95 protein-coding genes (2 of these 95 only partly in view) are annotated in these 115343 nt (G+C 44.4%); 42 read left to right on the forward strand and 53 right to left on the reverse strand.

Annotated features, from left to right (window positions below; genetic code table 11):
* From R7044_RS04530 to R7044_RS04545, 4 genes are all read left to right on the forward strand, one after another.
* Positions 1-996, forward strand: partial view of an efflux RND transporter periplasmic adaptor subunit gene (locus R7044_RS04530; RefSeq protein WP_005378114.1) — the 3' portion only. The gene continues 36 nt to the left of window position 1, outside the view; only the last 996 of its 1032 coding nucleotides appear in the window; the start codon falls outside the window, past its left edge; the stop codon is at positions 994-996.
* A gap of 1 nt (position 997) precedes the next feature.
* Positions 998-2095: an efflux RND transporter periplasmic adaptor subunit gene (locus R7044_RS04535; RefSeq protein ID WP_005378112.1), complete on the forward strand. Its 1098-nt coding sequence runs from the start codon at positions 998-1000 to the stop codon at positions 2093-2095.
* Entirely contained in the window at positions 2092-5202 is a 3111-nt protein-coding gene (gene vmeI, locus R7044_RS04540; RefSeq protein WP_054576415.1) for an efflux RND transporter permease subunit VmeI, read from the forward strand. Before R7044_RS04535 ends, vmeI begins: the two co-directional genes overlap by 4 nt.
* A 72-nt stretch (positions 5203-5274) precedes the next feature.
* A complete protein-coding gene (locus tag R7044_RS04545) occupies positions 5275-5841 on the forward strand; it encodes a DNA-3-methyladenine glycosylase I (protein WP_158156170.1) in 567 nt (188 codons plus the stop codon).
* 24 nt (positions 5842-5865) lie between these two features.
* Here the strand turns inward: R7044_RS04545 and R7044_RS04550 are convergent, their stop codons facing one another.
* The 4 genes from R7044_RS04550 to cls form a co-directional block, all read right to left on the reverse strand.
* Positions 5866-6726, reverse strand: a complete 861-nt coding sequence (locus R7044_RS04550) for a lipase secretion chaperone (protein ID WP_158156172.1) — start codon at positions 6724-6726, stop codon at positions 5866-5868.
* A 12-nt stretch (positions 6727-6738) separates the two neighbouring features.
* Complete coding sequence (locus R7044_RS04555; RefSeq protein WP_197687493.1) at positions 6739-7644, reverse strand: esterase/lipase family protein; 906 nt, start codon at positions 7642-7644, stop codon at positions 6739-6741.
* 249 nt (positions 7645-7893) lie between these two features.
* Positions 7894-9099, reverse strand: a complete 1206-nt coding sequence (locus R7044_RS04560) for a cystathionine beta-lyase (RefSeq protein ID WP_225455374.1) — start codon at positions 9097-9099, stop codon at positions 7894-7896.
* Between the two features lie 211 nt (positions 9100-9310).
* Positions 9311-10765, reverse strand: coding sequence for a cardiolipin synthase (gene cls / locus R7044_RS04565; protein WP_005378105.1), 1455 nt, complete (start codon positions 10763-10765; stop codon positions 9311-9313).
* 430 nt (positions 10766-11195) lie between these two features.
* On the opposite strand from cls, the gene R7044_RS04570 reads away from it, so the two are divergent.
* The 3 genes from R7044_RS04570 (at position 11196) to R7044_RS04580 (ending at position 14313) form a co-directional block, all read left to right on the forward strand.
* Positions 11196-12566 (forward strand): sodium-dependent transporter, encoded by a 1371-nt coding sequence (locus R7044_RS04570; RefSeq protein WP_042522154.1) that lies wholly within the window; start codon positions 11196-11198, stop codon positions 12564-12566.
* Between the two features lie 81 nt (positions 12567-12647).
* Complete coding sequence (locus R7044_RS04575) at positions 12648-13340, forward strand: TIGR01621 family pseudouridine synthase (protein ID WP_104975233.1); 693 nt, start codon at positions 12648-12650, stop codon at positions 13338-13340.
* 31 nt (positions 13341-13371) lie between these two features.
* A complete protein-coding gene (locus tag R7044_RS04580; protein WP_225455375.1) occupies positions 13372-14313 on the forward strand; it encodes a class I SAM-dependent methyltransferase in 942 nt (313 codons plus the stop codon).
* A 213-nt stretch (positions 14314-14526) separates the two neighbouring features.
* Here the strand turns inward: R7044_RS04580 and R7044_RS04585 are convergent, their stop codons facing one another.
* The 9 genes from R7044_RS04585 to R7044_RS04625 all read right to left on the reverse strand — a co-directional run bounded on the left by R7044_RS04585 (position 14527) and on the right by R7044_RS04625 (position 24813).
* On the reverse strand, positions 14527-15582 hold the full coding sequence (locus tag R7044_RS04585; protein ID WP_225455376.1) for a hybrid-cluster NAD(P)-dependent oxidoreductase: 1056 nt from the start codon (positions 15580-15582) through the stop codon (positions 14527-14529).
* An 81-nt stretch (positions 15583-15663) separates the two neighbouring features.
* A complete protein-coding gene (gene hcp, locus R7044_RS04590) occupies positions 15664-17325 on the reverse strand; it encodes a hydroxylamine reductase (RefSeq protein ID WP_042522020.1) in 1662 nt (553 codons plus the stop codon).
* Positions 17326-17499: 174 nt separating this feature from the next.
* Positions 17500-19029, reverse strand: coding sequence for a nitric oxide reductase transcriptional regulator NorR (gene norR / locus R7044_RS04595; protein ID WP_225455377.1), 1530 nt, complete (start codon positions 19027-19029; stop codon positions 17500-17502).
* A gap of 202 nt (positions 19030-19231) precedes the next feature.
* Positions 19232-19711, reverse strand: a complete 480-nt coding sequence (locus R7044_RS04600; RefSeq protein WP_005386695.1) for a glycine zipper 2TM domain-containing protein — start codon at positions 19709-19711, stop codon at positions 19232-19234.
* Between the two features lie 123 nt (positions 19712-19834).
* Positions 19835-20446 carry a CDP-alcohol phosphatidyltransferase family protein gene (locus R7044_RS04605; RefSeq protein WP_054577935.1) on the reverse strand — a complete coding sequence of 204 codons (612 nt, stop codon included), beginning with the start codon at positions 20444-20446 and terminating at the stop codon, positions 19835-19837.
* On the reverse strand, positions 20439-21086 hold the full coding sequence (locus R7044_RS04610) for an ATP-binding cassette domain-containing protein (protein WP_042522013.1): 648 nt from the start codon (positions 21084-21086) through the stop codon (positions 20439-20441). Before R7044_RS04610 ends, R7044_RS04605 begins: the two co-directional genes overlap by 8 nt.
* The gene (locus R7044_RS04615) at positions 21052-22761 is read right to left on the reverse strand and encodes an ABC transporter permease (RefSeq protein WP_225455378.1); all 1710 of its coding nucleotides are present in this window, start codon (positions 22759-22761) and stop codon (positions 21052-21054) included. Before R7044_RS04615 ends, R7044_RS04610 begins: the two co-directional genes overlap by 35 nt.
* Before the next feature lie 9 nt (positions 22762-22770).
* Positions 22771-23931 (reverse strand): ABC transporter substrate-binding protein, encoded by a 1161-nt coding sequence (locus R7044_RS04620; protein WP_042522009.1) that lies wholly within the window; start codon positions 23929-23931, stop codon positions 22771-22773.
* Between the two features lie 435 nt (positions 23932-24366).
* Positions 24367-24813 (reverse strand): META domain-containing protein, encoded by a 447-nt coding sequence (locus R7044_RS04625; protein ID WP_005378077.1) that lies wholly within the window; start codon positions 24811-24813, stop codon positions 24367-24369.
* Between the two features lie 184 nt (positions 24814-24997).
* Between R7044_RS04625 and R7044_RS04630 the strand changes: the two genes are divergently transcribed.
* Positions 24998-25246, forward strand: a complete 249-nt coding sequence (locus R7044_RS04630; protein ID WP_005378062.1) for a DUF1289 domain-containing protein — start codon at positions 24998-25000, stop codon at positions 25244-25246.
* Positions 25247-25381: 135 nt separating this feature from the next.
* Here R7044_RS04630 and R7044_RS04635 read toward each other — a convergent pair whose 3' ends face one another.
* A complete protein-coding gene (locus R7044_RS04635) occupies positions 25382-25603 on the reverse strand; it encodes a hypothetical protein (RefSeq protein ID WP_005386686.1) in 222 nt (73 codons plus the stop codon).
* A 415-nt stretch (positions 25604-26018) separates the two neighbouring features.
* Complete coding sequence (gene ushA, locus R7044_RS04640) at positions 26019-27707, reverse strand: bifunctional UDP-sugar hydrolase/5'-nucleotidase UshA (protein WP_005378064.1); 1689 nt, start codon at positions 27705-27707, stop codon at positions 26019-26021.
* A gap of 751 nt (positions 27708-28458) precedes the next feature.
* On the opposite strand from ushA, the gene R7044_RS04645 reads away from it, so the two are divergent.
* Entirely contained in the window at positions 28459-28974 is a 516-nt protein-coding gene (locus R7044_RS04645; RefSeq protein ID WP_017634886.1) for a GNAT family N-acetyltransferase, read from the forward strand.
* A gap of 147 nt (positions 28975-29121) precedes the next feature.
* On the opposite strand, the gene rplY is transcribed toward R7044_RS04645, so the two are convergent.
* From rplY to R7044_RS04670, 5 genes are all read right to left on the reverse strand, one after another.
* Complete coding sequence (gene rplY / locus R7044_RS04650; protein WP_005378066.1) at positions 29122-29400, reverse strand: 50S ribosomal protein L25; 279 nt, start codon at positions 29398-29400, stop codon at positions 29122-29124.
* 284 nt (positions 29401-29684) lie between these two features.
* Positions 29685-31034 (reverse strand): ATP-binding protein, encoded by a 1350-nt coding sequence (locus tag R7044_RS04655; RefSeq protein WP_005378071.1) that lies wholly within the window; start codon positions 31032-31034, stop codon positions 29685-29687.
* Positions 31024-31683: a response regulator transcription factor gene (locus R7044_RS04660; RefSeq protein ID WP_005378073.1), complete on the reverse strand. Its 660-nt coding sequence runs from the start codon at positions 31681-31683 to the stop codon at positions 31024-31026. The genes R7044_RS04655 and R7044_RS04660 overlap by 11 nt, the downstream gene beginning before the upstream one ends.
* Positions 31684-31759: 76 nt before the next feature.
* Positions 31760-32125: a PepSY domain-containing protein gene (locus R7044_RS04665; RefSeq protein ID WP_372036143.1), complete on the reverse strand. Its 366-nt coding sequence runs from the start codon at positions 32123-32125 to the stop codon at positions 31760-31762.
* 155 nt (positions 32126-32280) lie between these two features.
* Complete coding sequence (locus tag R7044_RS04670; RefSeq protein ID WP_021707635.1) at positions 32281-34032, reverse strand: DEAD/DEAH box helicase; 1752 nt, start codon at positions 34030-34032, stop codon at positions 32281-32283.
* A 121-nt stretch (positions 34033-34153) separates the two neighbouring features.
* On the opposite strand from R7044_RS04670, the gene rsuA reads away from it, so the two are divergent.
* The 3 genes from rsuA (at position 34154) to R7044_RS04685 (ending at position 37157) form a co-directional block, all read left to right on the forward strand.
* Positions 34154-34855 carry a 16S rRNA pseudouridine(516) synthase RsuA gene (rsuA, locus tag R7044_RS04675; protein WP_005388670.1) on the forward strand — a complete coding sequence of 234 codons (702 nt, stop codon included), beginning with the start codon at positions 34154-34156 and terminating at the stop codon, positions 34853-34855.
* 437 nt (positions 34856-35292) lie between these two features.
* Positions 35293-36495, forward strand: a complete 1203-nt coding sequence (locus R7044_RS04680) for a Bcr/CflA family multidrug efflux MFS transporter (RefSeq protein WP_017820848.1) — start codon at positions 35293-35295, stop codon at positions 36493-36495.
* On the forward strand, positions 36495-37157 hold the full coding sequence (locus R7044_RS04685) for a DUF2913 family protein (RefSeq protein WP_005378053.1): 663 nt from the start codon (positions 36495-36497) through the stop codon (positions 37155-37157). The genes R7044_RS04680 and R7044_RS04685 overlap by 1 nt, the downstream gene beginning before the upstream one ends.
* Positions 37158-37187: 30 nt before the next feature.
* Here R7044_RS04685 and R7044_RS04690 read toward each other — a convergent pair whose 3' ends face one another.
* Entirely contained in the window at positions 37188-38639 is a 1452-nt protein-coding gene (locus R7044_RS04690; RefSeq protein WP_017634881.1) for a DUF2867 domain-containing protein, read from the reverse strand.
* A gap of 94 nt (positions 38640-38733) precedes the next feature.
* On the opposite strand from R7044_RS04690, the gene R7044_RS04695 reads away from it, so the two are divergent.
* The 8 genes from R7044_RS04695 to fabV all read left to right on the forward strand — a co-directional run bounded on the left by R7044_RS04695 (position 38734) and on the right by fabV (position 51093).
* The gene (locus tag R7044_RS04695) at positions 38734-40110 is read left to right on the forward strand and encodes an MATE family efflux transporter (RefSeq protein WP_225455379.1); all 1377 of its coding nucleotides are present in this window, start codon (positions 38734-38736) and stop codon (positions 40108-40110) included.
* A 187-nt stretch (positions 40111-40297) separates the two neighbouring features.
* Positions 40298-40969: an ABC transporter ATP-binding protein gene (locus tag R7044_RS04700; protein WP_005378040.1), complete on the forward strand. Its 672-nt coding sequence runs from the start codon at positions 40298-40300 to the stop codon at positions 40967-40969.
* Positions 40950-43403 carry an ABC transporter permease gene (locus R7044_RS04705; RefSeq protein ID WP_205390814.1) on the forward strand — a complete coding sequence of 818 codons (2454 nt, stop codon included), beginning with the start codon at positions 40950-40952 and terminating at the stop codon, positions 43401-43403. The genes R7044_RS04700 and R7044_RS04705 overlap by 20 nt, the downstream gene beginning before the upstream one ends.
* Positions 43403-44527 (forward strand): lipocalin-like domain-containing protein, encoded by a 1125-nt coding sequence (locus tag R7044_RS04710; RefSeq protein ID WP_205390815.1) that lies wholly within the window; start codon positions 43403-43405, stop codon positions 44525-44527. Before R7044_RS04705 ends, R7044_RS04710 begins: the two co-directional genes overlap by 1 nt.
* A 330-nt stretch (positions 44528-44857) precedes the next feature.
* The gene (gene nhaA / locus R7044_RS04715; protein WP_005378034.1) at positions 44858-46009 is read left to right on the forward strand and encodes a Na+/H+ antiporter NhaA; all 1152 of its coding nucleotides are present in this window, start codon (positions 44858-44860) and stop codon (positions 46007-46009) included.
* A gap of 717 nt (positions 46010-46726) precedes the next feature.
* Positions 46727-47362, forward strand: a complete 636-nt coding sequence (locus R7044_RS04720) for a TetR/AcrR family transcriptional regulator (protein ID WP_005378033.1) — start codon at positions 46727-46729, stop codon at positions 47360-47362.
* 71 nt (positions 47363-47433) lie between these two features.
* On the forward strand, positions 47434-49716 hold the full coding sequence (locus R7044_RS04725; protein ID WP_225455380.1) for an acyl-CoA dehydrogenase: 2283 nt from the start codon (positions 47434-47436) through the stop codon (positions 49714-49716).
* 174 nt (positions 49717-49890) lie between these two features.
* On the forward strand, positions 49891-51093 hold the full coding sequence (fabV, locus tag R7044_RS04730) for an enoyl-ACP reductase FabV (RefSeq protein WP_005388648.1): 1203 nt from the start codon (positions 49891-49893) through the stop codon (positions 51091-51093).
* Positions 51094-51166: 73 nt separating this feature from the next.
* On the opposite strand, the gene R7044_RS04735 is transcribed toward fabV, so the two are convergent.
* A complete protein-coding gene (locus R7044_RS04735) occupies positions 51167-52849 on the reverse strand; it encodes an aspartate:alanine antiporter (protein WP_005378028.1) in 1683 nt (560 codons plus the stop codon).
* Positions 52850-53024: 175 nt separating this feature from the next.
* Complete coding sequence (locus R7044_RS04740) at positions 53025-53291, reverse strand: GrxA family glutaredoxin (RefSeq protein WP_005378026.1); 267 nt, start codon at positions 53289-53291, stop codon at positions 53025-53027.
* A 377-nt stretch (positions 53292-53668) separates the two neighbouring features.
* Between R7044_RS04740 and R7044_RS04745 the strand changes: the two genes are divergently transcribed.
* On the forward strand, positions 53669-54913 hold the full coding sequence (locus R7044_RS04745; RefSeq protein WP_017820842.1) for an iron-containing alcohol dehydrogenase: 1245 nt from the start codon (positions 53669-53671) through the stop codon (positions 54911-54913).
* A gap of 76 nt (positions 54914-54989) precedes the next feature.
* On the opposite strand, the gene R7044_RS04750 is transcribed toward R7044_RS04745, so the two are convergent.
* From R7044_RS04750 to R7044_RS04770, 5 genes are all read right to left on the reverse strand, one after another.
* Positions 54990-55844, reverse strand: coding sequence for a MurR/RpiR family transcriptional regulator (locus tag R7044_RS04750; RefSeq protein WP_005378021.1), 855 nt, complete (start codon positions 55842-55844; stop codon positions 54990-54992).
* A 311-nt stretch (positions 55845-56155) separates the two neighbouring features.
* The gene (gene panP, locus R7044_RS04755) at positions 56156-57802 is read right to left on the reverse strand and encodes a pyridoxal-dependent aspartate 1-decarboxylase PanP (RefSeq protein WP_047100728.1); all 1647 of its coding nucleotides are present in this window, start codon (positions 57800-57802) and stop codon (positions 56156-56158) included.
* Positions 57803-58013: 211 nt separating this feature from the next.
* Positions 58014-58526 (reverse strand): hypothetical protein, encoded by a 513-nt coding sequence (locus R7044_RS04760; RefSeq protein WP_017634875.1) that lies wholly within the window; start codon positions 58524-58526, stop codon positions 58014-58016.
* Between the two features lie 208 nt (positions 58527-58734).
* Positions 58735-59640 carry a lysine exporter LysO family protein gene (locus R7044_RS04765; protein ID WP_005378011.1) on the reverse strand — a complete coding sequence of 302 codons (906 nt, stop codon included), beginning with the start codon at positions 59638-59640 and terminating at the stop codon, positions 58735-58737.
* Between the two features lie 146 nt (positions 59641-59786).
* Entirely contained in the window at positions 59787-60707 is a 921-nt protein-coding gene (locus R7044_RS04770; RefSeq protein ID WP_005378009.1) for an HDOD domain-containing protein, read from the reverse strand.
* Between the two features lie 369 nt (positions 60708-61076).
* Between R7044_RS04770 and R7044_RS04775 the strand changes: the two genes are divergently transcribed.
* The gene (locus tag R7044_RS04775; protein ID WP_005378007.1) at positions 61077-61664 is read left to right on the forward strand and encodes a TfoX/Sxy family DNA transformation protein; all 588 of its coding nucleotides are present in this window, start codon (positions 61077-61079) and stop codon (positions 61662-61664) included.
* Between the two features lie 193 nt (positions 61665-61857).
* On the opposite strand, the gene R7044_RS04780 is transcribed toward R7044_RS04775, so the two are convergent.
* From R7044_RS04780 to R7044_RS04790, 3 genes are all read right to left on the reverse strand, one after another.
* Positions 61858-62406: a hypothetical protein gene (locus tag R7044_RS04780; protein ID WP_005378006.1), complete on the reverse strand. Its 549-nt coding sequence runs from the start codon at positions 62404-62406 to the stop codon at positions 61858-61860.
* Between the two features lie 291 nt (positions 62407-62697).
* The gene (locus R7044_RS04785) at positions 62698-63195 is read right to left on the reverse strand and encodes a response regulator (protein WP_005378005.1); all 498 of its coding nucleotides are present in this window, start codon (positions 63193-63195) and stop codon (positions 62698-62700) included.
* A complete protein-coding gene (locus tag R7044_RS04790; protein ID WP_053349539.1) occupies positions 63192-65132 on the reverse strand; it encodes an ATP-binding protein in 1941 nt (646 codons plus the stop codon). Before R7044_RS04790 ends, R7044_RS04785 begins: the two co-directional genes overlap by 4 nt.
* A 186-nt stretch (positions 65133-65318) precedes the next feature.
* Between R7044_RS04790 and R7044_RS04795 the strand changes: the two genes are divergently transcribed.
* From R7044_RS04795 to R7044_RS04805, 3 genes are all read left to right on the forward strand, one after another.
* Positions 65319-66587 (forward strand): DUF945 family protein, encoded by a 1269-nt coding sequence (locus R7044_RS04795; protein ID WP_064368075.1) that lies wholly within the window; start codon positions 65319-65321, stop codon positions 66585-66587.
* A 137-nt stretch (positions 66588-66724) separates the two neighbouring features.
* The gene (gene serC, locus R7044_RS04800; RefSeq protein WP_064353824.1) at positions 66725-67819 is read left to right on the forward strand and encodes a 3-phosphoserine/phosphohydroxythreonine transaminase; all 1095 of its coding nucleotides are present in this window, start codon (positions 66725-66727) and stop codon (positions 67817-67819) included.
* An 83-nt stretch (positions 67820-67902) separates the two neighbouring features.
* Positions 67903-69234: a D-serine ammonia-lyase gene (locus R7044_RS04805; RefSeq protein WP_225455381.1), complete on the forward strand. Its 1332-nt coding sequence runs from the start codon at positions 67903-67905 to the stop codon at positions 69232-69234.
* Positions 69235-69331: 97 nt separating this feature from the next.
* Here R7044_RS04805 and cydC read toward each other — a convergent pair whose 3' ends face one another.
* The 3 genes from cydC to trxB form a co-directional block, all read right to left on the reverse strand.
* Positions 69332-71053, reverse strand: coding sequence for a heme ABC transporter ATP-binding protein/permease CydC (gene cydC / locus R7044_RS04810; RefSeq protein ID WP_158156195.1), 1722 nt, complete (start codon positions 71051-71053; stop codon positions 69332-69334).
* Complete coding sequence (gene cydD, locus R7044_RS04815) at positions 71046-72833, reverse strand: heme ABC transporter permease/ATP-binding protein CydD (protein WP_225455382.1); 1788 nt, start codon at positions 72831-72833, stop codon at positions 71046-71048. Before cydD ends, cydC begins: the two co-directional genes overlap by 8 nt.
* A 103-nt stretch (positions 72834-72936) precedes the next feature.
* Positions 72937-73896 (reverse strand): thioredoxin-disulfide reductase, encoded by a 960-nt coding sequence (gene trxB, locus R7044_RS04820; protein ID WP_005377991.1) that lies wholly within the window; start codon positions 73894-73896, stop codon positions 72937-72939.
* A gap of 359 nt (positions 73897-74255) precedes the next feature.
* Between trxB and R7044_RS04825 the strand changes: the two genes are divergently transcribed.
* Together R7044_RS04825 and R7044_RS04830 are read left to right on the forward strand one after the other, a co-directional pair.
* Positions 74256-74912 (forward strand): 2OG-Fe dioxygenase family protein, encoded by a 657-nt coding sequence (locus tag R7044_RS04825; RefSeq protein ID WP_005377989.1) that lies wholly within the window; start codon positions 74256-74258, stop codon positions 74910-74912.
* On the forward strand, positions 74896-76131 hold the full coding sequence (locus R7044_RS04830; RefSeq protein WP_005377986.1) for a cysteine desulfurase-like protein: 1236 nt from the start codon (positions 74896-74898) through the stop codon (positions 76129-76131). The genes R7044_RS04825 and R7044_RS04830 overlap by 17 nt, the downstream gene beginning before the upstream one ends.
* A gap of 90 nt (positions 76132-76221) precedes the next feature.
* Here the strand turns inward: R7044_RS04830 and R7044_RS04835 are convergent, their stop codons facing one another.
* Complete coding sequence (locus R7044_RS04835; protein ID WP_005377984.1) at positions 76222-77046, reverse strand: DUF2797 domain-containing protein; 825 nt, start codon at positions 77044-77046, stop codon at positions 76222-76224.
* A gap of 336 nt (positions 77047-77382) precedes the next feature.
* Here R7044_RS04835 and R7044_RS04840 point away from each other — a divergent pair, with 336 nt between their 5' ends.
* Positions 77383-78720: a GGDEF domain-containing protein gene (locus R7044_RS04840; protein WP_225455383.1), complete on the forward strand. Its 1338-nt coding sequence runs from the start codon at positions 77383-77385 to the stop codon at positions 78718-78720.
* A gap of 143 nt (positions 78721-78863) precedes the next feature.
* Here the strand turns inward: R7044_RS04840 and R7044_RS04845 are convergent, their stop codons facing one another.
* The 3 genes from R7044_RS04845 to R7044_RS04855 form a co-directional block, all read right to left on the reverse strand.
* On the reverse strand, positions 78864-80234 hold the full coding sequence (locus R7044_RS04845; RefSeq protein WP_213909877.1) for an SLC13 family permease: 1371 nt from the start codon (positions 80232-80234) through the stop codon (positions 78864-78866).
* Between the two features lie 219 nt (positions 80235-80453).
* Complete coding sequence (locus tag R7044_RS04850) at positions 80454-81188, reverse strand: vancomycin high temperature exclusion protein (protein ID WP_005388862.1); 735 nt, start codon at positions 81186-81188, stop codon at positions 80454-80456.
* Between the two features lie 154 nt (positions 81189-81342).
* A complete protein-coding gene (locus tag R7044_RS04855; protein ID WP_005377977.1) occupies positions 81343-83031 on the reverse strand; it encodes an NAD-dependent malic enzyme in 1689 nt (562 codons plus the stop codon).
* Between the two features lie 213 nt (positions 83032-83244).
* Here R7044_RS04855 and R7044_RS04860 point away from each other — a divergent pair, with 213 nt between their 5' ends.
* The 3 genes from R7044_RS04860 (at position 83245) to R7044_RS04870 (ending at position 88268) form a co-directional block, all read left to right on the forward strand.
* The gene (locus tag R7044_RS04860) at positions 83245-85599 is read left to right on the forward strand and encodes a helicase-related protein (RefSeq protein ID WP_225455384.1); all 2355 of its coding nucleotides are present in this window, start codon (positions 83245-83247) and stop codon (positions 85597-85599) included.
* 288 nt (positions 85600-85887) lie between these two features.
* A complete protein-coding gene (locus tag R7044_RS04865; protein WP_005388859.1) occupies positions 85888-86265 on the forward strand; it encodes a hypothetical protein in 378 nt (125 codons plus the stop codon).
* Between the two features lie 329 nt (positions 86266-86594).
* Entirely contained in the window at positions 86595-88268 is a 1674-nt protein-coding gene (locus R7044_RS04870) for an alkaline phosphatase D family protein (protein ID WP_225455385.1), read from the forward strand.
* A 78-nt stretch (positions 88269-88346) separates the two neighbouring features.
* On the opposite strand, the gene R7044_RS04875 is transcribed toward R7044_RS04870, so the two are convergent.
* From R7044_RS04875 to R7044_RS04905, 7 genes are all read right to left on the reverse strand, one after another.
* Complete coding sequence (locus tag R7044_RS04875) at positions 88347-89450, reverse strand: phosphoribosylaminoimidazolesuccinocarboxamide synthase (protein ID WP_085569567.1); 1104 nt, start codon at positions 89448-89450, stop codon at positions 88347-88349.
* Between the two features lie 204 nt (positions 89451-89654).
* Positions 89655-90047 carry a SulA-like leucine-rich domain-containing protein gene (locus tag R7044_RS04880; protein WP_005377962.1) on the reverse strand — a complete coding sequence of 131 codons (393 nt, stop codon included), beginning with the start codon at positions 90045-90047 and terminating at the stop codon, positions 89655-89657.
* A gap of 411 nt (positions 90048-90458) precedes the next feature.
* Positions 90459-90641, reverse strand: coding sequence for a hypothetical protein (locus tag R7044_RS04885; protein ID WP_005377960.1), 183 nt, complete (start codon positions 90639-90641; stop codon positions 90459-90461).
* Between the two features lie 177 nt (positions 90642-90818).
* Entirely contained in the window at positions 90819-91793 is a 975-nt protein-coding gene (locus tag R7044_RS04890) for a molecular chaperone DnaJ (RefSeq protein WP_017634859.1), read from the reverse strand.
* A gap of 76 nt (positions 91794-91869) precedes the next feature.
* A complete protein-coding gene (locus tag R7044_RS04895) occupies positions 91870-92529 on the reverse strand; it encodes an OmpA family protein (RefSeq protein WP_005377956.1) in 660 nt (219 codons plus the stop codon).
* A 217-nt stretch (positions 92530-92746) separates the two neighbouring features.
* Positions 92747-93442, reverse strand: a complete 696-nt coding sequence (locus tag R7044_RS04900) for a DUF2786 domain-containing protein (RefSeq protein ID WP_005377954.1) — start codon at positions 93440-93442, stop codon at positions 92747-92749.
* Between the two features lie 208 nt (positions 93443-93650).
* On the reverse strand, positions 93651-94331 hold the full coding sequence (locus R7044_RS04905) for a DUF3334 family protein (RefSeq protein ID WP_005388843.1): 681 nt from the start codon (positions 94329-94331) through the stop codon (positions 93651-93653).
* Between the two features lie 262 nt (positions 94332-94593).
* Here R7044_RS04905 and R7044_RS04910 point away from each other — a divergent pair, with 262 nt between their 5' ends.
* Complete coding sequence (locus R7044_RS04910) at positions 94594-97629, forward strand: FAD-binding and (Fe-S)-binding domain-containing protein (protein WP_225455386.1); 3036 nt, start codon at positions 94594-94596, stop codon at positions 97627-97629.
* A 73-nt stretch (positions 97630-97702) separates the two neighbouring features.
* The gene (locus tag R7044_RS04915) at positions 97703-98164 is read left to right on the forward strand and encodes a methyltransferase family protein (RefSeq protein ID WP_005377951.1); all 462 of its coding nucleotides are present in this window, start codon (positions 97703-97705) and stop codon (positions 98162-98164) included.
* A gap of 110 nt (positions 98165-98274) precedes the next feature.
* Here R7044_RS04915 and R7044_RS04920 read toward each other — a convergent pair whose 3' ends face one another.
* The 6 genes from R7044_RS04920 to hutC form a co-directional block, all read right to left on the reverse strand.
* The gene (locus R7044_RS04920) at positions 98275-99000 is read right to left on the reverse strand and encodes a DUF3581 domain-containing protein (RefSeq protein ID WP_137281889.1); all 726 of its coding nucleotides are present in this window, start codon (positions 98998-99000) and stop codon (positions 98275-98277) included.
* Between the two features lie 335 nt (positions 99001-99335).
* On the reverse strand, positions 99336-100871 hold the full coding sequence (gene hutH, locus R7044_RS04925) for a histidine ammonia-lyase (RefSeq protein ID WP_017634855.1): 1536 nt from the start codon (positions 100869-100871) through the stop codon (positions 99336-99338).
* 11 nt (positions 100872-100882) lie between these two features.
* Positions 100883-102580 (reverse strand): urocanate hydratase, encoded by a 1698-nt coding sequence (hutU, locus tag R7044_RS04930; RefSeq protein WP_225455387.1) that lies wholly within the window; start codon positions 102578-102580, stop codon positions 100883-100885.
* A gap of 73 nt (positions 102581-102653) precedes the next feature.
* The gene (gene hutG / locus R7044_RS04935; protein ID WP_017821816.1) at positions 102654-103664 is read right to left on the reverse strand and encodes a formimidoylglutamase; all 1011 of its coding nucleotides are present in this window, start codon (positions 103662-103664) and stop codon (positions 102654-102656) included.
* A gap of 1 nt (position 103665) precedes the next feature.
* On the reverse strand, positions 103666-104916 hold the full coding sequence (gene hutI, locus R7044_RS04940; protein WP_017821817.1) for an imidazolonepropionase: 1251 nt from the start codon (positions 104914-104916) through the stop codon (positions 103666-103668).
* A 129-nt stretch (positions 104917-105045) separates the two neighbouring features.
* On the reverse strand, positions 105046-105753 hold the full coding sequence (gene hutC, locus R7044_RS04945) for a histidine utilization repressor (protein ID WP_115385887.1): 708 nt from the start codon (positions 105751-105753) through the stop codon (positions 105046-105048).
* A 248-nt stretch (positions 105754-106001) separates the two neighbouring features.
* Here hutC and R7044_RS04950 point away from each other — a divergent pair, with 248 nt between their 5' ends.
* The gene (locus tag R7044_RS04950) at positions 106002-106745 is read left to right on the forward strand and encodes a sporulation protein (RefSeq protein WP_017821818.1); all 744 of its coding nucleotides are present in this window, start codon (positions 106002-106004) and stop codon (positions 106743-106745) included.
* A gap of 6 nt (positions 106746-106751) precedes the next feature.
* On the opposite strand, the gene R7044_RS04955 is transcribed toward R7044_RS04950, so the two are convergent.
* The gene (locus R7044_RS04955; RefSeq protein ID WP_225455388.1) at positions 106752-107729 is read right to left on the reverse strand and encodes a DUF3187 family protein; all 978 of its coding nucleotides are present in this window, start codon (positions 107727-107729) and stop codon (positions 106752-106754) included.
* Positions 107730-108132: 403 nt separating this feature from the next.
* Between R7044_RS04955 and thrS the strand changes: the two genes are divergently transcribed.
* From thrS to R7044_RS04985, 6 genes are all read left to right on the forward strand, one after another.
* Positions 108133-110061 carry a threonine--tRNA ligase gene (thrS, locus tag R7044_RS04960; RefSeq protein WP_005395892.1) on the forward strand — a complete coding sequence of 643 codons (1929 nt, stop codon included), beginning with the start codon at positions 108133-108135 and terminating at the stop codon, positions 110059-110061.
* 3 nt (positions 110062-110064) lie between these two features.
* Complete coding sequence (gene infC, locus R7044_RS04965) at positions 110065-110616, forward strand: translation initiation factor IF-3 (RefSeq protein WP_080276913.1); 552 nt, start codon at positions 110065-110067, stop codon at positions 110614-110616.
* A gap of 120 nt (positions 110617-110736) precedes the next feature.
* Positions 110737-110931 (forward strand): 50S ribosomal protein L35, encoded by a 195-nt coding sequence (gene rpmI, locus R7044_RS04970; RefSeq protein WP_005377932.1) that lies wholly within the window; start codon positions 110737-110739, stop codon positions 110929-110931.
* Between the two features lie 40 nt (positions 110932-110971).
* Positions 110972-111325: a 50S ribosomal protein L20 gene (gene rplT / locus R7044_RS04975; protein ID WP_004727974.1), complete on the forward strand. Its 354-nt coding sequence runs from the start codon at positions 110972-110974 to the stop codon at positions 111323-111325.
* Positions 111326-111514: 189 nt separating this feature from the next.
* Positions 111515-111832, forward strand: coding sequence for a heavy metal-binding domain-containing protein (locus R7044_RS04980; RefSeq protein WP_005377919.1), 318 nt, complete (start codon positions 111515-111517; stop codon positions 111830-111832).
* Between the two features lie 366 nt (positions 111833-112198).
* On the forward strand, positions 112199-113008 hold the full coding sequence (locus tag R7044_RS04985; protein ID WP_005385480.1) for a helix-turn-helix domain-containing protein: 810 nt from the start codon (positions 112199-112201) through the stop codon (positions 113006-113008).
* On the opposite strand, the gene R7044_RS04990 is transcribed toward R7044_RS04985, so the two are convergent.
* A complete protein-coding gene (locus tag R7044_RS04990; protein WP_031780965.1) occupies positions 113001-113186 on the reverse strand; it encodes a hypothetical protein in 186 nt (61 codons plus the stop codon). The genes R7044_RS04985 and R7044_RS04990 overlap by 8 nt on opposite strands.
* A 270-nt stretch (positions 113187-113456) precedes the next feature.
* Between R7044_RS04990 and R7044_RS04995 the strand changes: the two genes are divergently transcribed.
* Together R7044_RS04995 and R7044_RS05000 are read left to right on the forward strand one after the other, a co-directional pair.
* Positions 113457-114245, forward strand: a complete 789-nt coding sequence (locus R7044_RS04995) for a TetR/AcrR family transcriptional regulator (RefSeq protein ID WP_005377913.1) — start codon at positions 113457-113459, stop codon at positions 114243-114245.
* Positions 114246-114494: 249 nt separating this feature from the next.
* On the forward strand, positions 114495-115343 hold the 5' end (the start) of the coding sequence (locus R7044_RS05000; protein WP_225455389.1) for an efflux RND transporter permease subunit. The gene runs 1530 nt beyond the window's last position; only the first 849 of its 2379 coding nucleotides appear in the window; it begins with the start codon at positions 114495-114497; its stop codon lies off the right edge, out of view.

Raw genomic sequence — 115343 nt, forward strand, 5'->3', positions numbered from 1 at the left:
GTCTTGTCGGGGTGCGGTAAAGAACTTCCTCCTGTTCCTGAACCTGAATCGCGCCCTGCGAAGCTATTTACAGTATCTGTTGGCAATGCCCAGTTTGAGCGACATTTTCCTGCCACGACGGAAGCTGGCGATAGAGCAGTACTGACATTTCGAGTTCCTGGGCTTCTTCAAACGATAGAAGTGAATGAAGGTCAAGTCGTCAGTAAAGGTGATGTTTTGGCGTCGTTAAACCCAGATGAATATTCTCTGCTCGAACAGCAAGCTCGGGCAAATTTTTTGCTCGCAGATGTGCAATACAAGCGATACCAAAAGCTACGTAAAGACCAAGTAGTATCTGAGCAAGATTTTGATGAGGCAAAAGCGAATCACAACTCGGCAAAAGCTCAATGGAATCAAGCAAAGGCAAACTTAAGGTATACCAAACTTGTCGCGCCATATGATGGCACCATTTCGTACATTCCAGCAGAAAACCATGAATATGTTGCCGCGAAAGAAGGGGTGATGAATATTCAGTCCAACCAACTCCTCAAAGTGATATTCCAAATCCCAGACTATCTTCTAAATCGTTACACGCAGGGGAGCGATGTCTCTGCCAGAATGATATTTGATGCGTTCCCCGAGCGAGCCTTTGACTTAACCTTTCAGGAAATCGATACAGAAGCCGACCCTAAAACGGGCAGTTACAAAGTCACGATGGTCATGGAGCGGCCAGCAGAAATAGGCCTTTTGCCGGGAATGTCTGGCAATGCTTACCTCCTGTCCAAAAGTGCAGGAGCGACAAAGATTCCTAACTCCGCGTTGCTAGAAGAGAACGGCAAAACATACGTTTGGCGTGTCGATGAGCAAGGCATTGTGTCCAAAGCCGCAATTGAGATGAATGACAAAAATCAAGTGTTAGCTGGGCTTAACGATGGCGACCAAATCATTATCTCGGGTGTCAGTGTAATTGAACCCGGAATTAAGGTAAGAGCGTGGATTAAGGAAAGAGGGTTGTAATATGAAAGGAATCATCTCTCTAGCGACTTTACTTTCAACGCTTTTTCTCGTTGGCTGTGGGGATAAGGCGCCAGAAAAAGAGCTCGAAACGCCACGAGTTAGGGTTACGTCATTAGCGGGAAACAAGGTGGACGACAACTTGTACTTCCCTGCGGTTGCGAATGCAGCGGATCGCTCTCATTTGAGCTTCAGAGTGGCAGGAGAAGTCAGCCGCATCATGGTAAAAGAGGGCGACAAAGTCACGAAGGGTGATGTTATTGCAACGCTAGATCCCACTGACTATGAGTTGGATGTAGATAATGCGAGTGCGCGTTTTTCTGTTGTCGACAGTCAGTATCGCCGCTCACGCCCTTTGGTTGATAAAGGCCTATTAGCTAAGTCTCAGTTTGATGAAATTGCAGCACAACGACAAATCGCCTTAGCTGAGCTTCAGTTAGCCAAACTTCGTCTATCATTTACTGCCTTAAAAGCGCCCGTGGATGGGATTATTTCGCGAGTTAATATCGACCAATTCGAAAATGTTCAAGTCGGACAGCATATCGTTAATATTCACAGCTTGGAGCGAGTCGAAGTGTTGATTCAGCTTCCAGACCGCCTCTATGTGAACCAACCGCCAACGGAAGAAAGACTCACCGCGATCAAAGCATTGGTGCGCGTGCCCAGCGGTAACGAATATAACGCGACGGTAAAAGAATTTACAACCGAACCCGACCCAACAACAGGTACGTTTACTGTCACACTGTCGCTTCCTATGCCGGAAGAAGAGTACATCCTAGATGGGATGGCTGTTGAAGTAACGTCTAAAGACGAGAATGTTGGGCTTGATCTAAACCTAGGAATTAATGTCCCTATCGAAGCCATTTTCAATGCGGACGGTGACGAGCTGGGGCGCGAAAACAAATTTGTTTGGGTACTGAATGATGACAATACGGTATCGCGCAAACAGGTGCGAGCAGGTAAGGCATCTAAAACGTCCATTCAAATCCTTGATGGTCTCATGCTCAAAGACAAAGTTGTGATTGCCGGTGTTTCTCGATTAAGGGATGGCATGAAAGTGGAAGTGATACAGGAAATGGCTACGCAGGAGGCCGGTCTATGAGCGATCTTAATAAATCAGCGCCTCAAAGTGATGATGATGTGACCGGTATTGCTGCGTACTTCATCCGAAATCGCGTCATCAGTTGGATGGTTGCACTGATATTTTTGATTGGTGGTATCGCCGCATTCTTTGGTTTAGGGCGTCTTGAGGACCCTGCTTTTACTATTAAAGATGCGATGGTAGTGACCTCTTACCCTGGTGCGACACCGCAACAAGTCGAAGAAGAAGTGACGTACCCAATCGAAAAAGCGATTCAGCAGCTTACTTATGTTGATGAAGTAAATTCGATTTCTAGCCGAGGCTTATCTCAAATCACGGTCACGATGAAGAACAATTATGGCCCTGATGATCTACCACAAATTTGGGATGAGTTGCGCCGTAAAGTGAACGACCTTAAAGGGACGTTGCCTCCAGGTGTGAATGAACCTCAAGTGATCGATGATTTTGGTGATGTTTACGGGATTTTGTTAGCGGTGACTGGCGACGGTTATAGCTATAAAGAGCTACTGGATTACGTCGATTACTTACGCCGAGAGCTCGAACTGGTTGATGGCGTGAGTAAAGTTTCGGTATCTGGGCAACAGCAAGAGCAAGTGTTCATCGAAGTATCGATGAAAAAATTGAGCAGTATAGGTCTTGCTCCGGATACCGTGTTTAATCTTCTTTCGACGCAAAACGTAGTTTCTGACGCAGGAGCGATCAGAATTGGTGATGAGTACATCAGAATTCAGCCGACTGGCGAGTTCCAGAGTGTGGATGAGCTAGGCGATTTGTTGATTACTGAGTCGGGTGCTCAGGGGCTCATCTTCTTGAAAGATGTGGCGGAAATAAAACGTGGTTACGTAGAAGTCCCGAATAATATTATTAATTTTAACGGCAGCCTCGCACTAAACGTGGGTGTTTCTTTTGCTGAAGGCGTCAACGTCGTTGAAGTCGGAAAAGCGTTTGATCATCGCCTTGCAGAGCTAAAGTACCAACAACCTGTTGGTATCGAAATCTCGGAAATTTACAGTCAGCCTAAAGAGGTGGATAAATCGGTTAGCGGTTTTGTTGTGAGCTTGGCTCAAGCTGTCGGTATCGTCATTATCGTACTTCTGTTCTTTATGGGGCTACGTTCTGGGCTACTTATCGGTTTAATCTTGCTGCTGACGGTGCTGGGTACGTTCATTTTCATGAAGTATCTCGCGATAGATTTACAGCGGATTTCATTAGGTGCCTTGGTTATCGCATTGGGTATGCTGGTGGACAATGCCATCGTTGTGGTTGAGGGGATTTTGATTGGTACTCAAAAAGGGCGAACTCGACTCCAAGCAGCGACCGACATTGTTACCCAAACAAAGTGGCCATTACTTGGGGCAACTGTGATTGCGGTAACTGCATTTGCGCCAATTGGACTGTCTGAAGACTCGACGGGCGAATACTGTGGCACTTTATTTACGGTTCTGCTGATCTCTTTAATGTTGAGCTGGTTTACCGCTATCTCGTTGACACCATTCTTTGCTGACATCTTCTTTAAAGGCCAGAAGGTTAAACAAGGTGAAGGGGAAGAAAATGATCCATATAACGGGGTTATTTTCGTTATTTATAAAAAGTTTCTTCAGTTTTGTATGCGTCGTGCTTGGTTTACCGTTGTGGTGCTGATTGCGGGATTAGCGGCAAGTGTTTACGGGTTCACCTTTGTGAAGCAAGCGTTTTTCCCATCTTCGACAACGCCGATTTTTCAGTTAGATGTATGGATGCCAGAAGGAACTGATATTCGAGCAACCAACACAACGCTTAAAGAGTTAGAAAGTTGGTTAGCTAAGCAAGAGCATGTTGACCATATCACGACGACCGCGGGTAAAGGCTTACAGCGCTTCATGTTAACGTACGCGCCAGAGAAAAGTTATGCGGCTTATGGTGAGATAACCACTCGTATGGAAAACTACGAAGCGTTAAAACCATTAATGGCGAAGTTTCGAGAGTATTTAAAAGCCAACTACCCAGAAATCAATTACAAGCTCAAACAGATTGAGTTAGGCCCTGGTGGTGGTGCAAAAATTGAAGCGCGCATTATTGGTTCAGATCCAACCGTCCTTCGTACGATAGCCGCTCAGGTCAAGGACATCATGTACGCCGACCCTCAGGCAACAAATATCAGGCATGATTGGCGTGAACGAACCCAAGTTCTTGAACCTCAGTTTAACGAGAGTCAGGCACGTCGCTATGGCATTACCAAATCGGACGTCGATGATTTCTTGTCCATGTCATTCTCTGGAATGACGATAGGCTTATACCGAGACGGCACGACGCTCATGCCTATCGTGGCTCGTTTACCAGAAGATGAGCGCATTGATATTCGTAACATCGAAGGCATGAAAATATGGAGTCCAGCACAGAGTGAGTTTATCCCACTTCAACAAGTCACAATGGGTTATGACATGCGTTGGGAGGACCCTATTATTGTGCGTAAGAACCGTAAGCGTATGCTCACTGTGATGGCAGACCCTGATATTCTAGGTGAAGAAACCGCATCGACGTTGCAAAAACGTTTACAGCCCCAAATCGAAGCGATTCAATTACCACCAGGTTATTCCTTAGAGTGGGGTGGTGAATACGAATCTTCAGGTGATGCTCAAGAGTCACTGTTTACTACTATGCCAATGGGGTACTTGTTCATGTTCTTGATCACTGTATTCCTATTTAACTCTATCAAAGAGCCACTCATTGTTTGGCTTACCGTGCCGCTGGCGTTAATTGGTGTCACTACCGGTTTGTTGGCACTCAACACGCCGTTTGGTTTTATGGCATTGCTCGGTTTCTTAAGCTTATCGGGAATGGTGCTCAAAAATGGCATCGTATTACTGGACCAAATTGAAATTGAAATGAAGTCCGGTAAAGAGGCTTATGACGCGGTCGTTGATGCTGCGGTAAGTCGCGTCCGTCCCGTTTGTATGGCTGCTATCACGACGATCCTTGGTATGATCCCACTGTTGCCAGATATTTTCTTCAAACCAATGGCGGTTACGATTATGTTTGGTTTGGGTTTTGCGACAGTCCTGACACTGATTGTCGTGCCAGTGTTGTATCGTTTGTTCCATAAAGTGGCAGTACCGAAACAGGCTTAGTGCTACTGATATAACGATGAAAAATATCGCGCCTCTAGCTCATCAGTTAGAGGCGCTTTTTAAGGAAGAATAATGACAGAACAAAAAACGTGTGCGTGGGCGATGAATCACCCATTAGAGCGCGAATATCATGATTCCGAATGGGGCGTGCCAGTATATGACGACCAAGTCCTGTTTGAATTTATTACGTTGGAAGGTGCGCAAGCTGGCCTTAGTTGGATCACCATTCTTAAAAAGCGCGAAGGGTATAGAGAAGCGTTCGAGAACTACGACCTAGATGCGTTGGAACAAAGAAATGAAGAACGCGCTGAATACATCGTGGAAAACTTCGATGTTGTGAGGCATCGCGGAAAGATTAACTCGGTTTTCAGTAATGCCAAAGCGGCCAAAGCGTTAATTGCTGAATACGGAAGTTTATCAGACGCGTTGTGGCAGTTCGTGGACGGCGAACCAATCATTAATCAATGGCAACATATGAGTGACGTGCCAGTTTCGACAGAGCAATCCAAAGCCATGAGTAAATTCTTAAAAAAGAAAGGCTTCAAGTTTGTCGGTGAAACCATCTGTTATGCTTTCATGCAAGCCGTCGGCATGGTGGATGACCATATCGTTGGATGTCCTAAAAAGCAGCATAAGTAACGTTTGGCTATTAAGCTAATGTTGTTAGTTCTGGCTATCATGAATACGTTCCAAAGCTTCGATTCGACGCCATTGAGTGGCATCGAAGCTTTGTTTTCTTAAAGCAATGATTTCTGCCTGTTTTTCGTCTTGCCCTAGAAAATTTCTATTCAGAATATCTTGACGCTGCTTTAAGTAAGTGGCGAGTTGAGTCTCAAATGATGCTCTTTGCTCATCAAGCTTTTGCAGCCTCAGCGCTCCGGCATCTCCTACCAGAGCAACACGGGCGATGTACATGTCTTGTGAATCAAGCTGAGAAGCTTGCTCGAGCTGCTCTGCTAATGCGTTATTGCGTTCACTTTCTCGTATGTAATCCGGTTGTTCTGATAACGCTTGATTGAGAAGGTGTGTTTGACTCTCGATATCCGATGCCTGTTTTTTGATCGTCAGCTTTTCTAATGCAAGCTGGCGAAGTCGGTTTTCTTCGTCAAACAACTGGGTTATCTGCACCTCGTTAAAGTATTGAAGCTGTAAGTTCAGTATTGCTTCATTCAGCATGGTTAACTGTTCAAGCGTTAGGTGGTTGTGCTCAAAAGGCTCTAATGCAGTGAGTGCTTGCTTGTAGGAAAGGTAGGCTTGAAAAAGTGTGGCATCAATATTCAGAGTTTGCTTTGCTAAAGTGTCATCATTGACTTCCGCTTTGATCGTATCGAGATCTTCTTCGCCCAGCCGGCTAAGAGAATATTCGAAGAAATCTTTTGGAGAAGAGACATCGGCGGCTATATCTTGCTGAGATGGCGAATGGTTAGAGGTTATCTCTTGTTGTTTGTCGCTTTGCAACAGAGAAAGCGCTCTCACGCCAAATATCGAGAGCAGGATAAAAGTGGTGAGAGCGACTTTCTTCATTGTGATGACCTCTTATAAACCTTGAAGTTTGAGACGATTTGCATGTTGGCGATAAAGCGTGACTGGATCGGTTTCAAAAAGATGATGAATACCGAGTAGGCCGTTAATTTCATCCAAATGGTTCATTTGATAATCATCACGTATGACTTTGCCCAAATGTGTGCTGCACGCACCAACTAAGCCATCATTTGGCCCATCAAAGGCTAAGCCAAGTACCATCATGGCAGCGTCGGTCGGATCGAAAACGTTTGTAAAAGTGGATGATCCGGTCCATGAGTAGTAATAAACGCCATTTGAAGCCAGCAAGTCACCATTACCACATTCACTGGTAGGGACTCCCTCCGGGTAGTGTTGGTTAAACGCTAATGATCCTTCCGTGGTTAATGCTGCTAGTGAGGCTAAAGGGTCTTGGTCGAGATCAGAACCACCTGATAGAAGATTAATAAGAGTAGTTAAGCCTTGCGCCAGTTTTACCGCGAGCTGCTCACTACCCGAACCCTCAGATACAGTGCCACGAACTAAATCTGCCACTTTAGACCCTTTATTAACGCCTCCTATACTCGTAACTGATGCGACTAGGTCAGGACGGACAGAGGCAACATAGCGCGTTGTTGGACCACCATGACTGTGACCAATGAGATTGACTTTCTCTGCGCCTGTTGCTGCAAGTAAGGTTTCGACTTGAGCAAGCAGTTGCTCCCCTCGAACTTCGCTGCTATTGGTCGCGGATACCTGTGCAACATAAACCGTAGCGCCATCTTTTGTTAAGGAATGTGGTATTCCGAAAAAGTAATCAACGCCTGCCAGGGTATCAAAACCAAACAAACCGTGAACCAGAACAATCGGATACTTGGTTTGGGTATAACCTGTTGCAGCGGATACGGAGGTTATTGGGACGGTAATTAAGGTAAAAAGCATTAGCGCTAAAAATTTGAGTTTCAAAACTATCTCCTTGTGGTATGACCTCTTATTAATGATAAAAAGTAGGAGAGAAACTCTAAATTTGGAAAGCCTATTTGTGGCACATTATTTCATTCTGTGACTGCTCAATTGAAAAACAACACAAATGATTAACATTAATTAATGGTTCGGGTGAATGTTTAGTTAATTCTAATTAAGTCAGGGAGTTATAAAAACGCCCCGCAATGCAGGGCGATCCAATCATTGTTATAGGGAGACTTCTTTTTCAAGCATTAAGGCATTATAACGCGCAAAACCAGCCTCTAAATCAGCGATCAAGTCATTTACGTCTTCTAAGCCAATATGAATACGAACCAAAGTACCTTCAAAGTGTGGGTGAGCTATGGTTCTCAGGCTGTTAAAGCTCTTAGGTTCGTTAGCTAGAATGAGGCTTTCATAACCGCCCCAAGAGTAACCCATACTGAAGTGTTTCATACCATCAAGCAGAGCCGTCGTCGCTTTTGGATAAGACGTTTTGAGAACAAATGAAAACAAGCCGTTTCCACCTGTGAAATCTCGTTTGAAAAACTCATGGCCAGGATTTGTTTCTAAAGCTGGATGGCGGACATGATCAACTTCTGGGCGAGAAGCGAGCCACTGAGCGACTTTTAAACTGCTTTCTGCGTGCTGTCTTAGGCGAACATCCAACGTGCGAATACCTCGAAGACCTAGGTATGCGTCGTCAGGAGAAACGCACTGACCCATCAGGTAGCTTTGTTCACGAAGCTGATCCCAATACTTTTCAGAAGCCACAGCAGTACCTAGCATGACATCTGAATGTCCAACGATATACTTAGTTGCCGCTTGAATGGAAATGTCTACGCCATGCTCGAAAGGAGAGAAGTTCACGCCAGCTCCCCATGTATTGTCTAGCATCACGATGATATCTTGCTCATGGGCAATGCGTGCTAATGTAGGTACATCTTGGACTTCCATGGTTATTGAACCAGGAGACTCCAAGAAAAGGACTTTGGTATTCGGCTGAATCAAGTCTCGGATACCTTCACCGATCATTGGGTCATAATAGGTGGTTTTGATGCCCATTTTCTTCATGATGGTGTTACAAAAGTCACGAGTTGGTTCGTAACAAGTGTCCACCATTAGAATGTGATCGCCAGTTTCAACGAAAGAGAGGATGGCATTTGAAATTGCTGCCGTTCCACAAGGGTAAAGCGCGCAACCAGCTCCACCTTCAATCTCAACCATTGCGTCTTGGAAAGCAAAGTGCGTGTTGGTGCCTCGGCGACCATAAAACAATGTTTTGTTTGCACGATTAATGGTGGCTTGGTTCTTTTCTGCAACGGTATTGAATACCACGGTTGAAGCGCGTTGAACGGGTGGGTTTACAACACCATTTGTCCACTTTTTATCGCGGCCAGCGGTAATGAGTTTGGTTTTTTTTCCCTCTGACATAAAAGTTCCCTGTCTTAAATATTGCGGTTTTGAATATTTAAAACATGGACGACGTAGGTTATGCAAGGGAAAAGTCAACTATCAGCCAATAACAGCCAAGATGAACAGGTAATGATGTCGAGAGGTATCGTGTAGATAGGGAGCTAAAAGAACAAACCTCCAGCAGGATGCATGTAGCGCTGGAGGTTTTTTAGTCGGTGTATTTGAGGTATTAGAGGAGTGGGTTGAAGAGATAGAACACTCGCTCTAAGAACCGAGAAAATAGGCTCCTTTTCTCCCATTCTTCCAATACAACAGTGTGAGATTGCTTAATATAGCTATCTTGTAACCAAGACATTTGCTTGGTGAACTCTTCGTCATCAACGGCGAGGGTCACTTCGAAGTTCAGCCACAAGCTGCGCATATCCATGTTTACGGTGCCAACTAAACAGAATTGGTCGTCAATTACGACAGATTTTGTATGCAGCAAACCACCATAAAACTCATAAATCTTGACCCCTGCACTCAAGAGCTCACTATAAAAAGCGCGTGACGCCCATTGCACCATCATAGAGTCATTTTTATGTGGAATAATGAGTTCAACGTCAATGCCTCGTTGTGCTGTCATCTTTAACGTTTCGAGTAAATCAGCATTGGGCACGAAATATGGTGTTGTGATTCGTACCGAGCGATTGGCTTGGTTTATTGCCAATGTTAATACTTGATAGATCAGATATTCCGGCATACCTGGGCCAGAAGGCACAACCTGAATAGGGTGTTGGAATTCACTCTCATCGATCTTGCATTCAGGTAGTCTTGGTAAATGACGTTCGCCAGTTTCGACTTCCCAATCCCAACAGTGGATGGCACTCAATACGTTTACCGTTGGTCCCGTAATGCGAACCATGATGTCCACCCAATGCCCGACGCCACTGTTTTGCTTGAAGTAAGCCGGGTCAACCAGGTTCATTGAACCGGTATAAGCAATTTCATCATCAATTACGATGATCTTGCGATGTTGGCGAAGATCAAGACGACGTAAGAAAATACGCCACATCTTCACTTCTAGCGCTTGAATAACTTCAATTCCAGCATCCTGCATCATTCGATACCAAGGACTTCTGAAAAAACGTGGACTACCTGCTGAATCGAGCAATAGTTTGACATCTACGCCGCGTTTAGCCGCTTGGATAAGTGCAGAAGCGACAGAATCAGCCAAACCACCCGGATGCCAAATGTAGAATACCATTCGAATACTGCTCTGCGCGTTTTCGATGTCTTCAATAATGGAATGCAAAATCTCATTAGGTGACTGTTGCAGCGACAATGTATTACCGCTCAATGCGGGAAGACCAAGGCGGTTGTTACAAAGTTCATCAATTCGGTAGATGTGCCTCCCCATCGTTTCTGGGTTGTGCGCGTTACAGTCGTTAAGCTGACTGAACCACTTCTCGAATGGTGTAAACATCTCTTTCGCACGTTCGGCTCGCTTTCTGCCTAAGTTCAGTTCACCGAAGAGGAAATAACATGCGACACCCAGAACGGGAAGGATATAAATGATCATTAGCCAAGCTAAAGACACGCTCACTGCACGGCGCTTTAAAACGACACGAATGGTCACACCTGCGACCAGTAACCAATATAGCCCGATGCCAGCTAAAGTAAGAAAGTGATAAAACTTGTCCATATACGCTCAGAGTAATATGCCCTTCTAGGATATTAAGCATAAAAGTGGGTTGGGGGAATAGATTTCCCATTTAGACATGGGATTGACCTTATATGAGGAACGAATTTCATAACAGCTGATTCTGTTATTTTAATGTGAAAAATAAGGTCATTCTTTAACTTTTGAACAAAAAAGCAGCATTTAACCTGCGTAACTCGACACTTGTGCGATAAATGTACTTTTTTGGGGTTCCAATTTTAAAGGGGAGCTGCTTTACTTTCTAGACATAGTGCGTCGAACGCTTATTTTATAAGTGTACAATAATTTTTACATAAACTTTTTAGACGCCTATCTCTATGCATACACAACAAACTAATTTTGGAGAAAAAGCGTGGCTACAACTAATACAGCAGCACCACGTGATACGTGGGGGTCTAAACTAGGCTTCGTAATGGCAGCAGCGGGTTCCGCTGTCGGTTTAGGCAATATATGGAAATTCCCTTACACAGCAGGTGAGAGTGGCGGCGGTGCATTCGTTGCTATCTATCTTATCTTTGTAATTTTTATCGGCTTTAGCGTGATGCTGACAGAGTTCGCTATTGGTCGTAAGACAGGTCTTTCTGCCGTAGGTGCATTCAAAACAACTGACCGACGCTGGACGTTCACTGGTGTTATGGGAGTCTTCAGTGGTCTTTTGATCATGGGCTTCTACCCAGTGGTTGGTGGTTGGGCATTGGCCTACATCTTTAAAGTGGGCGGTGGTCTACTCAGCGCGCCAGAAGCAATTGGCGACAGCTTTGGCGGTTTCATCTCAGATCCGATTCAACCTTTAATGTGGATGGGTGTTTACCTGTTCCTTAACGTCATGATCGTGATGAAAGGGATTTCGGGTGGTATTGAGAAAGCCGGTAAGGTTCTGATGCCGCTTCTGTTCTTAATCCTAATCGTTGTTTCTGTTAAGGGCTTAATGCTGCCAGGTGCAATGGCTGGCCTTGAGTTCTTATTCATGCCGGACTTTTCTAAAGTCGACAGCAACGTGGTTCTTGCTGCACTAGGACAGGCGTTCTTCTCACTTAGCTTAGGTATGGGTTGTATGATGACGTACGGTTCTTACCTGAAGAAGAAAGAGAACCTAGTTCAAACAACCGGTATGGTTACAGCGATGGATACTGGTGTTGCGATTCTTGCTGGTGTTGCTATGTTCCCAGCTATGTTTGCCTTTGGCATGGAGCCTGCGGCAGGCCCTGGTCTTGTATTTGTTGTCGTTCCTCAGCTATTTGCTGAAATGGGCGGAGTGATTGGGTTGCTATTCGCGTTGCTATTTTTCATCGGTTTGACGGTGGCGGCATTAACTTCTTCAGTATCACTATTGGAAGTTGTCGTGTCTTACCTAATTGACGAGAAAGGCATGAAGCGCTCGAACGCAGTTCTGTCTGCAAGTGCAGTTATGGCGGCATTATGTATTTTTGCGTCACTATCGTTAGGTGGAATGGGACCAACGCTGTTTGGTACCGGTGCCTTTGATATCTTCGACTTGCTAACGGACAAAATCTTCTTAGCGGTTGGTGGTATGTTGGTTTGTATCTTTGCTGGATGGCGCCTAAGCCGTGCTGAGCTAGAAAAAGAGATCACTAATGACGGCGAAGTATCCTTCCCGCTATTTGGATTGTGGTACAACCTAGTTAAATACCTGATTCCTGTTGCGATTGCTATTGTTGCCTTCATGGGGATTAAGTCTGGCTTTGACAGTGGCAAAGGTGAAATCATGCTGCTGGGTATCGCAATCATTGGTCTTGCTGGCATTTTCTCTAAGAAGCTTTAGCAAAGACCTTAGGGCAAGCCTCGATAGCTTTGTCCGGTAACTTATGTATACTGCTGGCTCCAAACGTGGAGCCAGTTTTTTATGTTCGATATTCTACATACCCATCCCGATTTTCTGATCATCAATAAGCATCCCAACGTCTCTGTTCATAAAGACGATGGCGACACAATGCTGCTGCAAGAAGTGGCTAAGCAGAGTGGTGATCAGCAGCTCTATCTTATCCATCGCTTGGATAAAATGACATCGGGTATTCTGCTCCTCGGACGTAACGCCAAAGCGGCCAGTGCGTTATCGCAAGCCTTCGCTGACCGCCAAGTAGAAAAGTTCTACCTAGCGATTGGCTCTAAAAAGCCGAAAAAGAAACAAGGTTTGGTCGTTGGTGATATGGAGCGTTCGCGCCGTTCATCATGGAAGCTGGTCAACAGCAAAAATAACCCAGCCGTTACCCAGTTTTTCTCTCTTGCGGCAGAGCCCGGAGAGCGCCTATTTTTATGTAAGCCGCACACTGGTAAAACGCATCAAATCCGCGTGGCATTAAAATCGGTTGGCTCAGGTATTGTTGGCGACCCGATTTACAATGCAGGCAATGAGGCTGATCGCGGTTATCTGCATGCATTTTCACTTTGCTTCCAATACCGAGATGAGCAATATCGCTTTGTTTGCGATCCACGAGAATACAAAGTGCTTGGTAACAAATGGCACAGTGAAATCGTCTCTCAGGGTTTGGATACTTGGCTTTCCCCCTGGGAACTGAACTGGCCTACGATCAAATAACCGTCACAAAGAAAACTAATAAGAGAACTCGATGCAAGCATCACAACTTTCGCTGTTTTTTCAGCATCTAGAAACCGAGCTCGCGCAAGCTCCGAATGAAATTCGTCGACTGTTTCACGGTCGTGGCCGTCGTTTTGAAGGTCTAGAGCAAATCACCTGTGACTGGTTACAAGGTCAGTTGATCATCAACTTGTTTAAAGAAGTCGACGACGCGTTTCTCGCTGAGCTGAAAAGCGGCCTCAATGCGTTGGCACAATCACAACTGTGGGCAAATAAGCAAGGCCGCACTATGGTTCTTCAGCACCGTTATGCCGATGGTGCGCCTTCAGAAGTGCTTGTCGGTGAATTAGACGCTCGCCCTGTCGTTGAAGAAAGCGGTTTGAAATACCAATTGGATATTGGCCGCAACCAAAACTTCGGTCTGTTTTTGGACATGCGCTACGGTCGTGATTGGGTACGGGAAAATGCGAAGCATAAAAACGTGCTCAACTTGTTTGCTTACACGTGTGGCTTTTCTGTCGCTGCCATTGCGGGTGGTGCAGATAAAGTGATTAACGTCGACATGGCGAAAGCGTCGTTGTCTAAAGGCCGTGAGAACCACAAGCTAAATGGTCATAACATCAACCAGGTAAGCTTTATGGGGCATGATATCTTTAAATCATGGGGTAAGATTAAGAAATCTGGTCAGTATGACTTGATTATCATCGATCCGCCTTCATTCCAGAAAGGCAGCTTTGCGCTGACTAAAGATTACAAAAAGATTTTACGTCGGTTGCCGGATTTGTTGGCAGACGGTGGTCAAGTGATGGCATGTGTGAACTCGCCATCTGTGACAAGCGACTTCTTGATTGAAAGCATGAAAGAAGAGGCGCCAGAGTTGACATTCCGTGAGCGTCTGGATAACCCGCCAGAGTTTATGGACGTAGACAGCGAAGCAGCATTGAAAGTGTTGTTGTTTAGCGAGAAGCAATGACGACGAAACGAAAGTTGTACCTATCTATAATACCAGCCGTTTGAGTACGGCTGGCATTTCCGCGATACCCCGTCAATCTGAATAGCGAGACGCGAGTGTGATTCAGAGTCTATTATCAGAATGAGTTATTCTTAACACGCTGATATTAGGTTCCTGATCTCGCCTAGGCTCGCCGGAATGACGGGAAACAATAAAAGATCGATACCAGCAGCATTAACCGATCTGCACTTCAAGATCCGCTTCGATGGTTGATGAGCAGGCGAGCACATAGCCTTGTTCAATTTCTTCTGGCGTCAATGTTTCTAGGCTGGTGGAAGAGACGTTGCCTTTACGAACCTTGCATTTACACGAGCCACAAATCCCGCTTCGACAAGCGACGATTAATGGTAAACCTGCGCCTTCGAGCACATCGGCCAGTACCTGACCTTTTTGCGCATCGATGCTTTGAGCAAAATCAGGAACAGAAACGTTAACCGTCTCATCGGAGACCGATGATTCTGCGCCAGTCGCTGGCGTAAAACTCTCTTGGTAGAAGTTCGTCATGTCAAAACCAAGATCATTCAAATAGCCGTGAACATCTTGCATAAACTGGCTTGGACCACACAGGTAAACGGTGCGTTGCTTGAAATCAGGAACAAGCTCTTTAATCCAGTCGGCATTCAAACGACCTTGTGGGTGTGACGTTCCTTCGCGGTTTTTCAGCAACAGCTTTAAATGGAAGTTGGGATATACGGCGTCTAACGTTTCTAGCTGATCGTAGTAAATCGTCTCTTCTGGGCTGCGTGCGATATGAAGAAATGCGATGTCCACATCGTTGTCGTTTTCATCTTGATTACTCAGCCAGTGTTTTGCCATCGAAAATACGGGCGTGACGCCGCAACCTGCACTGATAAGCAAGGCTTTTGTTTCGCCATCACGTAAAACGGGTGGATGGTCAATGCAGTTAAATTCGCCCGCTGGTGGTAATGCTTGAACGGTATCACCAAGCAGCAGCGAGTCAACGATGTAGTTCGATACTTTACCGCCAGATACTCGTTTGATGGTGAGTTGAAGGTGATCGTCTTCATTGATCGAGCTGATTGAATAGGCACGAAACTCCATTTTTCCATCAATTTCCACGCCTAAGTTAATAAACTGGCCAGGCTTAAACTGAAACAGAAGTGACTCGGTTAGTTCAGCCAATTTGATGCTGACGGTGTCGTGTGTTTCGAAGTATTTGTCGATGCAACAGAGTGTGACGGGTTGGTTACCTTGCCATTCAAAAAACATAACAATCTCTTTGGTTGTGGCTATTTTTGGTTCGAAATAGATAGCGCCTCCGCGTAAGGAGGCGCGTAACAAGCAAGTTTATTAAGCTGCTAGGATGGCTTTTAGATCATCCTGAACATTGCCAATACTGCGCATATCGAACTTCTCTTGGATGATGGCGATTAGGTTTGGCGTTAGGAATGCCGGTGCAGTAGGGCCTGTGTAAATGCCTTTCACGCCCAATGCAAATAGCGTTAGCAAGATAACGATCGCTTTTTGCTCGAACCAAGAAAGCACAAGCGTGAGTGGTAGTTCATTGATATCACAGTCAAACTCTTTCGCCAGTGCAAGTGCAAGCTGGATTGCAGAGTAAGCATCGTTACATTGGCCCACATCCAATAGGCGAGGGATGCCGTTGATATCTCCGAACGTATTCTTGTTGAAGCGGAACTTACCACACGCCAAGGTCAGGATTAGCGTGTCTTCTGGCGCTTCAGCCGTAAAATCGGTGTAGTAGCTGCGTTCCGCTTTATCACCATCACAACCGCCGACTAGGAAGAAGTGTTTGATGTTGCCTTGCTTCACTTGGTCGATAACCGCAGGGGCGGCGTTCATCAGTGCATTGCGACCAAAACCAACCGTGATGTGGTGTTCGATTTCATCGTGTTGGAAACCGTCTTGCGCTAGAGCACATTCAATCACTTGGCTAAAATCATCGCCTTCGATGTGAGCCACACCAGGCCAGCCAACAATACTACGAGTGAATAAACGGTCTGCGTATTGACCCACATTTGGATTCAACAAGCAGTTTGACGTCATTACGATTGCGCCAGGGAAGTTTGCGAATTCTTTCTGTTGGTTTTGCCATGCGCTGCCGTAGTTGCCGACAAGATGAGGATATTTCTTCAGCTCAGGGTAGCCGTGTGCAGGCAGCATTTCACCGTTGGTATAAACGTTAATGCCTTTGCCTTCAGTCTGTTGCAGGATTTTTTCTAGGTCATGCAAATCATGGCCAGAAACAAGAATACATTTGCCTTTTACTGGCTTGACGTTCACCGAGGTTGGTTCTGGATGGCCGAAGGTCATTGTTTCACCTTGGTCGAGCATTTCCATCACTTTGTAGTTCATCAGGCCGATGCGCATTGAGCAATCAAGTAGTTCGCCGAGATCTTCAGGGTCTGTACCCAACCACGCCATGATTTCATGGTATTCGGCATAGATATCGTTGTTGGTTTGCTCAAGAACACGTGCGTGCTCCATGTATGCTGCGGCACCCTTAAGGCCGTATAGGCAAAGTAAGCGTAGGCCAATAACATCTTCATGTACTTGGTCCTTACCACGGTTAACCGCGACTTGAGGAGCAAAAGCTAAGATTGCTTCTGCGCTATTTGGTAGCTCAAAGTGAGCAACAACAGGGATGTCAGCAACTTCGGTATCGGCGAGTGTTGCAGCAGACATTACTTGCTCTTTTAGCAATGCTTTGTACGTTGCCGCTTGAGAAGTTAGCTCTAGGACACGTTCAGGGTCAAAGTTTACGTTCGTCAATGTAGAGAAAAATGCCTTTGGTGCCCATTGGTTGATTTCATCGTTAATGATGTTGAATTCAAGTGCTTTTGATGCCCAAAAAGAAACCCCTTGCAGTGTGTAAACCAACACGTCTTGAAGGTCAGATACTTCAGAAGTTTTACCACACATACCTTGTGCAAAAGAACAACCTTTAACAGCAGGGGTTTGAATTGTCTGTTCACATTGAATACAGAACATATTGGGTTCTCCAGTGATTGTTTTAATAGTCGTGATGTTGACCACTAGAGAGCAGAATGTGTGCCAATTATTATCTTGTTGATTTGTATTGAATTTTATCAGATTTAGGAGAATGGTTGATGTAATTAAGACAACGCAGTTGATGTCTTAATCACATCGACTTCTTGTGGTCGGTTATTTATTGATCCCGAGCTTTTTACCCATTCGATATAAGTTCCCGCGATCCATTTGCAAAAACTCCGCTGCTTTTGCCCAAACGCCACCAGTTTGGCTTAAAGCATGTTCAATTAAATCACGTTGATAGCTTTCTATCAGTTCTCGCATTGGTTGGCTTTCTTTGGGTAAATAATGCGATGTGTTTTTTACATCACCGAGAGCCAATAAGGTGTCGAAATGGTTAAGCATGATCGTGCTTGCGCCTTGTTGAATGGCGTGCAAAGCCGCGCGAGTTAAAGTATGTTCGAGCTCGCGTACGTTTCCGTACCAAGGTAAAGACTCCAGTTGAGTCAACACTTTAGGGTGAACGTGCAGATTGGGCGCATTAAATTGTTGGCGTACCTTTTCTAACAGATATCCTGCTAAAACGGGAATATCCCCGTCACGGGCACGAAGTGGGGGGACTTGGATTGGGAATACATTTAAACGGTGGAATAGGTCTGCTCGAAATGTGCCAGCTTCGACCTCTTTTTCTAATTGTCGATTGGTCGCGGCGATGATGCGCACATTGACCATCAAATGCTGATCGCTACCCACACGTTGCAGCTCGCCTTGCTGAATTACGCGCAGCAATTTTGCTTGCAAAATCAAAGGCAGTTCGCCCACTTCATCAAGGAAAATCGTTCCACCGTCTGCCAGTTCAAACTTACCGGCACGGTGGCTATTAGCACCTGTAAATGCGCCTTTGACATGGCCAAACAGTTCACTCTCAGCCAGACCTTCAGGCAGGGCCGCACAGTTTACGTAAATCATCGGCTTATCGCTACGATGAGATTGCGCGTGCACCGAGTGCGCGACCAGTTCTTTACCAGTACCGGTCTCTCCTGTGATAAGTACCGCGTAATCTGATTGAGAAACGGTCGCAATGTTGTTTCGTAACTGGTTGATCTGCGGACTCAAACCCACCATTTCGCCATGTTGAGAACGGGCTTGCTGGATAAGGGTTTGAGTGACGCTTTTTTGCTTCTGGTTTTGTGCTTTGAGTGCTTTTAATTGCGCAATGTTACGCAATGTCGCAGCGGTCAAAGCCGCAAAGGTTTCGATAGCGACAGGATCGATGCCATCAAACGCGCCCACCGTTAGTGCATCCATCGTTAGTGCGCCAACAAGTTGGCCTTCGACATACAAGCTAAAGCCCATGCAATCGTGAACATCAATGCATTGGTCTTCAGTTAATAGTGTGCCGTCGAAAGGATCCGGCAGTGAACAATCGGCATCGAAACGCACCGGTTCACGGCTATGAATAATGGCATCTAAGCGAGGGTGCGCCTTGGGGAAATAGCGACGACCTAAGACCGAGCTGGATAAGCCTTTTACCGCGACAGGAGTTAGAAAACCATCCTCATCGAAGATAAACAGGCAGCTCGCATCACATGGGAATACTTGCGCGACCCCATCAATGAGATTTTGATATTGCTGCTCGTGAGAGCGATTTGAGCTGAGGTTTAGCGCGATATTAAGGAGTACGTGGTCAACAGTCGGAGTCATAACAAGCCCAAAGTTATCTGGAATGGGCTCATGCTAGCAACTTGATGTCATTTGAACATCGAAAGGTGTGGGAGATTGATGTTCCATTGACGACGATCAAGTTTGATACGAAAAGAAACGCGCAAGTTAACAAGCCAGTGATGTAAGCTTGCGCGGGTTAGGTGTTTGAATTAAAGCAGGCCAAAGGTTTGGTTTGTCCGAATTAACGAGGAACGACTCTAGCGTCATTACCAGAAACATTGATTTGGACCGCTTGGCCTGGTTGGAAAATCATGTTTGGATTTGCTTCTTGAACAATAGAGATAATCTTTCCGTCCTCTAAACGAATGGTCAGATTCACGCCATTTCTTTTCGCGGTTGCTTCAGCCGCTTTGCTGCCTGCATAGCCACCCAATAGACCACCACCAATGGCAGCGATATCCGAGCCAGAACCGCCCCCAACTTTTGAGCCTAAGATCCCGCCCACGGCAGCACCAGCGATGGTGCCAATGGCATTGGATTGGGTAGAGGCATCAATGGTTACGGGTTCTACTTTTTCTACTGTGCCGTAGTAAACCTGCTGAACTTTGCGAGTGTCGGATGAGCCGTATGCATCTCCGTACGGGTTAGGTGAGCTACAGCCGCCAAGCACGAGCGCACAAGTAATGGTGAGCAACATGCCTAAATTAATCTGTTTTTTCATATAGCCTCCGAATGGTTTCTTCATTCAAAGAGTATATACCCCAATTTAACCTGCGTTTTGGTGCTTTATAAAACAGTGGCTTAGCGGCTTGTCCCTTAAGGAAACGCGATTGTCTAAGCAGTATTAATGATCGTTAAGCGTATGAAACCCTGAATAAATACGTGTAAAAGTAGTAAACCAGCATGCCGCGCCAAAGATATACGCGATGACGGCAAAGTGTTGCGGTAGCAAACAAAATAAAACCAAGCAGCCAATGGTTTCTGTACCTTCGGTTAAGCCGCTCATGTAGTAAAGCGATTTGTTTTTATATACCGGATTATCGATGCCTTGTTTTCCTGCCATGATGGCAAAAGCCAAAAAGCTACTACCAGTGCCGATGAAGGAAAAAATCAAAAATGCGCCTGCAACGGCATTGTGCTCTGGGTTGGCAAGCACAAAGCCAAAAGGAATCAACGAATAGAACAAAAAATCTAAGCTGATATCAAGAAAACCACCCGCATCGGTAATGCCTTGAATCCTTGCCAGTGCACCGTCTAACCCATCACAGATTCTGTTCAGCAAAATAAACAGCAACGCCAACAAGTACTGTTCGGCGATCAAAGCAGGCAGGGCAAAACAGCCAAGCACAAAACCAAATACTGTCGTCTGATTTGCAGTGATACCACATTTATCGAGATATTTCGCACTGAGTGCCAGCGGTTTGCGGATGAGCTTTATACTCAGGCTATCAAGCATGATTTGTCTCCCACGGCCAGTTTAGGCAGCGGCTGCCATCAGGAATATCGTCTTCATCGTGCGTTACCATCAAAGTAGGGATGTTCGCTTGCTGCAATTGTTCGACCACCCAATTGCGAAATTGCACGCGCAGGTCTTTATCCAGCTTGCTATAGGGCTCATCAAGTAGCGCAACTTTTGGCTTTGCTAGCAGCATACGAGTCAATGAGATACGGGCACGTTGCCCTCCCGAAATTTGGTCAGGAAAGGACTCTGCTAGTTTGGTCAATGAAATGTTCTTCAGTGCTTGCATAGCGTGAGCTTTACGCTCTTCACCTTTGATTGAGTTTGGTAGCGCGAAGGCAAGGTTCTCCCACACCGTTAAATGAGGGAAGAGCAAATCCTCTTGGAATAGAATACCGACCTGACGCTTATGGGCAGGGAGGGCATCCAACTTTTCGTTATCAAGCGTAATGGATCCAGAGTAGTTGAACTCGGCGGATAGGTGCCCGGCAATGGCATCCAACAAAGTGGATTTACCACAACCGCTAGGCCCCATCAGGGTAACGATTTCACCTTTTTCTACGGTCATGTTGAACGCTGAAAAAAGCGCGTCGCCATTGGTTTTACGGATGGCGAGGTTTTCGAGACAAAGACTCATTCAGTAGTAAACCTTTTATAGACAAGCGGCGATACTTCCTGTGCAAGTGGCTAAGCAGTATCGCAAAAGAAAAGAACAAGAATGGCAGCAGAGCTTGCCAAATGGCGTAAATAGCGGTGACACGTCGGTCAAAACCACTGGATAGTGCAACGGCTTCGGTTGTGATGGTGCTAATGCGCCCAGCCCCTAGCACCAATGTTGGTAGGTATTGCGCCAGGCTGACACTAATACCGACAGCCCACGCGAATGCAATTGCAGGCAGGAGGATTGGCAGTTTCACTTTTAACCAAGCTTGCATCGGTGATTTACCCAAGCTGAGTGCGACGCGAGTTAAGCCGTTATCGAAGCTGCGCCACGGACCGTCTAGCGAGAGGTAAATAAATGGGAACGCAAAGAATACATGCGCCCAACATACCCAAAAGAAATACGCATTACTGTTTAAGTACAGCGTCACTACTTGCATACCGAATAGCACGGATAGCTGAGGAATCAGCATTGGGATGGCGATGATGTAACCGGGCACCTGCCAGCGATAACGGAGACGATACTCATGTGCTATTAAAGCAAGAACTAGCGCGACAGTCGCGCTGATTAGGGCGATTGACATACTTTGTTCTAGAGTCCCTAGAATACTGTGCCATTCGTATTCCCAAAAACGCAGGCTGTAACGGCTTGGGAGCAAATCTGGAAAGCGCCAACGTTGGGCAAAGCTCCACAGCACCATGAGTGGAATCATTAGAAGTGCAAGTAGCGCGACCAGTGAAAATAGGGTTTTACCGGGTAAACGAAACCCGTTTCGACCAGAGTACTGCCAGAGTTTGAAGCCTTTGGTAATACACCATTCCATTAAGCGTGCAAATCCAATCAAAAGGCTTGCGATCGCAAACAGTATTACTGCGCCAGCGGCCGCTCTTGGTAGGAGCGATAAATCTGGATCGTTAAACCATTGCCATACCAAAACCGCAAACGTCGGCGGGTTGGTGGGGCCAATAATCAGGGCGACATCGACAACGGACAAACTGTAAGCCAATACCGCCAGCATTGGAAAGCGCAGTTTTGCTATCCACTGTGGGAACACGCATTTCCACCACGCTTGCGCCGAACTGTAGCCCATCGAATGACTGACTTTTTCAATCTTATCGACTTTCAATTGCTGAAGAATTGGAATACTCATCAACAATAAAAACGGCACTTCTTTAATCGCAAGCATGATGACCAAACCGAGTGCGTGCGGATCTTTAATCAGCAATGCTAAGTCATTCACCGTTTGTGCATTCGGGTCGTAACCAAACAGTTGGTTGAGAACCCTAACGCCCATACCAGTTGGGGCAAACAAGAACGCAAAGCCAATCGCAAACGCGACGTGCGGCATCGCGAGAAGTGGGGAAAGGCTAACTTCAATTTTTCGCCAAAACTTACTGCCCCAAGAGGCTTGTAGAATTGCAAATGCGATGAAGCAAGCCAAGTAGCTACTGAAAATGGCGGAGTAGAAAGTAAGCCCGATGGATGTCCAAACACCTTCCCAATCAAAGACGGCATTGAAGCCATCAAAAGAAAAGTGGTGTAGACCGATAGGAGGTACATAACCGAGCGCAGAGACCACCACTCCAAGTAGTCCCGGAATGGTAGGCAAAATACAAACTGCGATAATGACTAAATACAGCGCTCTTAACATGGATTCTTACTAATTCCCGTAGCGTTTCAACCATTCTTTTTCCAACGCCGCTTGCCAACTTGGATGTGGCTCAGCGATAGATTTGAATTGTTGAGTGTTTTTGGCCGAACCAGTTAGGTATTGGTTGCTTAGTACCGAAGGGTCGCCCCAGATGTTTAGGTTACCTTTGCGAGACTGTGCTTCAGGGCTCAATAAAAAGTTTATCGCAACTTGTGCACCAGCACTGGCATTTGCGTTCCAAGGAATCGCTAAAAAGTGGATATTTGAGAGTGCTCCTGCGTCCATTGCGTACGCTTTGGTGCTCTCTGCAAGATTACCGCTCGACTGCGCAGAGAAAACCGCGTTCGGGTTAAAGGTAATCGCCAGGTCAGTCTGACCATCATCTAGTAGCTGAAGGGTTTCTGCTGTACCGCCTGGAAACTGCTTACCACCGCGCCAAGCGACTTTATGGAACTCATCTAGATAAGACCACAGCGGTTGAGTGACTTGTTCAAACGTGTCATCGGTAACTGGTTGTTGCAGCTCAGGGGCGTTGTTAGACAGTTCAATGAGTAATGCTTTGATAAAGCTTGTGCCATGAAACTCTGGTGGTCGAGGGTAAGTCAGGCGATTCGGGAACGCTTTTGCATAGCTCAGCATTTCTGCGAATGATTTTGGAGGGTTATGGAGGGTTTGCTCGTCATGGATAAACACTAATTGTCCTACTCCCCAAGGTGCTTCTAGACCTTCTGTTGGCTCGGAGAAGTCCACATCAATTGGTAGAGATTTATCCACATATTGCCAGCTTGGCAAACCTTCGACAAAAGGACCAAATAGCAATTGGTTATCCTTCATTGATTTGAAGTTTTCGCCATTGATCCAAACCATATCAACACTGCCACCGCTGTTTTTGCCTGCCGCTTTTTCTGCGATAAGTCGAGTAGTGGTCTCAGAAATATCAGTTACTTTAACGTGGTTTAGCGTCACGTTATAACGTGATTTTAGCTCTCTACTCGCCCACTGTATGTAGCGATTAATTTCTTGGCTTCCGCCCCAAGCATGAAAGTAGACGGATTGCCCGTCGGCTTGTTGTTCGATTTTTTGCCATTCGCTATTCACTGATGAATCGGCAAAAGAAGGTGTCGCAAAAGTCGTGGCTAAAATGCCAATGCTGCTGAGTAGCTTTTTCATATCTATTCCGTGTTATGTCTTTTGGTGCTTGCTTTCGTTTCTATTGATGTTTTCGCAAGTCGTTCCGCTCTGTTACAAGGATAGTAATTCATCTCTCTCTATTATCAATGCCAATCCCAAACGGAATCACTCATTGATTCAAAGAATTACTCTCAATGTGAAGCAAAACGAAGAAGGGACAAATTTGGTGTCATTTTAGGAGCGGACCGTTTGTTTGAGGATATTCTTTCAAGTAATTGAAAATTATTGTCCGCAGAGATATGAATAGGTTGTTTTACAGAGCAAAATTGATGTTTAAAGCATGGAATTGAGGGCGAAAAGAGAAAGAAAGTTGGCCATTTAAATGACTTTGGCATGCATGACTAACGATTCATCGATATAAAAAAAGCAGCCGTTTGGCTGCTTTAAGATACTATCTGGTTTACTTAGTTGGGATTAGTTTACCCAGTCACGTAGTGTAAACGTCAATTCGTGATCGGCACTTTTCAGAACAAGACCATCTTTAGTTAGCGTGATATCGCTCCAGTTAGATAGTGTTTGCGTCATTGCGTTTTCGATCTTCATTTGATCTTCCATACACATCTTCATGGTCATGCCCATTTTTTCGATGCGTAGTTGGTTGTTTTTCAGCTCGGCTTGACCGAAGAAGTTGTTACAACCTGCGTTGCCGTTTGCGGTTAGATTTTCACCGATTTCTAGGCGAGCCGCTTTTTGGTGTTCGTCTAGAACGATATTTTTGCCATCAACTTGAACAAGTTCCCAGTTGTGGTGCTGCAAATCTTGAGCCGTTATTTCTTTCACATCATCACCGTTGCTAGCACAAGCAGTCATAAGAACAGGGAGAGAGATTGCTGTAACTAACGTTTTTAGGCTAAGCTTCATTTTATAGACTCCGTTTTTATAAACGCGGTAAGTATAAGTAATAAAACACTGTTTTTGTCAGCATAAGGTTATGGTTTCGTATGTTTTTGACATAACGAAGTATATAGCAAGTTTTGTTGCTGACTAATCTTCTCATTATTTAAACTAGGCCAATACGCCCTAATATGGAAAGAGCGGTTTTAGTATGGAGCAACTGGAGTTTTTTACTGTCCCAAGCCCTTGTGTTGGAGTATGTACCTCCGATGAAAAAGGGTATTGCAAGGGGTGTATGAGAAAGAGAGAGGAAAGGTTTAATTGGCTTAACTTAACCCCCGCTCAGCAGTTGCACGTTATTAAGTTGTGTCGTCAAAGGTACAGAAGAAAGATGTTGGCAGGGAAGACGAAGCCAGAACAGCTTCAAGATGAGTCATCGCCTCAACAAGACTTATTCTAGAATTCTTGTTCAGTCTGTGGGGTTACGCCTTCGCTTTCGGTTCTGATTAGGCTTTTACATATTCCCGGTCCGGCAAGGTGTCCTTTAAGAACCGGGAATCTCCTATCCATTTTCCCTATAGAGCGGTAATTGGCGTTATTTCATCGACCAACGGTCGCTAACCCAGCCTCCCGCTTGTTCGTCGAAGTGATTTCCTGAAAATCGATGATTGAATTCAACATCTAATTTACTTGTTGGGCGTTCATCCATCAGTTGATGAATATATCTCGCCATAGGATCCGTACAAGCTTCACGCTCTCTACGGGTAACTACTTCTTTGATCATTTGGAGTCTGTAGCTATTGCTGGCTCGTTTCATTTTTGACCTCCAGAACTCGATGGCAGCAGTTTGAATACATTGACGTCCAGATCGCTGCTCATTAGTGTGCGCGTGGAGGCACATCACCATCGTTTGAAGTCCAAAGACAAATTGTTTGAGAGCAGTGTTTGTAACGCCATTCACATCTTTCTCAGAATCATTGACTATGCGATTAAAAATGTTTCGCGAAATTTAGCCGATGAACCTGCATATTTAAAAGACCTTATCAAACATAGAAGCCCAATACAGGGGCGTCAATAACACAAATGAACAATTTTTGAACATATTGTGAAGGTGGAGAGTTTTCAGTAATTTATCGAAAATAAAAAACCGAAGCACAAAGCTTCGGTTTTGAGGAAAGCCCTGACGAAATTGCTTGTAAAAGCTCTTAGCGCCAGGGGTAAGGTGTTGAGTATTAGCTACCAGTTGCAGGACAACCTTTTACTGGTTGGCCATTACTGAAGTACTTGATGTTCTCTAAGTTCTTGTTGTAGTTATCCGCAGAGATTTGTGGGTTGTTTACGAAGAACTCGCGCAAAACGTATGCATCGGTTAGCTGTGTAGATTGAACATCGATGATTGGATAGTTATCGCCACCAGCAGCACTGAAGCTGATTACAGAGAATGTGTACGTTGCGTCTAGATCGAAGCCTTTATTGTTAATATCGGTAATGGTTACTGAGCCAGCATCACAATTTACATCTAAAGTGATGTTATCTAGTTGAGCGTAAGCACCAGAGCCTGCAGATTTCGTCGCAACCACGTCTAGGTATTCTTTAACTTCTTTACCTGTCATAGTTGCTTTAGTCACGAAGTTACCAAATGGCTGAACCGTTAGTACGTCACGGTAAGTGATATCACCATCTTGGATTGAATCACGCACGCCGCCAGAGTTCATCACACCAAAGTCAGCATTTACCGTTTTGTAAGTACGGTATGCCTCGCCGAGTAGGTGACCTAGGTTAGTTTGTTGAGAGCGAACTACGTTACGATCACCTTCTAACTTACCCGTCGTATTAGAAATCTTCTCATCTAATAACTCTTGACCTTGTTGTTGGTATGGCAGTAGTAACGCTTTTACCGTTGCATCTTGTTGAATTCGTTCACCGATAACTTCATCGTTTTCGTCTAGAAGGTTTACAGGAATCAGTGCGTAATTCGCTAAATGAAGCTTGCCGTCGTAGTATTCGAAGTCAGCACGACCCACATATTTACCCCACTCATGCGCTTGCATAATCCAAGTGCCTTTTTGTTGGTCTGGGGCACAATCATCCCCAGGTTTGAAATCAGCATACTCATTGGTACCTGGTTCCATACATACAGGGTTTTGTGAGTGACCACCGATGATAGCGTTTAGCTGTCCTTCTTCAAGAGAGCGAGCGAGTTTAACGTCACCTGGTGCTTCACTACCGTTTTTGCCATCTTCGTAGTGACCCATGTGCGTTGTTGCAAATACTAGGTCTACCTTTTCGTTCTCTTCGATTTCCTTCAGTACCTTTTTGATTTCTACTTGAGGGTCTTCGAAGTGGATGTTTGATACGTTGTCTGGATTGACTAGCTTCGCAGTGTCTTGCGTTGTTAGACCAATAACAGCGATCTTAAGGCCGTTGATAGTAAATACTTTGTAAGGGTCGAAGTAACGCTCGTTTGTATCTTTTTTATAGATATTCGCAGCCAGCATAGGGAAGTCAGCTAGCTCGGCTTGCATATCGAGAATATCTAGTGAGTTATCAAATTCGTGGTTACCGACAGCCATTGCATCGTAACCAAGTAGGTTCATCCCTACGAAGTCTGGAACCGCATCTTGCATGTCTGATTCTGGTACACCGGTATTAATATCACCGCCAGATAGCAGAATGGTTTCACCGCCTTTTGCTTCGACTTCTGCGCGGATAGATTCGATTAAAGTGTGACGCGCAGCCATGCCGTATTCGCCGTCGCTGTTATGCCAAAAGCGACCATGGTTATCGTTAGTGTGGAGAACGGTGAACTTAGTACAAGAATCTGCAGTCTCGCAGGTTACTGGAGAATTGTCGCTGTCTGAGCCGCATCCTGCTAGCGCAGCGCCCACTGCCACTACCAAAAGAGATTTGGAAAACTTCATAAGGGATCCTTTCTTTGTGATTTTGTTATTGTTACGGCGTGAAATATACGGAATTAATGTGAAACTTTAGTGATCTATCTCTTATTTATACTTCTATCGGAGAAATGAATTAATAAGCCTGCAAACTACGTCTATAAATAAACAGAATTGGTATTTAGTATTTATTTTATATAGCTAGCTCTATTTTTTGTGAGGTAGTTAATTGAATGTGTGTTGTTTGTGTGAATCAATGCGCATTTTTGCGAAGTATTACGCTGATTTTGGTGATAATTTTGCCAAGTTTATGTTTTCCCTAATAGGTATGACACAAATCGTTATAAATTTTCGCTCTAATGATGAGGGGCTCGGTTTGTATGCATAATGAACAGCACAGAACTTAAACTCATTTGATCATGGCTTTATTCTGCCTAACTCTATCAAAAATTGTATTTATCTCTTTACTATAATTGCGATCGTTTAGAAACCTTATGCTTTAGGCATCGTTTATTTATCCTCATCCGATACCTTATCGTGCTTATTCCGCATTTGACACTCGAGTGTTTAAACAAATAGATTCAACCTAATGAGTCAAAATGAAAAGTAAATAATGGATCGTTCTTCTTCGAATATTATGATGTGAACTATCATTTAATTAATGAAAATGAAATGGATTAATGTAAAGCGTTGCGACTGTAGCTGTTATCTTTGAGCTTTGGTTTAAAGGGTAGGGTTAAAAGAATTTGTAAGTGGTGAACGCTAATAAAGGATGCTTATGAGATACACAGTAAGGGACGCACTCAAAAAGGAAGCAGCCCAAATCGCCAAGATACACGTTGACTCTTGGCAGGTGGCGTATAAAGGATTAATGCCAAAGAGCTACATAGAGCAGTTTACGATTGAGCGTCGAGAAAGGATGTGGGCACGAGTGATGACGGAGCAACTGGCCCAATTGATCGTAGTTGAGAGGCAAGGAGAAATTGTTGGCTTTTTAAGTTACGAGTTACCTAACCACACCAGCGAAGATAAAACGGCATTAGTGACATGTTGCTACGTTACGCCGCTACATTATGGGCAAGGAGCAGGAAGTGCACTGTTAGATGAGTTAGAGACACGTTTGCTCTCTACGTCAGTTATGCAGATCAGTTTGAAAGCACTGGATACTAATCAACAGGGGCTTAACTTTTACAAGAAGTGTGGTTTTGTGCGTACTGGAGAGGAAGAGTCGGAAGTGATTGAGAGTATGACGCTGACCGATCTCACTTTAGTGAAGTATATTGCCCGTTCATAAATCAAATGCTATATGCCAAACATAGTAAAACCCCGGAGGTGGTAAGACTCCGGGGTTTTGAAATTTTGTAGATGTCTCGGTTGGTAAATCCGATTATCTTTTATGCAAAAGGTTTGGATTTAATCCGATTAATTCCTTGGTAGGGAATTAGATACGGATGAAGTCCATGTGTTCAACTTTTGGCTTGAACGCGTGACGTTGAACGTCTTGTGGCTTAACTTTAACTTCTTTGCCATCGATAACTAGAACGATGCCTTCGTAGAATTCAGGCTTGTCCATTTGGTTTACGATGTCGTCGTGGTTAAGAACGATAGCTACTGCTGCTTCTTCACCGCCGTATACAACTGCAGGGAATTTGCCAGCGTGACGTAGGCGGCGGCTCGCACCTTTACCTAGTTCAGTACGTACTACTGCTTCGAATTTCATAGTATTTACTCTCAAATTAGTAAAAATCAAATGTTCACAATCAACAATGCGACCTTGTTGTTCGTGGTAAAGCTTGAAACAGGAACTGTTCAAGCGAGCGCGGATACTATCATTCCACTTATAAATGGGCAACCCAAATCGTATCCAAATCAACAAAAAGGTATGATTTAGCGGGGTGGAAGGCTATCCCTTTTAACGCTTTGCTTGGATTTTGTTCACATCGACTTCATTTTCATCGGTTTACTGATCATGGTCCGAAAAACAAAGTTTATGTGTTATATGCTTTATGTTCGGCTGAGATGTAAGACTAAAGATGCTTTTAATCCACCTAAAGCGCTTGTATCCAATGTTAATTGACCTCGGTAACTGTGTGCCATTTCACTGACTATGTTTAGACCAAGACCTGAGCCAGGGGTTGTTTCATCCAATCTAACTCCTCTCTTGATTACTTGACTCAGTTTCTCTTTAGGGATGCCTGGCCCATCATCTTCAATAATGATGTGTATATTTTCCTTATCCTGAGAGGAGTGCACACGAATCATGCTGTTGGCCCACTTATAGCCATTTTCTAGCAAGTTACCTAGCATTTCATCGAGATCGGTCTGCTCTACTGCTACATTCAGCTCTGAATCAAGTTCATTAATTAAGGTAATGCTTCGGCTCGCATACACTTTATCAAACGCCATTGAGATAGCATCCACACGATCTGCTGGGTTCGACTTCACTGATAATATGTTCATCGATCCGGCCATACGGGCACGACCCAAATGGTAATCGATATGGTCTTGTATTTGATTGATTGGAGCTCGGAGACGGGATTGTGCCTCAGGTTCTAACGTCTGAACTTCATTTTTTAGAACAGAAAGTGGCGTTTTAAGTGCATGAGATAGGTTACCTGCATGATTGCGAGCTCTCTCTAGTAATTCTTGGTAATGGAACAGCAGAGCGTTGAGGTCGAAGATTAGAGGAGAAATCTCTTTTGGGTAGGTTTCTTCTAGACTCTTTTTATTACCAGACTTCAGCTCGGCTAATTCTTTTTGTAGCTTTGTAAGCGGACTCAATGACCAAGCAATTTGCAGTAAAATGACGGTAAGTACGCCCGCGAATAATAAACCCAAAATAAGCCAAAGTTGGCCGATTAACGTTTGAAGGGTATTTTTAATGGGCTCTTCGTCAATACCAATAATAATGTGAATAGGACCATCGTAATCAGGAAGATACAGTGCTTTTTCTAGCGTAATTAGTTTTTCGCCTCTTGCTCCATACGCATCTTTATCCAAACCTTTGTATTCGATTTTTTTGTCCCACAACGAACGAGAACGTTCGAGGCTTGCCTCTGTAGAGGCACTCCAATACAAACCACTGTAAGGTCGGTTAAATCGAGGGTCTGATAGCTGAGCTGCGAGTGAAAGATGCCCGGTGTTATCGACTTCTAACTGTGCTGCGACTTCATCCATAAAAATGCTGAGCTGTGAGCGAGTGTCATCAACCATATAGTTGTAGACCTGCGTCGGTATCGTCACACCAGCGGCGAGGATCATTGCCGTTAACCAAACGATCGCCGCTAAAACGAGGCGACTTTTGATACTCAGTCGTTTTATTGCGTTCAACGGTAGCCTGTTTCTATTCGGCATTTAATTGGTATCCCAACCCTCGGACAGTTTTGATGATCTTTGGGGCGATTTTTTTGCGAATTCGGCCGATAAAAACTTCGATTGTGTTGGAGTCACGATCAAAGTCTTGTTTGTAAATGTGCTCGACGAGTTCGGTTCGAGAAATCACTTTTTCCGGGTTATGCATAAAGTAAGCGACCACTTTATACTCTAGCGCCGTCAAGCTTACCGCTTGCCCTTGCCACATGACTTTAGAAGTGCGCGTATCCAAGCTCAAGTCGCCAATTTGCATCACAGGAGAGGCATTACCAGAGGCTCTTCGAAGCTGTGCACGAATACGAGCGATAAGCTCAACCATTTCAAATGGTTTAGTTAGGTAATCGTCTGCACCTGCGTTTAAGCCTTCAACTCGCTGCGTTAGGGTGTCGCGAGCGCTTAAAATCACGACAGGAGTATTAATGTTTTCATCTCGGATGCCTTTTAGGACGGTAAGACCATCCAGTTTTGGCAAGCCGAGGTCAAGAACAATGGCGTCCCATTCTTCCGAAGTCGCGCGATACAGAGCGTCTATGCCATCTTGGGACAATTCTGGTACCCAGCCGGTACTTTCTAATGTTTCGATGATTTGCTCGCCTAAACGAGGATCATCTTCAACAACAAGTATTTTCATATTGATGATTCTTATTATGTTTGGATTTTTATCGAAGTAAGTTACGCATCGTGTCTGGATTACGCATTAGACAAGTTTAGTTGTTTTGCGGCTTTAACGCTTTGTTAAAGCTGCGACCTTTGATCTCAAGCATTTCCAGCGTGGCGGCGTCGTACTCAACTTTCAGGACGCTATTGTTGTACAGAATTTTCAATTCATACACCCAAGCATCATCATCTTCTTCAAGCTCGACCTTGATGATGCGGCCGTATAAGTCGTTTTCTACTGCGGCGTAAAGTTCCGAAAATGGTCGTATATATCCTTGTTGAACCGCGCGATAGACCTCATCTTGATCTTCATCGAATTCGATGCGTGTTCCTGGCTTTTCGACATCTTGCACGATGGCGTGGCCATTTTGTGATGTGTACTCGTTGTCATGCTTGGCAAAACTTGGTGCACACATGAATGTCGCAATAAGGCCGAAAAGTAACGCAGAATGTAGAGAAGTCGTTGCTTTATACATAGTCAAACCTTTTCTGGAGCGTTAGCCGCAGTATATCGGATATAGATGAACAGAGAGTGAATCAGCTAATTAAGTTTTGCCATGTGTTGTGGATGTTATTTCAACTCATCTTCAAAAATTTTATCTCGCAGCTTCCAAAAGCGACCAGATTTTCTAGCAATAACAAACTGAGGCAAACGGAAACGATGTTGATTAGCGACAACGCGTGTCGGTGAAGCCTCTTCAAAAGGGCGATGCTTGTCTGCTAAGTGGGGGCGTACGAACTGATCTTTAAACGTTTGTTTTTGTTTTTTGGTACTCAATGACCAAAACTCATGAACTAACGCATTGCCTTCGCCTTGGTATGGTTCACCAGAATACGTCACCTTTAGCTGAGATTTACCATCACTGGACTTAAATACAGATAGGTCCATTTCTGTGCATTCAAAGATTAATGCATCTTTGAGATTAAGGGCTTCTTTTAGCTTTTTATCTGGGTCTACGAGCGTCGCATCACACTCATGACAAATTCGTGCAGCGATATCGTTGTCCGCACCACATTCACCGCAGTATTTGGCACGAAAACGGTAGCCACAGTGTTCACGTTCGCCTGTGTCTTCATCTTCAAAGTAACCTTGGCAACGTCTGCCAAAATGTTCAACCAAGAAACCGTTACTATCCAACTTACCCCAGAAGTTGTTATTGAATCCGCAAGCCGGGCAAGGAATCGTGATAATTTCACTGTCAGAGTCTGGTTTGGGATCACCGACTTCAGGTTGGTATAAATCGTAGCTGTTGCCTGCGTAATCAAGCACTAAACATTCTGATTTTCCGTCTGATAAGCGTAATCCTCGTCCTACTATCTGTTGGTACAGACTGACTGACTCTGTTGGTCGCAAAATCGCGATTAAATCGACATGCGGCGCATCAAACCCGGTTGTCAGTACCGAAACATTGACTAAGTATTTTATTTGACGATTCTTGAACGCTTGGATGATCGCATCGCGCTCCGGCGTAGGTGTATCACCAATGACGATTTCAGTTTCGCCTTCTGGCAATAAACTGTGTATCTCCTGTGCGTGTCGAACAGTTGCAGCGAAGATCATGACACCTTGACGCTCTTTCGCATATTGCATGATTTGCTCAACAATTTGTGGAGTCGCACGTTTGGCTTTATCGATCACCATGTCCATTTCTGCTTCTTTGTAGCGTCCGGTGTTAGCGGGCTTCAGCTGAGAGAAGTCGTAAGACAAAACGGGCGCATCCATCATGCGGGCTGGAGTGAGGAAGTTTTCGTCGAGCAAGTAACGGATCGGCAGTTCGAAAATACAATCGCGGAAGAATCGAGGCTCTTCGGTTCGCACTTGACCTCGGGTGTGATACTGATAAATCCAGCCCATTCCTAAACGATAGGGCGTTGCAGTTAGTCCTAGCACCTTAATGCCAGGGTTCAGTTCTCGTAAGTGAGTAATAACTTTTTGGTAGCTGCTGTTTTTGTCATCTGGCACACGATGGCACTCATCAATAACGAGCAGAGAAAACTGGTTTTTGAACGAATCTAAGTTACGTACGACCGATTGAACCGAAGCAAACACGACTTGCTGGTCAGTTTCTTTTCGTCCCAATCCTGCTGAGAAGATGGAACCTTTTAAACCATAACCTTCATACTTTGCGTGGTTTTGCTCGACCAGTTCTTTTACGTGGGCGAGGACTAACACTCGTCCTTTCGCAAGGCGAGCAAGTTCTGCGATCACCAAGCTTTTTCCTGCACCGGTTGGCAGCACGATCACTGCTGGTGTCGAGTGTTTACGAAAGTAATGAATAACGGCTTTAACCGAGTCGGCTTGATAAGGACGAAGTGTGTACATGAAAATATGTGAAATTGCTCAACTATTCGAACGAGGAACGCTATAATACCTGACTTTTATACCCAAGTGACCTTTAAACCAAGATTTAGAGATCACTTGGGTATAATTCAATGAGGTATTCATGCGTTTAGATAAATATTTGTGTGACGCTCTGGGTGCAACACGCAAACAGGCAACAAAGATCATCAAAAGTGGAGACATCACCGTTGACGGTGAGGTTCAAAAAAGTGGTGCATTTAAAGTACCTAAAGGTGCGGAAGTGATGTGGGAAGACCGTGTTATTGGTGCTCCTGGTCCTCGTTACATTATGTTGTATAAGCCTGCTGACTTTGTTTGTTCACATGAAGATGGCTACAACCAAACTGCATTCGCATTGCTTGATGAGCCTAAAATTGAAAACCTTCACTTTGCGGGCCGATTAGATGTCGACACAACTGGTTTAGTGTTGATTACGGATGATGGTAAGTGGTCTCACCGTATTACCTCACCTAAGCATAAGTGTGAGAAAACGTACCGTGTTTGGCTCGTCGATGCTATTCAGCCTGATTATGCGGAAAAGCTCGAACAAGGCATCATTTTGCGCAATGAATCAGAAGCAACATTGCCTGCTCGTTTGGAAATCGTGAACGAGGCCGAGAATGAAGTATTGTTAACTATCGTGGAAGGTAAGTATCACCAAGTGAAACGTATGTTCGCGGCGTTAGGAAATAAAGTTGAGTACTTACATCGTGAGCGTATTGGTTCTATCGAACTTGATGAGGCACTAGAACCAGGTGATTATCGCTACCTCACGCAAGAAGAAATTGATTCTATTTGGAATTAATTGTCGGCATGGGAAATTCTTTAGTTCCTAATAGGAACTAGTCTTTTGGTAGGAATTGGCTCAAAATAAATTTTCCTACCAAAATTAGTGCCTAGACAATTCCGGTGTGCTTACTCATCTCAGTGATACGCCTTTGCATTTAGCTGAGGCATGCATACTCTTATTGCAAAGCCTTCGGCTACGGTGAATGGAATGATGGTGTCAACGCCATCATTTTTACTGCATTGTGTTTGTTTCCCATAAACACATTTCGCTTTCACATGCTTTTCTATGTCGAGTTCGTCAAGGTCACACCTTGGTACATATTTGCCCTTATGATTCTCGAACGTTGGATAGAACAGGTTTTTGGCTTCTACATTCAGCGATATGAGAACTGTCCGTTATTTTCACTTTGTTCTGCAAGTATTGACGGTAGGGCTCCAACAAGAGGTAAAAGAATGACAGAAAAAGCTCAAAGTGCTCCGCAATCCCAAATCAGTTTTCTATTGTTTCTGGTACTAGGAGCGATTGGTGCTTTGACGCCTTTGGCGATCGATATGTATTTGCCTGCGATGCCGACAATTGCGAAAGATTTGGGGGTCGCGCCTGGCGCGGTTCAGATTACGTTGACGGCTTATACCGCGGGTTTTGCGATCGGCCAGTTAATTCACGGGCCGCTCGCCGATAGTTTTGGCCGTAGACCTGTGTTGATTTTAGGCGTACTTTTCTTCGGCTTGGCTGCCGTTGTGAGTGCGACAACAAATGGCATTGATGCGCTGACCTATGTACGTACGGCACAAGGTTTTGCTGGCGCGGCAGCGGCGGTCATTATCCAAGCCGTCGTGCGTGACATGTTTGACCGTGAAGACTTTGCACGCGCAATGTCCTTCGTTACTCTGGTCATTACTATTGCGCCGTTGGTGGCACCGATGATCGGTGGCCATCTCGCGATTTGGTTTGGTTGGCGTTCCATTTTTTGGGTACTAGCTATTTTCGCTGTAGTTGTGATTTTTCTCGTACTTTGGAAAATCCCTGAAACGTTACAGCCTGAAAATCGTCAGCCTCTTCGTTTCCGCACGACGCTGAGAAACTACGCCAGATTATGCTCCAATCCTGAAGCGATCGGTTTGATGCTCTCAGGTGCGTTTTCATTTTCCGGAATGTTTGCATTTTTGACGGCGGGTTCGTTTGTTTATATTGATTTATATGGTGTTCGACCAGACCACTTTGGTTACCTATTTGGTTTGAACATTGTGGCGATGATCATCATGACCAGTATTAATGGTCGCTTGGTGAAGAAAGTTGGTTCCCATGCCATGCTTCGTTTTGGGTTGTTCGTGCAACTTTTGGCGGGGATTGGTTTATTCGTAAGTTGGTTAATGGACTTCGGATTATGGGGCATTGTGCCTTTTGTTGTGCTGTTTATCGGTACATTGTCGACGATAGGTAGTAACGCGATGGCGCTGCTTTTAAGTGGTTACCCATCAATGGCGGGTACGGCGTCGTCTCTAGCGGGGACATTAAGATTCGGTATCGGTTCATTGGTTGGTGCGCTGGTGGCATCACTGCCCGGAAATGTTGCTTGGCCGATGATCATCGTGATGTTTGCTTGTTCTGTGCTTTCAGCACTGTTTTATTGGACTTTAGGAAGAAAGGCGTAATGTCGAATTACACCAAAGAAATTCAAAACTTGGTTAACTCAGCACTTGAAGAGTTAGATCAAGAGCATCGCTCAGGTAAGTTAGCCAATGCCCCTGTTGCGAATAACCATTATTTAGTGCGTTGGGTAACAAAGGCGCTAAAATCACAACGTTTCGGACGTACGGTAGGCGATGACTTAACGCGTTGGCAAAAAGCAGGTCGCTCAAAGGGGAACGATGCTGGTTTGTTGTTTATCTTCAAGCGTATTTCTGCTTTTTATGCGCAATTCTTCCCTGAAGGTGAAGACTCCAAAGTGTTCAAAGATTCAGATATTGAGTCTTTTCTTGATTTGATGGAGCAAGCAGGCTGGGAAGTCTCAACATCTGAGCAACTGATTGGGTGCGGCAAAGTACAAATCTTCACTGAAGGTCAAAACTCTTTAGCGTTATGTGCAGACCAATGCGAAAGCTGTTTTGATGGCGAGTTGCTCGTAAAGCCAATGAGTTGGTTTGTGCGTGGCAATCATGCTGAGTTTGTTGAGAAAGCAGCGCAAGCGGGCTTTATGGTTCATAAGGTAACAGACTACAAATCGATGGTGAAATACCATGGCGAGTACCTTATTTTTCCAGCAAACGAAGGCAACCAGTTAGCCGAAATTCCACTCTCGTTCAAAGCTGACTAAAGTGACATTTTGAGTGTTTAGAAGCCCCTGTTATTGGGGCTTTTTGTTTTCTAAACGGTTTGCTTCTTTCGCGATGGCTTTGACCATGCCTTTAAATATGAAAAGATGGGCTGGCATCATTGCAAACCAATAAAGCAGCCCAAGAAACCCTTGCGGGTGCCACCAGGCGGTAATATCCAGCTCTCGTTCGTCACCGAGATCTTTGATGGTAATTTCTAAACGCCCAAGGCCTGGGCCTTTCATACCAAAAAACAGTGAAAGAAACTGATTATTATCGCAGCGAATCACTTTCCAAGAGTCAATAAAATCACCGACTTTAAGCTCTGGTCCAGGAGGAGAAACGCGAATCGGTTTTCCGCCACCAAAAAAGATATCGAGCCATTCACGTGTACGCCACAAGATGTTGGCAAAGTAATAGCCTTTTTCGCGACTCCCGATCTTTTGCGCCACTTTCCATAATGCCGCAGCGGAGGCATGAGTTTTAATGCTCGCTCCAGCTTGTTTTGGGTAATAGCCATATCCTGGTTGCCATCGACGAAGCGCTGCGGGTTCAAACCCCCAGACATTACTGCGTACAAATGTGCCTTCATCTTGAATGGTATCAGTTACCGCTTGCTCGTAGCTGATCAGCGTTTGAGGAAATCGTTCTTCAATCGCTTTGGAGTTTGCAATGTAGTCGTGCTCTAAGCCCGCAAGTAATGCTTTACCGATACTAGTTGGCACTGAGGTAACTAAACCTAGCCAGTACGATGCCATTTTCGGAGTAAGTAGCGGGGTCGACCACAGTCGATACGGCTTGTTCGTGATTCGGCAAATGACTTTGAACTGTTCGCGGTAGCTAAGTGTATCTGGCCCACCAACTTCATAAATTTGACTTTCTTCTGGAGAGGGGGCTTCTGCTAACTTCAACAAATAGTGGTTGAGATTGGGCAAGGCAATAGGGTTCGCTTTTGAGTCGACCCATTTAGGCGCTATCAAAATAGGTAAGTTGTAGACAAAGTCACGCATGATTTCGAAAGCGGCAGAGCCGGGGCCGATGATAACGCCAGCACGCAATTCAGTTACTGGAACACCAGACTGTCGAATTATTTTTCCCGTGGCTTTACGAGCGGCTAAATGGCGAGAGTTTCCGGTTTGAGGTTGAATGGCACTCAAATATACAACATGCTCGACGGAGCTTTGTTCCAACGCATATTTGAAGTTCAAAGCAAGGTTTAGTTCGTACTCAACAAAGTCATCACCTTGAGCCATCCCGTGCACGAGAAAAAAGACTAAATCAAAATCGTTCACTACAGCCTTCGTGGTCTCTGCGTCAGCCAAGTCGAGATACCTTAACGTTAAATTAGGGTGAGGCTGAGTTCTTGACTCTAAATAATCAATATGTCGCGCCGCTGCTGTGACGGCGTAACCTTTATCTAAAAGTAACGGAAGAAGTTGAGAGCCAATGTAACCCGAGGCGCCTAGCACCAACACCTTTTTCATTATCTGTCCTTTTATCGTTGGTGGAATAAACACCACAGAGTATAATCATGAGACACTTTCCCCATTCTATCAATAAGTTGTCGTTGGAGCGCTTGTGACTTTTCTTTCTCAACTCTCAATACACGCAGATAAAGCATTCTTACGTCGTTTATTTGCAATCGCGTTACCAATTACACTGCAAAGCATGATGTTTTCAAGCCGAAGCCTCGTCGATGTTCTTATGCTTGGTCAACTTGGTGAAGCAGAAATTGCCGCTGTTGGAGTTGCTGCGCGCGCGACTTTCGTCACCACCATCATGTTAGTTGGGGTGACAACGGGCGGTGCGTTGTTAACCGCTCAATATTGGGGGGCTGGCGATAAAGTTGGGGTGCGTCGCAGTACCGCTTTAACATGGATGATCGCAATGATGTTTGCTGCGATTGCTGTTGCTTTGTTTGTTGTTTTTCCACAGCCCATCATGAGTTTGACTACCGATTCACAAGAAGTGATTGAGCTAGGGGCCAGCTATCTCATTATTTCGTCGGTTAGCATGTTTGCTGTTGCATGTGTGGCCAGTATGTCGGTGGGCCTAAGGGCGATGCACCAACCAGGCTTAAGCACTTTTTTTAGTGGTATAGGCATTTTATCTAATGTGTTTCTTAACTGGGTTTTAATTTTTGGTCAATTAGGCTTTCCTGCTCTGGGTATTACGGGAGCAGCGATAGCAACGGTAATCAGTGGCGCGATCGAAGTAGGTTGCCTGTTTGGTTATCTATGGTTGAAAAAACACATAATCGCATTTGGTTGGGATGATATACGCGCAGGATTGGTCTTCGATAAAATTACGCGTTTCTTGAGCCTCTCTTTGCCAACCACATTTAACTTCTTGGCGTGGGCTGGTGGGCTGTTTGCTTATCACGCCATCATGGGGCAAGCAGGCGTACAAGGTTTGGCGGCACTTTCCGTAATGACACCTGTTGAGTCGATCGCATTGGCGATGATGATTGGCTTATCGAATGCGGCTGCAGTTCTAGTCGGGAACCAGCTCGGCGCTCGTAATTTTGAACCCGTTTATTATCAAGCATGGGCTACGGTCATTTTGAATGTGCTTATCGCATTTGTGGTCGCCATCTTGTTGATAGTGTCAAATCAATGGATCCTTAATGCGTTTAGTGCACTGACAACAGACACTCGCGAGCTAGCTGAACAGTTTATGGTGATTCTTGCGTTGGGTGTCGTGCTACGCTCGGTGCCGATGATGGCGATTGTTGGTGTATTACGCGCGGGCGGTGATGTTAAGTTTTGTTTGTATCAAGACATCTTGGCGCAGTGGGTGATCGGGATTCCACTCGCAGCATTTGCAGCGATTTATCTCAATTGGGATCCACAATGGGTTTACTTACTCTTTTTGACGGAAGAAGTTGTGAAGTGGGCGATTTGCTTGCCAAGAATGGTTAGCCGAAAATGGATGAAAAACCTGATTGGCCAGTAAGGAGGAACAGAGTTTATTTTGGCTGCAAAAATCTGCTCAAAACGTCAACAAAATTAGAAACAGAAAGTGAATCGAGTTGCATTTGTACTTCCATAGTGTGATCAAGCATTCAAAATACTTTCTACTAACAGGATTTTAGTGTAGATTCTGATCCCAATTTTTAAACACCATCCGAGCGGCATAATCAATGTTAAAACTGTCAGACCTATGTAAAGGCTATGTAGACGGGGGAGAGTTTCACCCTGTATTACAAGGGGCAGAATTAACATTGCAGCAAGGCGACCAAGTTGCTCTGATGGGAGAAAGTGGTTCGGGTAAAAGTACTCTGCTGAATTTAATCGCCGGATTAGATACTGCTGACTCTGGTGAAGTGCAGTTTCCAAATTTTGCTATGCATGAAGCACCGGAGCATTTAAGAACCCTTTATCGCCGCAACAATATTGGTAATATCTTCCAACAATTCAACCTGCTTCCTACACTTAATATTGCCGACAATATTCGTTTTTGTCGTCAGTTAAAAGGTCTGCCGGAAGATAAAGAGTTGTGGCGTCAAATTCTTTCTGCTTTGGACTTAATGCCATTGCTAGGACGTTATCCGGAAGAGGCGTCTGGTGGTCAGCAACAACGTGCGGCGATTGCTCGCGCCCTTTATATGGAACCCAAAATCCTGCTTGCTGATGAGCCAACTGGTAGCCTAGACGAGCGAAACGCAGAAGCAGTAATGCGCTTATTAACGAGTCTCGCTCGCCAATTGGAGTGTACTTTGCTGTTAGTGACGCACAGTGAAAAAGTGGCCGCCCATATGGAAGGAAAGATTCGACTTCAAGGAGGGCAGCTACATGTTATGGCCCGTAGTTAAGGCACTACTCGGTCATTACCGTCGTTACCCTCTACAAATTATTCTTGTCTGGCTGGGATTAACTTTAGGCGTGTCCCTCCTTGTTGGTGTTACTTCTATCAACCAGCATGCAAAACAAAGTTATGCAACTGGGGAAAAACTTTTCTCTAATCCTTTGCCATACCGAATCCGAACGAAGCACTCTGCCAATAAAATTCCTCAAGGTTTCTATATTCAGTTACGTCGAGCTGGGTTTAACCAATGTGCACCGTTTGACGTGCTTCATCTAGATGCCAAGACCGATATGAGCCTGATGTTGGTGGGGATAGATCCTGTCGCGATGATCCCACTACAACAAGGAAAATCGCTAGGTGAGATGCCGGTTTTATCACTAATGAAGCCTCCTTATCCTATTCTCGTTAGTCAAGATTTGGCCGCTTACATGGGTTGGCAAGATGGGGACTTCATTGAGATGAATGACGGAAGCCGTCTTGGGCCTATTCAAGTAGATAAGGACAAGATGCTTTCGGGTACTCGGCTGGTTACTGATATATCGTTGTTGCGTATGCTCAAGCGGAGCTCAGGTTTGTCTGCGATTTCTTGTGGTGAAATGCCAGAGGAAAAGCTGATAGCACTGAAAAACATGCTGCCAAACGGAATGACGCTCGTTAGGAATACGCGTACTGAGCTTGAGTCGCTAACTAACGCATTCCATATGAATCTCACCGCGATGGGAATGCTGTCGTTTTTGGTCGGGTTGTTTATTTTTTATCAAGCGATGTCTCTGTCTTTCATCCAGCGACAACGTTTGGTCGGTATTTTGAGACAGACTGGTGTTAACGGAACACAGTTAGCGCAAGCCTTATTGCTAGAGTTGTCTTTGCTCGTCTTTATTGCGTGGGCGTGTGGTAACTTTTTTGGCTTGATCTTAGCGAATGAACTTATCCCAGCAGTGTCTTCGAGCCTGAGTGATTTGTATGATGCCAACGTAGGTTTAACCATAGGATGGTCATGGCAATCTAGCTTATATAGCCTAATCATGGCAGCGATGGGTGCGTTGATATCGTGTCTGTGGCCATTAATCCGTTTGTTGAAGTCACAACCAATCCGCCTTTCTTCTCGACTGTCGCTAATGCGATTTGCTGGAAGAGAGTTCTCTTGGCAGGCGCTTGCGGCATGTGCGTTTTGTGTCGCTGCAATAGCGGTATATCAGGCGCCGAAAACACAAGAAACCGGCTTTGCTATTATTGCGCTGATGTTGGTTAGTGTGGCGTTGTTTATGCCATTTATTATGTGGCATATGTTCCAAAGTTTTTCTTATACCATGCGATGGGTTCGTGTCCGTTGGTTTTTTGCTGATGCAGCAGCCAGCATGAGCTATCGCGGTGTGGCTACGATGGCGTTTATGTTAGCGCTGGCGGCAAACATTGGTGTAGAAACAATGGTCGGAAGCTTTCGAGATACAACCGATAAGTGGCTAAATCAGCGATTAGCGGCTGATGTGTACATCTATCCGACCAACAATTCAGCCGCTAGGATGAGCGCATGGCTCCAGAATCAGCCAGAGGTGAACTCGGTTTGGTGGCGCTGGGAAAAAGATATGCCGACCGAGCATGGTGCTCTGCAAGTTGTGAGTACGGGCTCTTCTGAAGGTGAGTTAGACTCACTTACCGTCAAGTTAGGTGTCCCAAATTACTGGTATCAACTGCACGCTACCAAGAGCTTAATGGTCAGTGAGTCGATGGCCTTGAGGCTGGATATCCGCCCTGGCGATTTCATTAACTTGCAAGAACCGCTTGGTGGTGATTGGCAAGTCGTAGGCGTTTACTACGATTATGGAAACCCATATAACCAGGTGATGATGTCGCACCGGAATTGGCTGTATGCATTTGCAGGTACGGGTAATGTTGGTCTTGGCGTAGTATTAAAAGATAACGTCAATGGAGAAGGGCTGAAAAATCGCTTAGAGAATGTATTCCGTCTCCCGCAAGATCGTGTGTTTGATAACGGTAATATTTATAGCCAAGCAATGAGAGTGTTTGATCATACCTTTGCGATAGCAGGAACCTTGGGCAATATCACGCTGATTATTGCCGTGTTTGGTTTATTCTTTGCAACGTTGGCAGGAGAACTTTCACGGCAGCGGCATTTTTCCTTATTAAGGTGCATGGGTGTGTCCGGAAAAGAACTTGTCGTATTAGGTGGTTTGCAGCTATTCGTCTTCGGAGCCATTTCTGCGATTATTGCAGTGCCGCTCGGCTTGGCGCTCGCACATTTGATCGTTGATATTATCATTAAGCAATCATTTGGCTGGTCTCTAGAGCTTCAAACGATTCCATGGGAGTATGCTCAAACCATTGCTTGGGCGATGCTTGCCATTATGGTTGCTGGCGCATTGCCAGTTATTAGAATGATCAAAAGTACACCGATGAAGTCATTAAGGGACGCGTTGTAATGAAAAAAATGGGCTCTAAAAAACGCTTGTTGGTTTCAACGCTCATTGTTGTTACGTTCGCGTTTCTGACTGGGGCTGCTTTTTACTCAACTTTTTGGTTAGAGGCGACAGCAACACGAGAAAGCGAACTTGATTCTATCTTAACGCGTGAAAATCAAACGATTTTCGAGCCTGTACTACCTAATGAGCATGTCTCTTTACCCTCAGACTTTCGCTTTCATCCCGAGTATCAGCATGAATGGTGGCACTACTTTGCGAAATTAAAAGATGAGCAAGGCAAGATCTACAATGTTCAATGGAGCTATTTCAGGGTTGCGACGGACGAGCGAGAAACCAGCGGTTGGCAGAACCCTCAATTGTACATTTCACATGTTGTCGTCAGTCATGGTTCGCATGTATGGAAAGAGCAACGGGTAGCTAGAGGCGGGATAGGCCAAGCTGGTATGATCAATCGTCCTTTCAGGTTATGGATTGATAATTGGACTTGGCGATCACTCGGTGCGACGCCTTTCCCGGGCAACTTGAATGTGAATACTGATACGTTTGGACTTGAGCTCAATACCATGACAAGCGGCCCCTTTGTGGTGAATGGAGACAAAGGCTTCCAAGTTAAACATGCGTTGCAATCTGTTGCTTCTTTCAGCTTCAGTGCTCCATTTTTAAAAGTAAAAGGCAGCTTAAGCTTAAATGGTAAGCGATTCTTAGTGACGGGTTCTGCTTGGGCGCAAAAAGAGTGGGGCAGCGGCTTAATTGGTGAGGGGCAACAAGGCTGGGATTGGTTTGTTTTCAATTTAGATGATGGTCGAGCATTAACTGTTAGCCGTTATCGTCACCATGGGCAAACACCGCACGTGTTTGGCACGTTGTCGACACGCTCAGGTAAAGTCATCAACCTCTCAGACGATGATATCAGTATCAAGCCAATGCAAGTGACCAGTTTATCCAATGGAAGAAGGTTACCTTTGCAGTGGATTATCAATATTCCGAAGCATCAAATTAATTTGACTACCCGCATTATCAAGTCAGATATGTGGCTACCCTTTGTAATACCTTACTGGGAAGGGCCTACTTTAGCCTCCGGCTCCAATGAGGCTTGGGGCTTTATGCAGCTGACAGGCTATTGAGTTGTGAAGAAAACCACCCCCTACGGGTGGTTTTTTAGTGCGCGAAGCTTCCTAGCTTTTTCTCAAAAGTACGGGGTTATCATGATGGTACAAGCCGTGTTATGCTGATTTTCTCATCATCTTGATAAATATTTGGTGCGACAAAAACAAATACGATCTCCGATCAAAATTGAGTGTCATGTTGGAAAATACGATGTATAGTAAACTTAACATCGAAAAAACCGAAGTTTATACTCTGAAGAAGCGATTATTCTAAAGTTTTCGACAGCTATACACTCTTATCACTCTTTGTTAATCGTTTATTAAGATAATAAATATAAGGACGAAACCATGAACGATGTCATTCGTGACTTTTTCAAAATGGAATCAGCAGGTGGTATTCTTCTCGTAATTGCAGCGGCAATTGCGATGACCATTGCTAACTCACCGCTGGGCGAAACTTATCAATCTGTACTGCATACTTATGTATTCGGTATGTCAGTTTCTCACTGGATTAATGATGGCCTAATGGCTGTTTTTTTCTTACTTATTGGCCTTGAAGTGAAGCGAGAGCTACTTGAAGGAGCGCTAAAATCAAAAGAAACCGCAATTTTCCCTGCGATTGCAGCGGTTGGTGGTATGTTAGCCCCTGCTCTTATTTACGTTGCGTTTAATGCTAACGACCCAGAGGCGGTTTCTGGCTGGGCCATCCCAGCTGCGACGGATATTGCATTTGCTCTAGGTATCATGGCGCTACTAGGTAAGCGCGTACCAGTAAGCCTTAAAGTGTTTTTGTTAGCTCTCGCTATCATCGACGATTTAGGCGTGGTTGTTATTATTGCACTGTTTTACACAGGTGATCTTTCTAGCATGGCGCTGCTTGTTGGCTTCATCATGACTGGTGTCCTGTTCATGTTGAATGCGAAGGAAGTAACGAAACTGACGCCATACATGATAGTCGGCGCGATCTTATGGTTTGCGGTACTTAAATCTGGTGTTCACGCAACACTTGCAGGCGTAGTGATCGGCTTTGCTATTCCTCTTAAGGGTAAACAGGGCGAACATTCTCCACTTAAGCACATGGAGCACGCACTTCATCCATACGTGGCATTTGGTATCTTACCTCTATTCGCATTTGCAAATGCGGGGATTTCGCTAGAAGGCGTATCGATGTCAGGCCTAACTTCAATGCTGCCATTAGGTATTGCTTTGGGGCTACTGGTTGGTAAGCCTCTAGGTATCTTCACCTTTAGTTGGGCAGCTGTGAAAATGGGTGTAGCTAAGTTACCGGAAGGCATTAACTTCAAGCATATCTTTGCGGTCTCTGTGTTGTGTGGTATCGGTTTTACAATGTCTATATTCATTTCCTCTTTAGCGTTTGGAAATGTAAGCCCTGAGTTTGATACCTATGCTCGACTCGGTATCTTAATGGGCTCGACGACAGCCGCGTTACTTGGCTACGCGTTACTGCACTTTTCTTTGCCTAAGAAAGCGCAAGCGTAAGATACACACTGTTTAGTAAAGCCTCCCATTCGGGAGGCTTTTTTATGTCTGCAGATCGGCACATCAACTACTTCAGGATGGTTACTTTTGTGACCAACTAAGGTCTAGCTTATGGAGTTGGGGCAAATCATCGAAAGAGGCGCTTGGCAAATCTATAGGCGAAAAAAAGCCCAGCCGAAAATTTGACTGGGCGGATACAAACATAGGAGTTAATAAGAAAAAAGCAGCAACGTAACAATTAGATGGAAACAAGTTTGACGGCCAGTGAAACTTCAAATGCCCTAACTGTTACGTATATTCAGACCGAGCCTTTTCCAAACAGTTCCATTTTTTTTCAAAAAATTTCTACTTAATGCTTTCTAGCTTCTTACACACCCGAAAGTAATAGAAAAATCGAGATGGATTACCAACTTGGCGAAGTTACTAACTTCTGTGTTTCTCATTTTATCTCCCCTAGAACCGAAGATGTATTTCATACTCTCGTCGCTCACTCCAAGCCGCCAAGGCTATTGTTAGCATTTCAATTGCGATGGACTGAGAAGTTTGATCGTTTTCTTCTGACAAGCTTCACTGGAGTATTCGATTGAATTTCAAAAGATTAGATCACACCTTTTACTGTCTGGTCAGACCAATTGGTTAAAGTGTGATGTTAATCATTTGTTAATCTTAAGTTTCGGGAGTATATTTTCAAACAGTTGTTTAATACGAGTGATTAAAATGGCCCCGAGAACATCAACAAAAGAAAAAATACTCGATGTCGCAGAAGGACTCTTTGCTGAACATGGCTTTAATGATACTTCGCTAAGAACGATAACAGGTAAAGCTAACGTTAACTTAGCATCGGTAAACTATCACTTTGGCGATAAAAAAACGCTGGTTAGAGCGGTTTTAGATAGGTATTTAGAAGCACTAATGCCGAGCATTAAGACTTCATTAATTGAGCTAAACACGCGCGATAGCTACAACATGGACGATGTCTTTGAGTCATTGCGATTACCTTTACGTACATTAAATGATGTACGCCCAAATGGTACTGCGCTATTTATGTTGTTAATTGGCCGCGGTTATACAGACGTTCAAGGTCATCTGCGCTGGTTCATTACCACCAGATACGAAGAGGTACTGAACCTTTTCACTTTCTCGATAATGAAGGCGAACCCGGAACTATGTGAAGAACAGTTGTTTTGGCGACTGCACTTCACGTTAGGAACCTGTGTATTTACGATGGCTTCAAGCCAAGCTCTTTCGGAGCTGGCAGAAAGTAAGTTTGAAAAGGAAGTCGATGTGAAATCTGTCGTCGATTTACTGATTCCATATTTGTCAGCAGGAATGTCAGCAAAGCAGTTGGCATAAGACAAATAAGAAAGTTAAACCAATAATAAGATTATACCCCGAGCGGTTACGTGAACAAAAGGATCTGAACTATGAGCTCTCTACGAAGAAAATGGATTAGTGACCCGGCTTTTAAAGTGTTCAAAAAAGTATTGCCACCTCTGTCTAGCACCGAGAAAGAGGCGATGGAAGCGGGTAGTGTATGGTGGGATGCCGAACTATTCTCAGGCAAGCCAAACTTCACAACATTGCATCATTATCCAACGCCTACACTGACGGCAGAAGAGCAGTCATTTATGGATAATGAGCTTGAAACCCTGCTAGAAATGCTTGATGACCAGAAGATTGTCAAAGAAGACAGGGATTTACCGCCTGAAGTATGGGAGTACCTACGTAAAGAGCGATTTTTCTCTTTGATCATCTCGAAAGCATATGGTGGTCGTGAATTTTCCGCTTTGGCGAACTCAACCATTGTTTCTCGTATTGCGACTCGAAGTATCAGTACCGCGGTATCGGTAATGGTACCGAACTCTCTTGGCCCTGGTGAGCTGCTATCGCACTATGGTACGCAAGAGCAAAAAGATTACTGGTTGCCTCGTTTAGCTGATGGTACAGACATCCCTTGTTTCGCCCTAACTGGCCCTGAAGCGGGTTCTGATGCAGGTGGCATACCTGATCAAGGCGTGGTTTGTTACGGCACCCATGAAGGCAAAGAAGTGCTTGGCGTGCGAGTTAGTTGGAATAAACGCTACATCACGCTTGCGCCAGTTGCGACAGTGCTCGGGTTAGCATTTAAACTGCAGGATCCTGAAGGGCTACTTGGAGACAAGAAAGAGGTTGGCATTACATGTGCGTTGATTCCCGCTGACCATGAAGGTGTCGAGATAGGCGAACGCCATGATCCTCTGGGGTCTGCGTTTATGAATGGTCCTACTCGTGGTGAAGATGTCTTCATCCCTATGGACTGGTTGATCGGTGGCGCTGATTATGCAGGTAAAGGTTGGCGTATGCTGGTTGAGTGTCTTTCTGCTGGTCGCGGTATCTCTCTCCCTGCGCTTGGCACAGCGATTGGTCACCTTACTACACGTACAACAGGTGCTTATGCTTACGTGCGTAAACAGTTTGGAATGTCGATCGGTAAGTTTGAAGGTGTTGCAGAAGCAATGGGGCGCATTGGTGGTCTTACTTACCTACTAGAAGCGACGCGTACGCTAACGACGACTTCTCTCGATATGAAAGAAAAACCTGGGATTGTAACCGCGATTGCCAAGTACCACATGACGGAAATCGCGCGTACCATTCTAAATGATTCGTTTGATATCCATGCGGGTCGTGCGATTCAAGATGGTCCAATGAACTATCTTGCTAAACATTACCTTGGTATCCCGGTTGCTATCACTGTTGAAGGCGCGAATATTCTGACTCGTAACCTGATGATTTTTGGTCAAGGTGCGACTCGATGTCACCCATATGTTCTAAAAGAAATGGAAGCTGCGGCGAACCCAGATTCTGAACAAGGTGCGAAAGAATTTGACAACTTACTCTTTAAACACATCAAGCACGCTCTCGGTAATACATTCGGTGCATTTGGTGCAGCACTAACTGGTTCTCGATTTGTTAACGCGCACATGAGTGGCCCAACCCAGCAATACTACAAAGACATTACTCGTCTCAGTCGTGCACTTGCAGTAAGTGCAGACTTTGCGATGTTAACCTTAGGTGGAGACTTGAAGCGTAAAGAAATGCTCTCCGCACGTTTGGGTGATGGATTAAGCTATCTATATATGGCATCTGCTGCCTTGAAAAAGTATGAAGATGAAGGCCGTCAACAAGGCGATCTAGACTTCGTTCATTACGCTGTTCAACACTGTTTGTATAACGCTTCTAAGTCATTAAATGAGGCTTACACCAACTTCCCTGTGAAATACGTTGGCGGTGTGCTTAAGGGGCTATTGTTCCCGCTTGGTAATCATTTCAATAAGCCAAGTGATGAGCTGTGTGTGAATTTGGCTGAAGCGATGATGACGCCAGGTGCGCAACGTGATCGACTTACGCATCTTTGTTACATCGGAAAATCAGAGAATGACAGCGTAGGCTTAATGGAGAATGCATTCCTTGCAATGTACGACATTAAACCTTTGGAGCGTAAACTTATGAAGGCTGCGAAGGATGGTAAAGTGGCTCGTAAAGGTCTGCTGCATGACCGTTTGCAGCAAGCATTTGAAGCAGGCGTGTTAACTGAGCAAGAAATTGATCAAATCATGGCTGCAGATAAATTGCGCTACAAGGCGATTCAAGTTGACCACTTTAGTCATGACTTTTCTGAAGTGCGAACTCATAGCCCAAAAAAGTCGCAGTTGAATCCGGCGGCATAATAGACAACTAATGTTAAGAAAAGCACCTCAATGAGGTGCTTTTTTGTATTCTTGGGGAGTGGATGATGGGATAGTGCTCCAACCACTTGCCTTTTAAGAGCATTTTTACAGAAATTAGATGCGAAATCCCAACGAAACTTTTATCCTAACAAGGTTTTTTAAAGGAAGTTGAATATGATCATCAAACCTAGAATTCGTGGATTTATCTGTACTACAACGCACCCTGTTGGTTGTGAAGCTAACGTAAAAGAACAAATTGCGTACACCAAAGCGCAAGGTCCAATCAAAAACGCACCTAAGCGTGTTCTTGTTGTTGGTGCATCAAGTGGCTACGGTCTATCTTCTCGTATCGCTGCGGCATTTGGTGGCGGTGCATCAACTATCGGTGTTTTCTTCGAAAAAGAAGGTACTGAGAAGAAACCAGGTACAGCAGGTTTTTACAATGCAGCTGCTTTTGAAAAGCTAGCGCGTGAAGAAGGTCTGTACGCAAAAAGCTTAAACGGCGACGCTTTCTCAAATGAAGCGAAACAGAAAACTATCGAGCTGATCAAAGAAGACTTAGGTCAAATCGATATGGTGGTTTACTCACTGGCATCTCCAGTACGTAAAATGCCAGAAACTGGTGAATTAGTTCGTTCATCTCTTAAACCTATCGGTGAAACTTACACATCAACGGCTGTTGATACCAACAAAGATGTGATCATCGAAGCTAGCGTTGAGCCTGCAACAGAAGAAGAAATCAAAGACACTGTCACGGTAATGGGCGGTGAAGATTGGGAACTTTGGATCAATGCGTTGTCTGATGCTGGTGTTCTTGCTGAAGGTTGTAAGACCGTCGCGTACAGCTACATTGGTACTGAGCTAACTTGGCCAATTTATTGGGATGGTGCACTAGGTAAAGCAAAAATGGACCTAGACCGTGCAGCGAAAGCGCTAAACGACAAGTTAGCAGCAACAGGCGGCAGTGCCAATGTTGCGGTACTTAAATCTGTTGTAACTCAGGCGAGTTCTGCAATTCCTGTTATGCCACTGTACATCGCAATGGTATTCAAGAAAATGCGCGAAGAAGGTGTACACGAAGGCTGTATGGAACAAATCTACCGTATGTTCAGCCAACGTTTATACAAAGAAGACGGTAGCGCGGCAGAAGTTGATGAGATGAACCGCCTACGTCTGGATGACTGGGAACTTCGTGACGACATTCAGCAGCACTGTCGTGAGCTATGGCCTCAAATTACGACTGAGAACCTAAAAGAGCTGACTGACTACGTTGAGTACAAAGAAGAGTTCTTGAAACTATTTGGTTTCGGCGTTGAAGGCGTAGATTACGAAGCGGATGTGAATCCAGCAGTTGAAGCAGACTTCATTCAAATCTAATCACAGACTAGATAACCAATAAACAAAAGGCGCTCATTGAGCGCCTTTTTGTATTTCATAGCCAAAGTGAGTATTAACTTAGTATTATCAGTATCGTACCAGCTAGCGTCATTAAAATATTCGCAATCGCATAGGTACCCGCATAACCAAGGGCTGGGATGGTGGACTTAGCGTAGTCGTTAACGACATCCATAGCTGGAGCGCAAGTACGGGCGCCAATAATGGCACCGAAGAGCAGGGCACGGTTCATCTTGAGTACGTGTGCGCCAACTAAGTAAGCCAGAACCACAGGCACAACACTGACAATAAATGCCAAACCAATGACTTTTGGTCCTACTTGCGTTAGGTGCTCGAACATCTTTCCACCTGCACTTAGACCAATTCCCACCATAAAGAACATTAACCCTAGATCTTTGACCATATTCAGCGCCCCTTGTGGGACATAACCGAAAGTAGGGTGATTTGCTCGTAAGAAACCAAGCGTAATACCGGACAACAGAAGACCCACCGCATTACCCAAACTGAAAGACACCTGACCGAACGTCATTGTGATGAGGCCAAACAGAATACCCAAAATAAAGAAGCTACAAAAAGCGAGCAAATCGGCCATTTGACTGTGGATCGAGATGAAACCGATTTTTTCCGCCAGTCCATGTACTCGGCTTTTCTCGCCGCTCACTTGAAGGACGTCCCCTTTAGCGAGCACAATGTCTAAGTCCATAGGCATTTCAATCTGAGCGCGAACTACGCGGTTTAAGAAACAGCCAAACTCAGACAAATTCAAATCCGATAAACGTTTACCAGCGATAGCGTCACTTTTTACGACGATTTCTTCTTCAACGATGCGCAAATCAAGCAAGTTACGGTCGAATACTTCTTTACCATTACGGAAGCTAGGGTCTAAGCGAGCATGGCTGTCAGGGAAGCCAACCAGTGCAATTTCATCTCCCTCTTGCAAGATAGCATCACCATCTGGGTGGGCGAGAATACCATTGCGACGGATTCGTTCAATGTAACAGCCAGTTTGACGATAAATACCCAGTTCTCGCAAGTTTTTACCATCAGTCCAGTCAATTAGCTCTGGGCCCACTCGGTAAGCTCGAATAATGGGTAAATACACTTTTCTCTGGCTTGAATTTCCAAGGCCACGCTCTTGTGCGATTTGCTGCGCGGAATCAGAAAGGTTTTGTTTTTGCAGTTTTGGCAACAATTTAGCAAACATGATCATGCTAATTAAGCCGACCAGATAAGCCATCGCGTAGCCTACGGATAGATTTTCTAATACCAGAGAAAATTCCATATTCCGCGGTATAGTCGCAAGGCCAGAGTTAAGAGCATCTTGTGCACCAACCAGTACTGGCGTTGCGGTCAATGCGCCTGCCATCATACCGGCGGATAAGCCAAAATCGAGGCCGAAATAGTGACTCAAGCCATACGTTAAGCTGACCGCAGACACGAGAACAGTCATGCTTAAAATAAAATAATGCTTACCATCTCTGAAGAATATACCAAAAAAGTTTGGTCCAGCTTCAATGCCAACGCAGTAGATAAACAGCATAAAGCCAATGGTTAAAGCTTCTGCATTAAATGAGAAACCAAGGTGGCCCATTACCAAAGAGGTAATAAGAACGCCAATAGAGTTGCCTAATTGTAATTTGCCAAATCGAATTTTTCCGATGGCAAGGCCAATGGCTAATACGACGAAGATTAGAAGGATAGGGTTTTGCTCGAGAAGGTATACGACGTCTATGTTCACTGTGTGGCTCGGTAGAGTGTGTGCCAAAAAAGATTAAGAACTGTGAATTGTAACTAAATATAGCAAAAAGATAAGTGAATTTTTTTAGGTTTTACCATTAGTTGACTTAACGTAATAACCAGCTGAAAAATAATAAAAAAGCCGCATGAAGCGGCTTTTTTGAAAACAGTCTTTATTACTCGTCAAATAGACCTAGGTGCTCTTTCGCGTATGCTTCGAACTCGTCGCAGCCACCGATGTGCTCTTGGTCGATAAAGATCTGAGGAACGGTTTCAACTGGTTTACCAACTGTTTTCTCAAGATCTGCTTTAGAAATACCTTCAGCGTGAATATCAACGTAACGGTAGTTGAAGTCATCACGTTTTGCTTTTAGCGTTTCTGCGTGCTCTTTTGCACGAACACAGAAAGGACATGCAGGGCGACCAAAGATAACAACGAACATAATCTTATTTCTCCTAAATCTATTCTTTTTTGAAAGCGTATAAAACATAGCGGCTGAGTGCGCTTTCTTTTGTTGGAGTAACTATGCCCGATCCAGATACGGAAATAAAGCGGCAATTACCTCTTGGTTCTATAGGTGAAATCTATCGAATAAAAACTAAACGCACGTGCTTATTTTACGACTCTGAAGTATGTGAAGTGACGCATAAAAAACATACATTCTAAAGGGTTAATGATGGCAAGGTGGAATTGGTCAATTTTTTTTGTTTAAAAAAATAGCAATCTATTTTGGCTATACGCAAATAACTTCAACTCTTACGTAAGTGTTAAATCAGAGGGCGAGAGGTTATTTGGGTATATTCTTTTGGGAGGGTGTGTATGTTTCAGTTTATGACTGCAACAAGGATTATATTTGGTGAAGGTGCGCTTCAATCTTCATTATCCGTTATTAACCAATTTGGCTACAGTGTTTTGCTGGTTACTGGGCAGGATACCCAACGAGCCGCCCCCATTATCCAATATCTTAAAGCTCAAAATATGCGTTACCAGCACGTAGCTATCGTTGGTGAACCATACATCACGATGGTAGAAGAGACCGCAGTGCTCGGTAGAAAATTCCAACCTGATATGGTGGTTGCGATAGGTGGTGGCAGCGTCATCGATATGGGCAAAGCCTTAGCTGCCATTATTCCCAATCAAGGCAATGTTTACGATTACGTAGAAGTGGTAGGAAGAAGCGTCCCTTTAAAAGCAAAGCCTCTTCATTTTATTGCAATTCCTACGACAGCAAGCACCGGTTCAGAAGTGACCAGAAATGCTGTGCTGAAATCTGGACAAGATAAAGTGAAAGTGAGTCTTCGAAGCCCTGATATGCTCGCAGACGTTGCCATTGTAGACCCGACACTTACTTACGGGACCGACCAATACACATCTGGACGTGGCGCAATGGATGCGTTCACTCATTTAATGGAAGCGTATGTGTGTGGTGAGCCAAACCCTCTTACTGATATGGTCTGCGAAGAGGGGCTACGCCGTTTAAGCCGTTCAGTGATTGCCGCTTGTAAGCAAGATAATCATAAGGCGCGCTCTGATTTATCGTTCGCTGCATTGCTTGGTGGTATGGCGATTACTAATGCCAAATTAGGTGCCGCTCATGGGTTAGCATCGGCGTTAGGAGGCAAGTTAGACGCCCCCCATAGCGTTATTACGGCTCGCCTAGCTCCGCACGTAATGCAGGAGAACATTAACGCCGCTAAACTCGCGGGTAGGAATGATGTGATAAGTCGTTATCGCAAGCTGGCCCAATTAGTCACTGAGCGAGTAAATGCTAACGAACACGATGGAATTCTTTGGGTAAATATGGTGCTAGATAAGTTAGCGTTACCGCTACTGGCTCAATTTGGAGTATGCCAAACCTCTTTTGAGCAAGTGGCGAATGATGCGCTTAAATCAATGGCAATCAAAGGGAATCCTTTACCTCTTAATCAGGAACGTTTGATACACATATTGCAGCAAGTCTGTGATTGTAGCGGAGAGTGCGCAGCTGAGAGTGCACAACATGTCAGTTCTGTTGAAGTACTGGAATCAAGAACGGACTTATCGAGTGTCAACGACTTAGGGTGATTGCTCCCTTAGCAGCATTAAAACAAAAGGGGAGCCTTGAGCTCCCCTAGATAAAGTATTGACTAAGCTTTAGTGCTTAGTACTGGCTTAATTTGTCATAGCGACTGTCTTTCAACGCATCTTTTACGCGTTTTAGGTTCTCACGGAAACCTGTACCACGGCGAAGAGTGAAGCCAGTTGCTAGCACATCAATCACTGTCATTTGTACAACTCGGCTTGCCATTGGCATGTAAACGTCGGTATCTTCTGGAATATCGAGCGTGATGGCCAGCGAGCTTGCCTTTTCTAGAGGAGAATCCTTCGCTGTAATCGCAATAACCGTTGCGCCATTTTCACGAGCAAGGTTCGCTATTTCTACCTGACTCTTTGTTCGACCGGTATGAGAAATAAGAACCACAACATCATTATCACTGCAGTTGATACAACTCATGCGCTGCATAACAATATCTTCAAAACAAGTAATTGGAATATTAAAGCGAATAAACTTGTTTTGTGCGTCTCGGGCAACAGAAGATGATGCACCAAGGCCAAAGAATGAAATGCGCTTCGCTTGCGTTAGCAAATCGACCGCACGGTTCACTTGCATTGGATCTAGGCTATTTTTCGCGACATCTAAACACGCCATCGTCGATTCGAAAATCTTATGGGTGTACGCGTCTGGGCCATCGTCTTCTTCCACATTACGGTTAACGTAAGGGGTGCCGTTGGCTAGGCTCTGTGCCAAGTGAAGCTTAAAATCTGGAAAGCCCTTGGTGTCCAGACGACGACAGAAGCGGTTTACAGTGGGCTCACTAACGTCGGCCATTTTAGCCAGCGTTGCAATGCTTGAATGAATTGCAGTTTGTGGAGACGCCATAATTACTTCCGCAACTTTGCGCTCTGACTTACTGAAATTCTCCAGGTTTTTTTGAATTTTTTCTAATGTATTCATAGTGTTCACGAGGGTATAGAGAACAACTCGCTGGCTCTGCTAACGAAAGGAAACACGAAGATTCCGGAGTAGAGTGGGGCGTTAACGAAAACAACCAGCGCCATAGAATCAGTATAAACCTGATCTTCAATCAGTCTAAACCAATAACGGGTACTATTTAGTGAGAATTTGACAGGCCTCAAACAAAATGTTGTAAAAACTACAGAATTGGATGTGTAAACGAAGTTTTGTTGCGCTAGTCGCACGATAATGATGTTTGAGTTACATCAAAACGAAAAAAAATTTCAAATTGATGTAACTCGATCTGGCCGTTAAGACGATTGAATATCAACAACCAGCTGTTGAATTCTTTTCATCAAATTTGGTGCTTGCTTGGCGATTTCGCGTTGTTCATCAAGCACTGAGCTCAAAATTTCTTTTGTGGTCAGTGGATTTGCCAAAACCACTCGAAACACTATCGTATTCATGCGTTGCCATTGGTCTGGGTTCAGTCTTGTACGTGAAACGAACGATTTGCCCGTTTCGCGCTGACGCTTTTGAATAAACTGTGTTAACTCATTGATCAGCTCATTCAGTTGTTCTTTTTGTGAGCCTTCTGCTTGTGCTAATGCTTCACGGATGAATGGCGGCAAATAACGGTATGTGAGCAGACAAAGCTCTGGTTCAGAAACTAACTCGAAATCATCTTGCTGTTTGATTAAATCCGCAAAGTATCGAGCTTTTTCAATGCTTTGGTCAATCAGAAGCTCGTAACCTGGGCGACTTATGATGTGCATTGCGGCGTAGACCAACATCGCCATGCCCGAACGTGAGCCTTCTAGTGTATGGCTGCCTAGGTCTTTTGAACCTTTGCGCAATATATATTGAGCGTGATGCTCTATGGATTTCATTGCGTCAGGGTCTTTGAACAGAACCATACCAGCGCCCATCGGGATGTAGAGCTGCTTGTGCGCATCAATAGTTACTGAGTCTGCCATTTCCACACCTTTAAGAAGATGACGGTGATGGTTAGACATAAGTGTTGCGCCACCCCATGCGGCATCCACATGGAAGTGACAGCCGTGGGCTTGGCAGACTTCAGCGATTTCAGGCAATGGATCAACATTACCTGTCTCTGTTGTGCCAGCCACACCAATAACAGCAATAGGTTTGATGTTTTGTTTTTCGAGCTCAACAATTTTCGCTTTAAGGTCGTCGACAATAATACGGTTGTTGGCATCGGTTTTAACCGCAACCAAGCCCTCTTGGCCTAGCCCTAATACATCGGCTGCTTTCTTAAGGGAGTAGTGACCACGCTCAGACACTAGCACCGCTAAGCCATCATAGCCATAGTGCTTCATGGCTTTAAAAAGGCCTTCCTTCTCAACGCCTTTAAATGAGCCATTGGCTCTTAACGCTTTGTTACGTGCTACCCAAAGCGCAGTGATATTGGCAATGGTGCCGCCGGAACAAAATGCGCCTAATGAGTGGTTTGCACTGTGCATCCACTGATTGTAAAAAGTATCATTCTGACCATATATCAAGCGATGCAGCATACCCAAAACTTGACGCTCAAGTGGCGTAAAGGCTTTGGAAGTCTCTATTTTTACCAGGTTTTGGTTTAAGGCGATCATGATCTTTGACAGTGGCATCAAGAAATAAGGCAGTGCCGATGTCATATGACCAATGAAGCTTGGTGAAGATGTGTGAACTGAGTGCGACACCAAAGTGTCGAGTAAGTGCTCTGTATGATCTGACACGAACTCTGGCTGCTCAGGAATCTGAGCAGAAGAAAAGTCTTTTTCGATTTCGCGTAAAGGCTTTTCTTCTGCCACGATGTGTTCACGAAGAAATTGATTTAGATTTCGCGAGAGGCTCTCGTCAATTTTAGTTAACGTTGAGTCCGGACCTTCTGGGACAGTGAAGATCTTTAGCAAGCTCTCAAAGCTAACATCAGCGGTTTTTTGTTCCTTAACCATAGCAAAGAATCTTTGTAGTTATTTTGGTAATGCGAGCGGCACAATCTAAACTAAAACGGGCGCAAAGTCCCGTTTTAATTGTTGAAACCCAAGTTGTAGAAATGAAAATTTTAGGTGAAGGTTACGATATTCACATTAAAAAATTCTAGATTGAGTACGTTAAAACATTCTAGTGTTTTTGAATGCTAATCAACGACTAATGCGAGCAACCTTAGTCACATTTCTGCTTTTCAATCTTTTCTATTGACTGATTGTACTTATTAAGTGCGGTATCAATTTGTTGGGGATGACTAAGCAGATCAGCGAATGCTGAACGAAGCTCGTAGTTTTTTGGGTGGTTAGTTGATTGACGGTCGCTAAATGTCTGTTTTGCAACTTCACCTAACTTATCGCTTCGGGTCGCTAACTGCTTAACGTCATGTTGCTCTAGTTTTAACCATGCTTCGATTGGCTGTTCCGTCGCAACGCGGCTAGGGTCGTTCTCTAGAAAGTAGTGAACCGCTTCGCGGTTTAATTCAAAGTGATGTTTACGTCCATCCAAGAACCATTGGCTAACTTCTTTCAGATCTGGATATTGGGTAACCGTCAAATCAACTAGATCTTGATACCACTGTAGTGAGGCATCGACGTAGCCATCGTATTTGCTAGCAAGACATTGTTGATCTGCGGCAAGCGTAAAAGTTGAGCTTGTAGCGAGGAGCGCTGCAACGACAAAGCGTTTCATTCTTCTTCCTTCTGGTTGTTATCCCTTTATTAACGCAATGCACATCAGTTGATGTTTCTCCCTTCTTTCTATTTGGTCGTGACAAATCGTTGGGCTGAATGACGAAAAGAAAGAGGGGTCTTGCCAAAAAATATTGACCACTTTGACGTTAACTGGGTATTTAAATTTTTGCCGTATTGTAATGGATGTTAAAGCGAAAACCTGAGATCTAGCTAGCAAGTGATACAAAGAAAAGCATCATAACTGGTACCAATAAACTCAAAATAAAGCCGCTAACGATAGCAACAGGAACACAACGCACACCACCGGTGGTTTGAATAACGGGTAGGGTGAAGTCCATTGCTGTTGCACCGGCATAACCAATTGCGGTGCACGGATAGCTACGAATAAAGAGAGGAATGGCAACCAGTGCGACTAGCTCTCTCATCAATTCAATCAAGAACGACGCGCCACCAAATACCGGACCAAAAGCGTCACCCATTAAAATACCTGCGAGGGAATACCAGCCAAAACCTGAAGCCATTGCGAGTGCTTGATAAAGAGGAAGATCCAAAAGCACCGCTGCAAGAACGCCACCAAGCATACATGTTGCGATGACAACAGCCGCAATGGCCATTCCTTGTTTATTTAATAGGATTTGACGCAGAGTAAGTCCACTATTGCGCAGCTGAATACCAATAAAAAATAGAAGTAGAAAGAGTATCCATTCGCTTGCTGTATCTACCCAACTCAAATCAATGGGTAACAGCAGGCCAACCACTAACCCTCCGCCAACGACCACGATAAGCTTAACAGACTCTAAAGCCATCGAAGATAACGGTAGCTTCTTTTGATTCTGATTGGTCTGGAGTGGAATAATTTTATCAATAATAGGCAGAGCCAACAGGTTGCAGGCACTTAGACACAAAAAAAACGTACTCGCATAGAGGAGAATACTTTGTAAGTTGCTGCTTAAATTATCGAGCGCCGCCAAGCTAAGACCCATCAACGACAAAATGACGTAAATAAGGTAGGACGTTGACTGATTGATCTTCTCCAATAACGAAGATCGAGATATAGGAATTAGATACCCCACCACAAGCGGAGCGAAAATAAATAGCATCCCTGAAAACATAAAGCTCAATGATTCCTTTTTGAGATAACATCAACACGCATAAATCAAATTATCTATCGGTTGAAATTAAAGACATTTCACCACACACAGCTCAGCCTTGAGCGAATCGTTTTATCACGGATAAGGTATTATCAGAAAGCGATAAATTACAAACCGCTAGCATTGAGTACAGCACGGATTTGATCATTGAAGTCAGTATCACTCATGTTACTAAGTTCATACAAGACTTCTGCACCAGTTAAGTTGAATTCAACTTCATGTTCGTCAATGCGTTCATCGTGATTGCGGAACATCAATAAATGATGCGCAATTCTAGCGATGTCGAGATAACTCACTTCTGGTCGCGTTAACTCGTATTTTTCATTTGAGGATACTTCTCTAAAGTCGTTGTCAAACCCCCAACGCTCAAGTACCAGTTTACTTGTGGCAGAACAACGTGTTTGGAAGATTTGCAATGCAATATCTGGGTCTAAGTAATTGCCCCTATCTAAGTACAAGTGGTACTCATTAATTAGGCAAAATAACCCAATATCGGCTAATAGACCGACCAATAACGCCTTTTCTTGCTCTAGATGGCCATAAGTGCCTGGCTCGTGGCTACGAAACGATTGAACCAACATCACCATGACGGCACCGAGCTCACGAGATATCGCGGCACTCTTCACCAAGATGGCATTGCATTCTTTAGTGAGATTAACTGAGTGTTTAAGTTGCTCAATCGCTTGTGCGGTAACAATATCACGTACACGAAGTATTCCGAGACGAGATACCGCTGTAGTTAAGTCGTTGCAGGTGATATTTCTGCGATTGAAAATCACAGAGTTAGCGACTCGTAAAACGACCGCTGCTAATCCGGGATCTTCCAATAAACAGTTAGCAACATCGGCAATCGTGGTGTGTTCTTCGACACATAACTGCTGAATTTTAAGCACGACATCAGGAATAGGAGGTAACGAAATCTTACCCGTGGCGATGGACTGTTCTACCAGCTGAGCAAACTCGGATTCCAGTGCGTTGATAAGCTTATCTTTATTATTTGGCAGCCAAAAAAATGATAAATGTTCCATTGTGACGCTGTACTTGAGATCTTTCGTACAGTGTACCCTTACAGCGTATTCTTTATCAATTAAATGCGTATTATGTGCCCGTAATTGCCAGCGAGATCATAATGATGGCGTGTTTTAGGCATGCTATGCGTCAAAAAAATATCACCACACAAACAATAAGTGTGAAACTAATCACGTATGCAGAATTTATACTTTTTTATATGTGACCTATGTCCTAACTTATTTTTCAACGTTAAGTATGATTAAGCAAGTTGGTGAGCACAACTCACAAAAATATCGCCAACAAATCGACATTTATAATTCGCTATAAGCTGCTGTTTATCTGGTGACATCGCTAATCGGGGTAATTTATTCAGATTAAAGAGGTCAATGGACATGACAGACCAAGCTTTTTTTAAATATGTACGCACCTTCAGTGAGTACCAAAAACGTTCTATGTTCGGTGGTATTGGTTTATTCACCGATGATGCTATGTTTGCGCTTGTCAGCAATGATTGCTGCTACTTACGTGGTGGTAATGGGCTAGATGAAGTGTTTACTCAACTGAGCTGTGAGAAGTATAAGCACGTCAAAAAACAGACGACGGCAACCGTAAATTATTATGATGTAACCGATTTATTCGAATCCGGATATGTAGGGCTTGATGAACTGGTACAGAAATCAATTGAATACTCAATTAAGGAACGGAAATATCAAAAGTCCTCTGCCAGTAGACGCTTAAGAGACTTACCCAACATGCAACTAACCCTTGAACGTATGGTCAAGAAAGCCGGTGTTGATGACGTAGAAACCTTTTTAGAACTTGGACCTGTAAAAGTCTTCAACAAAGTTAAAACGGCTTACGGTAATGATGTTGATGTAAAGCTACTGTGGAAATTTGCTGGTGCAACTGATGGCGTACATTGGAAACTGATCCAAGAGCCGCGTAAAAAACAGTTATTGGCACTGTGTGACTAAGCGAAGCTGATCGCACAATGATTGACTCGTTTCGATGGAGTTAGCGGGTCGTAAAAGCAAGTGTGAAAAGCGGAAAAAGGACGTTGAAGTTTTTTACCACTTCATTGAGTTAGTCATTAAATTAGACAAAAAAACCGAGGCAGAGACCTCGGTTTTTGTTTTTTTAATTTGCTCTTTTCTTACAGCACAAATCTTAAAACTTAAAACGCGTAGTGAACATTACCTGATCACCGTAAAAATCGTTGATACGAGCTTCAGCACCCAAAGAGAAAAGCTCTGTTGAGTGGAATCGAGCGTAGGCAGAGCCAGTCCAATCGTCATCGTTATCGATAGAAACGTAGCCGACTTTGCCGCCTACTTCTAATTGAGGGCCCAACCATTGGCGAACACCTAAGTTAAGCTCCATACCAACATCTGTGCTGCTCTCATTCGAAGGTTGCACAACGCGCATTAGCATTTCACCAGTAAGATCTGCCCAGTTGTTTAGCGGAGAATGGAAGCCAAAGCCTGCAGCTGAGTCAAAATCACTTTCAAACTCAGAGTCAATACGAGCAATAACATGCGCGTTCGGGTGAATTGATTTGCTGAATCCAGCACCAAATGTCACAGGACTTGCGCCAATACGTGCTTCGAAATAGTCGTAGCTAAAGTTGCTCATAGTTGCTGGCGCATTGCGATCGTTTGCAGCTAGGGCATGGCTTGATGCCACTAGTAAGGCAGCGGCTAATAGTGTTTTACGCATAACTAACGATAAACCTTGTTCATTATTTCCATGGATTCAAGCAACCACTTGAACCGTAATCTGATTTGTCCGACATCATAATAAAAAGGAAGGTCCACGACCAACAAAAATGTGTCGATGTTTTGTCAATTAACTTAATAGTTCCTTGGTTTAAGCAAAAACTACGCCATATACGTAGTGTCCGAGAATTTCACTCGGACAAGTAACGATGTTTTTCTAACCTCATTCGACTATGCGAGGTTAGGTGGTGCAATGAGCATCGTTGAGTTCAAGTTAGAACCAAACACTTTATTACTCGCCAAAGCTTGCTCTTCTTTCTGCCATGGCGTTGAGGATTGCCTCAGAATCAAGGATTTGAGTCCAGGATAGCAGGTTATCATCATTCTCAATCACAAACGCGGTAAGCTGAGACACGATTGCTTTTCTCAATGCTTCACCTTTCCAAGGTTTGGCAATGTAATAATCGAGACTCGCGTTATTTACGGCTTCTACGGTGTCTTCCAAACCAGCTTGTCCTGTGAGTAAAACTTTGCGCGCTGCTTTTGTGTCACCATTTTGACTGAGTTCGATTAAGAAGCTGATCCCAGTTTGTTCCGGCATAATGTGGTCACATAAAATGAGCGCAAGCTGAACTTCTTCTTCCGCCATCTCCTCAATCACTTGCCGAGCTTCAGTCACCGATTCCGCTCCTTCGACGACAAAGTTCTCCTCGAAGGGAGCAAGATCTTGGAGCACGCTATCCAAGACTTCTCGTTCGTCATCGACACATAAAATTAGATACTTGGTCATGTTTCATCTCCTTCTTCGATGACTGGTAACCAGACGGTCATTCGTGTGAACTGGCCGATCTCTGATTCGACGTCAATCCACCCTCTGTGTGCTGTTACGATTTGCTGGCAGATGGACAGTCCGATGCCTAAGCCAAAATTACCTTCTTTTTTTGTGGTGAAGTTCAGCTCGAAAATGGCGTCTCTTTGCGATTCAGGAATGCCACATCCATTATCTTCAAATGAGATAACGGCATAATGTGTGTGCTCTTTTTCTATAAGGCGTGTTTGTATGTTTAACACACCTTTCTCTGGAAATGCGTCAATGGCGTTAGAGACCAAGTTCGTCCACACCTGTTGGAGTGCGATCGGTTGACAAAGGATGGAAGGCAAGTTTGCATAGTCGGTTGAAACTTGGTGCATTTTTAATTTGTTCTCGAAAATCACCAAGGTGTCTTCAATGCCCTCATGAATATCGGCATAGTGCAGGGTCTCATCATCTGACCGAGCATATCCTTTCAGGCTTTTTACCATATCAGCAATTCGTGCTGCACAGACATTAATTGAGCGAAGTGTAGAACCTGCTTTGTGGTATTGCTCTAGTGTATTGAGAGCATGATAAGACGCTTTCTGCTTTCTCGTTAGTTGGGTAAGTAGCTCTTGATCGGACTCTAATCCAAGGCTCACCACTTTTTTTGCCAATGCTCGGTCTGGAAGAGTATGGCTAAGCGCTTTTACGCGTGATCTGAGCTCGGCGGTTGAAGCGGGTTTTGAGGTTTGCGCTTTGCTCAGTAATTCAATGCCTTTGCTTTGTATATCGGAACTGGGCGCATCGTTAAGTAATCGTTCTAGCGTATGCGTTAAATTCTCTACGCCCCTCAATATCGCGGCTACTGGATTGTTTAGTTCGTGTGCCACTCCCGCAACCAATTGGCCAAGCATCGCCATTTTTTCTCTTTCAATGAGCTGCTGGTGGGCTGATTCTAAAGATTCGAGCGTTTTTTGAAGTTGCAGTTTGGTGTTGATGCTTCTTTGCAATCGGCGGTTGAAGTGGCGTAAAAGCAAGTTTGTAAAAAGAGGCAGTAAGTTTGAGTCGCTTTGCATCACTTTATTGAATACGTTGCGATCGAGTTTGATAACTTCTGTTTTGGTTAGTGTTAGAGCTGTCGAGAAAGAACATTCCCCAGTAACAAACGACATGCCTCCGACAATATTCCCTTTGTTATGGCGTACAACCTCTCGCTGCATGCCTTGCTCATCGCGCTTGTACAGAGCCACTTCACCTTCGGTGATAAACCACAAAAAGCAATTTGGCTCGCCTTCCACGGTTAATAAGTGTTCAGGTGAGTATGTACGGCACGCTCTTGTTTCGTCATTATCTTTGAAAAATTGCTGGAGAGCGGAGATCACTTGCTCGGCTAACTCGGCATCAGACATCGAGTGGTAGTCGTGTAAGAATCCGGCTTGATAATGGCTCATCTGGTTATTGATGTGCGCTCGCAACAAGCTGTGATGATCCAATATCTGACTGTAACTTAGCAGGTCTTCTTTGCCATTTCGCAAGATAAATTGGGTCAGCTCTTTTTGCACTGTGTTAAATAAGACGTGATCTGGCAAAGGTTTAGTGAGGCAGTGGTCGAGCCTGCCCTCATTAACGGCAGTGAGAATTGCCTCTATATCAGACGAGCAGCTAATAAGAATTTTTCTTGCTTGCTCGGTATGTGGCATCCGGTCTAAACCAATAAGAAAATCCACGCCGTTAAAATGAGCGTGATGGCTCGCTATAACTAAAGCAACAGTCTGTTCTCTTTCTTCTAGATACTCTAAAGCGCTTTGAGCCTCTTCTATCGATTCGACAGAAAAAATATCAAACTTACTTGAGAAGGCAGACAGCTCCAATCGAAACTGTTCAGCACTGATTGGGTTGTTGTCGAGACACAACACAGCATAACGATTCACAGATGTTTTAGCTCCGGTTAAAACTTCGCCACGCAAACTTTAACAATAAAAGGACATGATGAGTGGGAGCCAAGTATGATTCCTGATTAATGGACTAGAATAAGCATCAATAGTCTGATTTGTCTCAATGTTTTCTCCGCAGGTGGTTTGGGGTAGACTGACCGAAAATATCTAATAAGTGACGTTATGCAAAATCTTAAAAAAATCGGCGCCATTGGTGGTGCTATCTCATTAGCACTGTGTTGGCCATTGGCTGTCGGACAAATTGGTCAGTCCATCATTGAAGATGGTATTACCAATATGAATGATGAAATGATTAAAGGCGAAGTGGTCGAGTATCAGCGTGGCTATTTGTCTTCAGTCGTGCTGACTCGTTATTCAGTTGTTGATCCTGAGCTTAAAACGCAGTTAGAGCGTGATGGTATGCCAACGACGTTTGACGTAACCAGTGATGTTAGCCACGGTCTAACAAGCCTAACAGCAGATTCAAAATTGGTGGACAATGACTTTTTGCCTCTCACGATGCATAGCCAGACTCAACTAAATGGCAATACAGCATTTATCCTCGACCTAGACAGTTGGCATTATCGTAACGAAGCGCAAGGTGTTTCTGTTTCTACAAGCCCTGCAAAAGTAACAGGTGATGTGACGGTATTGGGTGATCTCAATTACCAAGTTTCCGTTCCTTCTGTTCAAGTGGATTTTGAAAACGGTGAAGAGCTTCATCTGAATGCATTGACAGGGCAAGGTAAAGGAAAGCAAGCAAAAGGCTATTGGCTGGGTGAGCAATCTTTTTCTCTAGAGAAGCTGGATGTGGTTGATGCGAACTTGACGCCTGTCTTTTTGATTGAAAATGCGAGCTACCGTGGTAACACTACGATGAGTGAGTCTGGTGATAAGCTGAACAGTCAATTAAACCTAGATGCTAAGAAACTACGTTTAACTGATGGGACGGATGTCGATAACTTTAAGTTGGATTTCTCAATTGCAGATGTGGATAGCCAGTCTTTTGATCAAATTATGTCTATCTATCAAGGCTCTCCTATGCTAGATGAGCAGGAAATTGCGAATTTATTGCCGCATGTCGATACGCTGTTTAGCAAAGGTTTTGATTTATCCGTGAACGAGCTTTCACTCGCGTTCGGTGACGGCAAGTTCCACAACGAGTGGCAACTATCCATCCCTGAAGGTACTGAGCATATTACTCAAGATCCAATGAAGTTGGTGACGGCCACTACTGGTGAACTTAGCACTTACTTCTCTGATGAATTAGTAACGCATTACCCATTTATTCAAGAAGGGATTGATGAGCTCCTTATTATGGAGTTGATCGAAAAAGTAGAGGGCGGTTATCAATTAAAAGCAGAAATTGGTGAAGGCAAATTGAAGTTCGAAAATGGGCATGAGTTCCCATTGGTGGCTCTACTTATGCCTGCTTTGATGCAACAACAGTAATTCGTGTTGTTGCGAATTTGTTCCAATTCAACGCTTAGTCTTTAAAAAGAGGTCGTAAGACCTCTTTTCTTGTTTTTATCACTGCGAAAACGTGATATTAATTTCTTAATATTTACATAGCAGGAGCAATGAGCATCATGGAACAAAATACGGACAACGTATTTAACTTCAGTGCAGGGCCAGCAGGTCTGCCTAAAGCAGTTATGCAGCAAGCACAAAAGGAACTAATCGATTGGCAAGGTCTTGGCACTTCGGTCATGGAAATCAGCCACCGAAGCAAAGAGTTCATCAAAGTTGCAGAAGAAGCCGAGCAGGATTTACGTGATCTTCTGAATATTCCGGACAACTATAAAGTGCTGTTCTGCCAAGGTGGTGCTCGTGCTCAGTTTGCTGCTGTTCCTCTAAACTTACTTGGTGATGCCGATACGGCAACTTACATCGATGGTGGTTATTGGGCTGGAAGCGCGGTAGCTGAAGCGAAAAAATACTGCGAACCAGACGTGTTTGATGCAAAAACAGAAATCAACGGGAAAGTCGCGGTTCTACCTGCAAGTGAATGGAAAATTGCTCCAGAAGCGGCTTACGTTCACTTCTGTCCAAATGAGACCATTGATGGTATTGAGATTAACGATCTTCCTATCACCGACAAACCGATTGTTGCTGACATGTCTTCGACAATTCTTTCTCGTGAAATCGATGTGTCTAAATACGGTGTGATTTACGCGGGCGCTCAGAAAAATATTGGTCCTTCCGGCATTGCTATTGCTATCGTGCGCGATGATTTATTAGGTATGGCGAAGCAGGTACTACCAAGTATCTTGGATTACACTGTTTTGGCAGAAAAAGAATCAATGTTCAACACGCCACCAACCTTTGCATGGTACCTGTCTGGTCTTGTTTTCAAATGGCTGAAGGCACAGGGTGGAGTAAAAGCGATTGAGCAAGTGAACCGCGCTAAAGCCGCGCTACTGTATGATTACATCGATCAGTCTGATTTCTACCGTAATGGCGTGCACTCAGCAAACCGTTCTTTGATGAACGTGCCATTTCAACTTGCTAAGCCTGAACTAGATGCAACCTTCCTTGAGCTAGCAGACTCTAAAGGGCTGAAAGCGCTAAAAGGTCATCGAGCAGTTGGTGGTATGCGAGCATCCATTTATAACGCAATGCCGCTAGAAGGTGTTCAAGCGTTAGTAGACTTCATGCAAGAGTTTGAGAAAAACTACGCATAAGCTCAAACTGATAGTTGTTCTCCAAAGCGTCGCTATTGCGGCGCTTTTGTTTATCTCAACTCACATCATTCCAGGAAGGTAAAATGACCAAGGCAAATATTGAAGCGCTGACTAAGCAGTTCCCACTCTTGGCAGCACTTATTGATCTTGAAGAGGTTTGTTGGTTCAACCCCCATATCAGTTCCTTGGAGGAAGGCTTACCTCATGTCGGGTTAGATGAAAAAGATATTCAAGCGGCGAGTGAACGGCTAACACGATTTGCGCCTTATTTGATGAAGGCGTTTCCCGAAACGGAAACGTCGCGTGGCATTATTGAGTCCCCAGTGGTGGATATTCCCAATATGAAAGTGCGTTTGGAGCAGCAATACGACACACCAATATTGGGCCATTTAATGCTCAAAAAAGACAGTCATTTGCCAATTTCTGGTTCGATCAAAGCGAGAGGTGGTATTTATGAAGTGCTCACTCATGCAGAAAAGTTGGCGTTTGAAGCCGGCTTGCTCTGTGAAAACGATGATTACAGAAAATTGTTCAGCAATGAGTTTCGGCAGTTTTTTAAGCAGTACAGTATTGCGGTTGGCTCAACCGGCAATCTTGGTATGTCCATCGGCATCATGAGTGCGAAGCTGGGTTTTTCAGTTTCAGTCCACATGTCTGCGGATGCGCGGGAATGGAAGAAAAATAAGCTCCGGTCGCATGGTGTTAATGTCGTAGAGCACCAAGAAGATTATGGTATTGCTGTCGAGCAAGGTCGTAAAGAGGCAGAAAAAGATCCCAACTGTTTCTTTATCGATGATGAAAACTCACGGACGCTGTTTCTAGGTTACTCTGTTGCGGGTGAGCGTCTTAAGCAGCAATTTGATGACTTGGGAATCGTGGTTGATGAGCATCATCCATTGTTTGTTTATCTTCCTTGTGGTGTTGGCGGTGGACCTGGTGGGGTGGCATTTGGCTTGAAGGTAGCATTTGGCGAGCATGTCCACTGTATTTTCGCAGAGCCAACGCACTCACCGTGCATGCTGTTGGGCGTACATACAGGCTTGCATGACGATATTTCGGTGCAAGATTTGGGTATCGATAACATTACCGCCGCTGATGGTTTGGCAGTAGGTCGTGCCTCGGGATTTGTCGGAAGAGCGATGGAAAGGCTACTTGATGGTTTTTACACCATTGATGACGCTCGTATGTATCACCACTTGGGTGAGTTAAGTGAACTGGAAGGTATTAATCTAGAGCCTTCTGCATTAGCCGGTATGATTGGGGCAGTGCACGTCTCGAATAACCATGCTTATCAGTCTCGAATGAAATTTGACGAAGAAAAACTCAAAAAAGCAACACATCTTGTTTGGGCAACAGGTGGGGGCATGGTTCCGGAAGATGAAATGGCGGCTTATCTCAAAAAATCTGGTCGGTAAATCAGCACTGTATACGTGCTTAATTAGGTAACTAATAATACAGGAATAACAAAAGGGCTCATCGTTTGATGAGCCCTTCTCGTCACTGAAAATCGAATTATAGAGATTGTAATAGCTGGTAGTAACGACCTTTTTGAGCGAGTAGCGTTGGATGGTCGCCTTGTTCGATGATCTCACCTTGTTCCATCAAACAGATGCTATCCATACTTTCTAACTCTATCAGTCGGTGTGTAATGAATACTACTGTCTTATTAGCAAAGTGTTCATTGAAAAGCGCCATCACTTTTTGTTCCGTACGCTTATCGAGGCCTTCAGTCGGCTCATCTAAGAGTAGGATTGGGGCATCACGTAGCAATGCTCGAGCAATACCGATTCGGCGTTTCTCACCACCAGATAACTGACGACCGCCGTCGCCTAACCAAGCGTCTAAACCCGGCTCTTCAAGAAGTCCGCCAAGCTCGACTTTTTGTAAAATAGTAGACAGTTGCTCATCACTTGCGTCCGGAGCGGCCATGAGTAAGTTGTCACGTAGTGTCCCGTTTAGTACATCTACGCGTTGACTGACCACAGTCATTGCTGCTCGCAGGTCCGACTCGCTCCAATCTTGCAGTTTTGTACCACCGATTCGAACTTCACCTTGGTTTACATCCCAGTAGCGACAAAGAAGCTGAATCAGTGTTGATTTACCTGAACCTGTTTGACCTACAATCGCTGTTTTAGTGCCCAACGGTAGTGAGAGTGACAAGTCTTTCAGCACCTTTTGCTGACCGTCAGGGTAAGTGAAGTCAATGTTGTCGAATTCAATGTCTAACGTTGTGCCTTTATGTTTCGATTGCTCAGGGAAGACAACGTCAGGTTCAGCCAAAATTACTTCATTTAAACGACGAGCAGAAGTCAACGTTTGACCCAGGTACTGGAATGCGCCCGCGATAGGCATCAGAATCTCAAAGCTCGCCATGGTTGCAAACGCAAACAGCGCAATCCAAGGATCAGGAGCACGACCACCTACGCCATCTGCAGCAAACCAAAGCATCACAACCAGTGTAATGCCGTTCACCAGCATAAGCAGTCCTGAAGCCATGCCCGTTAAATTCGCGTTCACAAATTGGTTAGACAGCAACTGCTTCTGCTTCTCTAGAATGAGATTACGATAACGTTCTTCTGCTCCAAAGATACTCAGTTCACTGTAGCCTTGAAGCCAGTCCAGTGTCGCCACTCGCAATTGCGCTTTATGATGAGTGAGATTCTCGCCATTGTTTTTACCCAGTTTATAGAACAGTACTGGCCATACAAACAACATGACGGTAAGAATCGAGCCAAGCAGTAGGGCGAGATGCCAATCAAAGAACGCCAGGACAGCCGTTAAACTCAATATGCCAAAAACACCAATCACGACAGGGCTGATAAGTCGAAGGTAAACGTGATCCATCGCATCTACGTCCGCTACTAGGCGGTTGAGCAGATCGGCATCACGCATCGTAGAAACACGACCCGGAATCAGTGGTGCAAGTTTCTTAAAGAAGAAGATACGTAGATCGGTAAGCAGCTTGAACGTTGCATTGTGGCTAACGACACGTTCTCCCCATCGACCTGCGGTTCGAGCCATTGCAGCGCCGCGTACCCCGGCACCTGGTAACATGTAGTTGAAGGTCTCACGAGCAACCGTCAAGCCTGCCACCGCTGCGGCTGAAATAAACCAACCTGATAGCGTTAATAAGCCAATAGACGCCGCTAAGGTCAGAAATGCCAGTAGCATACCTAGCGAAAGACCAAACCAGTGTTTTTTATAGAGTTTTAGATAAGGGAGTAAATCACGCATCTAAGTTCCCCTTGTCTGTTTCACGTTGTGCGAGGTTCGCTTCCAACATGTCTTTAAATAAGCCATCTTCTGTCGACAGTGTGGCGTAATCACCACGTTGAACAATCTGGCCGTCCTGCATAACAAGAATTTGCGATACGTTTTGTAAAGGCGCAAGTTGGTGAGTAATCATCAAATTCGTTGTGGCATGCGCATACTTGTTAATGCCTTCCATCACGAGTTTTTCACTGCGAGCATCTAAGCTTGCGGTTGGTTCATCTAATAACCAAAAACGACCATTTTGTAGCATGGCGCGAGCCAGTGCTAAACGCTGCGCTTGGCCGACAGATAAACCACCAGAACGATCAGATATCGGATAATCCAACCCATGCATTTCAACAAATTCAGCAGCGTGAGAGTCATTCAACACAGAATGTACGTCTGCATCCTGAATATTTTGCTTACCTAGTGTGATGTTATCTCGAATGCTACCGTGTAATAGCATCGGGTTTTGACCAATCCAGCTTACTGCCTCTCGCCATGTGGCTAGATCCACTTGCGACAATTCGCAGCCATTAATTTTTAAGCTACCTTGATAAGGCATGAAACCGAGGATTGTGTTTACCAAACTTGTTTTACCTGCGCCACTTGGTCCAACCAACGCTGTACTTTTGTTGGCTTCAAGAGAGAAGGATAGGGGACCTGCGAGCTGCTTACCTTCCAGACTAAAAATGGTTAACTGGTCCGCTTCAATATGGATAGGGCTGTTTTTATCTAACGCTTGGGTACCATCTTTGATTTGATCGACTTCCAAATCCAGAAACTCGACAATGCTTTCTGCTGCGCCAACCGCTTGCTGTTTCGCATGATAGAACGTGCCCAAATCACGTAATGGCTGATAAAACTCTGGAGCAAGAATCAGAATGAACAAACCAGCAAAGAGCGTAACACCTGCGCCGTAGTAGCCGAAATCGAGCTCCCCGATATAACTAAAGCCAAAGTAGACAGCGGTAATTGCGATAGAAATAGAAGTGAAAAACTCTAACACCGCAGAAGACAGAAACGCGATTTTCAGAACGTCCATGGTACGAGTACGAAAGACTTCCGAAGCACCCTTAAGAGTTTCAGTTTCAGATTTTGTTCTATCGAATAAGCGAATGGTCGTCATTGCTTGCAAGCGGTCATAAAAGTGACCCGACAAACGCTGCATTGCTTTAAAGTTTTTACGGTTTGCTTCTGCGGCTTTCATCCCAACCAGTGCCATGAAAATAGGCACTAGTGGTGCAGTGACTAGGAAGATCAAGCCTGCTGCCCAGTTTACTGGGAATACGACAACCAAAATGATGAAAGGCACTAGTACCGATAATGACATTTGAGGCAAGTAGCGTGAGAAGAAATCTTGCATATCTTCTACCTGCTCTAAGATGAGCGTTGCCCAACTGCCAGCAGGTTTGCCTTTGATGTAAGCTGGCCCAAGTTTATGAACTTTATCTAAAATGAGTTGGCGAATATAAACTCGAATTTGCTCCCCGCAACGGTAACCGGCAAGCTCTCGACCCCAGGTACAAGCAGCTCGACCGATAACCGTGCCACCGAGCCCAACAAAATGCCAAATGAGGTCGGCTTTGTCGACTTGGTCAATGATTAACTGGTGCAGAATGGAGGCGAGCAGGGCTGCTTGAGCCAATAAAAACACGCTTGAAAGTACGCCTAGGCCTATCGCAATCATAAGCCAGCGCTTGGCTAACTTACTTTGTTGCTTCAGCCACTTATTCAAGCTGCTTTGCTTTTTCTTATCCATCGTGAAGGCTTAATGATAATTGTTTTAATGAGGCGGTAGTATACAAAAGAAAACCCAGCGGGAATACCGCTGGGCTTTAAGGATATGACACAAATGTGAAAAGTTATTTGTCACCAAGTGAGTCTAAGAAACGTTCAGCATCTAATGCAGCCATACAACCTGTACCTGCAGAGGTGATCGCTTGACGGTAGTTGTGGTCCATTACGTCGCCAGCTGCAAATACACCTTCGATACTAGTTTGTGTTGCGTTGCCTTCAAGACCTGATTGAACGATGATGTAGCCATCTTTCATGTCTACTTGGCCTTCAAAGATTTGTGTGTTTGGCTGGTGGCCAATTGCGATGAATGCACCCATTACATCGATATCTTCTGTCGCACCGCTGTTCACGTCTTTAATGCGGACGCCCGTTACGCCCATATCGTCACCCAGTACTTCATCGAGAGTGCGATCGGTATGAAGAACGATATTACCGCTTTCAACTTTATCCATCAGACGTTTCACAAGGATCTTCTCTGCGCGGAATGAATCGCGGCGGTGGATCAGGTGAACTTCTGACGCAATGTTAGATAGGTATAGCGCTTCCTCAACAGCAGTGTTACCACCGCCCACAACTGCAACTTTCTGATTACGGTAGAAGAAACCGTCACAGGTTGCACAAGCAGAAACGCCGCGACCTTTAAATGCTTCTTCAGACTCAAGGCCAAGGTATTTTGCTGATGCACCTGTAGAAATAATCAATGCGTCACATGTGTACTCGCCAGAATCGCCTTTTAAACGAAATGGGCGTTGTGATAGTTCTACTTCGTTGATGTGATCAAACACGATCTCAGTTTCGAAACGCTCGGCGTGCTCTTTCATGCGATCCATCAATGCAGGACCTGTCAGTCCCTCAGCATCGCCTGGCCAGTTTTCAACTTCAGTTGTGGTGGTTAGCTGACCACCTTGTTGCATTCCCGTCACAAGCACAGGGTTTAAGTTTGCACGCGCTGCGTAGACGGCAGCTGTGTATCCTGCAGGACCAGAACCAAGAATTAATAATTTACAGTGTTTTACGTCGCTCATTATGGCTCCAAAAAGGGCGTAACATTTCCCTCGATTGTATGGAAATTCTTAGTGCTTTAAAAGCATAAACAACGATTGTGATCGAATAATTGGTTATAGATTAGAACCCACTAAATATTGATTGAGAACGTTGACTTCTAGCATAAAATTCTATTCGTAGTAGAGAAGTCTAGTTTCAAATATTGTCAAAGCGTAAAACTGAAACATGGCTCTGTTTTTGTGGTTTGGTTTGGTTTGTTATGTTGTTTTCGTCGTTTTGTTGAAGCTATCAACGTTAAAAGCTGGTAATTGCAGAATATTTGCGTAACCTAGTGTGTAAATTAAATGTTAATTAATGTGCCTCATTAAAGGAGCAAATGATGTTACATTCACGTGAGAATACTCTACATTTAACACAGCTCAGCATGGCAGCAATTGAGCAGCTTTCCCCATCGTTTGAAGAACTGCCTCGTACCGAACATGCAGATGGTCAGTATCGACTACGACGTTATTCTGTGGTTGGTTTTGATAACGGCAAAGTCATCGACTTAAATAAAAATAGCTTTGTTCAATCCTCTGATATCAACCGATTTCAAGGTGATGTTGTAAGACAATTCGAGCCAATTGAGAAGGATATTCTTACCAGCGATGGATTTCGAGAAATGTGTGAATTGTTTGTCAATGCGAATCATCTGCCAAACGGTCAAGAAATAGAAATTCACCAAATCCGTATCAGGGCACTGGAAGAAGAAACCCAAGTAGCACCTGAAGGTGTGCACCAAGACGGTTTTGATCACATTGCAATGGTTGGTGTGGGACGCCATAACATCATCGGTGGCGACATCATGCTGTACAGCAGCCATAACCAAGCCCCATTTTTCCGTAAAGTGCTAGAAACCGGAGAGGTCGCAATCTTGGCTGATAGCAAGCTGTGGCATAACGCGTGCCCAATCCGCTCTGTTATTGATGACGAAGCGGGCCATATGGATGTATTTGTACTCACTGCTACGGATAAGCGTAATGAACTTCAATCTTAATCAGATCAGAGAGCAATTTCCGGCGTTGGCTCAATACCACAACGACAAGCCCGTGACGTTTTTTGATGGTCCAGGTGGCTCACAAGTGCCTCAACCAGTACTAGACAGCATGGTTGGGTATTTAGGTCGTTTCAACGCTAACTTAGGCGGGCATTATTTTTCTAGCCAAGTGACCGTTGACGTAATGCAAAATGCGCGTGAGTCGGCTCAGGCGCTACTTAATGCCCCTTCATCTGGCAATATTGTCTTCGGTGCCAATATGACCTCACTAACCTTTCAGCTTAGTCGCGCGATTAGTCGAGATTGGCAAGCAGGAGATGAGATCATTGTTTCCGCTTTGGATCACTATTCAAATGTATCCAGCTGGCAGCAAGCGGCAGAAGATAAAGGCGTTACGGTTCATCAAGTTCGTATCAACGAAGAAGATTGTACGCTGGATATGGAGCATTTAAGCCGCCTTCTTTCTGATAAAACGCGCCTTGTCGCTGTGACTTATGCATCGAACACGACGGGTTCTATTGTGGATGTACAGCAAGTAGTCAGCATGGCGCACAATGTTGGGGCACAAGTTTATGTGGATGCCGTCCATTATGCGCCTCATCATTTGGTTGATGTTCAAGCGTTAGGTTGTGACTTTTTAGCTTGCTCAGCTTACAAGTTTTTCGGACCGCACGTTGGTATTGCTTACATAGCCGATCAGTGGCTCCACAGTATTCGCCCTTACAAAGTCGAGCCTGCCACTAATATAGGCCCTGGTCGATTTGAAACAGGAACGCAAAGTTTTGAAGGTCTTGCTGGTGTCGTTTCTGCGGTTGAGTATCTGGCTCAATTTGGTGAAGTCGGTTTACCTCTTCGCCAACGGTTGGAGCAAAGCTACCAACTGTATGAACAACATGAGCAGCGCTTGAGTGAGCGTTTCTTACAGCGTTTGAATGCATTAGATGGTGTCAATCTATTCGGTATCGCAAAGGAAGATAGCCAACTCCGCACGCCAACTTTTGCGCTAACGTTTGACCGATATTCTCCAGAGTTCATCGCGAAAACACTGGGTGAACATAACATTTGTGTATGGAATGGTCACTTTTATGCGTTGGGCTTAGTTCGTCAACTTGGTTTAGAAGAATCGGGTGGTGTAGTGCGAATTGGTTGTATGCATTACAATACAATAGAAGAAGTCGATATGTTATTCGATGTGCTAGAAAGCATCCTTGACGCATAACTAACGATTTCTTCCTAATAGAAAAACAAAAGCTCGAGTCAAACTCGAGCTTTTTTCGTTTTTATTTGAATCAACGCGTTTTACAAGCGATTACTCACTAACTTCAACTTCATAGGAAGTGAATTTTCTTACATTAATAACGCCAGTATCAAAGATGAGGTATTGACCTTTAATGCCTTGCAAAGTGCCAGTAACAACCGGGTTTTTATCGAAGTTATGCGAAGTGATCTTCGTTGGGTGCTGTTGTACCGGGTAGCTAAGGTCGGTAATGCTTTCGTTTAATACTTCAATGGCATCTTCGCCGAATTGCTGTTTTATCTCGGCAATTTTCTCTTCGACTAAAGGCAATAGCTCAGCAAAACGGTCCTGCAATGCCATAGGTTCACCGTCACCTTTAAGCAGTGTGCGCCAATTGGTCTTGTCTGCGATATGTTTCGCCAGTTCAACTTCAATTAAACCGGAGATATGGCGAGTTTTTACTTTAAAAATTGGCAAGCCCTGAGTCGCGCCTTGGTCAATCCAACGAGTCGGGATTTGAGTATGACGAGTAATACCAACTTTTAAGCTGGATGTGTTGGACAGGTAGACAAAGTGATCCACCATGCAATTCTCTTCACCCCATTGTGGTTCGCGACAAGTCCCTTGATCGTAGTGGCAGGTCTCTGGCTTCATGATACACATGTCGCAGCTTGCTAGCTTTTTCATGCATACAAAACAGTGGCCTTGCGAATAACTCTTTTTCGTTTTCTTTCCACATGAGCAACAAAAAATATTGCCAGTGTGAGTCAGTGTGAGCGTTTTACCCAGAAACGGAGTTAAGTCGATTTCTTCCTCACCGACAGGAAGACGGTAGTTGACGGCACCGTCCAGAGAAGCACGCATTTTGTTTAGCGTGCCAGTTGCAATTAATGACATGACATTACTCATTATTGTGTTTTTGCACAGTATATACTGAAGTGGAGAAGAGATGCAGGGTTGACAGGAGCTTTAAAGTAAATGTCTTGCACTAAATTATTATGCATCGTGTTTTATTTTCTAAAAATTATGGCTGTGAAATGCTTCGCAAATAGAAGTTGAGTTGCACTTTTTAGAAATTTTAAAACGTGATAACGGTTCAAAATCCGTTACTATGTGTCGAAACTAAGAATTGAATGAGAAAGTGATTTTATTTCTTGATAAATCACCTTGATTTCATTTTTTGAAATTATTGAACCTCACGTATTGCATATAATCTCAGCAGGTCACTTGCCCATGAAGTGGATCCATAACTTTATCTTTGCTCTTTCTATTTGCACTATCAGTTTGGTTGCCCTTTATAGTGTGCTTGGCGATACGCGAAAGCTGACCATTACACCTGAGCATTTCAATATCTATGCAACTAAAGATGCCAGTGAAGGAGGTGTGAGTGAGGCTGATATCACATACGATCGGCAAAGCCTAGTTCTTAGCTGTGAACTAAAGCAGAGCTCGTATGCTTGGCCTTACTGCGGAATCTCGGTTTATACCGATTCAGCAACGCCAACACAGGGTATTGACCTTTCCAACTACCATACGATTCGATTGAAGGTGCGATATGAAGAGGCAGGAATAGGGGCTAACCCTAGCCACGACCTACGTTTGTATCTTCGCAATTATAATTCTGAGTATTCCAAGCCGGACGACGAGTACACCATTAAATATAATGGCATGCAGTTTTCTCCGTCGGGTTCGATCGATATTGTCGAAATTCCGATTAAAAATCTTCAGGTGATGACCTGGTGGTTAGCAGATAACGGAGTCGCGATTGAGCACTCTGCACCTGAATTTTCAAACATCACACGTATTGATATTGCAACTGGGTCTGGTGCGGCACTTGGTAAACATAGAATTGTGATTGATAAAATTGAGTTTGAAGGCGCTTACCTTGCGCAAGAAACATTGTTGTATGCATTATTACTCTCTTGGATGGCGCTTGGACTGGCTTTTTCACTGCATGAGTTACGAAAAAATAGAGTGGCTTATGAAAAAGCGCAAAAGCGTCACCGTCATTTGGAAAAGGTGAATGATACTTTGCGAGCTCAAAACTATGAGTTTGCAGAGTTAGCGCATCGAGATGCTTTGACGGGCGCGATGAACCGATATGCTGTGCAACACTGGCTGGAACAACAATCTCGTCAGGTTCGCTGGGGGCATAACACCTTCAGTATTCTCTATTTGGACTTGGATAAGTTTAAAAAGGTGAACGACAAATTTGGGCACCAAATGGGGGATGACATATTGCGCGAATTTGTCATGGTGGTAGCGACTTCTATTTACTCAGACGATCGACTCGTTCGTTGGGGCGGCGAAGAGTTTGTCGTATTTTGCCCTGATACCAATATTGAACAAGCGCTAGAGAAGGCAGAAATGATTCGCAAAAATGTGGAGGATCATTTGTGGGTGCACGGTGAATCATTAACTTGCAGTATTGGCGTTGCCCAAATGCAGAATGAACGCGTCTCAGAAACCATGGCGAGAGCTGACGAAGTGTTGTATCAGGCGAAGCGCAATGGTCGCAACCGAGTGGAAGCTCATTATGGTTTACTTGCTTGCGAAAAGAAGCAAGCCTGATAGTGGTTCACTAAAAGGAAAGAAAAAAGGTGGCCAACTGGCCACCAAGAGGGAAACTGCTGAACACCACTTAGGGGGGGAAGTTTGGGTTATCGATACGATTACCGTGAGCAGCAGTGTAATGCTAATCGAACTTGCTATTTTTACCAGAACAACCAAGCGAAAAGCGTTAGTGCAGCAATACAGGCAATGTTTAATACGAAACCAATTCGCATCATTTCTTTTTGCTTGATATGACCCGTACCGAACACAATCGCGTTTGGAGGTGTTGCAACTGGTAACATAAATGCACAAGATGCAGCGACGGCAATCAGTGCAGAAAGAATAACCGGAGACATACCCAAGGCTTCTGCAATGGTCGCAAATACAGGGACAAGTAGCGCAGCACTGGCGGTGTTACTCGCAAACTCAGTCAAGAAGACAACAAAAGCAACCACTGCAAGAATCGTTAAGAGAATACCGGCTTGCTCAAGGAAGCCTGACAAGCTATGAGCCAAAAATACGCTTGTTCCGGTTGTTTTTAGGACGTTACTCAGACAGATACCACCACCAAATAGGATTAACACACCCCAGTCGGTTGTTTTCTCAATATCTTTCCACTCGACGGCGCGAGAAGCACCAAGTAGAAGGATGGCGCCAATAGCTACAAGAGTATCGAACTTCGCGAAGCCACCCAGCATAGCGTTAATAGGCTTACTGAATATCCACAACGTCACGGTCAGTAAGAAAATCGCCAACGTAATCATTTTGCCGTTTGTCCATTCGACTGGTTGATGGTCAAGGTCAAACTTGTGGCTAAGGTCAGGCTTAGTCATCGTGTACAATACGAGGATAGCGATTGGCATTAATACTAGGGAAATAGGTACACCAAACTTCATCCATTCAGTGAAGCTAAGGCCAACTTCAGCTGCTGCAATTGCGTTTGGTGGGCTACCAACCAGTGTTGCAATACCACCAATTGAAGCACTGTAAGCGATACCGAGTAGAACAAACAAAAAGGTGTTGTGGTTTTTCTTGGCGTCTAGCTTTGCCATCACACCCAGCACAAGCGGTAACATCATCGCGGCGGTGGCGGTGTTTGAAATCCACATTGACAGGCCAGCACTCACACCAAATAGCATGAATACAGCGACAGACATTTTTCCTCTTGCCAGCAATAGTACTTTATCTGCAATAGCTTGATCTAACTTTTGTTTATGTAGAGCCGCAGCTAGTGCAAAACCACCCAAAAATAGAAAAATGATGGAGTTGGAAAAGTTATTCAGTGCGGCTTGAGTGTTGAACACACCCAAAAATACCGCAAGTAGTGGTATGAGCAGCGCAGTAATGCTGACGTGAATCGCTTCGGTTAGCCACAAAATAGCAACAAAAACTAAGATGCTCAGGCCGGTTACTACTTGTGGTTCAAAGGGTAAGGTATTAAGCAAGATAATGAACAATAGGATATTCGCGTTCAAAATCATGCTGTTGCGAGTGAAGAACCAATTCTTCAATGTCACAGCGAGTGCGGTCATGGGTAGTGCTCCTTTTGCATTGCCTTTTGTCGGTTTTTTTATGGCAAAGTAACTGACTTGTAGTTATTTATTGATGAAATGTTACTTTGAATGCGAAAAAGAGTTTTGCCTGAATCGTAGAGCAAATTAGAAAGTGTGATGTTGAGAATTGGAAATGGGTAGAAAACTACCCATTTGTTTTATAGAAATGTTACTAGGCTTGTGAGCCACGTTATTCCTCTATTCGACGGGGACTTGAAGAGGCTCGTTAGCTGCTTTATTTGGCTCTTTTACTGCAACGATAGGTTCTTGAGGGCCAAGGAACTTAGGCTGCGTATTGATAATATACAGGTCTAAAAACGCTTTCACACGGGCTAGCAGTTCTCGAACACGCATCGATGTTTTTTGCTTGTTGGCCGTCGGCCCTGCTACCGCGAGACACTGCGCATCAATGCTGTAAGCATCAGCGATGAACAGTGCGCGTTCACAGTGAAAGCGCTGAGTCACAATCAGAAATCGCTCCGAAGCAAAAATTTTTTTTGCTCGTACAATCGAATCTAAGGTACGAAAGCCAGCATAATCAAGGTGAATCACTTCTTCAGGCACGCCTGCTTTAAGTAAGTCGCGTTTCATTGTCCACGGTTCGTTGTATGAACGGTGGGCGTTATCACCACTCAATAAAAACTGTTTTACTTTGCCTTGGTTGTAAAGCTCAATCGCCGCATTAATGCGATGAGTGTAGTAAGTGTTGAGGATCTTTCCGATGTATTTACTGGTACCAAGAACTACGGCAACCTCATGTTGAGGGATTTGCTCGTATTCAGTGAAAATGCTCTCTTTGGCTTGTAAAACCACCCACCGGTCGATGGCAATAACAGAAACAAGCAGACTAAGTGCAGAGATCGACAAAATCAAAGCAAATCGCTTCCAGGAAAATTTCAGCTTCCACTTTGATCTTATGCGAGAAAACAACAAAACGTTTTATATCCTTAACTAAAAATGTAGTTCTCATCATATCTGATAGAAACAAAAAGAGAGAAGCCCATTTATGCCAAAATCTGGTTAGGATGATAAAAAAATAAAAGCCCCTACATGGTAGGGGCTAATTATTAAACGAATTGTCTCAAGCTTAGAACGCAGTGCGCTTGTAGCGGCGATAAACAGGTTGCCAGAACGACTGTTCAATCGCCACGTTCAATGCTTCATCAGTAATTTCTAATGCGACACCTTGTTCAATTGCCTTTTTACCAACGGCAAATGCGATTTTTTTCGATACTAAGTGGATCTCTTCCAGTGGTGGAAGTAGTGCCCCACGACCGTTGATTGCTAGAGGAGAACATGTTGCGAGCGCGCGGCTTGATTCCATTAGCATCTCGTCAGTGACACGTTTTGCATTGACAGCAAGTACACCAAGGCCAATGCCTGGGAAGATGTAGCTGTTGTTACATTGTGCAATAGGGTAAGTGCGACCTTCATGAACCACTGGCTCAAATGGGCTACCTGTTGCAACCAGTGCTTCACCATTTGTCCAACGAATGATGTCGTTCGGTGTCGCTTCCACGCGGCTTGTTGGGTTCGACAGTGGGAAGACAATCGGACGCTTACAGTGTTTATGCATTTCTTCGATGACTTCTTGGCTAAATAGGCCAGGAGCACCAGAAACACCAATTAGTACCGTTGGCTTGGCGTTACGCATAACATCGAGTAGTGAGAAGCCATTTCCTTCATTTTCCCACTCTTTCGTATTGGTATGCTTTTGCACCAAGCGTTGTTGGAAATCAAGAAGGTTAGGCATGCCTTCTTGTAACAGACCCCAACGGTCAACCATGTAAACTTGTGAGCGAGCTTGCTCGTCAGAAATTCCTTCCGATACCATTTGTGCGATGATCGCTTCTGCGATACCACAACCAGCAGACCCTGCCCCTAGGAAGGTAATACGTTGTTTAGAAAGCTGAGTTCCTGCTGCTTTACAAGCTGCAAGTAGGGAACCAACAGTAACAGCTGCAGTACCCTGAATATCATCATTGAAGCAACACACGCGGTCTTTGTAACGCTCTAGAAGAGGCATCGCATTTTTCTGAGCAAAGTCTTCGAACTGGATCAAAGCATCAGGCCAACGGCGCTGTACCGCTTGGATAAACTCTTCTACAAATGCATCGTATTCTGCACCCGTAATACGAGGATGACGCCAACCCATGTACATCGGATCAGCTAAGCGTTGCGGGTTATTGGTACCCACATCAAGAACGATTGGTAGCGTGTAAGCAGGGCTGATACCACCACATGCGGTATATAGTGACAGTTTACCGATTGGAATACCCATGCCGCCGATACCTTGGTCACCCAAGCCAAGGATACGTTCGCCATCTGTCACAACAATCACTTTAACGTTGTGGTTTGCTGCGTTGTTCAGCAAGTCGTCAATACGGTCACGGTTCGGGTATGAAATGAACAGACCGCGACCACGACGGTAAATGTTAGAGAAGTTTTCACATGCTGCGCCAACAGTCGGCGTGTAGATGATAGGCATCATCTCAGAAATGTGATTTTGCACTAGGCGGTAATACAATGTTTCGTTGGTGTCTTGGATATTACGCAGATAAATGTGTTTATCCATATCGCTTTCGAAACTTTTGTATTGCTGGTAGGCACGTTCCACCTGCTCTTGGATAGTTTCGGTCGACTCTGGAAGCAGACCTTCTAAGTTGAATGAACTACGTTCTTCAGCAGAGAATGCACTGCCTTTGTTCAAAAGAGGGGTTGCTAAAAGAGCCGGACCCGCATATGGAATATATAGTGGGCGTTTATCGTTGTTCATTGGGTGCCTTATGTAGGGTTGAAGGATGCGCACCAAATTTTAACGGGTTCACTATTTAGTTGTAAACATGCGTTGATGCACATCAATGTAATGTCGCAAAAAAATTCAGATACCGACGAAAATATCGGCAATATTGGTTGTTTAGAGATAACTAAAGCAGGATTTTTTTACTTGGGTATAATGTTTTGCATCATCAAATCAAATCCAATTTCTATGTTTCAACTACCTATCGACAGCCTGCAAGCCGAGTTTGACCATCATGTAAGCCTTAACCATCTGGTGGTGGAAGCCGAAACCGGGTCGGGTAAATCTACCCGCTTGCCCATGTGGGCGGCAAAACACGGACGCGTTCTGGTTATTGAACCACGTCGAATTGCTTGTACCTCGCTGGCTGAATTTCTTGCGGAGCAATCTGGAGAGCCAATAGGTCGCAAAGTCGGTTACGCGATCAAGCTTCATGCCTACTTTGATGAAAAAACCGAAGTTGTATTTGTGACTCCGGGGGTTGCACTGCGTTGGTTTTCGGAAAACAAGCTAGCAGACTTTGATGTCGTGATAGTGGACGAATTTCACGAGCGACGCTGGGATATTGATCTATTAACCGCCATTTTGAAGCAAGAAAATCAACATCGATTGATCGTCACTTCTGCTACCTTAGAAGGCGAAAAGCTTGCTCGTTACCTGAATGCTAAGCGTCTGCGTTCGGAGGGACGTTGCTTTCCAGTCACGGTGACACATCGTTCCACAGACAGCCGCTATTTACCGAACAAGAAGGGATGTGAACAGGAGGTTGTCGGATCGGTAAAAGAAGCACTGGAAGATGAAGATGGCGATATTCTTGTTTTTCTCCCAGGACGTAAAGAGATCGCCCAATGCGCGCAGATGCTACAAAGCAGCAGTGATGTCATGGTGGTTAAACTTCATGCCTCGGTCAGTGATGAAGAACGACATCGTGCGCTGACGGTACAAAAGCAACGGAAAGTCGTATTGGCAACCAACGTCGCGGAAACCTCTCTGACCATTCCTAATATCCGTGTGGTAATCGATAGTGGTTTAGAGCGCAGAACTGTACAACGAAATGGACGTACAGCACTGACATTAACCAACATTTCTAAGGCCAGTGCCGCGCAGCGAATGGGGCGAGCAGGTCGCGTTACCGAAGGGGCTTGTATTCGTCTATATGGTGAGCACGCGCCTTTAGAGTTGGTGACACCTCCAGAATTACACAGAGAAGAGCTCGTCGAGCCCATGCTGGCAGCGGCTTGTTGTGGGTACCGTCTCTCAACACTCGATTTTCTCGACTCAATTCCCCCAAAGTCGCTAGAGGCATCTCATTCGACGTTGTTATCTATGGAAGCGATTGATGAGGATGGCAATGTCACGCAGCACGGGAGAAAAGTATATCCACTACCTATTGATGCACTGTTTGCCGATCTCGTTACCAGAATTCAAGCGAAGCCAGAGAAGGAAGCAATGATTGATTTGGCTGCCGCCTTATCTGTGCCTGCGCAGCTCTATCAGCGACAAAGTGGTAAAGTTGCTGAGCTTCTATCTCAAGAGGAGCCATACGGATGTGATGCCTCTTTGCTGATCCGTTTGGTTCGAGGGGAGCGACTTCCGGGCATTGTCATTGATGCCAGCGCACTCGAAGAGGCACAAGGTTTAGCGAAACAAATGCGAGAAGTATTTGAATTACCGGAACTTGACGTTGCCTCTCGATATAAACGTGAAGCGCTCTTTTTCTCCATCGCCTCATTGCACCCTGAGCTTGTGTTTGTCCGACGAGCTCGTCGAAGGGATGCTCTAGGAAATGGCGTAGTCGAGATGCTGGTTGGGCGTCACAGCCGCTTTCCTGATAAAGAAGAAGCGGCCATCGTGCTAGATAGCCATAGCGTGCCAGGACGAGGCGTTAAGCAAACACTGAACCTCGCATCGGTTATGATGCCTATCCCGCTGACATTATTACGCGAACTTGAGCTAGGGGAGTGGCAACAAGGTGAGACGAATTATGAAGAGGAGACCCCAAGAGCAACGATGCATTTGGTCTACGCCGGACGAACAATCTGTACTGAACATCAAGCGTTAAAAGGTGATGTTGCTGTTCAGTCTATTGTCGAAATGATAGAAGACGAGACACTGTTACCAGGATTTGCTTCTCAAAGAAAACAACAAATCCAACACTGGAAACTCTACAACGCATTGGGACTTAATGTCGAAGGAGAAGAGGTTAACGACTTGGCCTCCTTGACATTTTCTAGCTGGTTAAAGGATCAGTTGGAAACATTAGGCGTTGAAAATGTCGATGATATGGCGTTGTTTGAACCGGAAGACTTAACATTTAACGGTGTTCCAGAATGGGAATACGACGATTTCACGGAGCAGTACCCTTTAGAACTTTCGCTGCCAGAACTCCAACTGGATGTTGAGTATTACGCGTCTCGCAAGCTAGTACAGGTCGTTTATCGAGAGGGAAACCGTAAGGGAGACCCGAAGCGTTGGGAGCTGCCACGTTGGGCTGGTTGGAAGATACAGTATAAAAAGGCCAGTCGAGTGATTGATGTAAAGTAGGTCGGCGGATGACGTTGTGACAAGAATTGATATTTTCTTGGTGAATCTATAATAATTTCATATTGATAGCGTTACTTGCGTGTTGTTTTTAGTTTCTTAATTGAAATATTAATCAATTGAATGCTTATATATGGCGAAGCTGTACATCAGTTGTTACAAAGCTGGTTTTAATATTTCCTTTTGTATGTAAATTAGGGCATAAAAGACGAATGTTTTATATCCCATTGCTATATCAAAGCAGTTGAACGATATTTGGTATATCTCATTTTCGAGTGTCGGGGGCATAGAATGGATCAACAAGGAAAGACGTGCATTGAATTCGACTACACTAGCTTTTTAGGAGCGACAGGTAGTAAAAAATGGACCTTTTTAGAGGCATTTGCCACCATCGCGCCTATTTTCGGTTTGATGTGGAAACAGAACATTGCGGAATTGCGCAAGCCTGAAGATCGGTTGTGGGATGCCGCATTAAAATCGATGTCTTCTCGTAAAAGTGATGAATCCAATTTGGTCCGCTTAACCCAGCTAGCTAAACATGAAGGGATCAATGAATTGCGAGTCGTTATGCCATATTCGCTCGATGTTCAGCAAATCGAGTACATAGAATCTCGCAGTCAGTTGAAGGTGGATACGTCAGAACAAGATGTCCTTAACATCAAGTTTTAGGCTGAGCATTTCCACTTCATCGATGTACCACTTAACAATAGTGCAATGAAAAGCGACCTCAAAGTAGGTCGCTTTTTTATTTTGAGGTTTTTGTCACAGGTCTTGGAAGTGTGATGAATATAGAGTATTTGCACTTAAATTAACAAAAATGTAACGTTTGGAAATGCAATTGTCATAACTAGCTTCTAACTTTGTGTTTTTAGGACAAATTACCGACTAAGTGGTTGGTACTGTAAGTTCGAATTAACGTCCCTTATTGGCACACAAGGATGATTGAGTCACCACGTCATTTGGGCATAAAAACAAACACAATAAGAAAGGAAGTCAATATGTCTTTGTCTCGTCGAGACTTTATGAAAGCTGCCTCTTCAACGGCGATTGTTACCGGGCTGGTGGGCTGTGGTAGCGATGCTAGTGAATCTGTTGCGGTTACCTTTGAGCACGGAGTGGCGAGTGGAGATCCTACTCAAACACAAGTAATCATTTGGACTCGTGTTACAACCTCAGCGAGCTACGCAGATGTAAGCTGGCAAGTTTCATCTAACGAAAATTTTACTGATATCGTGCAAAGTGGCACTTTTGCCACAGACACGAGCCGAGATTTCACGGTAAAAGTTGATGTTCAAAACCTCAACGCAAATTCTCGCTACTACTATCGATTCATGGTTGGAGATGTCACTAGCGAAGTCGGGCAAACTCAAACATTACCAGAGGGTGGTGTAGAAAAGGCATCCATGGCCGTTGTTTCTTGCGCAAACTATCCTGCTGGTTATTTCCATGTGTATCGAGAGATCTTAAATCAACATGAGCAAGACCCGTTTGATGTGGTACTTCATCTCGGTGATTACATTTATGAGTATGGGGCTGGTGGCTACGCTAGTGAAGATGCTGAGGCACTAGGGCGAGAACCAAGCAAAGGCACTGAATGCATTACCTTAGATGATTACCGAAAACGGTATGCGCAATATCGCCAAGATGCTGATCTGCAAGCGTTACATGCGAGCCTACCAATGATTGCAGTCTGGGATGACCATGAGCTTGCAAATGATAGTTGGAAAAATGGTGCGGAAAACCATCAAGAAGAGGAAGGCAGTTTTAATGATCGTCGTGCAGCTGCGGCTGCCGCGTGGACAGAATGGTTGCCCGTTCGTGAAAACACTTTCTCAAACATGCTGATTTACCGTCAGTTTTCGTTTGGAAGTTTAGTCAATTTGATGATGCTCGACACGCGACTTGTGGGGCGTGATAAACCGTTGGATTATTTCTCGCTCAGCTCACCAACGATGGAAGCGATTGGCGGTTTAGTTGCTCAGTCGCGCAGTCAAGACCGAGAGCTGTTAGGCGGTGACCAACTCGCTTGGCTGATGGATGCGTTCAGTACGCACGACGCAACTTGGAATGTGCTAGGGCAACAAGTGTTAATGTCTCGTATGGAGTTGCCAAGTTCGGTTATGACCGCGATGTTTCAATTGTTTACTGCCACTGAAGAACAAAAAACAGAGGCGTTATTAGCGGTAAACTCTGCGATTACGGGTTATCTCTCTGACCCAAGTTTAGATACCATTGCTTTGCCATATAACCTAGATGCATGGGATGGTTACTACGTTGAGCGAGAGAAAGTTTATCAACTGGCCAAAGCCAGCAGTGGTAACTTTGTCTGCTTGGCAGGAGATACGCACAACGCATGGGCAAGTGAGCTTAAAGACATATCTAAGCATCCTATCGGGGTAGAGTTTGCGACTAGCTCTGTGAGTTCCCCTGGGTTAGAGGCCTACCTCGCGTTAGACCCTGTTGCGATCGCTCAAATGGAATACACGCTGCCGCACTTAGTGTCAGAATTACAGTGGGCAGACATCAAACAGCGTGGCTTTATGCGCGTTACTTTTACGCCCGACAAGGCAGAGTCGACCTGGTATTTCGTATCAACGATTAAAGACAAAACATATCAGGTGACGACTAAGTCAGCCTTTACAACAGATGGCACTACGTTAAACATCAGCTAAACTGAACCTAATATGAAAAAAGTCCGCAAGCTAGTGCGGACTTTTTATTGGAAAGCGTTTAGCAATCTAGCGACAGTGCTAGTCAATCAATCCGTATTCTTTGCTCAGAACTTCGATGATTTCCGCTTTCGGATTCTCACTCAAATGAATCGGCTTGCCTGTAATCTTCTCGGCAATACCAATGTAGGTGCTCGAAATCGCCATCAAAGATTCGACGGGTAAAGCATTATCACGAGCGAGTGCTTCACGCTCTGGCATACGTTCTTTGTTTAGCAAGATATCTGGGTCAGGGAAGTGGTTAAGTAGGAACTGGCGGAAACCTTCTTTTGAGTTCTCTACGATGTGACCTGCTTGGTACTCTTTAGCATCCCATATACGAGACGAGTCTGGTGTACCCACTTCATCCATGTAAATCAGCTTTTCATTGCCAGCAGCATCATGAACATAACCAAATTCGAATTTGGTATCGACAAAGATTTGGTCGATTTCTTCTAACGCTTGGCTGATAACGTTAAAGCCTTCTTTCAGCAATTTTTCGTAGAGTGCGATATCGTCAGCGCTTGAGAAGTTAAATGCTTCGTAGTTGTCTACGATGTTTTGACGAGTAATATTTACGTCATCCGCTTCTGGCACACCGGGAATGCCTTTTAGAATGCCTTTTGTGGATGGGGTCATTAGCAACTCTGGCAGTGCTTTGTCTTTTCCTAACCCTTCAGGAAGTTGGATTCCACAAAACTCGCGCTCGCCATTTGCGTAAGCGCGCCACATCGAACCCGTGATGTATTTGCGGCAGATGGCTTCGATTTTTACCGGTTTGGCTTTTTGTACAATCCAAACAAAAGGGTGAGGAATGTCTAGAATATGGCTATCTGCTAAGCCATTTTCTTTGAACAGTTTGAACCAGTGATTAGAAATCGCATTAAGCGCAGCCCCTTTACCCGGGACACCATTAAGACCACCTTCAGCATGCCAAATACAATCGAATGCAGAGATTCGGTCGCTAATCACCATGATAGCCAAAGGCGCATCTGGAGCGACATCGTATCCTTTTTCTTTGATCAGTCGGGCGCTGTCTTCTTCAGTTAACCAGTAAACTGAACGAACTTTTCCACTATGAACGGGTTTATGGGTGCGAATTGGCAGGTCGTCATTGACGGCAAGTACTTGATTAGCAAGGCTCATTGCGACATTCCTATCATCTTAATCAAACGTCAGAAAGAGAAGATATTCAGCAAAATGTGGGCGCTGAATAAATCGAATGTGGGCATCATACCAGAACTATTTTAACTCGCCAGAGAAAAAGCAAACGTTTGCTTGTTTTCTTTAATACAAAAAAATGCCCCCTTAAAAAGGAGGCGAGATGCAGGATGGATAACGTCGAACTTATTAGTGGTACTTATTAACTCTGCCTTCGACGAAAAAGACTTCACACTGATAGCGCTGCGCCATGTCGCGCAACATAGATTGATTCATAAGTGCAATTTTATTTGATGCAACAACAGCACTGGCATTGCCTGATCGGATGGCTTTGATCACGATCTCGACTTCTGAAAGCTGTTGAGAGGGCTTCATTTGAATAACGTTTTTACAGCAAATATTAGAAGCAGTGAGTTGTTCAAAGTCTGGACGAGGGCAGTCTGCTGTAAACAAAATCCATTGTTTCTGCTGCGATAAAACAGCCAGCTTAGATAGAAGCTGATCCGAAACGGCCATGGGCTTAGTTGCTTGTGCCAATACGTTGTAACGAGAGTATGTATGAGATTGACTTTGTAACTGCATCTTACTGTTCCTTTATACATGCTGTATGTGTATACAGTAGTTTGTTTTGGTGACCTGATCAACCAGTTTCTCAAAAGTTATTTGCGGTTTTTTGAGAAGGAAATAAAAGGATTTGATTCTAAGTAATTGAATTTATGTGGTTGTTTTTCATTTTTGATATGTCTAACATCAATTTAAAAATGTGAGGTGAGTAGAAAACTGGACGAGAGACATACAGGGGTTTACTACTGTATATACAGGTGTTTTTCACGGACAATGGTTTGTATACAGTGGGAGAGGGCTGATAACCGATGCGACGTGCTATGTAAGATAGGAGGGAATACGAGATAGAGATTGGAAATAGGGCTTGGCCGATCAAAAAAGCGCCTTAAAAGGCGCCTTTGAAAATCAGTTCCGTTGATTCCGTCTTGCTTAGCTCGCTCGTTGCAAGCGTTCGCGCATTTGTAATTCGCCTTGGTTAAATAGGCGCACGTCGATTTTCGCCATATCGTAGCAAGCTTTACATGAGTAGTGGTGCTTGCCATCTAAATAATCGTGACGAGTTACAAGGCTAGGTTTTTTACACCAATCACAGGTGCCTTCTTCAGTGAACATTGATTTTCTCCCCACCTAGATTAATTTGAGTCGTTAGGTGTTATTTTGCGCCGGGCATTATGGCATAAAAGCGCGACTTAAGTTAAATGTCTGTTAATTTGTTTGAGAGGGAGATCGATTGCGGCGCTTGATTATATAGGTCTAAAAGCATGCTAGCCAAAGTATTCTGACCTATTTTTACTGTTTTGTAACATTTTGTGAGACGAGCTTAAAGGCATGATTGAGTCGCTTCATTTCTTCTTCACTGCCTCTTGTGTCAGGATGATAAAGCTTTGATAGCTGTCTATAGCGTAGCTTGATTGCTTGTAAATCAGGGATGTGTTGTGGTGTGTAGCCAAACATAGCACACGCGACGCTTAGCTTATGGTTCTCTGCCTGGGTTTTGGATTTCTTAAATTCTTTGAATACTTTCTCTAGCTGGCGTTTCAGTTGCTTGTTCGTAAACTCTAGCTCTTTTATTTTTTTCGCCATTCGTTGATTTTGGCTTTCCTCTTTGGCTTCAAGCGCTTTTCTATTCTGCTTAAGTTTCTTGATTACGAGAAAACTTAAGCCGCTGATGATGAGTATCGCCGCTAGCCAGATCAGCCATAAAAACTGCGAGTGTTCTACTTTGGGGTTTGCAACTGTGCTTTTCTCTTCCTGTGCTTGCTCAGCCTTTTTATCGAGCGACTTTATTTGCGAGACTTGTTTAGCTCGCAGTTGGTTGAAGCGCTGCTCTAACAGTTGATTATAAGCTTGTTCTGCTGCTGGATTATGCTGAGAAGCCATTTGATACAAGGCTTCAGTCAATTGAGAAGTTGTGACCTTATCTGGATTGCGCTGAATAAAATCGGCGAGAAGAAAGCCACGATCGGTTGGGTCATTGAGTGCGATAGAGGTTAGCCAATATAACGCTTGTGTTTCATTTTTTTCGCCATTTATCCCTTTAGCAAAGTCGTTCGCGAGCTGTTTTTGTGCAGGGAGGTAACCTTGGTTGGCGGATTGCTCTAGCCAGTAGCGCGTTTCTGGTGAGGCTTCAGCTTCGTTTGATGCCAATAATTGTTGTGCGTACTCGTATTGTTCGATGGGGTCATTTGGAGCTTGAGAGGCAAGTGAGTAGCCAGAAAAGCTGAGGCTAAATAAGCAGAGTAGGGCAGACGTTTTGACAGACATTAATATGTCAGGCCTAACGATAATGGTTAGGCCTGCTCCGGTAATTTTTTATTATTACCGTTATGGTGCAACCAAATTACTTCAGTGGCAAGATCTGGATTTCAACACGACGGTTGCACGCACGACCTTCAGAAGTTTGGTTTGAGCAAATTGGGTTACGTTCGCCGTAGCCGCGTGCAATTGCACGACCAGGTGCAACGTTTTGAGATACTAGGAATTGACGTACGGACTCTGCACGGCGCTCTGACAACGTTTGGTTGTATGACTCACTACCTGTGCTATCCGTGTAACCGTCAATAACGAGACTGGTATCTGGGTACTCAACTAGGATGCGAGCAACACCGCGTAGAGTGTTATGGATACTAGCATCAAGCTGGTAAGAGCTTGAAGAGAAGCCGATACCGTTTTCCATACGCAGTAAAAGCTGATTTTCACCAACACGCTGAACTTGTACGCCAGAGTTTAGCAAAGCGCGACGTAATTCCGCTTCTTGTTGGTCAAAGTAGTAACCAACGCCAGCGCCAGTCGCTCCGCCTGCGGCTGCACCAATGAGTGCATGCTGACGACGTTCTTTAGCATCATCACCCGTTGCTAGGCCGATTGCTGCGCCAGCGATCGCACCAATAAGCGCGCCTTGCGTGGTGGAGTTAGTTTCGTATTCACCCGTTGTTGCATTTTGGCGTTGAGTGGCTTGACAGCCAGTAAGAGCTAGCACTAGAGCTAGTGCAATAGGCATCTTTTTCAAGGGAAAATCTCCGTATAAAACTGAGGCGAAACCATGCCTCATAATGGGATGCGAATTATGAATAAACAAGCATTGATATTTGTTATGAGAAAGTAAGATTGATAAGAGTTTCTGTAAGAAAATTCCTATCAATACTGCCAAAGCTCTCAAAGTAAGCCCCATCGACATCGAAGTCATTGCTGCTTATGTGAATCCTTTACTATTCTGGCTATTTCGATGAATCGCCCAACATTTTGCGTGCTTGTTCGCCGCCCACTCCACGGTTAACTGAAACCTTTCTACCTTTCTTTAAGCCTACTTCGTAGTCTTCAGTTAGGTTTTTCATCGCTTCTTTCAATTGCTTCTTGAACGTTTCGCGGTCAATGTTTTGGAATTCTTTATCAATATAGTCATTAATTTTATTGGCCGACTCTTCATCTGGAGAAATAATTGGCAATTTTTCAATCGCGCCTTCCACCCAGCCAGATACAAATGAGTTCACACGGCGAGTCACTTCCTGAGAAGAGGTGCCGGTGCCAGCAAAGCTGTTTCGGAATTGTCCGGTACTTTCGTTCATCTCGCGATAAACAATATCGAAAGCAAATGCAGCAAAAATAGCGCGATCTGCTTCACCGATAAATTCGACACGTTTGAGCCCTTTGTGATTCAACAATACTGCTTCGACACCGAATTTTGTGTTAATGCCGCGAATCACTCGCAATATGGTAGAACTGATGTTCGCTGGTAGCAGATGAGAAGATTGTGTTTTTCCCATTCTGATGAACTCAATATCGTCTTTATCGAGACCATATTTAAGCATGAGGCGATGTGCCATTTTGATAGCATTGGCAGCCTCATTAACATTAGCGGAATTGCCCAGTTCTAAGCACTTGGCGATTTTTTTCAGAGCTTTTTGTTTATCCATCGACAACCAGTAACGAAAGCAGAAAATTTATGAAGTCAGACATATTACCTTTTTTGACATAAAAACGAAATACAAGGTGGGACTGAAGATAATTTCTGCACATAAAAAGAAGCCTCGCATTAAGCGAGGCTGGCGTTTTAGTTCGTCGTAATCAGTATGAAGCCGTACTTGTGTCTAAGAAGCCATTCTTCATTAAGATTCGTTAGAATTACAACCCGAGCTGGTTGAGCAAGTCATCGGCATCATCGTTTGATCCCGACGATTTAGATTCTTTCTCAGCCAACTGTTTACGTGTTGCCTCTAAAATGTCGTCTGGGTTTTCGTCTTCAGCAACTTCAAACTCTTCCAGTTGGATGAACTCAGTTTTATCCATTGCTAGCTCGAGATAGAAAATATTGTTGTTTTCGGTGGAGAACGTCACTCTGCGCGCTTGAGGGCGGTCAAGGTTGGTATCAACTTGTAAGATAACTTGCTTATTCAGCGCCAGCATTTTTGGTTGGTTTTGTGTGATGTTCGTTTGCAGGTCTTTACGAATTTTATTAGTGAAGTCTCCGACCAGTTGATTCATGAGTTCACCCAGAACATCGCCTACCTCGTCAGAAGTATGAGATATTGCCAGTTCTTCTTCTGGCATGCCCATATTACGCATGTAGTTAGTGTAGATCTCCAGTGCGGCTTTTGCCGTAAAATTAATCACAACTAGCCCGGTAAATCCGCCATCAAACAGAACAAAACAGCCAAAATCTGGTTTGAGGCTAGTCTTGTGGATTTTTTGCACCATTGCTGAATAATTTACTTGAGAAGATGTCGCCGAAGTAAGTACGCCAGAAACAGACTGGCAAAGTTTGAGAAGGATATCTTCAGTGGTCACAATTTTATTTTTTTTCATTCTGAAAACTCATCTAGAAACGCGATTCGTTCCCCAATGTAAGGCATCAAGCGTGAAAAAATAAAGCATAAGTTTAATTATTGTATCGAGATTCTGATTTGCTCGTCTTTTTAAATGTTGTAAAGTGACGAAATTCAAAGAATATTACTTCACTAACTCTTTTGTGGTGTTTTTTTCGCTTAGCGCCAATTTGTATGAGAAGTGAGCAAATAATTACACAACCCGCAGCTGATCGGATCAGCGTCGTAGGGGCAGGAAGCAAATGTTACCAAGATTACACTCGCAAACTGATGTCGATCCTCTTGTTCTTAGTTTTCTGAAAGAGCTTGAGCATGCCGGATTCACTGGTGATATCGAAAGCCAATATTCAAGCCGACTAGCGGTTGCCACTGACAACAGTGTTTACCAGCAACTTCCTCAGTCTGTCGTTCATCCCAAAACGACAGAAGATGTTTCTCTCCTCGGGAAACTGAGCAATAAAGAAAAGTACGAACGAATTACCTTTTCACCTCGTGGTGGCGGCACAGGGACCAATGGTCAGTCGCTAACCAAAGGTATTGTGGTGGATATGTCTCGCCACATGAACAAAGTGCTTGAGATTAATGAGAAAGAAGGCTGGGTTCGTGTACAAACTGGTGTAGTGAAAGACCAGTTAAATGACGCTGTTCGCCCTTATGGCTACTTCTTCTCTCCAGACTTATCTACCAGTAACCGTGCAACGATTGGCGGCATGGTCAACACCGATGCTTCTGGTCAAGGTTCTCTGAAATACGGAAAAACATCCGATCATGTTTTGTCGCTACAAGCGGTGTTTGCTGATGGTTCAATTTTAGAGTCGGACTTGTCTCATGGTTACCCAAAAGAAGGCGAGTTTGCTGCCAAGGCGCTACGTGTAACGGAATCCGTATGTCGTGAAAAACGCCAGCAGATCGTAGATAAGTTTCCTCCTCTTAACCGATTTTTAACGGGCTACGATTTAAAAAATGCCTTGAATGAAGACGGTGACCGTTTCGATATCACACGAGTACTTTGCGGCGCGGAAGGTTCATTGGCATTTATTACCGAAGCGAAGCTAAATCTAACGCCAATTCCGAAAGCACGTACTTTGGTTAACGTTAAATACAACAGCTTTGACTCTGCGCTGCGTAATGCACCGTTGATGGTCGAAGCGAAAGCGCTATCTGTAGAAACCGTTGACTCGAAAGTGCTTAATCTCGCGAAGCAAGATATCGTTTGGCACACCGTGAGCGATTTACTTACCGATGTTCCAAATAAAGAGATGCTTGGCATCAATATGGTGGAATACGCAGGTCAGGACGAAGAGGAAGTTGCTGCTCAGGTTGCAGCATTGACCGCCAAGCTCGATACCATGTTGGAAACAGAAGAAGCGGGCATTATCGGCTACCAAGTTTGTAACGATGTAGCTAGCATTGGGCGTATTTACAACATGCGTAAAAAAGCGGTGGGTTTGTTAGGCGCAGCAAAAGGTCGTGCTAAACCGGTCGCATTCGCTGAAGATACCTGTGTGCCACCAGAAAACCTGGCGGACTTCATTGTAGAGTTTCGAGAACTGTTAGACAGCAAGTCTCTGAATTACGGCATGTTTGGTCACGTCGATGCTGGGGTGCTTCACGTACGTCCTGCGTTGGATTTGTGTGACCCGCACCAAGAAGCATTGATGCACGAAGTTTCTGATGAAGTGGTCAAGCTGGTGGCGAAATACGGCGGTTTGATGTGGGGTGAACACGGCAAAGGTTTCCGTTCAGAATATGGCCCTGAGTTTTTCGGCGACGAGTTGTTTACTGAACTGAGACGTGTGAAAGCGGCATTCGATCCACACAACAAAATGAACCCGGGCAAAATCTGTACACCGCTGGATAGTGATGCAGAGCTTGTCAAAGTTACCGATACCAAACGTGGTTACTATGACCGTCAGATTGACGTTCAAGTACGTGACAGCTTTAAACAAGCGATGGAATGTAACGGTAACGGTTTGTGTTTTAACTATGATACCAGCTCGCCAATGTGTCCATCGATGAAAGTAACAGCCGATCGTCGTCATTCACCGAAAGGTCGTGCGGGTTTGGTTCGCGAGTGGTTGCGTCAGCTTACTGAGCAAGGCATTGATATTCTTGACTTAGAAAAGCAAACACTAGAAAACAAAACATCAATCAAAACCATGATTGACCGCGTACGTCATTCTATCAATCGTCGTCACGAGTATGACTTCTCTCACGAAGTGTATGAAGCGATGAATGGTTGTTTGGCGTGTAAAGCGTGTGCGAGTCAGTGTCCGATTAAAGTCGATGTTCCGAGCTTTCGCTCACGTTTTTTAAACATCTATCACTCTCGTTATCAACGTCCTGCAAAAGACTATCTGGTTGCGAACATTGAGACTATGCTGCCGATGATGGCAAAAGCGCCAGGTGTCGTAAATGGTGTTTTGAAGCAGTCGTGGGTGAAAAGTTTAACGGCATCTACGGTCGGGTATGTCGATGCGCCGTTGTTATCAGTACCCACCTTGAAACAACGAGTAGAGTCGCTGACAACGCCTTATGATCTGCAAGCGCTCAGTGGTTTGTCTTCGTCTGAAAAGAGCAAGCATGTTTTAATTGTTCAAGACCCATTCACTAGCTACTACGACGCTGATGTCGTTGAAGACTTCGTTAAGTTATTGAAAAAGCTGGGCATGAATCCGGTGCTTCTGCCGTTTAAGCCGAATGGTAAAGCACAACACATTAAAGGGTTTTTACGTCAGTTTAAGGACACAGCAGCCGACACAGCGAAGTTCTTGGCGATGGTAGCGGATTTGGATATCCCATTAGTTGGCGTCGATCCTGCTTTGGTGCTGTGTTATCGAGATGAATACGCTGAAGTGCTTGGCAGTAAGCGAGGTAATTTCGATGTACTAACAGCCCACGAATGGCTTTACCCAAGACTAGAAGCGTTTGAAAGCGGAGAGCATAAGGCGCAGGAACCTTGGTATCTGTTTGCGCACTGTACTGAAAAAACCAAAATGCCAAATGCGGAAAAAGAGTGGGGCGCTATTTTTGCTCACTTTGGTGCAGTTTTGAATACGGTACCTGTTGGTTGTTGTGGTATGGCGGGTACGTTTGGTCATGAGGTTGATAAGTTGTCGATGTCGAAAGATATTTACAATTTAAGCTGGAAGCCAAGCTTAGATAAGTTGGATAACGAGAGATGTTTGATTACAGGCTATTCTTGCCGCAGCCAAGTTAAACGCTTTGAAGGAACGAAGCCCAAGCATCCCGTTCAGGCATTGTTAACTTTGTTGTAATCGGACTAAATCAAGCCCAGTTTTACTGGGCTTTTTAGAAACCGTATTTAGACCCTTTCAAAGGATATGAATCTTGAGAAAACTTGAACTCAAAGTCCCACCTGTTGTGGTGTTTTTGCTAGTCATACTTTTGATGTACGGACTTAAAGTTTTGACGCCGAGCATGAACATTCGAGTACCCTTTGTTGAATTTGTAGTAGGTGTATTAACTTTGTTGTCTGGCTACATGGGCATTGCTGGCGTGTATGAATTTCGCAAAGTAAAAACCACAGTGAACCCAGTAAAACCTGAAGCGGCATCTTCTGTTGTAAGAACTGGTGTGTTTGCCTTTTCACGCAACCCTATGTACACGGCATTATTGCTTCTAATCATAGCAACTGGTTTGTGGTGGCAGCACTTGAGTGTGGTGCTTTGTGGCGTGATATTTGTCAGTTATATGAATCGGTTTCAAATCAAGCCTGAGGAACGCGTTTTAGAGCGATTGTTTGGTGAAGAGTATGTGGATTATAAAAACCATGTTCGTCGTTGGCTCTAAGCATTGCGTTTAGTTTTGTTTGGATGAGACATAAAAAGAAAGCCCAACGGTCGATGTTGGGCTTTCTTTTAGTAAACACGTTTTTTGTGCGCTTCTGATAGGGCAGTCGACTAGGCTGCCTTAACGAACTTTGCTAGGAATGCATCCTTACGTTCATTAAAGCGGCGTACAAGGTCGTCAACCGCTTCTTGGTCATATGGTTTCAAGCCACTTGCAACCATGCGCTTAATACCTTTGCCAACGACTTCACCGTCTTCTTTGAACGCAAAGTTTAAGGTGACTACACCTCGTTTTCCTTCTACGTCGAATGTTGCGCCAGTGAAATCCACCTCTGGATGCGTAAGGTCTAAGCGTGAAAATTCGACTTCCATGCTTTCATAAATAACTAATGGACGCTGGCAGTTAATCATCATTTGCTTCTCTTCCATAAGAGGAACCATGATGTGAGGGAAGTTCATACCAGAAAATTGCACGTAATTTGTCACTACATGCTCAATAAATGCCGGATCGTGGTTAGTTTCACCTTCACGGGACATGTGTAAGTATTCTTTACCTGCCTCGTCAACAACAGCGCTTTCTTTGTCACACTTATTTTCAATATGAAGTGCTACACCATCGTTTACCATGCCAGAGAAGTTAAAACGCATCTTTTGGCTAACGCCTTCTTTACTAAGAAGCACAGCGAAAAGTAAATCTCCAGGGACACAAAAGCGTTTGTTTTCTTCATCATGAATTGGGTTGTAGTCACCTGCGACACGTTTTGCAAAGTGGCTTGCTTGTTCGCGAGTGAACTGAAACTGGTGATTAGTGTTTGAAAAATAAGGTGTTAGAAACATAATTTTTACGTAGTAACCAAAACTGTGTGGGATTATATGCGAATATCTGCGTAGCAATGGTCCATCCAGTGAAAACTTCACCGTATCCTAACAATAAGACACTATTTCGGCGGATAAACCGTTAAAAACGCATACTTTAGCAACGCTTTTATTTGTGAAAACAATAAACAACGACCTTTTCGCTCGCCTATCTTTTAAAGTATAGCCATCAAAGTAGACAGGCGTTCATAAATAGTGCAATCAACATGTTTAATCGTATGTAAAAAGGCTCCACGCTGAACGTAGAGCCTTCAAGTCATTATCTGTTTATTCGATGAAATGCCAGTTATGCTTGGTTATTGAACACTTGGTAACAAGCTCTCTGGCATGAGCGTGTTGTGGATAGCCAGCTTAAGCAGAGTATTTGCCTGTTCAATGTCTGGAGCAAAGTAGCGATCTTTATCGTAGAACGATACTTTTTCACGCAACATTTGTTTCGCAATCTCAATACGCTCAGAGGACTTGTTTGGTGCTCTAAAGTCTAGGCCTTGTGCTGCTGAGAGGTATTCTACCGCCAGAATACCGCGAGTGTTTTCGCCCATTTCTTTCAATCTGCGAGCCGCGAATGTTGCCATTGACACGTGATCTTCTTGGTTTGCAGATGTTGGCAAGCTGTCTACTGACGCTGGGTGAGCGAGTGTTTTGTTTTCACTTGCTAACGCAGCAGAAGTCACCTGAGCAATCATGAAACCAGAGTTCACACCACCATTGTCGACTAAGAACGGTGGTAGTTTTGATAGCGCGCTATCGATAAGTAATGCCATACGACGTTCAGACAAGCTGCCGATCTCGGCAATCGCAAGTGCTAGGTTGTCGGCTGCCATTGCAACAGGCTCCGCGTGGAAGTTACCGCCAGAGATGATGTCACCATCTTCAGCAAACACCAACGGATTATCTGATACGGAGTTCGCTTCTACTTGCAATACTTCCGCCGCATTGCGGATTTGCTGTAAACACGCACCCATCACTTGAGGCTGACAGCGCAAAGAATACGGGTCTTGTACTTTTTCACAGTTAGTGTGCGAATCACCTATTTCACTCGATGTGTCCAACAAATGACGGTATGCGAGTGCTGCGTCCATTTGGCTGCGATGACCACGTACACGGTGAATGCGCGGATCGAATGGACGTCGGCTGCCGAGAGCGGCTTCAACAGACATTGCACCACAAACGGTTGCTGACGCGAAAAGGTCTTCCGCGATAAACAGGCCTTCCAATGCGAACGCTGTGGATGCCTGAGTCCCATTTAGTAGCGCTAAGCCTTCTTTTGGCGCCAGAGTGATAGGCTCTAGACCTGCGATTTTTAATGCTTCTTGCCCGGAAATGATATTACCGTTGTGGCGAGCTTGCCCTTCTCCCAGTAATACTGTGCTCATATGGGCTAGAGGAGCTAAGTCACCTGATGCGCCAACAGAGCCCTTTTTAGGTACGCAAGGGTAAACTTGTGCGTTGACTAGGTCGGTCAGCATATTAATGACTTTTAGGCGAATCCCAGAAAAGCCACGAGACAGACTATTGATTTTTAATACCATCATCAGACGAACCGTTTCATCTGACATAAACTCACCGATACCTGCCGCATGAGAAAGAACGATACTGCGTTGCAGTGTTTCTAAATCTTCTGGTGCTATTCGTGTGTTAGCCAATAGCCCAAAACCAGTGTTAATTCCGTAAACCGTTCGATCTTCCGCGATGACTCGGTCTACGACCTGTGTGCTTTCTTCAATGGCCGGAATGGCTTCAGGATCCAAAGTAAGGTTGACTGGTGAACGGCTCACTTGGCGTAGTTCGTTTAAGCTAATATGACCTGGCTTTAGCGTTAAATTTAACATCTCTTTCATCCTTACTTGAGCTTCTTCAGTTCTTCGTTGAGCATTGGCAAATCTAGCCCTTGCTCTGCTGCACATTGTTTAGCGATATCGTATCCCGCATCAGCATGACGCATGACACCAGTTGCTGGGTCGTTATGCAGCACGCGGGCAATACGTTCTGAGGCATCTTCACTGCCGTCACAGCAGATAACCATACCTGAGTGTTGCGAGAAGCCCATACCTACGCCACCGCCGTGGTGCAGTGAAACCCAAGTTGCGCCGCCCGCCGTGTTGAGTAGCGCGTTTAATAATGGCCAGTCTGATACGGCGTCAGAACCGTCCATCATACCTTCGGTTTCACGGTTCGGGCTTGCTACAGAGCCAGAGTCTAAGTGATCTCGACCAATGACAACGGGCGCTTTAAGTTCGCCATTTTTCACCATTTCGTTGAATGCTTGACCAAGACGCTCACGATCTTTAAGACCAACCCAGCAAATACGCGCAGGTAAACCTTGGAACTGGATGCGTTCGCGAGCCATATCTAGCCAGTTATGTAAGTGCGGATTATCTGGAATTAGCTCTTTTACTTTTTGGTCGGTTTTATAAATGTCCTCAGGATCGCCAGAGAGAGCAGCCCAACGGAAAGGACCGATACCTTCACAGAATAGAGGACGAATGTAGGCTGGAACGAAGCCAGGGAAATCAAATGCGTTTTCTATGCCTTCTTCCAAGGCCATCTGGCGGATGTTGTTGCCATAGTCGAGTGTTGCGGCGCCGCGATTTTGCAGCTCTAACATCGCTTGAACTTGCACAGCCATGGATTTTTTCGCGGCTTTTACGACCATTGCTTCATCTTGCAAACGCATTTCTGCTGCGTGAGACATGCTCCAGCCTTGTGGTAAATAGCCATTGAGCGGGTCGTGTGCAGACGTTTGGTCTGTTACGACATCAGGCGTGATATTACGTTCTACCAGCTCAGAGAAAACGTCTGCTGCATTACCTAGTAGGCCAACCGATATTGGTGTGTCTGACTCTTTAATGATAGCTAGCGCTTCATCTAAAGAAGTCGCTTTCTTATCGACATAGCCTGTACGTAGGCGGTAATCGATACGTGATTCATCACACTCTACTGCAATCATGGAGAAGCCCGCCATTGTACCAGCGAGAGGTTGAGCACCACCCATGCCACCGAGACCACCTGTTAGAATCCAACGGCCCTTTGCTTCGCCGCCAAAGTGTTTTTTTGCAACAGATACGAACGTTTCGTATGTGCCTTGTACGATACCTTGCGAGCCAATGTATATCCAGCTGCCAGCGGTCATTTGGCCGTACATCATCAAGCCTTGTTTATCGAGCTCGTTGAAGTGTTCCCAGTTTGCCCAATGCGGAACAAGGTTTGAGTTTGCGATAAGCACGCGTGGAGCATTTTTATGAGTAGGGAAAACACCAACAGGCTTGCCTGATTGAACTAAAAGCGTTTGGTCATCTTCGAGTCTTTCAAGTACTTCAACAATCTTGTCGTAACATTCCCAGTTTCGCGCTGCTCGGCCAATGCCGCCATATACAACCAGTGAATGTGGATGTTCTGCAACATCAGGATCAAGGTTGTTCATCAGCATACGAAGAGGGGCTTCGGTTAGCCAAGATTTTGCGCGCAGTTTATCTCCGTGAGGTGCACGAATTGTTCTGCTTGTATCAAGTCGTGGATCTTGTCCCTGGCGCTGTGTCATTTCAGACTCCTTTAGTTTCTCGTGATGACCAAGTACTTGCTTGGTCGTAATAATCAGTGGCATCTGGGATGCATTATGGTTTGTGCTGTTTTTCCGCCATTGCGTTGGCGATATCCCAACACAAACGGGCAGCTAATCGTGCTGTTTGACTATCGACGTCATAATTTGGGTTGTATTCGGCGATATCAGCCAGCATTAACTTATTTTTGTAATGAAGAATTCGATCTAAAAAGGGGGCAATTGTGTCGTAACTCACTCCCCGAGCTGCTGGTGCGCTGACTCCAGGTGCGGTTGCAGCAGGGAATACATCCAGATCAATAGTCAAATAGAGGTAGTCACAGTCGTCAATAAAATGCTGAAGCTGAGTTAAGTGATAACTGTGGTTTAAGTAGCAGAGCTGATTGTCCTCTACATACCAAACATTTAACGCATCTGCTTTTTCAAATAGCGCTTTAGTGTTGCTACTGCGGCTTACACCAATACAAGCGTAATGAAAGTCCCAATCGTTACGTTGACAAAAATGGTAAATTTGGTTGAAGGGTGTACCAGAGCTCGGTCTTATGTCGGCGAGGTTACTCTCGAATGCGCGCAAATCGAAATGCGCATCGAAATTGATAATGCCGATTTTAGGCTTCTTCTCTGGATGGTGCGCTTTAAAATATTCCGCTAAGCCGGAAAACGAGGCCCACGCAATCTCATGCCCACCACCCAGCACGATGACTGGTGTATGGGGCAGTGCGCTTGAAATGGTTGCTGCACATAGAGCTTGGCTCTCTTCCAGTAAGTCGTCTTCACACACCACAGTACCTAAGTCATATAGTGGGGCGTCTTGGTGCCATGCTAAATTAGCGAGTGCTCGTCGGATTAAGTCTGGCGCTTTTTTCGCGCCAATGCGTCCTTTGTTTCTCGCAACGCCAGCGTCGGTAGCAAAACCGAGTAATGAGACGCCATGCGCAACGGCACTCAACTCATCTGCTTTTTGGCGTTGAACAACGTGATGAATTCGCTGACCAAGCTTGCCGTCCTCGGCATCATGACGGCCTTGCCAATGAAATAGGGGAGAGTGTAGGTCGAATTGAGACATATTATTGGCCTCCGTGTGAAATGTATTCACCATTCACTATACGACCTACCAGACGTTTTGCTCCGACTTGATAGCTTAAATCCGCAGGGCTTTCGATATCCCATATAGAGAAGTCCGCATCAAACCCTACTTTGATTTCGCCACGTGAGTTTTGATAACCCAGAGCTTTGGCTGCATGTTGCGTTACACCACGCAGTGCTTCTTGCGGTGTAAGGCGAAATAGCGTGCACGCCATATTCAGCATGAGTGTGAGATCAGAAAATGGTGATGTACCTGGGTTGACGTCCGTAGCAATTGCCATCGGCACGTTATGCTCTCTCAACAACTCAATCGGTGGTAACTGAGTTTCTCTTAGAAAATAAAAAGCGCCAGGCAATAGAGTGGCGACGGTGTTTGATCGAGCAAGTGCTTTAACACCTTGCTCATCTAAAAACTCGATGTGATCCGCTGACAGACCTTTGTATTGCGCAGTGAGGGCTGTACCACCGAGATTAGAAAGTTGCTCAGTATGCCCTTTAACCTTTAAGCCGTGGCGTTTTGCAGCTACAAACACTTTTTCTGTTTGTTCAAGATTGAAACCAATCGATTCACAAAAAACATCGACACTCGTAGCTAATTCTTCCTTTGCGACAACAGGGATTATGTCCTGACAAATGTGCTCAATATAATCATCTGCACGACCTTGGAACTCTGGCGGAATGGCGTGAGCGGCGAGAAGTGTAGTCGTGATTTTAACTTTGCGCTCTTGCTCCAGCATTTTGGCGGCACGGAGCATTTTTATTTCATCATTCAGTGTCAATCCATAGCCAGATTTCACCTCGACAGAAGTGACGCCACTCGCGAGTAACCCATCTAAACGTGGTAACGCTAACTCAACTAATTGCGCTTCGGTTGCTGAACGCGTCGCATGCACCGTTGAAAGTATCCCACCGCCTTGTTTGGAAATTTCTTGATATGGCACGCCGTTTAAGCGCATTTCAAATTCGTTGGCACGATTGCCCGCGTAAACAAGATGAGTGTGGCAGTCGATCAAACCTGGCAGAACTAACTTGCCTTGAAGGTCGATACTCTGAGCGTAATGTTGGGCAGACAGCAGAGACTCGGTTTGCGGTGCGTCTTCACCAATGGCACAAGTACTGATCGCAACGATTTTTCCAGATTTAATACCAATGCGCGCTGGAGGCGTTGGAAGGTATCCGCATTCTCCCGATTGCATGGTAACTAGACGTGCGTTTTCAATCAGCAAATCCATGTTTGTGTCCCTGTGTTTATTTGTATCATTAAATGTATATACAAATAAATAGAGCAAAATAAGAACACTGACAAGATTGATGTTGCTAAAATGTGATCAAAACGTAGATCTAGAGGACAAATCTTGTCCTTAAATGAGCACTTTTGAGCTCAGCTTATATTTGCTACCAGGGTGATAAAGTAGGGCGGTACTGACTAATTTATCTTGGCTCCACGTTCTGCGATTCAAGAGAAGGCAAGGTTCATTGGCTTGCATTTTTAAGTCTTGCTTAATACGGCTTTCAGGCACAATTGCCTCTACAGTATGTTCTATCGCGCTGAGTGGGCAATTATTTGACAGGTATTGATTTGGAGTGATTTGTGTGAAGTCTTGATTTAAATAACTCGGAGCATATTGGCTATTCACCCAGCGGAGCTCCAATTGAATCGGCGTTTGGTCTTCATAGTGAATAATTTCACTGTAAAACACTGTCGTGCCTAGCATAACGCCGAGTTTTGTCGCAATGTTGTCATCTGCTTTTATGGCAATCTGTTTGAGCACTTTACTGCCATACTTTCGCCCTCTATCGCTGACTTCTTCGGCAATGTTTCGAATGTCTAGCAGGGGAGATTCTGACTTTTCACCAGGATCACACACGAACGTGCCTAAGCGTGGGCGACGTTGTAATCGGCCCTCATTAACTAAATCCCGAATTGCTTTGTTCACTGTCATTCTACTGACACCAAATTGCTCGGTAAGCTCAATCTCGGTGGCGATGCGATGACCAACTACCCACTCTCCAGCCTCAATTTTATCCAGGATAAATTGTTTAATTTGAATGTAGAGTGGTGCAGACATAATCATTTTCCTTTATTTGACTATACAAATACTGCTTAATTTAGGTACAAATTGCAAACATTTCTCGACGAATGTGCAGCTTAGTGACCGAACAATCCTATTGCAGGGCTGAATGACTCTTGCTGCTGAGCATTATTTGGATTGATGATTGAATTCAAACATTTTCTTGTGGTCTATTGCTTGCACAGCAGAAAACAATTGTGTAAACAAACGATCATTAGAAGAAAAGTCGCTAAAAAAGGAAAAATATGTTTAAAAAATTGAAAGCATCACTGGGGATCGGCTCTGCAAAAGTAGATACCATTTTGGACGAAATGAGCGTGTTTCAAGGAGCGACGCTGAAAGGGCATGTTCATATCAAAGGCGGAGACGTCGAACAACAAATTGATGCTATTACGATTAAATTGAACACGGAAATGAAAGTCGAAGTGGATGATAGCGTAAGTTACCAAACCTTCACTATTGATCAATTGAAAGCAGTTGACCCTTTTGTGATTCAACCTAATGAAGAAAAGCAGGTTCCGTTTGAGCTAAAACTGCATGATGAAACGCCAATTACTGCGGTTAGCGCACTTAAGAATCAATGTCATGTTTGGGTCGAGACGACGTTAGATATTGATTTTGCGATTGACCCGCGTGACCGTGACTATATTGAAGTGAAACCACTACCAGTAGCATCTCGGGTTATTCAAGCGATCGAGCAAGCTGGCTTCACTATGGTTAAAGCCGATGTTGAAAAAGGCTTTTTGCGCGGTGGCTCGTTTGCCTCTCGCTCTGGTATTTATCAAGAGCTAGAGTTCCGTAACAGCGGCTTTATCTCATCAAAAGAAATTGAGCTCTCTTTTATTCTGGAAGGGCAGGTCATGCATTGTTTGGCAGAGATTGACCGTTCGCTCAGCTTGGCTGGTGACCAATATCGCTCGTTTACGTTGCCGATCAATGCAACCGATGCTCAAGTCGCTGCCGCAGTTGCACCAACGCTAAATCTATAGCTCTCATCAACTTGATGAAAATATGTACCGATATCCTATTGTGAAAGCGATATCGGTACTGTTATCCATGTTTCTTGCGTTCTCTACGGCTAAAAACTCAAGCGCTGAATTTTCCATTAGATATCGATAGCCCAATACCAGTTCATTAGAGGCATCAGCAAACTCTGTGGGCCCTTCTGTTGAGCCTTGATACCAATGATATTCCAACATCAGGTGATGGTTATCTTCTAAGGCATAACGGTACCCACCCGCAATGGCAATCGTATTATGTCGATAGGGCAGATCGAGCAAGGCACGGTCATCCGAGCGAAAAGTCATGCCAATCATCGAATAAAATGCATGAGCATCACTTAAGTAGCTGTAGTTTAATTGGAAGCCTTGCTCGAAACTGCTACCTTGAAAAGTACCCTGAGCCACATCGTTAAAATACAAACTGCCGCCAATCGATAGGCCGTGATGTTCATTTTGGAACACTTGATACTGTAAGTAAGTAGATAGGTTATTGGCCAGTGTTTGTCCTTCGAAATCATCTTCAAGCACATCATATTGCGGCATTGAAATGTAAAAACGATCTCTGTCTACTTTATCCCGCCCATTTTGTCCGATACCGAAAAGTTTATGGAAGCTTTTCGTCAGTCCATCTAAATGGTTGTCAGCGGCAAAGACCCATCGATAGTTGAGCTCCCACTGCCAACGGTTGCTGACTTGCCATTTGCTGCCTAATTCGATTTGATTGTGGTAATAATCCAGTGCGTATTCATCAGTATGAGCCCAAACACTTGCCACGGTTCCCGAACCATAAGCTTCGACAAAACCATAGGGCAGACTATGTCCTGAACGCAGTACGTTGGTGTGACTAACCACTTGCATTGGGGATTGTGCGTAAGAACGCAGCGGGCCATATAAGTCATTTGATGCGAAGGCTTGCAAAGAACATATCGAGGTGCTTAGAAGCACCATAAAGTGCGATTTGAAATAGACCATGATGAATACCTACATACAAACTACTCTATAAAACAACTATATACCTAAATCGCACGTTGAGCACTCGCCCAGCGTGTTAGGCTTTGTATCGGTTCACACGTAATAGGCGATATTGTAATTTGTTGTGTAAGTTCATTGAGGGGCAATTCCATTCACCAGCTATGCGGTCTCTTAAAAAAGCATGATCAGTTTGTCGTGACGGGTCTGCGGTTAAGTTCTTATGACCAAACAAAATCGCGCTTTGCATTCTAAATGTGAGCTAGGTACAATCCCATTTTCGATAACGGTCCGGTATTCGTGTTACCGAGAGGCCTTTATTGACTCTCAACTATTTTCAACAAATAGCTTCTAATTTGAATAACATGTGTTGCTTGGTGTGCAACACCACTGTAAAGGACATAGCATGCCTATTATTACTCTTCCTGACGGCAGTCAGCGTCAATTTGACAACCCAGTATCTACTATGGAAGTTGCGCAATCGATCGGTCCCGGTCTTGCCAAAGCAACTATAGCTGGTCGTGTAAACGGTAACCGCGTTGATGCGTGTGACCTAATTGAAGAAGACGCAAGCCTTGAAATCATCACAGTTAAAGATGAAGTAGACGGTCTAGAAATCGTTCGTCACTCTTGTGCTCACCTTCTTGGTCACGCTCTTAAGCAGCTTTACCCTCAAGCTAAAATGGCGATCGGTCCAACCATCGACAATGGCTTCTACTACGATATCGACCTAGACGAATCTCTAACGCAAGAAGATCTTGAAAAGATTGAAAAGCGTATGAAAGAGCTAGCGAAAACCAAGTACGAAGTGGTTAAGAAAAAAGTAAGCTGGCAGGAAGCGCGTGATACGTTTGAATCACGTGGCGAACCATACAAAGTGGAAATCCTAGACGAAAACGTATCTCGTGATGATCGTCCAGGCCTTTACCACCATGAAGAATACATCGACATGTGTCGTGGTCCTCACGTTCCTAACATGAGCTTCTGTCAACACTTCACTTTGCTGAATGTTGCAGGTGCTTACTGGCGTGGTAACAGCGACAACAAAATGCTTCAACGTATCTACGGTACGGCTTTCCACGACAAGAAAGCACTGAAAGCGCACCTAACTCGCCTAGAAGAAGCGGCAAAGCGTGATCACCGTAAGATTGGTAAGCAACTAGACCTATTCCACATGCAGCAAGAAGCACCGGGTATGGTGTTCTGGCATCACAATGGTTGGTCTATCTTCCGTGATCTAGAAGTATTCATCCGCGCTAAGCTAGATGAGTACGGTTACCAAGAAGTGAAAGGTCCACTTATGATGGACCGTGTTCTTTGGGAACGCTCTGGGCACTGGGACAAATACGCTGATGCAATGTTCACAACTTCTTCTGAGAACCGTGAATACGCGATTAAGCCAATGAACTGTCCAGGTCACGTACAGATCTTCAACCAAGGTCTAAAATCGTACCGCGACCTACCGCTACGTATGGCTGAGTTTGGCTCATGTCACCGTAACGAACCATCTGGTGCACTACACGGTATTATGCGTGTACGTGGCTTTACTCAGGATGACGCTCACATTTTCTGTACTGAGAGCCAAATTCAAGAAGAAGTAACAAACTGTATCAAGATGGTGTACGATACGTACCAAACATTTGGTTTTGACAACATCGTAGTGAAACTGTCTACTCGTCCAGAGAAACGTGTAGGTTCAGATGAAATCTGGGATCAATCTGAAGAAGCATTGAAGCAGTCTCTTGAATCGATGGATATCCCATACGAAATTCAAGAAGGCGAGGGTGCGTTCTACGGTCCTAAGATTGAATTCACACTATACGATTGTCTAGACCGTGCGTGGCAGTGTGGTACTGTCCAGCTAGACTTCAACCTACCAGGTCGCTTAGGTGCAACTTATGTAGGTGAAAACAATGAACGTCTTGTACCGGTAATGATTCACCGTGCGATTCTAGGTTCACTAGAGCGCTTCATCGGTATCCTTATCGAAGAATATGCTGGTTTCTTCCCAACTTGGTTGGCGCCAGAACAAGCAGTTCTTATGAACATTACTGATAAACAGTCAGGTTATGTTCAAGAAATAGTACAAAAACTACAAAAAAGTGGAATTAGAGCTAAAGCGGACTTGAGAAATGAGAAGATTGGCTTTAAAATCCGCGAACATACTTTGAAGCGTGTACCGTATATGCTTGTTGTTGGTGACCAAGAAATGGAAGCTGGCGAAATTGCAGTGCGTACTCGTAAAGGTAAAGATCTTGGTAAATTTAAAGTGGATGATTTTATTGCATACATCCAAGACGAGATCTCTAGCCGTAAGCTCAATCTGGAGGAATAAGCTATTAAAGGCGGAAGACGTGGCCAACAGCCGGTAAAACAAAACCCGCACCGTATCAACGGTGAAATTCGTGGTATTCGTGAAGTTCGACTAACAGGCGCTGACGGTGAATCAGTTGGTGTTGTATCGATTCAAGAAGCCATTGCAGCTGCTGAAGAAGCTGGTATGGATCTCGTTGAGATCAGTCCTAACGCCGAGCCACCTGTTTGTCGTGTGATGGACTATGGTAAGTTCCTCTTCGAGAAGAGCAAAACTGCTAAAGAGCAGAAGAAGAAGCAAAAGCAGGTCCAGATCAAGGAAGTAAAATTCCGTCCTGGAACTGATATTGGAGACTATCAGGTAAAACTACGCAACCTGACGCGTTTCCTTGAAGAAGGCAACAAAGTGAAAGTAACAATTCGCTTCCGTGGCCGAGAGATGGCACACCAAGACATCGGTGTTGACGTTCTAAATCGTCTTAAGGAAGATACTGCAGAAATTGCTGTAGTTGAATCTTTCCCTAAGAAGATTGAAGGTCGCCAGATGATCATGGTGCTAGCCCCTAAAAAGAAGTAATTAACGGCTCATCAAGTAATTAAAACCTAGCCGCTTTCCTTTATATAAAGGCATATGGCTGGGTTTTGTTCGCCCTAATTACGTTGTTTATTAAACCTACTCAATGCGGAGTTATTCATCATGCCTAAGATGAAAACCAACAAAGGTGCTGCTAAGCGTTTTAAGAAAACTGCTGGTGGTATTAAGTACAAGCACGCTACAAAACGTCACATCCTGACTAAGCGTACTACTAAGAACAAGCGTCAACTACGTCCGAATGCAATCCTTCCAAAATGTGAAGTGGCTGCAGTAATCCGTATGTTGCCATACGCTTAATTCTTTTTAGTTATCAATCGTTTAGTTTAGGAGAAGCATAATGCCTCGCGTAAAACGTGGTGTACAAGCTCGTGCACGTCATAAGAAAGTTCTAAAACAAGCTAAAGGTTACTACGGTGCGCGTTCACGCGTTTACCGCGTAGCTTTCCAAGCAGTTACTAAAGCTGGTCAATACGCTTACCGTGACCGTCGCGCTAAGAAACGTCAATTCCGTCAACTATGGATTGCACGTATCAATGCGGCATCTCGTCAAAATGGTCTATCTTACAGCCGTTTCATCAACGGTCTTAAGAAAGCATCTATCGAGATCGACCGTAAGATCCTTGCGGACATCGCAGTATTCGACAAAGCTGCATTTGCAGTTCTAGTTGAAAAAGCGAAAGCTGCTCTTTAATTAGCAGTTTAGGATTAAGAGAAGGAGAGCATTAGCTCTCCTTTTTTATTGCTAAAATTTATACCCAAATGACTTTTAGCTTGGCTATTTAGAGTATTGTTTATCAGTCTTCTCAATTTATTGGTTAGCATCTTATGTTAGTTATAAGGTAGCTTGGGTATAAATTTTTACGTTTATAAGGGATTAAAAATGATCTACACAACGACCGAAAGCATTCCTGGCAAGCAGATCTCTGAAATCAGAGGGGTTGTAACTGGTAATGTTGTTCAATCAAAGCATATTGGCCGTGACCTCATGGCGGGTATCAAGAGCATTGTTGGCGGCGAAATTCGTGGTTACACGGAAATGATGACCGACGCGCGTGATATTGCTATACAGCGCATGGTGGCGGACGCTGAATCTAAAGGTGCCGATGCAATTGTAGGGATTCGATTTACCACAAGCTCAATCGTAGATGGTTCTTCGGAAATTTTGGCATTTGGTACTGCAGTGAAACTAGCGGACTAGTCTACTTGAATAGCATTGCAAAAATGCTAATAGAGAGCGGTGAATTATTATGCATTTACCGTTCTGTTCCTTTTAGGTTAATTATTCTAGATTTTTGTAGAGAGAATAGGTTTATATTCTCAACTTTACGTTACTATTAAAATTAATCACGATGATTTAGAGTAATTGCTTCACTTTTATTTTGCATATTATTTTATATCTATAATGAAATTGAATTCATATTGAATTTTTCATTTGTTGTGTGAATTCTCTTTTCAGTATATTAATTCATGTTTTTCTTATAAAAATATGAACTTATACCTTGCCAAGCGGTTCTAAATTGTTACAAATACTATACAGCTGTAACATTGCCAAAAGGAATTGTAGATGAGAGATCTGACTCCCGAATACTTGCTAGCCGCATTACGCCAAGCGATTAAAACAAAAGGGCTAACATATCGAGAGCTATCTGAGAAAATGGGTATGCCACTATCTACCTTTAAGAGACATCTTACAAGCACGAATCTCGCTTTAGATAAGTTGCTGGAATATTGTAGAGCGGTTGATTGCACGTTAGATGAACTACAAAAGCTCGCAAATCAATTGCAAGGTGAAGACGAGGATTACTTTAGTCGTACGCAGGATGAGGTATTCTTTCAATTCCCTCACCTTTACGACTTTTATCGTGAATTGAGAATGCTTCGAGGTAAAGACGGTTATTCTATTTTAAAGAAAAAGTATGACTTGTCTGAGCAGAGCATGTCTGATTACTTAAAAGCATTAGAGTTGTTGGATCTCGTTTACGTTGATGAAGATAAAAATATAACGCTGCACGGGCCTTTATATTATAGCTATGCAGAGAACTCCAAGCTCAACGACAAATATACCGAAATCATAAAAGAGCAGACGACTACCCACGATAAGTGTGTTCGCGTTGCTTTGGCGCGTATGAAAATTACTGAAGAACAGCTTTTGTTACTGGAAGATCAAGTTGCAAAGACCGTCATTGATTTTCATTCCAAAAATGTTGTAGCAGAGAACTTTAATGTCTCTGATTTTACTAATATTGTTCTACTTGCTGGGCCACATCAGCCAGTCACATTCTCTGACGGCATTATTGAGACAGAGGGGCGATTTATTGATGATATTCGTTATGCCATCGCAGCTGCAGGTGATAAGCCAAGCCTATCTATATAGATTTTGAGCCTTTTTTGAAGAGAGTTTCTGAAAGGGCGTTGCAAAAGAAAAAGCCTAAGACAGCAAATACTTTGTAAGTAGGGCATTCAGCGGTGTTTGCTCTTAATTCAGACTTAAAGTGTGTTGGGCTTATTTCGAATAATACCTGTTCAGCATCTACTTTCGTTATTTTTAACATGCTGATTTCCTTCGTTGTTCCTCCCAAAGCCTCTCTCGCTTCCTCTACAAAGAAACCATTCTCGTTGAACCAAGCATCCTGTAGCTACTTGGGTATGCATAATTGGTAGCTATTTATCTTCTAATTATAAATTCATACTTGAAATGTTTGTTTTTTGATCTATTATGACGAAGTGTCATTTATGACGGTTCGTCAACTTTAGTTGCGTTCCTGTATTAAAGAATCGTGTTACAATTATTGGGAGTGTGTTGGTATACGGATCAAAGGATTATGTTTAACTTTCGCTGTAAAAAATATAGCAAGCAAGACGGATGTCGTGTGTCTTCAGGGCTAACAAAAAAGCAACAGGCGATTGCTGATCGTGAGATAGAGCTTATTCAATTGGCTAAGTCTTTAGTTCAAGAGCAAGGCTTTGCCAACTTAACGATGGACAAGCTTACAGCGTCAAGCCCTTATTCTAAAGGGACGATCTACAATCATTTTTGCAGCAAAGAAGATGTGATTCTTGCGCTTTGTATTCATTCGCTGAAAAGCGAAGCAATATTTTTCGAACGTACCGCCAAATTTAATGGCAATACCAGAGAAAAAATCATTGCGATGCATGTAGGTTATCGTATTTACGCTCGTATGGAGCCAGTACTATCAACTTGTGCGATTGTTGCAAAGACGCCTTGGGTTTTAGAGAAGGCTTCGCCTAAACGTGTGAATGAACTGAATAACTTGGAAGAACAAGTAATAGATGGTGCTGATGCGCTGGTGAACAATGCGGTAGAATGTGGTGATCTTAAGTTTTCTCCCGCAATTGGTTCTGATGCTATTGTATTCGCCAACTGGTCTATTGCATTCGGTTCAAACGCTTTGGCGCAAAATGCATCGAACAGTCGATGTATTCAGCGAATTCAAGACCCATTCTCAGTACTGCACAACGCGAATATGTTACTTGATGGTTTAGGTTGGTCGCCTTTATCTACAGAATGGGACTACCGTAAAACCTGGCGTCGAGTGGAGCAGGAGTTATTTAGTGAAGAGCTTGCTTATTTAGAGTCAGTGAATCGCTAATAAACTGGAAAGGCCAATCTGACGTTATGGTTGGCTTTTTTATCGCACTATTGTGACGAATCGTCATTAAATCTCGAAGGTTGGCGTTCAGCCAATGATCACGAGAAGCATAGGAAGTTACTAAAAACTAACTTATGTAGCCAAATTCATTCGATCTAAAGTTTGCATGTCGAGTTTGTCTGGTTATTTACAGCATTTGCTGTTTTTTTAGTTTTTAAATTTGACGAAACGTCACAAAAGGAGAGTGTGATGCCACATCACAACGTTCAACAATACGCCCGTTCAGGGTGGGGTAAGCTACCAACGAATTACAGTGTATTGGTGATGCTTGCTACCGTTTTATTGATTGTCATAGCAACTATTGGAGGAAAAAATCTTTACTTTAGAGGAGATTACGACATCTTCTTTGATGGAACAAATGAGCAGTTACTTGCGTTTGATGAAATTCAAACCACCTTTGCAAAATCTGACAGTCTTGCTTTGGTTATAGCGCCAAAGAGCGGCACTGTTTTTACTCCTAGCACATTATCTCTTATTCAGCAGATCACTGACGAGGCGTGGCAAGTTCCATACTCGACCCGCGTTGATTCCCTCGCCAACTACCAGCATACCGAAGCGTTTGAAGATGATCTTCTTGTCGAAGATTTACTGTATAGCGAATATGAATTGACACCTCAACGAATAGAGAAAGTCAAAAGTATTGCGTTGAGTGAGCCGGTTTTGAAAAGTTCACTGATTTCTGAAAAAGGAGATGTCACGGTCGTAAACATTACGGTCCAACTCCCTGAAATAGATAAAACTGCTGAAGTACAAGAGGTGGTTGCTTACATAAACGGAATGATTGAGCGTTATCAGCAAGTGTACCCAGACACGGAATTCCACAAGGCTGGTATTATTGCAATGAACTACGCGTTTATGACCGCAGCCCAAGATGATAGCGCAACATTAGTGCCAACTATGTTACTAGTGATATTGGTGTTTCTGACCATCATGTTGCGCTCATTGCTTAGCGTCATCGCGACACTCATCGTTATTATCGGCTCGGTTATGGTTACAATGGGCTTGTCAGGATGGGCTGGTATGTTCTTAAGCACGGCG

This window comes from Vibrio sp. 1402 (assembly GCF_033340275.1).

What these genes read in the sequence shown, in the direction of transcription:
- R7044_RS04865 (WP_005388859.1), top strand. Translation starts at nt 85,888, where the DNA reads ATGGATCAACAAGGAAAGACGTGCATTGAATTCGACTACACTAGCTTT.
- R7044_RS04680 (WP_017820848.1), top strand. Translation starts at nt 35,293, where the DNA reads ATGACAGAAAAAGCTCAAAGTGCTCCGCAATCCCAAATCAGTTTTCTA.
- fabV (WP_005388648.1), top strand. Translation starts at nt 49,891, where the DNA reads ATGATCATCAAACCTAGAATTCGTGGATTTATCTGTACTACAACGCAC.
- R7044_RS04770 (WP_005378009.1), bottom strand. Translation starts at nt 60,707, where the DNA reads ATGGAACATTTATCATTTTTTTGGCTGCCAAATAATAAAGATAAGCTT.
- vmeI (WP_054576415.1), top strand. Translation starts at nt 2,092, where the DNA reads ATGAGCGATCTTAATAAATCAGCGCCTCAAAGTGATGATGATGTGACC.
- hutU (WP_225455387.1), bottom strand. Translation starts at nt 102,580, where the DNA reads ATGACACAGCGCCAGGGACAAGATCCACGACTTGATACAAGCAGAACA.
- hutI (WP_017821817.1), bottom strand. Translation starts at nt 104,916, where the DNA reads ATGGATTTGCTGATTGAAAACGCACGTCTAGTTACCATGCAATCGGGA.
- R7044_RS04920 (WP_137281889.1), bottom strand. Translation starts at nt 99,000, where the DNA reads ATGTTTCTAACACCTTATTTTTCAAACACTAATCACCAGTTTCAGTTC.
- R7044_RS04670 (WP_021707635.1), bottom strand. Translation starts at nt 34,032, where the DNA reads ATGTACACACTTCGTCCTTATCAAGCCGACTCGGTTAAAGCCGTTATT.
- R7044_RS04620 (WP_042522009.1), bottom strand. Translation starts at nt 23,931, where the DNA reads ATGAAAAAGCTACTCAGCAGCATTGGCATTTTAGCCACGACTTTTGCG.
- R7044_RS04860 (WP_225455384.1), top strand. Translation starts at nt 83,245, where the DNA reads ATGTTTCAACTACCTATCGACAGCCTGCAAGCCGAGTTTGACCATCAT.
- R7044_RS04835 (WP_005377984.1), bottom strand. Translation starts at nt 77,046, where the DNA reads ATGTCATTAATTGCAACTGGCACGCTAAACAAAATGCGTGCTTCTCTG.
- R7044_RS04895 (WP_005377956.1), bottom strand. Translation starts at nt 92,529, where the DNA reads ATGCCTATTGCACTAGCTCTAGTGCTAGCTCTTACTGGCTGTCAAGCC.
- hutH (WP_017634855.1), bottom strand. Translation starts at nt 100,871, where the DNA reads ATGTTAAATTTAACGCTAAAGCCAGGTCATATTAGCTTAAACGAACTA.
- R7044_RS04910 (WP_225455386.1), top strand. Translation starts at nt 94,594, where the DNA reads ATGTTACCAAGATTACACTCGCAAACTGATGTCGATCCTCTTGTTCTT.
- R7044_RS04555 (WP_197687493.1), bottom strand. Translation starts at nt 7,644, where the DNA reads ATGCTTTTTACCTTAATTACCGTCCCAATAACCTCCGTATCCGCTGCA.
- R7044_RS04985 (WP_005385480.1), top strand. Translation starts at nt 112,199, where the DNA reads ATGAGAGATCTGACTCCCGAATACTTGCTAGCCGCATTACGCCAAGCG.
- cls (WP_005378105.1), bottom strand. Translation starts at nt 10,765, where the DNA reads ATGGACAAGTTTTATCACTTTCTTACTTTAGCTGGCATCGGGCTATAT.
- R7044_RS04880 (WP_005377962.1), bottom strand. Translation starts at nt 90,047, where the DNA reads ATGCAGTTACAAAGTCAATCTCATACATACTCTCGTTACAACGTATTG.
- R7044_RS04560 (WP_225455374.1), bottom strand. Translation starts at nt 9,099, where the DNA reads ATGTCAGAGGGAAAAAAAACCAAACTCATTACCGCTGGCCGCGATAAA.
- R7044_RS04990 (WP_031780965.1), bottom strand. Translation starts at nt 113,186, where the DNA reads ATGTTAAAAATAACGAAAGTAGATGCTGAACAGGTATTATTCGAAATA.
- R7044_RS04725 (WP_225455380.1), top strand. Translation starts at nt 47,434, where the DNA reads ATGAGCTCTCTACGAAGAAAATGGATTAGTGACCCGGCTTTTAAAGTG.
- R7044_RS04655 (WP_005378071.1), bottom strand. Translation starts at nt 31,034, where the DNA reads ATGCCGAATAGAAACAGGCTACCGTTGAACGCAATAAAACGACTGAGT.
- R7044_RS04980 (WP_005377919.1), top strand. Translation starts at nt 111,515, where the DNA reads ATGATCTACACAACGACCGAAAGCATTCCTGGCAAGCAGATCTCTGAA.
- R7044_RS04710 (WP_205390815.1), top strand. Translation starts at nt 43,403, where the DNA reads ATGAAAAAAATGGGCTCTAAAAAACGCTTGTTGGTTTCAACGCTCATT.
- R7044_RS04720 (WP_005378033.1), top strand. Translation starts at nt 46,727, where the DNA reads ATGGCCCCGAGAACATCAACAAAAGAAAAAATACTCGATGTCGCAGAA.
- thrS (WP_005395892.1), top strand. Translation starts at nt 108,133, where the DNA reads ATGCCTATTATTACTCTTCCTGACGGCAGTCAGCGTCAATTTGACAAC.
- R7044_RS04615 (WP_225455378.1), bottom strand. Translation starts at nt 22,761, where the DNA reads ATGTTAAGAGCGCTGTATTTAGTCATTATCGCAGTTTGTATTTTGCCT.
- R7044_RS04610 (WP_042522013.1), bottom strand. Translation starts at nt 21,086, where the DNA reads ATGAGTCTTTGTCTCGAAAACCTCGCCATCCGTAAAACCAATGGCGAC.
- R7044_RS04535 (WP_005378112.1), top strand. Translation starts at nt 998, where the DNA reads ATGAAAGGAATCATCTCTCTAGCGACTTTACTTTCAACGCTTTTTCTC.
- R7044_RS04585 (WP_225455376.1), bottom strand. Translation starts at nt 15,582, where the DNA reads ATGTTTTTTGAATGGCAAGGTAACCAACCCGTCACACTCTGTTGCATC.
- cydD (WP_225455382.1), bottom strand. Translation starts at nt 72,833, where the DNA reads ATGGATAAGAAAAAGCAAAGCAGCTTGAATAAGTGGCTGAAGCAACAA.
- R7044_RS04545 (WP_158156170.1), top strand. Translation starts at nt 5,275, where the DNA reads ATGACAGAACAAAAAACGTGTGCGTGGGCGATGAATCACCCATTAGAG.
- R7044_RS04700 (WP_005378040.1), top strand. Translation starts at nt 40,298, where the DNA reads ATGTTAAAACTGTCAGACCTATGTAAAGGCTATGTAGACGGGGGAGAG.
- R7044_RS04600 (WP_005386695.1), bottom strand. Translation starts at nt 19,711, where the DNA reads ATGAAAAAACAGATTAATTTAGGCATGTTGCTCACCATTACTTGTGCG.
- cydC (WP_158156195.1), bottom strand. Translation starts at nt 71,053, where the DNA reads ATGCGTGATTTACTCCCTTATCTAAAACTCTATAAAAAACACTGGTTT.
- R7044_RS04845 (WP_213909877.1), bottom strand. Translation starts at nt 80,234, where the DNA reads ATGACCGCACTCGCTGTGACATTGAAGAATTGGTTCTTCACTCGCAAC.
- R7044_RS04885 (WP_005377960.1), bottom strand. Translation starts at nt 90,641, where the DNA reads ATGTTCACTGAAGAAGGCACCTGTGATTGGTGTAAAAAACCTAGCCTT.
- hcp (WP_042522020.1), bottom strand. Translation starts at nt 17,325, where the DNA reads ATGTTCTGTATTCAATGTGAACAGACAATTCAAACCCCTGCTGTTAAA.
- R7044_RS04830 (WP_005377986.1), top strand. Translation starts at nt 74,896, where the DNA reads ATGAACTTCAATCTTAATCAGATCAGAGAGCAATTTCCGGCGTTGGCT.
- serC (WP_064353824.1), top strand. Translation starts at nt 66,725, where the DNA reads ATGGAACAAAATACGGACAACGTATTTAACTTCAGTGCAGGGCCAGCA.
- norR (WP_225455377.1), bottom strand. Translation starts at nt 19,029, where the DNA reads ATGACTCCGACTGTTGACCACGTACTCCTTAATATCGCGCTAAACCTC.
- R7044_RS04745 (WP_017820842.1), top strand. Translation starts at nt 53,669, where the DNA reads ATGTTTCAGTTTATGACTGCAACAAGGATTATATTTGGTGAAGGTGCG.
- R7044_RS04900 (WP_005377954.1), bottom strand. Translation starts at nt 93,442, where the DNA reads ATGGATAAACAAAAAGCTCTGAAAAAAATCGCCAAGTGCTTAGAACTG.
- R7044_RS04760 (WP_017634875.1), bottom strand. Translation starts at nt 58,526, where the DNA reads ATGAAACGCTTTGTCGTTGCAGCGCTCCTCGCTACAAGCTCAACTTTT.
- rplY (WP_005378066.1), bottom strand. Translation starts at nt 29,400, where the DNA reads ATGAAATTCGAAGCAGTAGTACGTACTGAACTAGGTAAAGGTGCGAGC.
- ushA (WP_005378064.1), bottom strand. Translation starts at nt 27,707, where the DNA reads ATGAAGTTTTCCAAATCTCTTTTGGTAGTGGCAGTGGGCGCTGCGCTA.
- R7044_RS04950 (WP_017821818.1), top strand. Translation starts at nt 106,002, where the DNA reads ATGTTTAAAAAATTGAAAGCATCACTGGGGATCGGCTCTGCAAAAGTA.
- rpmI (WP_005377932.1), top strand. Translation starts at nt 110,737, where the DNA reads ATGCCTAAGATGAAAACCAACAAAGGTGCTGCTAAGCGTTTTAAGAAA.
- R7044_RS04690 (WP_017634881.1), bottom strand. Translation starts at nt 38,639, where the DNA reads ATGAAAAAGGTGTTGGTGCTAGGCGCCTCGGGTTACATTGGCTCTCAA.
- R7044_RS04685 (WP_005378053.1), top strand. Translation starts at nt 36,495, where the DNA reads ATGTCGAATTACACCAAAGAAATTCAAAACTTGGTTAACTCAGCACTT.
- R7044_RS04785 (WP_005378005.1), bottom strand. Translation starts at nt 63,195, where the DNA reads ATGACCAAGTATCTAATTTTATGTGTCGATGACGAACGAGAAGTCTTG.
- R7044_RS04840 (WP_225455383.1), top strand. Translation starts at nt 77,383, where the DNA reads ATGAAGTGGATCCATAACTTTATCTTTGCTCTTTCTATTTGCACTATC.
- R7044_RS04665 (WP_372036143.1), bottom strand. Translation starts at nt 32,125, where the DNA reads ATGTGTGCACCAAGTTTTGCCAAGCATGACAACGAGTACACATCACAA.
- R7044_RS04580 (WP_225455375.1), top strand. Translation starts at nt 13,372, where the DNA reads ATGCAAGCATCACAACTTTCGCTGTTTTTTCAGCATCTAGAAACCGAG.
- R7044_RS04805 (WP_225455381.1), top strand. Translation starts at nt 67,903, where the DNA reads ATGACCAAGGCAAATATTGAAGCGCTGACTAAGCAGTTCCCACTCTTG.
- R7044_RS04550 (WP_158156172.1), bottom strand. Translation starts at nt 6,726, where the DNA reads ATGAAGAAAGTCGCTCTCACCACTTTTATCCTGCTCTCGATATTTGGC.
- R7044_RS04750 (WP_005378021.1), bottom strand. Translation starts at nt 55,844, where the DNA reads ATGAATACATTAGAAAAAATTCAAAAAAACCTGGAGAATTTCAGTAAG.
- hutC (WP_115385887.1), bottom strand. Translation starts at nt 105,753, where the DNA reads ATGTCTGCACCACTCTACATTCAAATTAAACAATTTATCCTGGATAAA.
- R7044_RS04955 (WP_225455388.1), bottom strand. Translation starts at nt 107,729, where the DNA reads ATGGTCTATTTCAAATCGCACTTTATGGTGCTTCTAAGCACCTCGATA.
- panP (WP_047100728.1), bottom strand. Translation starts at nt 57,802, where the DNA reads ATGGTTAAGGAACAAAAAACCGCTGATGTTAGCTTTGAGAGCTTGCTA.
- R7044_RS04905 (WP_005388843.1), bottom strand. Translation starts at nt 94,331, where the DNA reads ATGAAAAAAAATAAAATTGTGACCACTGAAGATATCCTTCTCAAACTT.
- R7044_RS04605 (WP_054577935.1), bottom strand. Translation starts at nt 20,446, where the DNA reads ATGCTTGATAGCCTGAGTATAAAGCTCATCCGCAAACCGCTGGCACTC.
- R7044_RS04775 (WP_005378007.1), top strand. Translation starts at nt 61,077, where the DNA reads ATGGACATGACAGACCAAGCTTTTTTTAAATATGTACGCACCTTCAGT.
- R7044_RS04630 (WP_005378062.1), top strand. Translation starts at nt 24,998, where the DNA reads ATGGAGCAACTGGAGTTTTTTACTGTCCCAAGCCCTTGTGTTGGAGTA.
- R7044_RS04740 (WP_005378026.1), bottom strand. Translation starts at nt 53,291, where the DNA reads ATGTTCGTTGTTATCTTTGGTCGCCCTGCATGTCCTTTCTGTGTTCGT.
- R7044_RS04645 (WP_017634886.1), top strand. Translation starts at nt 28,459, where the DNA reads ATGAGATACACAGTAAGGGACGCACTCAAAAAGGAAGCAGCCCAAATC.
- rsuA (WP_005388670.1), top strand. Translation starts at nt 34,154, where the DNA reads ATGCGTTTAGATAAATATTTGTGTGACGCTCTGGGTGCAACACGCAAA.
- R7044_RS04575 (WP_104975233.1), top strand. Translation starts at nt 12,648, where the DNA reads ATGTTCGATATTCTACATACCCATCCCGATTTTCTGATCATCAATAAG.
- hutG (WP_017821816.1), bottom strand. Translation starts at nt 103,664, where the DNA reads ATGTCTCAATTCGACCTACACTCTCCCCTATTTCATTGGCAAGGCCGT.
- trxB (WP_005377991.1), bottom strand. Translation starts at nt 73,896, where the DNA reads ATGAGCGACGTAAAACACTGTAAATTATTAATTCTTGGTTCTGGTCCT.
- R7044_RS04705 (WP_205390814.1), top strand. Translation starts at nt 40,950, where the DNA reads ATGTTATGGCCCGTAGTTAAGGCACTACTCGGTCATTACCGTCGTTAC.
- R7044_RS04870 (WP_225455385.1), top strand. Translation starts at nt 86,595, where the DNA reads ATGTCTTTGTCTCGTCGAGACTTTATGAAAGCTGCCTCTTCAACGGCG.
- R7044_RS04570 (WP_042522154.1), top strand. Translation starts at nt 11,196, where the DNA reads ATGGCAGCAGCGGGTTCCGCTGTCGGTTTAGGCAATATATGGAAATTC.
- R7044_RS04765 (WP_005378011.1), bottom strand. Translation starts at nt 59,640, where the DNA reads ATGTTTTCAGGGATGCTATTTATTTTCGCTCCGCTTGTGGTGGGGTAT.
- nhaA (WP_005378034.1), top strand. Translation starts at nt 44,858, where the DNA reads ATGAACGATGTCATTCGTGACTTTTTCAAAATGGAATCAGCAGGTGGT.
- R7044_RS04780 (WP_005378006.1), bottom strand. Translation starts at nt 62,406, where the DNA reads ATGCGTAAAACACTATTAGCCGCTGCCTTACTAGTGGCATCAAGCCAT.
- rplT (WP_004727974.1), top strand. Translation starts at nt 110,972, where the DNA reads ATGCCTCGCGTAAAACGTGGTGTACAAGCTCGTGCACGTCATAAGAAA.
- R7044_RS04855 (WP_005377977.1), bottom strand. Translation starts at nt 83,031, where the DNA reads ATGAACAACGATAAACGCCCACTATATATTCCATATGCGGGTCCGGCT.
- R7044_RS04795 (WP_064368075.1), top strand. Translation starts at nt 65,319, where the DNA reads ATGCAAAATCTTAAAAAAATCGGCGCCATTGGTGGTGCTATCTCATTA.
- R7044_RS04890 (WP_017634859.1), bottom strand. Translation starts at nt 91,793, where the DNA reads ATGTCTGTCAAAACGTCTGCCCTACTCTGCTTATTTAGCCTCAGCTTT.
- R7044_RS04625 (WP_005378077.1), bottom strand. Translation starts at nt 24,813, where the DNA reads ATGAAGCTTAGCCTAAAAACGTTAGTTACAGCAATCTCTCTCCCTGTT.
- R7044_RS04635 (WP_005386686.1), bottom strand. Translation starts at nt 25,603, where the DNA reads ATGAAACGAGCCAGCAATAGCTACAGACTCCAAATGATCAAAGAAGTA.
- R7044_RS04825 (WP_005377989.1), top strand. Translation starts at nt 74,256, where the DNA reads ATGTTACATTCACGTGAGAATACTCTACATTTAACACAGCTCAGCATG.
- R7044_RS04660 (WP_005378073.1), bottom strand. Translation starts at nt 31,683, where the DNA reads ATGAAAATACTTGTTGTTGAAGATGATCCTCGTTTAGGCGAGCAAATC.
- R7044_RS04875 (WP_085569567.1), bottom strand. Translation starts at nt 89,450, where the DNA reads ATGAGCCTTGCTAATCAAGTACTTGCCGTCAATGACGACCTGCCAATT.
- R7044_RS04995 (WP_005377913.1), top strand. Translation starts at nt 113,457, where the DNA reads ATGTTTAACTTTCGCTGTAAAAAATATAGCAAGCAAGACGGATGTCGT.